Raw genomic sequence first — 113456 nt, 5'->3', positions numbered from 1 at the left:
AAGGCCTGCTGCGCGCCGGCAGCGAAGTGTCGCCGTTCCCGGATTCCGACAAGCCGGCGATGGCAGCGGACGATGTCTGGCGGTGGTGGTTCCACAAATCCATGATCGCCATCGAAATGCACCCGCGCGTGGTCTGCGATACCGGTGCGCGGCTGGATCGCGGGTTGTGGTACCAGGCATTGATGAAGCTGGCCGACGAGCGCGAAAAACTCCCGCTCAACGGCATCGTCGCCGCAGTGTCGGTGCAGACCCTGCTGGGCCCGGCGGATGCATTGAAGGACACCGCCACCCGCCTGCGCCGGCTGGTGGACGAGGCCATGGAACACCTGCAGGTGCAGATGCCGGTGTATTTCGTGGTGACCGGGCTGGAGCGGTTGCCGGGATACGCGCAGCTGCGTGCCACCCTGCCGGCGGAAGCCTTCACGCAGGCGCTGGGGCATCGTTTCGCCGAAAACGAGGTGGTCAGCGCGGCCGCCAGCGGGCGCATCGATGATGTCCTGCGCCCGATCGAGGACCGCCTGCATGCGCTGCGCATGACCGCTTTGCGCGCCCAGCACACGCCGCAGCAGCGGCGCGCGGTGTTCGATTTCGTTGAATCGCTGCGGCTGGCGCATCCGGGGTTGTCGCTGTTCGTCAACCTGATGCTGGAAGACAACCCGTTCCAGCGCACCCCGCGCTGGCGGGGCCTGTATTTCGCCGGAGGGGCCGACCCCGTCCAGCGCGGCGGCGCGTTCGTCGCCGACCTGTTCACCCGCTTCCTGCCCAGCGACCAACCGTTGGCGGGCACCAGTTTCCGCGGCAATGCCGGCCGGCTGGCGATTGCGGGGGCAGGGGTGCTGGCGATGCTGGGCCTGTCCGCGTCCTTCGCCTACGGGCTGAAGGCCGCGCATCGCGACGATGCGGCGCTGCTGGCGCAGACCCGCAGTGCCTGCGCGGAAGTGGCCAACCGCACGTCCACCGGGCGGATCGAATGGGTGGCCAGTTGCGGCCGCACCATCGAGGAGCTGGAGGCCGCGCAGGGCGACACCTGGCTGAGTTTCGGCATCCGGCGTGCCGACAGCGACATCGCGCGCCTCAAGCAGCGGGTGATCGATGATTTCGCCAACCTGATCCTGGCCCCCGAGGACCAGATGCTGGCCACCGACATCGACCAGCACCGCGCCGGCATCGAGCACGTGCTGGCCATCACCCAGCGGTTGCGTCTGCTGGAGAATTGCAGCAGCCAGCGCGACGCTTGCCGTGTCAACGAGCTTCCCAACAACGTCAGTTTCGACGCGCGCTCGCGGTTGTTCGCGCCGTTCGTCAGTGCCGACAACGATACCCGGCGTGACCGCAACAATGCCAATGCCCTGTTCGCCACCTACCTCGGCTACCTGCGGTGGCAAAAAAAAAACGTCCGTGACGCCGAACACGATCGCCTCGAAGGCCTGCTGAAGAAATTGCTGGCCAGCTACACACCGCGTGCCGCCGACCTGCGGCAATGGGCCGATGCGCGCGGCACCGGTATCGACCTGGGCACCTTCTGGCTGCCGCAGGGCGCGGTGGTGGGCACCGACGGCGGGCAGGTGGAAGGCATCTCCAATGCCTATACGCGGGATGCGTGGGAAGGGGTGGTGCAGCCGATGCTGGCGACCCTGCGCGAACAGGCCCCCGACCGCGCGACCCGTTTCGATGACCTGCGCGATGCCTACTTCCACGACTACTTCAGCCAATGGGCGAAGTTCCAGACGCGGTTCGCGGACGGCATGGCCCTGTGGCGGGGGCGCAACGGCGACTTGCTGGTGCGCGCGGCGGGCAAGGACAACCCGTACACCCTTTTTTTCGCATCCGCCCAGCGCAACCTGTACGAATTGCCGCTTGATTGGCCGTTCGCGTCGCGCTGGGCAGCCACATGGGCGGGGATGAAGGCGAAGTGGCTGTCGTCATGGCGGCCGTTCGGGCGGTTCGTCGCCGCATCGTTCCGCTTCGGGGGTGAAAAAATCGCGCCGCCGGTCTGGCTGCTGGCCATGCACGATACCCAGACGACGGTGTTGCCGGGGCAGGATGCGGCATACGCGCGTGCCTACCTGCGGCTGTCGGCTGAGGGCTCGGGCGAGGATGTCTACCAATTGGCGTCCGACCTGTTCGCCAGCAAGGGCAAGGCCGACAAGCCCCCGGCCAGCGACTACACGCAGTTGATCGAGGCGGTGGACAAACCGGCGGAAAAATACGCCACCGCGTTCCAGGGGAACGACATGGCCGCCTGGTCGATGGTGCAGGGGCCCGCCCGGTTGTTGCTGTCCCTCACCGTCCACCGTGCCGGCGAATACGTGCAGGAGCGCTGGCGCGACAGCGTGGTCAAGCCGCTGGCGCAGCTGCCGCCGGAACAGCAGGTGGAAGCCCTGTACGGGCCGCAGGGCAAGCTGGGTGCTTTCGTCAACGACTGGCTGAAGCCCTTCATCACCGAAAAGGAGCGCTTGCCGGTCAAGGTGGACGGCGTGGCCATGCCGCTCAGTGGCGCCTACCAGGGCATGGTGGCATCCGAGAGCAAGTTCTTGCCGGTGCTGGGCAACGTGGCCCCGTTCCTGGCCGGCAGCTTCACCCTGACCCAGCCCAGCCAGCTTGGGGCGTTGGATGAAGGCACCACCGGCACGGTGCTGGAAGTCGAGTGCCGTGAGCGCGTGTATCGCGCCAGTTCCGCCGGCGCATCGCTGGCCGAGGCCACCGCGCAGGTGTTCTGGTCGCCGTCCAGCTGCCTGCAAGCGCGCATCCGCATCAACATCGCCGCGCCCCCGGCCGCGCCGGGTGAGGCGGTGCAGGAATTCGATCCGGCCACCAGCCAGATGCAGGCGGCCACGCCCGCACCCAGCGACATCGAGCTGGTGCGCAGCTACGCCGGCGCCGATGGGTTCGCCGAATTGCTGGCGGACTTCGCCAACGGCACGCATGCCTATGCCCTGGATGATTTCCGCGCCAGCTACAGCCCCGCGCAATGGGGGCAGCTGCGCGCCCGCCTCGACGCCATCGGGTTCCGTGGTGCCCGGGTGTACCTGAAGGCGGACCTGTCGGACGAAATGAAACGCTACCTGGGTGCCAGCACCGCGCGCGCGGAAGTGCCCAGCATGATCCTGGAATGACCAACCGGAGGGCCCATGGCCATCGACATCACCGAACTTCTCGCCCCGATCCCCGGCAGTGACCCGGCCGGCAGCGACGCCAGTTTTTCCGACCAGTTCGACCGCATCCGCGAGGCGCGCCGGGCCGACGATCCGAACCTTGCCCAGGGCGAGTGGCAGACCGAATTGAAGGTGGCCGATTGGCGCGAGGCGCAAAGCCTGGCCGAAGACGTGTTGCTGCGCACCAGCAAGGATCTGCAAGCCGCCGTGTGGCTGGGCGAGGCGATCATTGCAAGGCAGGGGCTGGAAGGCGCGCGGGATGCTTTCGACCTGTTGACCGGACTGCTGGACACCTACTGGGACGGCCTGTATCCACGCATCGACGATGGCGACCTGGAGGAGCGCGCCAGCAAGCTGGCCTGGTTCGCCACCTACGGCGGCCGCGTGTTGCAGACCACCCTGCTCAATGACGACCCGCAGGCAGCGTTGACATTGGCAGGCTGGGTCGACTCGCGCGAGGTCGACAACCTCGGGCGACAGAACGCGGAGGCCTACCAGGCTGCGCTGGACGAAGGGCGCATCAACGGCGAGGCCTACGACAGCCGGATGCTGGCCACCCCGGATGCGCTGATTGCAGAGCGCATCGCGCAGGTTGCGGCGGCGCGCGAAGCGTTTGCCCGTCTCAGTGCCATGTCCGATGCCAAGCTTGGCCGCGAAGCCCCCAGCCTGAGTGCGCTGGAGGATGCGCTGAAGAAGATCCAGACCATTTATGCCCGCGTCGCGGCCAGCAAGGGGCTGGGCGGTGCGGTGGAAGCCGATGCCGGCGGCGAAGGCGATGCCGGCGTGGCGGTGGCCCCGGCTGCGGCAGGGGCGGGCGGTGCGGCACTCAATCTCGGCGGCGGCAGCCTGGCGTCGAAGGAATCGGCCCTACGGGCGCTGAACGACATCGCCGCGTTCTTCCGCCGCACCGAGCCGCACAGCCCGGTGGCGTATCTGCTGGACCGCGCGGTGACCTGGGCCAACATGCCGCTGGAGCAGTGGCTGGCGGAAGTGATTCGCGACGAAGGCACGCTGTCGTCCATCCGCGAGCGCGTCGGGTTGCCGCCCAGCTATTGATCCGCCGCAAGGCGGGGCGGCGGCCGCCACGCCGAACGGCATATGCCCAAGTCTGGCCGTCCGTGGGATGTCGTCTGCAAAGCACCCTTCCTAGACTCGCAAATACGCTCCGGGATGCGTCGCGCAGCGACCGCTGCCCCGGTTACATCGCCAGCTCCACCCATCGCGCACGGGGAATCCCATGGCCAAGAAAGAAAGCACCCAGCACAAGCTCGATCGCGTTCGCGCCCCGCGCGTACAGCTCACCTACGACGTGGAAGTGGGCGATGCGATCGAGAAGAAGGAACTCCCGTTCGTGGCCGGCGTGATCGGCAATTTCAGCGGCCAGCCGGCGGAGCCGTTGGCGAAGATGAAGGACCGCAAGTTCGTCAACGTCGACAAGGACAACTACGACGACGTGCTCAAGGGCATGAAGCCGCGGGTGCAGATGCAGGTGGACAACAAGCTCGCCGAGGATGGTTCCAAGCTGGGCGTGGAGCTGACGTTCCGCAGCCTGGAAGACTTCTCGCCGGAACGCGTCGCCAACCAGATCGAGCCGCTGCGCAAGCTGCTGGAGGCACGCCAGAAGCTGGCCGACCTGCGCAACAAGGCGGCAGGCAACGACAAGTTCGAAGACCTGCTCAACGAAGTGCTGCAGAACACCGACAAGATCGCGCAGTTGAGCAAGGAAGTCGGTTCCAAGTCCGACGCATGACCGGCAGTACGCCGAACCGACGCACACCAACTCCAGCGAGCGAATATCACCATGGCCAATACTGAAACCCAGGCGGCATCTGCCGCATCCGCCGAAGCCGTCGAGGGCGGCCTGCTCGACCAGATCCTGAGCCAAAGCAGGATTGCCCGTTCCGACAGCGAACGCACCCGCGCCCGCGACCTGATCGCCGAGCTGGTGGCGCAGGTCAGCGATGGCGCGATGACCGTTTCCCAGGACGCCATCGGCGCGCTGGATGCGCGCATCGCGGAAATCGACCGGGTGCTGTCCGACCAGTTGTCGGCGGTGATGCACGCGCCGGAGTTCCAGCAGTTGGAAGGCAGCTGGCGCGGCCTGAAGTATCTGGTCGACAACTCCGAAACCAGCACCACCCTGAAGATCAAGGTCTTCAACACGACCAAGAAGGAACTGGTCAAGGATTTCAAGAACGCTTCGGATTTCGACCAGAGCAACCTGTTCAAGAAGCTCTACGAAGAGGAATACGGCACCTTCGGCGGTGCGCCGTTCGCCACCCTCATCGGCGATTTCGAGTTCGGCCGCCATCCGGAAGACATGTACCTGATGGAGGAAATCTCGCACGTCTGTGCTGCCGCGCACGCGCCGTTCCTCAGCGCCGCCTCGCCGGAGCTGCTGGGCTTCGATGACTTCACCGAGCTGTCAGGCCCGCGCGACCTGGCCAAGATCTTCGACACCGTCGAATACGCCAAGTGGAAGAGCTTCCGCGCCTCCGAGGACTCCCGTTACGTGGGCCTGGCGATGCCGCACGTGCTGGGCCGCCTGCCGTACGGCCCCGACACCGCACCGGTGGAAGCGTTCAACTTCGTCGAGCGCACCGATGGCACCGACCACAACAAGTACCTGTGGATGAACGCCGCCTACGCGCTGGGCACCAAGGTGACCGATGCCTTCGCCAAGTACGGCTGGTGCGCGGCGATCCGCGGCGTCGAGGGTGGTGGCCTGGTCGAAGGCCTGCCCACCCATACCTTCGCCACCGACGATGGCGAAGTGGCGCTGAAGTGCCCCACCGAGATCGCCATCACCGACCGCCGCGAGAAGGAGCTGGCCGACCTCGGGCTGATCCCGCTGGTGCATTGCAAAGGCACCGACTACGCGGCGTTCTTCTCCACCCAGTCGGCGCAGAAGGCCAAGGAGTACAACACCGACGCCGCCAACGCCAACGCGCGCCTGTCCTCGCAGCTGCAGTACATCTTCGCGGTCAGCCGCATCGCCCACTACCTGAAGTCGATGATGCGCGACAAGATCGGCAGCTTCGCCTCCAAGTCCAGCGTCGAGCTGTTCCTCAACAACTGGATCTCGCAGTACGTGCTGCTGGACGACAACGCCTCGCAGGAAGCCAAGGCCCAATACCCGCTGCGCGAGGCCCGTATCGAAGTGGCCGAGATCCCGGGCAAGCCCGGTGCCTACAAGTCGGTGGCGTTCCTGCGCCCGCACTACCAGCTGGACGAATTGAGCGTGTCCCTGCGCCTGGTCGCGGAACTGCCCAAGTCGGCCCGCTGATCCCCATTCCGCATTCCGTCATACCCATCCAACCTCTGAGGAGATACCACCATGGCATCCGATTACCTGCTCGAGCTCGACGGCATCAAGGGCGAATCGCTGGACGAAAAGCACAAGGACAAGATCGAAATCGACTCCTTCAGCTGGGGCGTCAGCAATGAAGGCAACATGGGTCGCGGCGGCGGCGGCGGCACCGGCAAGGCCAATTTCCAGGACCTGCACTTCACCAAGCAGACCGACAAGGCCAGCCCGTTGCTGGTCAAGGCGGCCGCCACCGGCGACCACATCAAGAAGGCGGTGCTCACGGCGCGCAAGGCCGGCGGCAAGGGCGGCCAGGTGGAGTACTTCCGGGTCACGATTGAAGACGTGATGGTCAGCTCGTTCACCACCGGCGGCAATGCCGGGAGCTCCTCCATCCCGGTCGACAACTTCAGCCTGAACTACACCAAGATCAAGTACGAATACATGCCGCAGAAGGCCGACGGCAGCCTGGAAGGTGCCATCGTGGCCCAGTACGACCGCGCCCTGAACAAGGCCACCTGATCGTTGCGTGGCGCAAGGCGGCCCGTCGCAGATCGCGGCGGGCCGTTGCCGTTTGCAGGCGAGTCACTGACGAGGAGGTGGCATGCGTGGGCTGATGGACCGGTTGGTGGATGCGCCATTGCCGGAGGACGCCGGGCGTCGGGTGTCGGTCACCGACATGCGCAACAGCGTGTCCCGCGACCTTGAAACCTTGCTCAACACGCGTTCGGAAGGCGCGCGGGTCATCCCGGATGTCTTCAAGGAATGCCGGGCATCGTCGCTGACCTACGGCATCCTCGATTTCTCCTCCTACAGCCTGCTCAGCCCGCACGACCGCGACCGCATCCGGCGTTCGCTGGAACAGGCCATCGGCTTGCACGAGGGGCGCTTGAGCCGCGTGCGGGTCACGCTGGATCCGCAGCGCGAGCTGGACCGTGCCCTGCGTTTCCGGGTCGATGCGCTGATGGAATTGGGCGACGACAACGAGAAAGTGCAGTTCGATGCCGTTCTCCAGCTCAATACCCAGACCTACATGGTGCGTTGATCGATCACCATGTCGGCGGCGTCCGGGTAGTGTTGCCGCGCCCGTGCCGCCAGCACCGCTGCCAGCATGGCTTCGCGCAGGCGCTGCGGCGGCACCGGCTTGAACAACACCGGGATATGCAGGGTGGTGATTTCGCCGATGCGCTCGGGCCGGGTTTCCCCGGTGACCAGTAGCCGCGCGAACGGCGGGGAGGCCGGGTCTTCACGGTAGTACCGGGCCACCGCCGCCAATACGTCCGGGCCGAACAGGTTGTCCCCCAGGTGCAGGTCGCTGATGATCAGGTCCGGAGGGGTGAACCAGCCTTCCAGGCGTTCCAGCGCGCTTGCCTCGTCCGATGCAGTGCGGATGTCGCATCCCCATTCCTGCAGGAGCGTGCGCAGGCCCTCGAGGATGCTGGGCTCGTCGTCGATGGCCAGCACCCGCAGGCCGCTGATGTCGATGGGATTGTCGATGTCGTCGTCGTTGCTGGGCAGGTGGGCCTGGCAGGCCGCCAGCGTCACCGAGATGCAGGTGCCTTTCCCGGGGCGGGAGGCAAGCGTGATCGCGCAACCGGTCAGCTCGGCCAGCCGGCGCACCGTGGCCAGCCCCAGGCCCAGGCCACGGCCGCGCTCGCCACCGCGATGCGCTGGCTGCTTGACCTGGTAGAACTCCTCGAACACCCGCTGCTGGTGCTCGGGCGGGATGCCGCAGCCGGTGTCCCAGACATCGATGCGTACCTGCCCGGAATACTGGTGGCGCACGCCCACCAGCACGCCGCCCTCATCGGTATAACGCAAGGCATTGCTGACCAGATTGTTGAGGATGCGGGCCAGCATGGTGCGGTCGCAACGCACCCAGGCATCGGTCTTGCGCACCACCAGCCGCAGGCCGCGGGATTCCGACAACATGCGGAAGTTGCGGCTGACTTCGTCGAAGACGCCATCCAGGCGGACATTGGTGACTTCGGCCAGCATCGAGCCGGCTTCGAGCCGGGACAGATCCAGCAATTCGGAGAACAACTGGTCCAGCGACGCCACGCACTCTTCGATGTGCATCACCCTGGCAAGCCTGTCCGGGTCGGTTTCACCGGCACGCAGGGTGGAGGAAAACAAGGTCAGTGCGTACAGCGGCTGCCGCAGGTCGTGGCTGGCGGCCGCCAGCAACCGGGCGCGCGCCTGGCTGGCGGCTTCAAGCTTGGCATTCTTGTCCACCAGTTCGATGGTGGTGCGGCCCAATTCGCTTTGCATGCGGTTATGGGTACTCGCCAGCATGCGCGAAGCCTGGTTGACCCCGTGCTGCAAGCGACTGATGGCACCACCCTGGCGGGCAATCGAAAGACTGACCTGCTCGCCACGCCCCACACGCTCGATGGCACCGATCAGTTCGTCCAGCGGGCGCACCACCCGCAGGGCGATGTTCCAGCTGATGGCCACCACCAAGGCCAGCGCCGCCAACAGCAGCAAACCGCCCAGCCAGAGGATGCCGGTTTCACCCATCGACAGGAAGGATTGCGCGTGCGCCGCCCACAGCAGCAGCGCGAAGGCGGCGCAGACGGCCAGCAGCAATGGCAACACCACGCGCAACGCCCACTGCCGCAGCAGCGAGTCGGGAACGGCGGGCGAATGGTGTGGTGGCGTGGTGGGGTGCACGGGTGCGTCCGCGTGGCGGTTGACCTGATTAAACGCAAGTCCATGCCGCTTCGGGTCACAACGCCACCGCTGCAACCGTCGCACCCAGCCACGTCTGTTTGCAGGTCACCCGCGCCCCGCGCCGGCGAAGGCGCGGGGAACGCGCGGGGAACGCGCGGGGAACGCGAGTGTGTCAACGGCGAGGGGCAGGGCATGTGGAAGGATTGTTCCGGCATCTTCGGGTGATTTGGAAATTCGACTCTGACCCGGGTTTTCAAGAACCGGGGCCACTCCAACCCGACCCCGTTATTTCCGTTTTTTCGTTTTGGTGGCGGTGAGCCCGTAGCGTGCTAGCGGCCGTGGACTATTGGTGGCTTTGCCGCCTCAGCGTGTCGGTCTTCTCGCGTTTGGCGCGGCAGCAGTTACCCTGCAGTTACGAAAAAACCGCCTTTCGGCGGTTTCGTCGTAAAGCCTTGAATTTATTGGTCGGGGAGACAGGATTCGAACCTGCGACCTCTACGTCCCGAACGTAGCGCTCTACCAGACTGAGCTACACCCCGACAGCTGAGCCGCGCATTCTAGGGGCATTGGCCGTTTACGGCAAGTCCCCCGGCCTGGAATTTTTCGCGGAGCAGGGCCGGACACGGAAAGCGGGCCTCTGCCCGTTAAACTTGCGTCTTTTCCGCTTCATCGGAGCCCCCACCGTGATCAAGCCACGCACCCCCGCCGGGGTCATGGAGCTGCTGCCGCGCGACCAGATCGCGTTCCAGCGGATGCTGGACACCATCCGCCAGACCTTCGAGCGCTTCGGCTTCCTGCCGGTGGAAACGCCGGTGATGGAGCTGTCCGAGGTGCTGCTGACCAAGTCGGGCGGCGAAACCGAGCGGCAGGTGTACTTCGTGCAGTCCACCGGTGCGCTGGAGAAGTCGCTCGACAAGGGCGGGGCGGACGGCCTGCCGGAACTGGCGCTGCGCTTCGACCTGACCGTGCCGCTGGCGCGCTACGTGGCGGAACATGAGCACGACCTCGCGTTCCCGTTCCGGCGCTACCAGATGCAGCGGGTGTACCGCGGCGAGCGCGCCCAGCGCGGGCGCTTCCGCGAGTTCTACCAGTGCGACATCGACGTGATCGGCAAGGACAGCCTGTCGCCGCGCTTCGACGCCGAGATCCCGGCGGTGATCGCCGCGGTGTTCGAGCGGCTGGCGATCGGCGAGTTCACCATCCAGTTCAATCACCGCAAGCTGCTGCGCGGCTACTTCGAGGGCTTGGGCATCGAAGGCGAGGCGCAGCTGCTGGTGCTGCGCGAGCTGGACAAGCTGGACAAGCGCGGCGCGGACGCCGTGCGCGAAACGCTGGCGGGCGAGGGCTTCGGGCTCGGCGCGGAGGTCATCGACAAGTTGATGGCGTTCTCGCAGGTGCGCTCGCACGGCCACGCCGACGCGCTGGCCAAGCTGGACGCGCTCGGCGCGGGCACGCCGCTGTTCGACGAAGGCCGCGAGGAGCTGCGCACCATCCTCGACCAGCTCAAGGCGCTGGGCGTGGCGGAGTCGCGCTACGCGCTGAACCTGTCGATCGCGCGCGGGCTGGATTACTACACCGGCATCGTCTACGAGACCACCCTCGACGCCTATCCGCAGATCGGTTCGATCTGCTCCGGCGGCCGCTACGACAACCTCGCCGGCCATTACACCAAGTCGAAGTTGCCGGGCGTCGGCATCTCCATCGGCCTGACCCGGTTGTTCTACCAGTTGCAGGACGCCGGGCTGGTCGGCACCGCCGACAGCTCGGTGGACGTGCTGCTGGCGCTGCTGGACGATGCCGGGCTTGCGCATGCGCTGGCGCTCTCGCAGCGGCTGCGCGCGGCTGGCCTCAACGTGGAGACCCAGCTGGAGCCGCGCAAGCTGGCCAAGCAGTTCCAGTATGCCGACAAGGCCGGGATCCGCTTCGTGGTGATGCGCGGCGAGGACGAGGCCGCGCGCGGCGTGGTCACGGTCAAGGACCTGCGTCGCGGCGAACAGTTCGAGGTGGCCGAGGCCGAGCTGGCCGCGGCCCTGCTGGTGGAACGCGAGCAGCTGCGCAGCGCGGCGGGGAAGGCATGATGAAGGATGTCGTCAAACTGGACGGGGTGTCGCTGACCCGTGCCCAGCTGGTGCAGGTGGCGCGCGGCGCGCAAGTGGCGCTGGATGCGCAGGCGCTGGAGCGTGTGGCGCACGCCGCCGAGTTCCTGCTGGAGCAGGTGGCGAAGCAGGAGCCGATCTACGGCATTTCCACCGGCTTCGGCAGCAATGCCGACAAGCTGCTGGGCAGCCACCGCCTGCGCGATGAGCTGCCGGGTGCGTCCCGGTCCGGGCAGCCGCCGCATATCGAACTGCAGCGCAACCTGATCGTCACCCACGCGGTCTGCGTGGGCGAACCGTTTGCGCCGGAAGTGGTGCGGGCGATGCTGTGCATCCGCATCAATACCCTGCTGCGCGGCTATTCGGGCATCCGCGTGCAGACGCTGCAGGCGCTGGCGGCCATGCTCAATGCCGGCATCGTGCCGGTGGTGCCGCAGCTGGGTTCGGTGGGCGCATCGGGTGACCTGGCCCCGCTGTCGCATCTGGCCATCGTGCTGCTGGGCGGCGGCGAAGCCTTCGTCGACGGCCAGCGCATGCCGGGTGCCGACGCGCTGGCGCGCAAAGGCCTGCAGCCGGTCGAGCTGTCGTACAAGGAAGGTCTGGCACTGAATAACGGCACCGCACAGATGCTGGCCACCGGCGTGCTGGCGGTGCAGCTGGTGGAAGACCTGCTGGACACCGCCGACCTTGCCGCGGCGATGACGATCGATGCCTTCGCCGGCCGCCTTGGTGCGTTCGCGCCGGAAGTGCACGCGCTGCGCCCGCATCCGGGGCAGGTGCAGACCGCCGCCAACCTGCGGCGCCTGCTGGACGGTTCCACCCTGTCCGACATCGCCTACCACCTGGTGCCGAAGTTCCGCCAATGGCTGCCGGGAAGCTGGGACAGCCCGTCGCTGCAGGCGCTGGGCTTCGACATCGGCTGGGACTGGGTGGGCTTCGCCCAGCGCCATGGCCGCGAGAAGTTCTACCAGCGCTTCCTGCCGTTCCGCGGCGGCAAGAAGCACCAGCCGCAGGACAGCTATTCGCTGCGCTGCATTCCGCAGGTGCACGGCGCGGTGCGCGATGCGCTGGCGCAGGCGCAGCGGGTGCTGGACGTGGAATTGAACGCGGTGACCGACAATCCGCTGGTGTTCCCGGACAAGACCGGCGCGGCGCACGTGGAAGAGCAGGTGATCTCCGCCGGCCACTTCCACGGCATGCCGCTGGCGCTGGCGATGAGCTACCTGAAGGCGGCGATCCCGGTGCTGGCCTCGATCAGCGAGCGCCGCCTCAACAAGCTGGTCGATCCTGCCACCAACGATGGTTTGCCGCCGTTCCTGATCGGCAACGAGGACGGCACCGAATCCGGCCACATGATCGTGCAGTACACCGCGGCGGCCATCGTCAACGACCTTGCCAGCCGCGCGATGCCGGCCTCGGTGTATTCCATCCCGACCTCGGCGAATGCCGAAGACCATGTCTCGATGGGCGCCAACGAGGCGCGCCACGTGCTGGCGATGGCGCAGGACCTGGGCAAGGTGCTGGGGCTGGAGCTGTTCACCGCCGCGCAGGCGCTGGACCTGCGCCGCGACATGATCAATGCCGCCCGCGAGCTGGCCCGTCGCAGCGACGCCGCCGGCTTTGCCGCCAAGGTCGGCGGCGGCCCGCTGCCGGACGCCGCCGAGCGCGCCGGCTTCCTCGATGAAGTCGATGCCCTGCGCGAGCAGCTCGCCCGTTCCGGCGAATTCCAGCCGGGCAGGGCGGTCGCCACTGCCCACGCCGCCATCCGCGCCCGCATTCCCTATCTGGACCGCGACCGCGCGCTGGATGGCGAAGTGGCCGCCGCCGTGGCGATGGTGGCGGACGGGAGCATCCTCGCGGCGGTGCGCGCGGGCTGAGATTGCGCGCTCATATGTGCGTGACATGGGCACCTTCGGGTGCCCATTTTTTGTTGCGTGCCGGCTGGGCTGCTGTCCTGGACCGGTGCGCCCGTTGACATTGTCAGATTATCAAATTAATGTATTAGCACGCTAATACATTGATGTGCTACGTGCTGCGTATACAGCCCGAACGCACCCCCGAGGCCCCGATGAAACAACGCCCCGAACCCCTGCCGAAATACGACGCCGCCGTCGCGATCGACGCACTTGCCCATGTGTTGTCGAAGCTCGATGGCGCCGAAGAGGTGCGCGCCTTTCTCGATGACCTGTGCACGCCGGCGGAGCTGGAGGCGATGGGCGACCGCTGGCGGGTGGTGCCGCAGCTGCTGCAGGGCGTGCCTTACCGCGAAATCCACGAGCGCACCAAGGTCAGCGTGACCACCATCGGCCGGGTGGCGCGCTGCCTCGAGCGCGGTGCCGGCGGCTATCGGGTCGCCGCGAGCCGGCTGGGCCTGGCCAACACTTCTTCCTGAGTTCCCACGATGACCACTGCAACGACAACCGCCGGGCGTGATCGCCTGCGCATCGCCATCCAGAAAAACGGCCGCCTCAGCGAGCCGGCGCGCGCATTGCTCGCATCCGCGGGTTTGAGCTGGCGAGAAAGCCGCGACAAGCTGTTCTGCTACGGCGAGTCCCTGCCGGTGGACCTGTTGCTGGTGCGCGACGATGACATTCCCGGCCTGATCGCCGACGGCGTCTGCGACCTGGGCGTCGTCGGCCGCAACGTGCTGCTGGAGCAGGCCGGCGAGCGCGCCGAGGCCGGCAAACCGGCGGTGTTCCGCGAATGGCGCGCGCTGGGCTTCGGCGGCTGCCGCCTGTCGATCGCCGTGCCGGAAGGCTGGGACTGGCAGGGGCCGGCGCAACTTGCCGGCAAGCGCATCGCCACCACCTATCCCAACCAGCTGCGCGCGTGGCTGCGCACCCAGGGCGTGGAGGCCGAGACCGTGGTGCTCAACGGCTCGGTGGAAATCGCGCCGCGCCTGGGCCAGGCCGACCTGATCTGCGACCTGGTCTCCAGCGGCGCCACGCTGGCCGCCAACCAGCTCAAGCCGGTGCTCGACATCCTGCGCAGCGAGGCGGTGCTGGCTGGCCCGGTGGCGCCGTTCGGCGATGTCCGCGCCGAGCTGGCGGACCTGCTGCTGCGCCGCATGGACGGCGTGCTGCGCATCCGCGACAGCAAGCTGCTGCTGTTCCAGACCCCGCGCGAGGCGCTGCCGCAGGTGCTGCAGCTGCTGCCGGACGCCGAGCCGCCGACGATGTGCGCGGTGGATGGCAGCGAAACCCTGGCGTTGCAGGCGCTCTGCCACGGCGCGATGACCTGGCAACGGCTGGAAGACCTCAAGCGCGCCGGCGCACGCGGGCTGATGGTGCTGCCGGTGGAGCGGATGCTGGCATGAAGCGGATCGACTGGAATGCGCTGGACGCAGGCGAACGCGCCGCGGTACTGCAACGACCGACGCAGGCGGTGTCGGAAACGCTGCGCGAAGGCGTGCGCGCGATCTTCGAGGCGGTGGCCACCCGCGGCGACGATGCGTTGCGCGACTTCACCACGCAGTTCGACGGCGTCCGGCTGGAGGATTTCGAAGTCGGTGCCGCGGAGTGCGATGCCGCCGCCGCGCAGGTGACGCCTGAGGTGCAGGCGGCGATCCTGGAGGCGGCTGCGCGCATCGAAGCCTTCCACCGTGCCGGCATTGCGCAAGCTTACGAAGTGGAAACCGCGCCGGGCCTGCTGTGCCAGCGCGTGCAGCGCCCGATCCGCCGGGTCGGCCTGTACGTGCCGGCGGGCAGCGCGCCGCTGCCGTCGACCGCGCTGATGCTGTGCATCCCGGCGCGGCTGGCTGGCTGTAGCGAGGTCATCCTGTGCACGCCGCCACGCGCGGATGGCAGCGCCGATCCCGCCGTGCTGCTGGCGGCGCGGCAGGCGCCGGGCGTGCGCGTGTTCAAGCTCGGCGGCGCCCAGGCGATCGCCGCGATGGCGCTGGGCAGCGCCAGCGTGCCGCGCTGCGACAAGCTGTTCGGCCCGGGCAACGCGTGGGTGGACGAAGCCAAGCGGCAGGCCGCGCAGCGGCCGGGCTGCCTCGCCATCGACATGCCGGCCGGCCCGTCGGAAGTGCTGGTGATCGCCGATGCCGGCGCCAACGCCGCGTTCGTCGCCGCCGACCTGCTGTCGCAGGCCGAACACGGGCCCGATTCGCAGGTGCTGCTGCTGACCGACAGCCCTGCGCTGCTGGACGCGGTAGCGACGGAGGTCGATGCCCAGCTGGCCGCGCTGCCGCGGGCGGACATCGCCCGCCGCGCGCTGGAGGCGTCCAGGCTGGTGCTGGTGCGCGACATCGCGCAGGCCATCGCCATCAGCGATGCCTACGCGCCGGAACACCTGATCCTTGCGCTGCGCCAGCCGCGCGAATGGCTGCCGCACGTGCACAACGCCGGCAGCATCTTCCTCGGCGACTGGACGCCGGAAGCCCTGGGCGACTATTGCAGCGGCAGCAACCACGTGCTGCCCACCGGTGGCGCCGCGCGGGCGTGGAGCGGGCTGTCCGTCGCCAGTTTCCAGAAAGCCATCACCGTGCAGGAAGCCAGCCGCGCCGGGATCGCCAGTGCGGGACCCTGCGCCGCCACGCTGGCGCACGCGGAAGGCCTGCAGGCGCATGCGCGGGCGGTGGAGTTGCGACTGGAGCAGGCCGCATGAGCGCGACCGTGAATGCGCTGCTGCGCGAGGACCTGCGGGATTTCGCTGGCTACAAGTCGGCGCGCAGCGAAGCGCTGGCCGGCTCGGTCTGGCTGAACGCCAACGAGTCCGCGTGGGCCAACGGCAGCGATGCCGACGGCCGCCTGCGTCGTTATCCGCAACCACAGCCGGAAGCGCTGTGCGCGCGGCTGGCGGCACTGTACGACGTGGCGCCGGCGCAACTGCTGGTCGGGCGCGGCAGCGACGAGGGCATCGATCTGCTGCTGCGTGCCTTCTGCATGCCGGGCCGTGGCGCAATTGTCATTGCGCCGCCGGTGTTCGGGATGTATGCGGTGTGCGCGCGTCTGCACGGGGCGAAGATCGTCGAGGTGCCGCTGCGCGAGACCGGGGCCGGTCTGTGCGCGGACCTGCCGGCGATGGGCGATGCCGCGCTGGCCAGCGCCGCCTCGCTGCTGTTCCTGTGCTCGCCGGGCAATCCGTCCGGCGAACTGCTGGAACTGGACGCCATCGCGGCGCTTGCGCAGCGCCTGCGCGGACATTGCCTGGTGATCGTGGACGAGGCCTACATCGAGTATGCCGATGCACCCTCTGCGACCCGCCTGCTGGAGCAGCACGACAACATCGCCGTGCTGCGCACGCTGTCGAAGGCGCATGCGCTGGCCGCTGCGCGGGTGGGCTGCGTGCTCGGCAACCCGCAACTGATCGCGGCGCTGCGCCGCGTGCAGGCGCCGTATCCGCTGCCGCAGCCCGTCGTCGATGCGGCGCTGGCGGCGCTGGCACCGTCGGCACTGGCGCTGACCCGCAGCCGCATGGCGGCGGTGTGCGAGGCGCGCGCCCGGCTGGCCGATGGTCTGCGCATGCTGCCGCAGGTGCGGCGGGTCTATCCTTCGGCCGGCAATTTCCTGCTGGTGCGGTTCGCCGACGCGGACGCCGCGTTCGCCGCGCTGCTGTCGGCCGGCGTGGTGGTGCGCGACATGCGTGCGATGGCGCAGCTGGGCGATGCACTACGCATCACCGTCGGCAGCATGGAGGAATGCCGACGCGTGCTCGCCGCGCTGGAAGCGGCACGCATGGAGGTGGCGGCATGAGCCTGCAGCCGATCCTGTTCGTGGACCGCGACGGCACGCTCATCGAGGAGCCCGCCGACTTCCAGATCGATGCGTTCGAGAAGCTGCGCTTCGTTCAGGGCGTGATCCCCGCGCTGTTGAAGCTGCGCGATGCCGGCTACCAGTTCGTGATCGTCAGCAACCAGGACGGGCTGGGCAGCGAGGCGTATCCGCGCGCCGCATTCGACGGCCCGCACGCGCTGATGCTCCAGGTGTTCGAAAGCCAGGGGATCGTGTTCCGCGACGAACTGATCGACTGCAGCCTGCCCGCCGACAACAGCCCGAACCGAAAGCCCGGCCTGGGCATGATGACGGCCCTGCTGCAGGACCGGAGCATCGACTGGGCGCGCAGCGCGATGGTCGGCGACCGCCAGACGGACCTCCAGTTCGCCGACAACCTGAAGATCCGCGGCTTCCAGCTTGCCACCGCGCAGTTCGGTGGCGACTGGGACTGGGCCGGGATTGCGCATGCGCTTGCCGATGCGCCGCGCCAGGCGACGGTCGTGCGCAACACCAAGGAGACCAAGGTCCGCGTCGAAGTGGATCTGGACCGTGTGGCCGAGCCACAGGTCGCCACCGGGCTGGCGTTCTTCGACCACATGCTGGAACAGATCGGCAAGCACGGCGGCTTCGACCTGCGCATCCGTTGCGAAGGCGACCTGCATATCGACGAGCATCACACGGTCGAGGACACCGCGCTGACGCTGGGGCAGGCGCTGCGCGAAGCGCTGGGCGACAAGCGCGGGATCGGCCGCTACGGCTTCACCCTGCCGATGGACGAATGCCTGGCCAGCGCCGCGCTGGATTTTTCCGGGCGGCCATACTTCGTGTTCGAGGGTGCGCTGCGCCGCGAGCGCGTGGGCGACCTGCCCACTGAACTGGTGCCGCATTTCTTCCGCTCACTCTGCGATGCCGCAGGCTTGAACCTGCATCTGAGCGTGCAGGGCGAGAATGACCACCACCAGATCGAAGCCTGCTTCAAGGCGCTGGCGCGGGCACTGCGACAAGCCATCCGGCGTGAAGGCGCCGAGCTGCCTTCGACCAAGGGCCTGCTGTGATGGACACCGCGGTGATCGACGCCGGCGGGGCCAATTTCGGCTCGGTCTGCTACGCGCTGGAACGGCTCGGCGCGCGCCCGCGCGTCGTGCGCGATGCCGCTGGCCTGGCGGACGCGCCGCGGGTACTGCTGCCCGGCGTGGGTGCGGCCGGGCCGGCGATGGCGCTGCTGCGCGAGCGCGGTTTCGCCGAGGTGCTGCCGGCGTTGCAGGTGCCCCTGCTGGGCATCTGCCTGGGCATGCAGCTGCTGTTCGAATCCTCCGAGGAAGGCGGCGTGGACTGCCTTGGCCTGTTGCCCGGGCGGGTGCGGAAACTCGCCGGCGGGCCGGGCCTGCGGGTGCCGCACATGGGCTGGAACACACTCGAGCAGGTCGCCGCATCGCCGCTTCTCGCCGGCATCGGCAGCGAAGCGCGCGCCTATTTCGTCCACGGCTATGCCGCGCCCGTCACCGCGGATTGCATCGCCGCTTGCCGCCACGGCGAACGTTTCGCGGCGGTGGTTGCGCGTGGACGCGTGGCCGGCGCGCAGTTCCACCCCGAGCGCTCTTCCGCCACCGGCGCGCGGTTGCTGGCCAATTTCCTGCAATGGAACCCGACATGAGCTTCACCGTCTATCCCGCCATCGACGTGCGCGACGGCCGCGTGGTGCGGCTGCGCCAGGGCGATTACGCCGACGAAACGCGCTACGGCGACGACCCGCTGGCATTCGCCGTGCGCTACGCGCAAGCCGGTGCCAAGTGGCTGCACCTGGTCGATCTGGACGCGGCCAAGGCGGGCGGTTACACCCTGCTGCCGCTGCTGCGCGACATCGTTGCTCGCACCGGCTTGCGGGTGCAGACCGGAGGCGGCGTGCGCTCGCGTGAAGACGTGGCGATCCTGCTCGATGCCGGCGCCGCGCGGGTGGTGATCGGCTCGCTGGCGGTGCGCGCGCCCGGCACCGTGGCGGAATGGCTGGCGGATTTCGGTGGCGACCGCATCACCGTCGCGCTGGACGCCAGGCAGGACGAGGCGGGGGCGTGGCGCCTGCCGGTGCACGGCTGGACGCAGGTCGCGGAGGAGACGCTCGACGAGGTGCTGGCGCGTCATGCCGATGCCGGGTTGGTCCATCTGTTGTGCACCGACATCGCCCGTGACGGCATGCTGGCCGGGCCGAACATCGAGCTGTATCGGCGCCTGTGCGAACGCCACCCGGACCTGCGCGTGCAGGCCAGTGGTGGTATCCGCGACGTGGCCGATGTCGGCGCCGCGCGCGCGGCCGGTTGCGCCGGCGCGGTGCTGGGCAAGGCCCTGCTGGAAGGCCGAGTCGACCTGCGCGGGGCGCTGGCATGCTGAGCCGCCGCATCATCCCGTGCCTGGACGTGCGCGATGGCCGCGTGGTCAAGGGCGTGCGCTTCCGCGACCATGTCGACATGGGCGACATCGTCGATCTGGCGCTGCGCTACCGCGATGCCGGCGCCGACGAACTGGTGTTCTACGACATCGCCGCCAGCCCCGAAGGGCGCAGCGTGGCGCGCGACTGGGTGGAGCGGGTGGCCCGCCTCATCGATATCCCGTTCTGCGTGGCCGGCGGGATCCGCAGCGTCGAGGATGCGCGCGCGGTGCTGCGCGCAGGCGCCGACAAGATTTCCATCAACACGCCGGCGCTGGAGCGGCCTGCGCTGATCACCGAGCTGGCCGAGGCGTTCGGCGTGCAGTGCGTGGTGGTGGGCATCGATTCGGTGTGCGAGGACGACGGGCAATGGCGGGTGCGCAGCCACACCGGCAGCCCGGATGCGATGCGCGCCCCCGGCCGCCTGACGCTGGACTGGATCATCGAAGCGCAGCGGCTGGGCGCGGGCGAGGTCGTCCTGAACTGCATGGGCAGCGACGGCGTGCGCGCCGGTTATGACATCGAGCAACTGCGGGCAGCACGCGCCGTGTGCCAGGCGCCGCTGGTGGCATCGGGCGGCGCCGGCGCGATGTCGCACTTCGCCGAGGCCTTCGTCGAGGCGGATGTGGACGCCGCGCTGGCGGCCAGCGTGTTCCACTCCGGTGCGATTGCAATTCCGGAACTCAAGCAATTCCTGCATGGGCAGGGCATCGAGGTGCGGCCATGAGCACGACGACATTCGACATCGACGCACTGGCATGGGACAAGCAGGCTGGCCTGCTGCCGGCCATCGTGCAGGACGCCGCCACGCTGCGCGTGCTGATGCTGGGCTACATGGACCGGGAGGCGCTCGGCGTCACGCTGACGAGCGGCAAGGTCACGTTCTTCAGCCGCAGCAAGGGCCGGCTGTGGACCAAGGGTGAGGCGTCCGGCCATGTGCTGGAACTTGTATCCATCGAGGCCGACTGCGATGCCGACACCCTGCTGGTGCAGGCGCATCCGCACGGCCCGACCTGCCACCTGCAGCGCGCCAGCTGCTTTCCGGCCGCGCCTGCGGACGGATTGGCCGAACTCGATGCGCTGATCGGTCAGCGCGAGCGCGAGCGCCCGCAGGGCAGCTACACCACGAAGCTGTTCGAGTCCGGCGTCCGCCGCATCGCCCAGAAGGTGGGCGAGGAGGGCGTGGAAACCGCGCTGGCGGCGGTGGCGCAGGACGAAGCCGCGTTGCTGGGCGAAGCCGCCGACTTGCTGTACCACCTCACGGTGCTGCTGCGCGCGCGCGGGTTGTCGCTGGAGGATGCCAGGCGCGTGCTGGCGGCACGGCGCGGCTGACCCCGGCCCGAGGCGGCCACCGGCTCAGGCGGTGGTGAGCGAGTGCCGCACGCAGTTGCGGCCGTCGTCCTTGGCGCGGTAAAGCGCCTGGTCGGCAAGGCGGATGATCTCATCCGGTTGCAGCGAGCTGTCACGTTCGATGGCATGCACGCCGATGCTGGCGCTGAGATGCACGACGTGGCCGTGGCTGTACACGGTGGTCAGTTGAACGCGTTGCCGGAGTGCCTCGGCGGCCTGCAACCCGGCTTGCGAATCGGCACCCGGCAACACCACCACGAATTCCTCGCCACCGAACCGTGCCGCCAGCCCGTTGCGCGACTGCGCCACTTCCTCGATGCAGCGGGCAGCGGCGATCAGGCAGTCGTCGCCGGTCTGGTGGCCGTACTGGTCGTTGATGCGCTTGAAATGATCCAGGTCCAGCAGCAGCAGGGCCAATGGTTGGCCCTTGGCCATGCGGGCATCCAGTGCCTGCTGCAGGGCTTCGTGGAAATGCCGCCGGTTGTACACGCCGGTCAGCGGGTCGCGCCGGCTGTATTCCCGCAGTTGCACATTGGCTTCGCCCAGTTGCGCCATCGCCGTTCGCAACTCGCGGGTCCGGTCGATCATGTTGCGCTCCAGCCGCTCGTTGGTTTCCTGCACGATGCGGATGTTCTCCTCGCGCAGGCTGGCGTAACGCCGCCCCAGCGCCAGCGACAACAGCAGCAGCTCGAGCGCGGAGCCGATCTGCACGCCGTATTGGGTCCAGAAGCTTTGCGGCAGGATGCCGAATGCCAGCAGGGTGAAGGCCACGGTGCCGGTGAGGAACATCGACCATGCCAGCAGGAACAACAATGCCGGCCGGTAGCCGCGATGCAGCATCACCAGCGAGGCGGTGATGATCCAGACGATGCCCAGCAGCACGGCACGCGATGCGATCGGGGTGGCGACGCTGTAGGGCAGCCATGTCGAGGCCACCCCCAGCATCGCGAAAAACGCCACCAGGCACAGGCAGGCGATGTTGCCGGCCGGCCAGCGTTCGGGCAGGTTGAGGAAACTGCGCGAGAACATCTGCATGCCCATCAGCGCCAGGCAGATCGACAACGGCACCGAGGCATCGGCCATCCAGGCCGAGTTGGGCCACAGCAGTTCGAAACCGTAGCCATTGAGGGTGAACAACACCATCCCGAACGCGCAGGTGTGCAGCAGGTACCAGAAATAACTGGCGTCGCGCAGCATCAGCCACAGCACCAGGTTGTAGCAGAGCAGCGCCAGCACGATGCCGTAGTACAGGCCATTGGCGAATTGGGCATCGCGCAGCAGTTCGGTGAACGCTTTCGGCGAATACAGCACCAGCGGCACCTGCATCGAGCTTTCGCTTTGCACCCGCAGCAGCATCTCCACCCGTTCGCCGGCGGGCAGGTCGAGCCGGAAATTGGGATGGCGATAGCGGATATAGCGGTCTTCGAACGGCACGTGGTCGCCGCCATCCTGATGCTCCACATGGCCATCCGGATACCGCAGGTACAGGTCGAGGTTGTCGCTCAGCGCGTATTCCTGCACCAGCAGCCAGCGGCGCTCGTCGTGCTGCAGGTTCTCGATCGGCAGATAGAACCAGTACGCGCCGGATTGGAAGCCGAACGCGGGGTTGCCATCCGGCAATGGCGCGAATTGGCCGTCATGCGCATGCGCGAATGCTTGCTCGGGGTCGGCGGTGGCGGTCTTGTCGTGCCAGTAGCGCAACGTCGGCGACAGCGGGAAGCTGGAATCGCCCGCGTTCAATTGCAGCGCGTCCCCCGTCGCGGAGGCGGGCAGCGCAACAGCCAGGCATGCCAGCAACGCCAGCAGGCAGGCGGCCAGCGAATGCCGGAATGCAAAGAACAGACGGGTCCCCATTCCGGCATTCTAGTGCAGTGACGCCGGCCTGCGCATAATGGGAAGATGCGTATCTTCCTGAGCCTGTGGGCCCTGCTGGTCCTGTCGTTCCCGGCGTGGTCGGCCCCTCTTGCGTGTGTCCCGGTGGATGTCGAGGCCGGCCAACCCTTGCCCCGTGCCGATGGCTGGCGTGGCCCGGGGTGCATCGACTACCGGCGCGTGCCGGCGTCGGTGGCCGGTGCGTCCGCGCAGGTACTGGTATTCGGCGACCCGCAGGTGAAGTCGGCCGAGGATGTCGATTATTTCCGCCGCGACATCGTGCAACCCTTGCGGGGCAGGTATCCGGCGCGGCTGGGGTTGACCCTGGGCGACCTGGTGGATGATGTGCCGGCGCTGCTGCCGCAGGTCAGGCAGGTGACCGAAAGCCTGGGCGTGCCGTGGATGCATGCCCCCGGCAATCACGACATCGACCGCGGCGCGAGCAGCGACGCCGCCGCCCTCGGTGCCTTCCACCAGACCATCGGTCCGGATACCCGGGCACGGCAAACGCCACTGGCCAATGTCGTGGTGCTGGATGACGTGATCACCCTGCCGGGGCGCAAGCCTGCCTACATCGGTGGCTTCCGCGAAGACCAATATGCGTTCCTCCAGCGCTGGTTGCCCACCCTGGACAAGGACCAGCTGCTGGTGCTGGCCATCCACATCCCGCTGTTCGACGAGGTGGACAAGCAGAATTTCCGCGCCGCCGACCGTGCCCGCCTGTTCGCCCTGCTGGCCCCGTTCCCGCATGTGCTGGTGCTGAGCGCGCACAGCCACAACCAGCGCCACGTCTTCCATGCCGCCGCCGACGGCTGGCAGGGGGCCGTGCCGTTGCACGAGTTCAACCTGGGGGCGGCCTGCGGCTCGTACTGGTCGGGGGCGAAGGATGCCGAGGGCATTCCGGATGCGCGCATGGACGACGGTACGCCGAATGGGTACGCCGTTCTCACCATCAAGCCGGCAGGCGCTTATGCGCTGGAATGGCACGCGGCGCGCGACGCCGGCGATACCCAGATCGGCCTGCACGTCCCCAAGGTACTGCGGCGCGGCGCCTATCCGGCCTGGGGCGTGTTCGCCAATTACTACATGGGCGATGATGCATCGACGCTGGAGTTCCGCGTTGATGGCGGCGCGTGGATGCCGATGAAGAAAGTGCGGCTGCCCGATCCGGGCATGGTCGAAGAAAACATGCGCGACGACCTCACCGCCACCCTGCGCGGTTACGACCGGTCACCGGAGGCCGCGATTTCCCCGCACCTGTGGCGCGGCGCATTGCCCACCCAGCTCGCCGCCGGCCACCATCAGGTGGAAGTTCGCGCGTTCGACCGCTGGCGCGGCGAGTTGCGCGCCAGTACCGGTTACGAATTGCTGGAATACCAGCCCTGACTGCACTCAGGGCGTGATGTCGGCGAATGATTCCACCCGCAGATGCCCACCTGCGGCCTCGCCCAGGCGCGGCTGCGGGTAGTCTTCGCGGCGGTCCAGCAGCACCGTGCGCAGGCCAGCGTCACGAGCGGCGTCGAGTTCTGCCACCACGTCGGAGAGAAACAGGATCTCGGCCGCCGGTTGCGCCAGCTGCGCGGCGATGCGGCGATAGCTGCCGGCCTCGCGCTTGCCGCCCACCTCGGTATCGAAGAAACCGGAAAACAGCGGTACCAGATCGCCGGCGTCGGTATGCGCGAACAGCAGTTTCTGCGCCGGCACCGAGCCGGAGGAATACACCGCCAACCGATGCCCGACGGCGTGCCAGGCCCGCAGCGCGGGGGCCACGTCGGGGTAGAGCGGGGCGGTGAAGTCGCCGTCCCGGTAGCCGGCTTGCCACACCATGCCTTGCAGCGCCTTCAGTGCGGTGTGCTTGCGATCGGCGTCGATCCAGCCTTGCAGGGTTTCCACGATCACCGCGTCCTGGCAGGCCCCGGCGGATATCTCGATGGCCACCTGGTCCAGCCAGCGGCGCACCTCGGGCTGCTGGCCGTGTGCGTGCACGAAATCGGGCAGGGCCGCGCGCGCATACGGGTACAGCACGTCCTTGACGAAGGAAATGCTGGAAGTGGTGCCTTCGATGTCGGTGAGAAAGGTGGTCATGGCGTGGCGGGTGTCGAAGCCTCTTGTGTCAGGCGGGACGTTGTTTCATTCGTAGCGCGGGAAGCGCCGGGCGATGTCGCTGCCCGTGAAGTAGCCCACCCAGCCATCCGGCTCGGTGAAGAAGCGGATCGCCACGAAGCTGGGGGCCGGCCCCATGTCGAACCAGTGCGTGGCACCGTCGGGTACCGAAATCAGGTCGCCGGCCTCGCACAACACCTCGTAGACCTTGCTGCCGACGTGCAGGAAGAACATGCCGCTGCCGGCGACGAAGAAGCGTACTTCGTCCTCCTTGTGCGAATGCTCGTCGAGGAATTTGGCCCGCAACGCGTCCTTGTTCGGGTTGTCGGCGGCAATGCTCACCACATCCACGCTGCGGAAGCCGCGCGCCAGCATCAGCCGGTCAATGTCGGTCTGGTAGGCCGCCAGGATCGCCTCGGGCGGGTCGCCCGGTTGCACCGGGTGTGCCGGCTGCCAGCGCCGGAATTCCACGCCGATGTCCCTCAGTACATGGGTAATGTCGTCGGGCGTGCTGGCCTGTTGCAGCACGCTGATGGGGTCGTTGTCGTTGAAAACGCGCAAATGGCTCATTCGAGTGCCCTCAGCGCACGCCCAGGCGGCGCAGTTCCAGTTCGCAGCCCAGCATGAATTCGAACGCATCCAGATGCCGGCGTGCTTCGCTGATGTCGCGGCCCCAGGCATACAGGCCGTGGCCGGCGATCAAATAGCCCCAGCTGTTGGCGGCACCAAGTGCGGCATCGACGCTGGTGGTGAGCGCGTCCATGTCCTGCGAGTTGGGCACCACCGGCAGGTCCACTTCGATTTCGTGGGTGGCGTGCCCGCGCAAGGCCTTGAACAACTCGTAGTCGCGCAGGCGCACGCGGCCCTGCCCGGCGTACAGCAGGCCGGCGATGGTCTGGGTGGGGGAGTGCGTATGCAGCACCGCGCCCACGTCCGGGTAGCGGCGATACAGGTGGGTGTGCAGGGCCGCTTCCGCCGAAGGCCGGTGGTGGGTGGCCACCGGTTCGTTGGCCATGTTCACCACCATGATGTCGGCTTCGGTGAGGCGGCCCTTGTCCTTGCCGGAAATGGTGATGGCGGCGTGTTCCGGCCCCATGCGGATGGAGAAATTGCCGGCGGTGGCGGGGGTGAAGCCCCTGGCGGCCAGTTCGCGGGTGTGCGCGATGATTTGCGCGGCGCAGCCGGCATACAGATTGTGGTCGAAGGCAGGTGTGGTCATGCGCGCATGGTACTGGTTGCGGGCATGCCGTCTACATGACGATTTCGATGACGGGCATCGCGTTCATTCAGGCGGCCGTTGCTGGCCGTAGGTCTTGAACTTCTCCAGCACCACGGCCATTTCATCCGCCGGCAGGTTGCGGGTGGGGCCCAGCGAGCGCGCCAGCAGGTACTGCCGCGCCAGGTTTTCCACTTCCTCGGCCAGTGCATAGGCCTCCGACAGGCTGCGGCCGGTGGCCACCTGGCCATGGTTGCCCATCAGGCAGGCGCGCAGGCCGCCGCGCAGGGCGTGCATGATGCTGTCCGACAGCTCCGGCGTACCGAAGGTGGCATAGCCGGCGCAGGGGATGCGGTCGCCACCGGCCACCGCCACCATGTAGTGGAAGGCCGGGATTTCCTCGCCCAGGCAGGCCAGCGCGGTGGCATGGGTGGAATGCACGTGCACCACCGCGTGCATGTCGGGGAAGGCGGCCAGGATGTCGACGTGGAAACGCCACTCGCTGGACGGCAGCAATTGCCCGGGCGGGCAATGGCCGTCGGCATGCAGGTACACGATGTCTTCCGGCAGCAGGCGGTCGTAGCTGCGCCCGGTGGGGGTGATCAGCAGGCCGTCGCGCCAGCGCAGGCTGGCATTGCCGGACTTGTTCAGCGACAGCCCGCTGGCGTTCATCGCCCGGCAGTGGTCGATCAGGGACTGGCGGGCGGCACGTTCGTGGTCGTGCAGAAGATGGGAATTCACCATCGGCACAGGATACCGGCTTGCCCCAACGAAAAACCCGGCCGGAGCCGGGTTTTCGTTGCAAAGAGACGCAGGGATCAGGCCTGCGGGCCTTCGTGGAACTTCGGTTCCGGCTCCATCTTCGCCGCGTCCGGGTGATCCACGCCACGGGCCAGCTCGCTCTTGCGGTAGCCGTACAGCGCATACACGATCAAACCGATCACCGCCCAACCAAAGAACAGGCCGATGGTGTACATCGACAGGTTCAAGAACAGCAGCAGGCAACCGGCGATGGCCAGCGGGCACACCACCCACGCCATCGGGGTGCGGAACGGACGGCGGCGGTCGGGTTCGCGCTTGCGCAGGATCAACACGCCGGCGGCCACCGCCATGAACGCGAACAAGGTGCCGGAGTTGGAGATGTCGGCCAGGATGCCCACCGGGAACATCGCCGCGAACAGTGCCACGAACACGCCGGTGATGATGGTCACCACATGCGGGGTGTGGAACTGCGGGTGCACCTTGGAGAGGATGTCCGGCAGCAGGCCGTCACGCGACATGGTGAAGAAGATGCGGGTCTGGCCGTAGATCATCATCAACACCACCGATGGCAGCGCCAGCGCCGCAGCCAGGCCGATCAGGTTGCCGACCTTGGCGAAACCGATCACCTTCAGCACATGCGCCAGCGGTTCCTTGCTGCACACCAGCGCATCCGAGCCGGCACAGGCGGCCGCCATTTCGGGGGTGCCCGGGTGCAGCGCAATGCCGTTCACGATCATCGGCTGCGAACCAATCGCACCCACCGCGCCGTAACCCACCAGCATGTAGAAGATGGTACACACCAGCAGCGAACCGATCAGGCCGATCGGGATGTTGCGGTTTGGGTTCTTGGTTTCTTCGGCGGCGGTGGACACCGCATCGAAGCCGACATAGGCGAAGAAGATGGAAGCGGCCGCCCCCAGCACGCCCACGCCACCCAGCGGGCTGCCCCAGCCGGTGGGGAAGAACGGTTGGAAGTTCACGTCCTTGGCTGCCGGCACGGCGATGAAGATGAAGGCGGTGAGGGCAATCACCTTGATCAACACCAGGATGGCATTGACCTTGGCCGACTTCGACGTGCCGATCACCAGCAGGCCGGTGATCACCAGTGAAATGGTGAAGGCCAGCAGATTGAATGCGCCACCATCCATCGGGCCGGTTTTCAGTGCCATCGGCAGTTCAATTCCGGCACTGGCCAACAACCCGTTCATGTAGCCGGACCAACCCACCGCCACCGCACCGGCGGCGACCGCGTATTCCAGCACCAGTGCCCAGCCCACGATCCAGGCCAGGGCTTCGCCCATCACTGCATAGGTGTAGGTGTAGGCAGAGCCGGACACCGGCACCATCGAGGCCAATTCCGAATACGCCAGCGCAGCCAGTGCGCAAACGATCGCGGCAATCACGAACGCCACCATCATCGCCGGGCCGGCTTTCTGCCCGGCTTCCGCGGTCAGCACGAAGATGCCGGTACCGATGATGGCACCGATGCCCAGCATGGTCAGCTGGAACGCGCCCAGTTGGCGGGTGAGGGATTTTTTCTCGGCAGTTTCAAGGATCTTGTCGAGCGGTTTGACTCGCTGGAACAGCATCAGGTGACTCCCCGTGATTGATGCGTGGTCGACAGGCCCGGGCAGGCCGCAAGCCGCCGACCTTAAACGGTCATGGCCATCCAGCACAAGCATCCGAGGTCATGGCGGGGGATAATGCACCCCATTCATTTTGCAGGGATGCCCGCCGTGGATGCCCCATCGGAAACCGAACTGGCGCAAGCCCTGGCCGCGTACGCGCATCGTTGGCCGGGGGAAGTCGCCACCGTGGCCCTGTTCCGCGAATTGCTGGACGATGCCGAAAATCCGTTCGCGCGGCAGCGCCTGGCGGGTCACTTCACCGCCTCGTGCTGGTTGGTGGACCGCGCGCAGCAGCGCGTGCTGCTCACCCACCATCGCAAGCTGGGCATGTGGCTGCAACTGGGCGGGCATGCCGATGGCCAGCGCGAGTTGCACCTGGCCGCCTTGCGCGAGGCGGAGGAGGAGTCCGGTCTGAGTGGCCTGCGCGTGGTGGACGAGATCTTCGACCTCGACCGCCACTGGATTCCCGAACACAAGGGCGTGCCCGCGCATTGGCATTACGACGTGCGCTACGTGGTGCATGCCGGCGAGGATGAAACCTACGCGGTCAGCGAGGAATCACTGGATCTGGCCTGGCGCGCGATTGCCGAGCTGGCGGTGGACGCCGACGCCGACCCGTCGGTGCGGCGGATGGCGGGCAAGTGGCTGGCACGCTGAGTGCGCCCTCGAGCCTTCCCCTTGAAGGGGAAGGGGAAAAGCGTCAGTACAACACCCGCGTGCGCAGCGTGCCGTCGATCGCGGCCAATTCGTCCTTGATCGCGGCCGCCTGGGCTTCGTCGGCGGTGATGTCGATCACCACGTAACCCAGCTTGGGGTCGGTGCGCAGGAACTGGCCGTCGATATTCACCGCATGACGGCTGAAGATCTCGTTGATCTTCGACAACACGCCCGGCACGTTGCGATGGATGTGCAGCAGGCGCAGGCTGCCCTCGTGCTCGGGCAGCGTCACTTCGGGGAAATTGACCGCCGACAGGGTGCTGCCGTTGTCGCTGTAGCGCACCAGTTTCGCCGCCACCTCCACGCCGATGTTGTCCTGCGCCTCCAGCGTGCTGCCGCCGATGTGCGGGGTCAGGATCACGTTGTCGCGGCCGCGCAGCGGCGATTCGAAGATGTCGCCGTTGGCCTTGGGCTCGACCGGGAACACGTCCACCGCGGCGCCACCGAGACGACCGGATTCCAGCGCCGCGGCCAGTGCCTCGATCACCACCACGGTGCCGCGCGCGGCATTGATGAGATGCGCGCCGGGCTTCATTTTCGCAAGCTGCTCCGCGCCGATCATCCACTGCGTCGATGCCGTTTCCGGCACGTGCAGGGTGACGATGTCGGCGCGTGCCAGCAGGTCGTCCAGCCCTGCCGCCGGTTGTGCATTGCCCAGTGCCAGCTTGGTTTCGATGTCGTGGAACAGCACCCGCATGCCCAGCGCCTCGGCCAGCACGCCCACCTGGGTGCCGATGTGGCCGTAGCCGATGATGCCGATGGTCTTGCCGCGCACTTCGTGGCTGCCGGTGGCCGCCTTCGACCAGCCGCCGCGATGACACTCGGCATTCTTCTGCGGGATGCCGCGCGCCAGCAATACCGCCTGCGCCACCACCAGCTCTGCCACGCTGCGGGTGTTGGAATAGGGGGCGTTGAACACCGGGATGCCGGCCATTTCCGCCGTGCCCAGGTCCACCTGGTTGGTGCCGATGCAGAAGCAGCCGACCGCCATCAGCCGCTTGGCCTCGGCCAGCACCTCCGCGGTGAGCTGGGTGCGCGAGCGCAGGCCGACGATGTGCGCCTCGGCGATGCGCGCCTTCAGTTCCTCTTCCGGCAGCGCCTTGGTGTGGTATTCGATCTGGCTGTAGCCGGCGGCCTGGAAGATGTCCACCGCGGTCTGGCTGACGCCTTCCAGCAACAACACACGGATGTCCTGTTTCGGGAAAGAGGTCTTCTTGCTGGCCATGGGGCAGGTCTTCTGGTGGCGGGTCCGGGCCTTCGACTATGCCAGAAAGCCGGCGGTTTTGTTGCAGCGCGTCATGCTATTTTCCACCCCAGACATGCCGCATCGCGGCGCTGGCAAACGTCACTGGCGCCGCCCTCCATCCTGGACATCACATGCCTGCCACCCGCCTGACTTCCCTGCGCGATGCCATCCCCGGTTTGCGCTTGCTCACCGACCCGGCCGACCTGGAGCATTACGGTCGCGACTGGACGCGGCGCTGGGCCCCGGCACCGTTGGCGATTACCTTGCCCGACAGCGTGGAGGAGGTGCAGGCCGTGGTGCGCTGGGCCAATGCCGAAGGCGTGGCGCTGGTCCCTTCGGGCGGGCGCACGGGGCTGTCCGGTGGCGCGGTTGCCGCCCATGGCGAGCTGGTGGTCAGTCTTGAGCGCATGCACCGCGTGTTGGGCTTCGATGCGGTGGACCGTACCCTTGCCGTGCAGGCGGGCATGCCGCTGCAACGCGTGCAGGAACTGGCGCAGGAGCACGGCCTGCACTACCCGGTGGATTTCGCCTCGCGCGGCTCGGCCAGCATCGGCGGCAGCATCGCCACCAATGCCGGCGGGATCCGGGTGGTGCGCTACGGCAACACCCGCGAGTGGGTGGCGGGCGTGAAGTTCGTCAGTGGCAGTGGCGAGTTGATGGAGCTGGGGCGCGCGTTGGTGAAGAATTCCAGCGGTTACGACCTGCGCCACCTGGCGATTGCCTCGGAAGGCACGCTGGGCATCATCGTCGAGGCCACGCTGAGGCTCACCGACCCGCCGCCGGCCAGCAACGTGATGCTGCTGGCGCTGCCGTCCTTCGAGGCGTTGATGCAGGTGTTTGCCGTGTTCCGTGCGCGGTTGCAATTGCAGGCATTCGAATTCCTCACCGATGTGGCCCTGAAGCACGTGCTGGCCCACGGCGCGCAAGCCCCGTTCGCGGACGCACACCCGTATTACGTCGTCACCGAATTCGCCAGTGTCGATGCCAGCGAGGCGGAGGCGCTGGCGGCGTTCGAGCAGTGCATGGAACAGGGGCTGGTCAGCGATGGGGTGATTTCGGCAAGCGACGCGCAGGCGGCGCAACTGTGGCGCCTGCGCGAGGGCATCACCGAAAGCCTGGCCCGTTACGTGCCCTACAAGAACGACGTGGCGGTGCGTATTTCGGCGATGCCGGCCTTTCTCGCCGAAACCCAGGCACTGCTGGGGCGCGAATACCCGCAATTCGAGGTGGTGTGGTTCGGCCACATCGGCGACGGCAACCTGCACATCAACATCCTCAAACCCGATGCGATGGCGCAGGGCGAGTTTGTGGCCCATTGCGAGCGCGTCACCAAGCTGTTGGCGCAGGTGTTGCAGGCCCATGGCGGCAGCATCTCCGCCGAACACGGCATCGGACTGGTGAAGAAACCCTATCTGGGCTGCACCCGCAGCGGTGCCGAGATCGCCGCCATGCGCGGGATCAAGGCGGCGCTGGACCCGAACGGCATCATGAACCCGGGCAAGGTCTTCGACCCGGCCTAGGCTTCAGCCCACCAGTTTGCCGAGAATGCGGGCCCCGGCCATCCATTCGCCGGCAATCGTGCCGAGGTTGGTCAGCATGAACACCAGCACCACCCGGGTGACGCGGTTGCGGTACCAGCCACCCAGGGTCTGGGCATCGTCGCGCAAGGCCAGGAAATCCGGATAGGCCGGTTTGCGCAGGCGCACTTCGGCCAGCGCACTGAACATGCCGGAAGGCAGGCCGGGGCGGAACGGTTTGAATGGGGCGGCCAGCGTGCCGGCCAGCAGGCTCAGGGGGTTGGCACCGGCCAGCAGCGCGCCCACGGCGGTGAGCCCGCAAGTCCAGGCCACCCATTGCAACAGCAGGTCGCGGCCAAGATCGCGGCCGCCGTGGTAATAGCCCCACCCAATGCCGCCGAACACCAGCGCCAGCAGGGTCAGGGTGATCCACGGGATGCTGCGTTTCTTGCGCAGTGTCAGCAACCGTTCGGTGACGGTGGCGGTGGGTTCCCGGCTTTCGGCCAGGTAGCGCGCCATGCCTTTCAGGTGGCCGGCCCCGACCACCGCCAGCACGTGTCGGGCACCATCGCTGCGTTCGCGCAGCTTCGCCGCCATGTACTGGTCGCGCTCGTCGATCAGGGTGGCGAACAGGGTCGGCGTTTGCTGCGCGAATTCGCCGAAGCTCGCTTCCAGCATGTCGCCTTCCTTGAGCCGCTCGATGTCGTCGGCAGACACGTCGTCGTGGCTGAACAGGCTGGCGACGACCCCACTGGTGAGCTTCATCCGGTCCCACCAGCGCAGGCCTTGCAGGATGCGGCGGAAGGTGATGCCGACGTCGCGGTCGATCAGCTGCAGCGGCAACCCGCGCACAACGGCTTCGGTGGCGGCGGCCTTCAGCTCCGCGCCGGGTTCGATGCCCATCTGCTCGGCCAGCCGCCGCTGATAGGCCGCCAGCGCGAGGTTGGCGGCGAACGGTGCCACCTTCTTCTCGCGGATGACCTTGACCAGATCCAGTTGCGCCATCGCTTCCGGTTGGGTCAGGGCCTTGTGGCGCTGCTCGTCCAGTTCCACCGCCACCGCATCGAAGCGACCGCTGTCGATGGCGGCGAGTACCGCTTCGACGCTGGCTTTCGAGACATGCGCGGTGCCCAGCAGGGTGTAGTGGACGCCATCGCGTTCGAGTTCGATGACGGGCTGGCCGGCGTAGCTTTCAGGAATGGTCATGGAATGCTTCTGCTCGTCATTCCCGCGAAGGCGGGTATCCAGCGCTTGATGCTTCTGGATGGATGGGAAAGCTGGACTCCCGCCTTCGCGGGAATGGCCGGCATCAATCGTCGCGGTAGCGCTTCGTCAGGTCGCCGTAGGCGTCGATGCGGCGGTCGCGCAGGAACGGCCAGATGCGTCGCACGTGCTCGCTGCGCTGCATGTCCACCTCGGCCAGCAGCAGGGTCGGCGCGGTGCCGGCTTCGGCGATCAGCTCGCCCTGCGGTCCCAGCATCACCGAGTTGCCCCAGAAGTCGATGCCGGAGGCGCCCAGCGGCGAGGGCTCGTGGCCGATGCGGTTGCACGACAGCACCGGCAGGCCGTTGGCGACGGCGTGGCCGCGGTGCGACAGCACCCACGCGTCGCGCTGGCGGGTCTTCTCGTCCTGCGCATCGTCCGGGTCCCAGCCGATGGCGGTGGGATACAGCAGCAGCTCGGCGCCGGCCAGCGCCATCAGGCGCGCGGCTTCCGGATACCACTGGTCCCAGCACACCAGCACGCCCAGCCGGCCCACCGAGGTGTCGATGGGGGTGAAGCCGAGGTCGCCCGGCGTGAAGTAGAACTTCTCGTAGAAGCCCGGGTCGTCCGGGATGTGCATCTTGCGGTACTTGCCCGCGGTGCTGCCGTCGGCATCGAAGACCACCGCGGTGTTGTGGTACAGCCCGGTGGCACGCTTCTCGAACAGCGAACTCACCAGCACCACGCCGTGGCGCTTGGCCAGCGCCGCCAGGCGCTCGGTGCTGGGGCCCGGGATCGGCTCGGCGAGGTCGAACTCGTCCACCGACTCGTGCTGGCAGAAGTACGCGCCGTTGTGCAGCTCCTGCAGCAGGACGAGTTTCGCGCCTGACTGCGCGGCCTCGGCGACGCGCGCCTCGATCACCGCGAGGTTGGCGGCGGCATCGCCGTGGTTGCGCTCCTGCACCAGCGCGACGGGGAGCTTGCTGTACTTGGACATCAGACCAGTCCTTCGGGCAATTGCATGGTGATGCAGTGGAGGCTGCCGTTCTGCCAGATCAGCGGCCGGCACGGCACCGGCACGATCTCGCGCCCCGGGAAGGCCTTCGCCAGCACGGCGGCCGCGGCGGCGTCGGCGGGATCGCCGTAGGCCGGCATCAGCACCGCGCCGTTGACGATCAGGAAGTTGGCGTAGCTGGCCGCCAGCCGGCGGCCTTCGTCGATCACGGGCTGGGCCCAGGGCAGCGGGAACAACGCGTAGGGCCGGCCGTCGCGGGTGCGCAGCGCGGCGATCTCGTCGGCCATCGCCTTGAGGTCGGCGTAATGCGAGTCCGCCTCGTCATCGCAGGCCTGGAAGACGATCGCATCGCCGGGGGCGAAGCGGGCGAGGGTGTCGATGTGGGCGTCGGTGTCGTCGCCCTCCAGCGCGCCGTGGTCCAGCCACAGCACGCGGTCCAGGTGCAGCCACGCCGACAGCTGCGCGGTCAGCTGCTCGCGGGTTGCGTCCGGGTGGCGCTCGTGCAGGCAGTGCCAGGTGGTGAGCAGGGTGCCGGCGCCGTCGGTCTCGATGCCGCCGCCTTCCAGCGCGAAATCGATGCGCTGGCGGGCCGCGCCACCGAACAGGCCCTGCGCCGCCAGCGTTTCCACCAGCAGGTCGTCGCGGCCGGCCTCGAACTTGCCGCCCCAGGCGGTGAAGCGGAAGTCGAGCAGGCGGAAGCCCGCGCCATCGCGCAGCGTGATGGGGCCGGAATCGCGCAGCCAGGTGTCGTCGTAGGCGACGGTCACGAAGCGCACGCGCGCCATGTCCACGCGGTTCGAGCGCAGGCGCATCTCGGCGCAGGTTTCGATGTCGTCGTCGGCCACGCAGATCACCACCGGCTGGAAGCGGGTGATGGCCTGGACCAGGGCGATGTAGGTCTCTTCGACCTCGTCCAGGCGGTCGGCCCAGTCGGTGCCGGCGTGCGGCCACGCGATGAGGATCGCCGATTGGGGCTCCCATTCGGCGGGAAAGCGGAGGGGGGAAGCGGTCATTCAGGTCAGGGCTTGGCAGGCTTGGGGCCAATCTCGTCGGGGCCGGCCTGGTTGGCGACGGCATCGACCACGTGGCCGTGGGCGAAATACACGGTGAAAGCGGGGTAGACCCAGCGCTGGATCGACGGCCATGCTTTCTTCTGGCCGCCGCGAGGTTCCAGTTTCTGGCTGGGGGCGCCGAACTTGGCTTCCACCTGCGCCATGCTGGCACCGTGTGCGGGCATGTTGACCGGTTCGTGGCGCACGCGCTGGATCAACAAGGTGTCGGCGGTGGCAGTACCCGACAGGGCCAGGGTGGCCAGGGCGGCGGCAAGCGCGAGGTTGCGGGGCGTACGGTGCATGGCGGGGCTCCCGGGGGAATGAGGCGTCGATTCTAAGCCGATACGCAAAAGGCCGCCCGAAGGCGGCCTTTTGCTCTGCGCGTCACGGGCGAGCCCGTGCGCCCGCATGGCTCAGCGCTGGCGCGCCTTGAAACGCGGGTTGGACTTGCAGATCACGAAGACCTTGCCACGACGGCGAACCACCTTGCAGTCGCGGTGACGGGCCTTCGCCGACTTCAGGGAGGACAGGACCTTCATGACAGAAACCTCGGCAAATGGAATGGGATGAAACGTGAAGCCGCGCATTTTAGCGGGTATTGCGGTGGCGAATCAACAGGTTGCCGGGTTTTCTTGGTGAACGGCGCGGCGTGGCAGTGGAAGTCTGCCTGCCGGGCGGTGCTTCCGCCATACTGCGCGGATGAATGCGCCCACCGTCCCCGTACTCACCATCGACGGCCCTTCCGGTTCCGGCAAGGGCACCATCAGCCGCCTCGTCGCTGCCCGGCTGGGCTGGCACTACCTCGACTCCGGGGCCCTGTACCGGGCGGTGGGGATCGCCGCCGGCTGGTCGGACATCGATCTGTCCGACGCATCGGCGCTGGTGCGTTGCACCTTCGACACCACCATCGGTTTCCGTGACGATGCCGGTGGCGAGCCGCGCGTCATCGTCAACGGCGTGGATGCGACGGACGCCCTGCGCACCGAAACCGCCGGTGCGGCGGCCTCGGCCATTGCCGCCATCCCGGAAGTGCGGGCGGCGCTGAAGGATCGCCAGCGCGCCTTCCGGCAGGCACCGGGGCTGGTGGCCGACGGCCGCGACATGGGCACGGTGATCTTCCCCGATGCCGGCTGCAAGGTGTTTTTGACCGCCAGCGCCGAAGAGCGTGCCGAAAGACGCTATAAGCAGTTGAAGGACAAGGGGGTTTCGGTCACAATGGACGGTCTGTTACGGGAGATTCTCGCCCGCGACGCCCGCGATGCCAGTCGTGCGGTGGCGCCGCTGCGACCGGCCGATGAGGCGGTTTGCATCGACACCACCGGCTTGTCCATCGATGCGGTGGTTGCCCGGGTGCTGGACGCCCAGTCCCGCTCCGCGCAATAGCGGCGACGAGTTTTTCGAGGCAGACCCGTGCCGTGGGCGCATTGCGCCCGCGGTTTTCCTTCATCCACACATGGCTGGAGCGCCTCCTGCGCGAACGCCAACCAACCCAGGTGGGCCGCCCCGTTGCTGCGGGTTGCCCGTGTATCCACCCGAGATTTTTCATGAACTCCGTAGCTACCGAATCCTTCGCCGAGCTGTTTGAAGCCAGCCAGGCCAACCTTGCCAAGCTCAAGCCCGGCGCCATCGTCAAGGGCATCGTCATCGCGGTCACCAACGACGTGGTGGTGATCAATGCCGGCTTGAAGTCCGAAGGCATCGTGCCGATCGAACAGTTCCGCAACGACGCCGGCGAAATCGACGTGGGCGTGGGCGACGAGGTCAAGGTTGCCCTCGATTCGCTGGAAAACGGTTTCGGCGAAACCGTGCTGTCCCGCGAAAAGGCCAAGAAGGCCATGGTGTGGGACGAGCTCGAAGAGGCGCTGGAAGCCAATGCCACGATCGTTGGCCGCATCGACGGCAAGGTCAAGGGCGGCTTCACCGTCAACATCAAGGACGTGCGCGCGTTCCTGCCGGGTTCGCTGGTCGACGTGCGCCCGGTGCGCGACCCGGTCTACCTGGAAGGCAAGGAGCTGGAGTTCAAGCTCATCAAGCTCGACCGCAAGCGCAACAACGTGGTCGTCTCCCGCCGTGCGGTGGTCGAGACCGAGCATTCGGAAGAGCGCGAGCAGCTGCTCGAGAAGCTGGTCGAGGGTGCCGTGCTGAAGGGCGTGGTCAAGAATCTGACCGACTACGGCGCGTTCGTGGACCTCGGCGGCATCGATGGCCTGCTGCACATCACCGACATGGCGTGGAAGCGCGTGCGCCATCCGTCCGAAGTGGTCGAAGTGGGCCAGGAACTGGAAGTGCGCGTGCTCAAGTACGACCGCGAGCGCAACCGCGTGTCGCTGGGCCTGAAGCAGCTGGGCGAGGATCCGTGGGACAACATCGCCCGCCGTTATCCGTCGAACTGCCGCGTGTTCGGCAAGGTCTCCAACGTCACCGATTACGGCGCGTTCGTCGAGATCGAGCCGGGCGTGGAAGGCTTGGTACACGTCTCCGAAATGGATTGGACCAACAAGAACGTCAACCCGGCCAAGGTGGTGCAGGTCGGTGACGAGCTCGAGGTCATGGTGCTGGACGTGGACGAAGAACGTCGCCGCATCTCGCTGGGCATCAAGCAGGTCACCAGCAACCCGTGGGAAACCTTCGCCGCGATCCACAAGAAGAACGACAAGGTGTCGGGCCAGATCAAGTCGATCACCGACTTCGGCATCTTCATCGGCCTGGACGGCGGCATCGACGGCCTGATCCACCTGTCCGACATCAGCTGGAACTCCACCGGCGAAGACATCGCCCGCAACTACAAGAAGGGCGACACGCTGGAAGCCGTCGTGCTGGCGGTCGATCCGGAGCGCGAGCGCATCTCGCTGGGCGTCAAGCAGATGGAACAGGATCCGCTGGGTCAGTTCATGGCCGCGCATCCGAAGGGCGGCAAGGTCACCGGCACCGTCAAGGAAGTGGACGCCAAGGGTGCGGTCATCGATCTCGGCGACGGCGTGGAAGGTTACGTGTCCGTGCGCGACATCAGCCACGAGCGCACCGAAGACGCCAGCCAGGTGTTGAAGGTCGGCCAGCAGGTCGAAGCCAAGTTGGTGGGGACCGACCGCAAGGGTCGCAGCCTGCAACTGTCCATCAAGGACAAGGACGCGGCGGAAACCGCGGAAGCGCTGGCCGAGTACAACAAGGCCAATGCCGATGCCGCCAGCGGCACCACCAAGCTGGGCGCGCTGCTGCGCGAGCAGCTGAACAGCAAGTCCGAGTAATTCCCTCGGCTTCGCAATCATGGCGGCCCGGTTTCGGCCGGGCCGCCATTTTCATGGAAGACCAGACATTCAGGTTTCATGACCAAGTCCGAACTCATCGAGTTGCTCACGCGTCGCCAGCCGCACCTGAAGGCCGACGATGTCGACATGGCGGTGAAGGCGTTGCTGCAGATGATGGGTGGCGCGCTGGCCTCCGGCGAGCGCATCGAGATCCGCGGGTTCGGCAGTTTTTCCCTGCATTTCCGTCCGCCGCGCACCGGGCGCAACCCGAAAACCGGCGATGCCGTGGCATTGCCCGGCAAACACGTGCCGCACTTCAAGCCCGGCAAGGAATTGCGCGAGCGGGTCACCGGCGTGGTGCCGCTGCCTGCGCAGGATTGATCGCGCGCCCCAGCTGATTTCAGGAGCCTGACCGTGGATTTCCTCGACCAGTGGATGTGGTTCGTGATCTTCGTGCCGCTGGCCGGTCTGTTCGGCTGGGTGCTGGGACGCCGCGGCGGCGAGCAGCACAGCGGGAACCAGGTCAGCAAGCTTTCCACCACCTATTTCCGTGGCCTCAATTACCTGCTCAACGAGCAGCCGGACAAGGCCATCGAGCTGTTCCTGCACGTGGCCGAGCTGGACATGGACACGTTCGAAACCCAGGTGGCGCTGGGCCATCTGTTCCGCCGGCGCGGCGAAGTGGATCGTGCAATCCGCCTGCACCAGGCACTGGCGCAGCGCGCCGATCTCAGCGACACCCAGAAGGTGCAGGCGCTGGCCGCATTGGGCGAGGATTACATGCGCGCCGGCCTGCTGGACCGCGCCGAAACCGTGTTCAATGACCTTGCGCAGCTGGATCGACGCGCACCGCAGGCATTGCGCCACCTGATCGGGATCTACCAGTCCGAGCGCGATTGGGAAAAGGCGATTGCCAACGCCGCCCGTTACGAAGAAGTGACCGGCGAGCCGATGGGCAGGCTGGTGGCGCAGTTCGAATGCGAGCTGGCCGACCGCCATCGCGCCAATGGCGACCGCGATGCCGCGCGTGCCGCCATCGTCCGGGCCTATGCGGCCGACCCCACCGCCGTGCGCGCGGGGATTGCCGAAGGACGCCTGGAGGCCGAGGCCGGCCACCCCCAGGGGGCCATCCGCGCGCTGGAGCGCGCTGCGCGCCACGACCCGGAATTCCTGCCGGTGATCCTGCCGCTGCTGCTGGAAAATTACGCCAAGGCCGGTGAGCGCACGGGTGCGCGGGCGTTCCTGGCCGGGATGTGCGAGCACTATCGCGGCATCGCGCCAGTGCTGGCCTTGACCCGCATGGTGGAAGAGGAAGAAGGCGTGGGGCCGGCACGGCGCTATCTGGCCGAGCAGCTCAAGGACCGCCCGTCGGTGCGCGGGGAAGCGGCGCTGATCGACCTCAGCCTCGCCGACCAGGTCGACGCCACCGTCACCTTGCAGGATCTCAAGCTGGTCACCGACCAGTTGCTGGTGCGCAACCCCAGTTATCGTTGCAACCGCTGCGGCTTCGGTGCACGCAGCCACCACTGGCAGTGCCCCAGCTGCAAGGAGTGGGGTACGGTGAAGCCGTTGCTGAACTATGCGGTGGTCTGAACCCGCGACAAGCAGCGAAGACCTGCTGGGGCGGGCACCGCGCCCGGCCGATCATGCGGCCATCCGCCACTGGGTGCGCGGCCAATCGATCGTGGTGACCGGTGGCGGCGGCAGCATCGGTGCCGAACTTTGCCGCCAATGCGCCGTGCATGGCGCGCGCCGGGTGACGGTGGTCGACATCGACGAAGGGGCCCTGTTGCGCATCGATGCCGAATTGCGCGGCAGCCATCCGGGCGTGGAATGCATTCCGGTGCTGGGCGATTGCGGCGACCCGGCGGTGATGGCGCATGCCTTGCGGCTTGCCGCCGCCGATGCGGTCTTCCACGCCGCCGCCTACAAGCAGGTGCCGTTGCTGGAAGGCCAGTTGCGCGAAGCCGTGCGCAACAACGTGCTGGCCACCGAGGTGGTGCTGCATGCCAGCCAGGCGGCGCGGGTGGAGACCTTCGTGCTGATTTCCACCGACAAGGCGGTGGACCCGGTCAACGTGCTGGGGGCCAGCAAGCGTCTGGCCGAGATGCTGTGCCAGGTGCAGGAACCGGCGTCCGCCACGCGCATGCTGCTGGTGCGTTTCGGCAACGTGCTGGATTCGGCGGGCAGCGTGGTGCCGCTGTTTCGCGAGCAGATCCGCCGGGGCGGGCCGGTGACGGTGACCCATCCCGAGGTGACGCGTTACTTCATGACCATCCCCGAAGCCTCCTTGCTGATCCTGCAGGCGGCCACGCTGGGTGCGCCACAGGCGTTGTACACGCTGGACATGGGGAAGCCGGTCCCGATCCGCCTGCTGGCCGAACGGATGGTGCGCAGTGCCGGCAAGCAGCCAGGCATCGACGTGGCCATCGAATACATCGGCCTGCGCCCCGGCGAGCGCCTGCATGAAACCTTGTTCCATGCCGACGAGCGCTATCGGCCCACGCGCTATCCGGACATCCTGCAAGCGACGCCGCGCATGGTGCCGCCCGCCCGCGTGGCGCAGGCGATGCGGAGCCTGCGTGCGGGCGTGCAAGCCTACGATGTGGAGCTGCTTGCCCGCGTGCTGCGCGAAGCGGTGCCCGAGTTCCACCCGCTGCACGCCGCCGCACCCACCACATTGCAGGCGGCCTTGCCTTAGAATCGCCGGATGCACGACATCTCCGGCGCAAGGCGCATTCGCAAGGCGGTATTCCCGGTGGCGGGTCTGGGAACCCGCTTTCTTCCCGCTACCAAAACGGTTCCGAAGGAGATGCTGCCGATCGTTGACCGGCCGCTGATCCAGTACGCGGTGGACGAAGCCATCGCCGCCGGGTGCGACACCCTGGTGTTCGTCACCAACCGTTACAAGCACGCGGTGGCGGATTACTTCGACAAGGCCTACGAGCTGGAACAGAAGCTGGAGAAGTCCGGCAAGCACGAGCAGTTGGAACTGATCCGCAACGTGCTGCCGGAAGGCGTGCGCGCGGTGTTCGTGACCCAGGCCGAGGCGCTGGGGCTGGGGCATGCGGTGCTGTGCGCCCGCCCGGTGGTGGGCGACGAGCCCTTTGCGGTGCTGCTGCCGGACGACCTGATCTGGAGCCGTGGCGACGGCGCGCTCAAGCAGATGGCCGACCACGCGCAGGCCACCGGTGCCAGCGCGGTGGCGGTGCAGGACGTGCCGCGCGAGCAGACCGGCAGTTACGGCATCGTCGCCACCGATGCCTTCGATGGCCAGGCCGGGCGCATCCGCCAGATCGTGGAAAAGCCCCGGCCCGAGGTGGCACCCAGCCAGCTGGCGGTGGTGGGGCGCTACGTCCTGAACCCGGCCATCTTCGACTTGCTGGAGCGCACGCAAAAAGGGGCGGGTGGGGAGATCCAGCTCACCGACGCGATCGCCGCGCTGCTGGAAGCCGAGCGGGTGGACGCCTTCCGCTTCCGTGGCACCCGTTTCGATTGCGGCACGCACCTGGGCCTGATCGAAGCCACCATCCGTTACGCGCTGGACAACGAAAAGCTCAGTGACGCCGCGCGCAGCCTGATGCAGAACGCATTGGGCGAGATGGGCGTGGTCGAAAGCTGAGCCCCGCCGGGGCGCTGGCTACAGGAAACGGTCCAGCAACTTGCGGTCGGGCTTGCCCAGGCGGGTGGCATCCTTCACCAGGTAATGCACGCCGTGGCTGTCGGCGATCAGCAGGGCGTTGCCGCGCAGGCGGCGGATGTCTTCCTCGCTTTTCAGGGTGAAGGTGGTGGTGCCGCGATCGGTGGCCACCGTCCATTGGCTGGGCGTGGCGAACGTGGACACCGCCAGCAGGCGCTCGATCACCGGCACGAATTCGCGCTGCGCGAGTTCGGCCAGCAGCAGCGCGCGCAGGGCCTCGTCCAATGCATCCAGGTGCGGCACCCACGCCAGTTCGTGGCCATCCTGGCCCAGCAGCGAGATGGCTTCGTTGGGTGCGGCGATGGGGAAGGCGCGCACCGGCACCACCCCCGCATGCACGCTGCCGTCCGCCAGGGTCAGCAGCAACTGGCCCAGCGCATCGTGTGCCAGCCGGAAATCAGCGTTGGTCATGGCGGTCGCCTCCGGCGGCGCGTTCCGGCAATTCGTCCGGGTGGTCGACGTTGCGCAGTTGCGCCTGGTACAGCCGCCAGTACGCGCCCTGCCGTTCCATCAGGGCATCGTGCGGGCCCACCTCGACGATGCGGCCACGGTCCATCACCACCAGCCGGTCGGCCTTGCGCAGGGTGGACAGGCGGTGCGCGATGGCAATGGTGGTGCGGCCCTTGACCAGGTTGTCCAGCGCCTTCTGGATTTCCTTCTCGGTTTCCGTATCCACCGCCGAAGTGGCTTCGTCCATGATCAGGAATTTCGGGTCGATCAGCAGCGCGCGGGCGATCGAGATGCGTTGGCGTTCACCACCGGACAGGCCCTGCCCACGTTCGCCCACCAGCGAGTCATAGCCGTGCGGCAGGCGCAGGATGAACTCGTGTGCATGCGCCGCGCGGGCGGCGGCGACGATTTCGGCGCGGCTGGCGTCCGGATTGCCGTAGGCGATGTTCTCGGCGATGGTGCCGAAGAACAGGAAAGGCTCCTGCAGCACCAGCCCGATGTGTTTGCGGTAATCGGCGATCGCCAGTGCGCGGATGTCCACGCCGTCCACCTGGATCGCGCCTTCGGTGACGTCGTAGAACCGGCAGATCAGGTTCACCAGCGTGCTCTTGCCGGAACCGCTGTGGCCCACCAGCCCGATCATTTCGCCGGGCTGGATGTGCAGGTTGATGCCACGGATCACGCCGCGGCTGCCATAGCGGAAACCGACGTCGCGCAGGTGCAATGCGCCATTGACTGCCGGCAGCGCCGCCGGCCGCGCCGGCTCGGGGACGCTGGAGACATGGTCGAGGATGTCGAAGATGCGCTTGGTGCCGGCCGCGGCCTTTTGCGTGGCCGACACGATCCTGCTCATCGAATCCAGCCGCGTGTAGAAACGGCCGATGTAGGCGAGAAACGCGGTCAGCACGCCCACCGTGACCTGGTGGCGCGACACCTGCCAGATGCCGAACGCCCACACCACGATCAGGCCGAACTCGGTCAGCAGGGTGACGGTCGGGGAAAACAGCGACCACACCCGGTTGAGGCGGTCGTTGACATCCACGTACTGGCGGTTCGCTTCGCGGAAGCGCCGGGTCTCGCGGGCGTCCTGCACGAAGGCCTTGACCACCCGGATGCCGGGAATGGTGTCGGCCAGCACGCTGGTCATTTCCGACCACGAGCGATCGATCTTCTCGAACCCGGTGCGCAACTTGTCGCGCACGATGTGGATCATCCATGCAATCACCGGCAACGGCAGCAAGGTCACCAGCGCCAGCCAGGGGTTGATGGAAAACAGGATGCCGGCGGTCATCACCAGCATCAGCACGTCGGTGGCGAAATCCAGCAGGTTCAACGACAGGTACAGGCAGATGCGGTCGGATTCCGAGCCGATGCGCGCCATCAGGTCGCCGGTGCGCTTGCTGCCGAAATATTCCAGCGAAAGCTTGAGCAGGTGCTCGTAGGTGGTGGTGCGCAGGTCGGCGCCGATGCGTTCGGATACCAGCGCGAGGATGTAGGTGCGCGCCCAGCCCAGCCCCCATGCCACCAGCGCCGAGGCCAGGATGCCGGCCAGCAGCCAGCGCACGGTGGCGTGGTCGATGTCCTGGCCGTTCTGGAACGGAATCAGCACCTTGTCCATCAACGGCATGGTCAGGTACGGCGGCACCAGGGTGGCGCCGGTGGAGGCCAGGGTCAGCAGGAAGCCGGCCAGCAGCCGCCCCTTGTACGGCTTGGCGAAGCGCCACAGGCGCAGCAGCGTCCAGGTGGAAGGGGGCGTGTGCAGCTCACGCGCGCAGACCGGGCATTCGTCCTCGTCGGGGGGCAGCGGTGCCTTGCAGATCGGGCACAGCGCATCGTCGTCGTCCGTCGGTGGCTGGCCGCTGGCGAGGCTGGTGATCTGGCGTTCGAACAGCGTGACCAGCCGCAAGGCGGCAACGTTCTGATCCAGCGTGAAACGGCAGTGCAGCAGGCGCGCATCGGCATCGAACAGTTCCAGCTGGCCCACCCCGGCATGGTCGCCATGGCGCAGCCGCAACTGCGGCGTCAACGGCCATGCGTCCCACTGCGTGCTGCCGGGCAGGCGTACCAGCAGGCGGCAATTGCTGAGCACCACCACGCCGTCGCCGAAATGCAGGCGGGCATCGAGGTCCAGCGGTGCGGCCGCCAGTGCCTGTTCACCGGCCGCCAGCACGTGCAGCAGGGCTTCGCGCCAATGCCCGGCAAGGCCGTGGCAGGCCGCCAGCAGCGTGCTGTCGGCAGCGACGGGAACGGGGGAACCGGGAAGTTGCGAAGGCGACATGAAGGCGAATTCTAAAGATTCCGTAACATGACGCCTGCACGCGGCTACGGTAGTCTGGCGATGTCCTGGAATGGGCTGGAAGTATACCGAGGGGACGGGGATGCAACGCCGTTCGTGGCGTCCACCCGTTCTCCCGCAACGTTGCCGCGATGGCATGAGCATGAAGCACGACGACATCAAGTTCCTGCGGGTCACCTATCTGCGTGGCCCCAATCTGTGGACGTACCGCCCGGTGCTGGAAGCATGGGTGGACATCGGTGATCTCGAGGATTACCCGTCCAACCTGATCGAAGGTTTTGCGGAGCGCCTGGCCGCGTGGCTGCCGGGCCTGCAGGAGCATCGTTGCGGCATCGGGGAGCCCGGCGGGTTCCTGCTGCGCCTGCGCGAAGGCACCTGGCCCGCGCACATCCTCGAACACGTCACCCTGGAGTTGCAGAACCTGGCCGGCATGCAGACCGGCTTTGGCCGCGCCCGCGAAGCCGGCCCGCGCGGGGTGTACAAGGTGGCCATCCGGGTGCGCGAGGAAAGCGTGGGGCGGGCTTGTCTGGTAGCCGCCAGCCAGCTGTTGATGGCGGCGATCAACGACACCCCGTTCGACCTCGAGGCCTGCCTGCGCCCATTGCGCGAGCTGGCCGACCGCCGCCTGCTGGGGCCCAGCACCGCGGCCATCGTCGAAGCCGCCGGCGACCGCGGCATCCCGCATATCTGCCTGACCGAAGGCAACCTCGTGCAATTGGGCCACGGCAAGCACCAGCGCCGCATCTGGACCGCCGAAACCGACCATACCAGCGCCATCGCCGAAGGCATTTCGCGCGACAAGGACCTCACCAAGACCCTGCTCGCCAGTTGCGGGGTGCCGGTGCCGGAAGGGCGCATCGTCGACGACCCCGACGATGCCTGGGACGCCGCCGGGGACATCGGCCTGCCGGTGGTGGTGAAACCCACCGACGCCAACCACGGGCGCGGCGTGTTCACCAACCTGCTCACCCGCGAGGAGGTCGCCGCCGCGTTTGCCAGTGCTGCCGAAGAGGGCAGCGGGGTGATGGTGGAGCGCTACATCCGCGGTGCCGAACATCGCCTGCTGGTGGTGGGCGGCAAGCTGGTGGCCGCCAACAAGGGCGATGCCGCGGCGGTGGTGGGCGACGGCCGTTCCAGCATCCGCGAATTGATCGACGTGCAGATCAACAGCGACCCGCGGCGTGGCGAGGAGGAGCATTTCCCGCTGGAAACCCTGCTGCTGGAGCGTGAACCGATCGCCATGCACGAGTTGCAGCGGCAAGGCTTCACCCCCGAATCGGTGCCGCCGGAAGGCCGGGAAGTCCTGATCCTCCGCCACGGCAACATGGCCTTCGATGTCACCGACGACGTGCACCCGGAGGTAGCCGCTGCTGGCATCCTCGCCGCCAGGATCGTGGGCCTGGACATCGCCGGCATCGACCTTGTCACCGAAGACATCGGCAAGCCGTTCAGCGAAACCCGCGGCGCGATCGTCGAGGTCAACGCCGGCCCCAGCCTGCTGATGCACCTGAAGCCTGCCGTGGGCAGGCCGCGCCCCGCCGGGCAGGCCATCGTCGACCACCTGTTCCCCGCCGGCAGCCGCGCGCGCATCCCGGTGGTCGGGGTGGTGGGGCGGCGCGCGCCCACCCTCGTGTCGCGGCTGGTGGCGCGCCTGCTGCACTTGGCCGGGCGTCACGTGGGGCTGGCCTGCGGCGACGGGCTGTTCCTTGCCCAGCGCCAGCTGGAAACGCGCCCGGCGGTACGTTTCGAAGCCGGCGAACGCCTGCTGATGAACCGTGCCATCGATGCGGCGGTGATCGAAACCAGCGCCCGCGCGATCCTTGCCGAAGGCTTGCCCTACGATCGCTGCCAGCTGGCCATCGTCACCGATGCCGGCGGCCACGAGGAGCTGTCCGAGTTCCACATCGATTCGCCCGAGCGCATGTTCAACGTCTTGCGCACCCAGGTCGACGTGGTGTTGAAGCACGGTGCGGCGGTGCTCAATGCCGGTGATCCGCAGTTGCACGACATGGCCAGGCTGTGCGATGGCGAAGTGGTTTTCTACGGCCTCGATGCCGCCCTGCCGTCGCTGGAGGCGCATCTGGCCGATGGCGGGCGCGCGGTGTTCGTGCGCAATGGGCAGATCGTGCTGGCCAGCGGTACCAGCGAAGACCCGCTGGCGCGCATCGAGCGCTTCGGCCTGACGGCCCCCGGGATGCCGGAGGCACAGGTCGAGGCGGTACTGGCGGCGATCGCCGCAGGCTGGGCGCTGGAGGTGCCGGTGGACCTGATCCCCGTCGGCATCGAACATTTCGAACAGGAACAGGCGGCTGCCGCCCGTTCCCGCTGACCCCAGAAGGCCAGATGGACATCACCCGAATCCGGGCCCTGCGCGGGCCCAACCTGTGGAACCGGCGCACGGCGCTGGAGGCCATCGTCACCTTGGCCGAGCATGAGCGTTCGCTGCAGACCCTGCCGGGTTTCGAAGATCGCCTGCGCGTGCGTTTCCCCGCGCTGGGCCTGCTGCGGCCCACACGCCAGGCCGATGTGCTCAGCCTGGCCAATGCGCTGGAATTCACCGCGTTGAGCCTGCAAGTACAGGCCGGTTGCCCGGTCACGTTCAGCCGCACCGCGCAGACCGTCGAGCCCGGCACGTACCAGATCGTGGTCGAATACGGCGAAGAGGCGGTCGGCCGCCTGGCGCTGGGGTTGGCGGAGCAGTTGTGCCGTGCCGCACTCGACGACCAGCCCTTCGATCTCGCCGGCGCAGTGGCGCAACTGCATGCATTGGACGAGGACAGCCGGCTGGGCCCCAGTACCGGTGCCATCGTCGAGGCAGCAGTGGTGCGCGGCATCCCGTATCGGCGTCTGACCACGGGGAGCCTGGTGCAGCTGGGCTGGGGCAGCCGGCAGCGGCGCATCCAGGCGGCCGAGGTGGATCGCACCAGCGCGATTGCCGAGGGCATCGCGCAGGACAAGGCGTTGACCAAGAAGCTGCTGCGCGCCGCCGGGGTGCCGGTGCCCGAGGGACGTCCGGTGGTCGATGCCGATGATGCCTGGGCGGCGGCACTGGAAATCGGCCTGCCGGTGGTGGTCAAGCCACTGGACGGCAACCAGGGCAAAGGGGTGGCGGTCAACCTGCGGGAGGAAGCGGAGATCAAGCGCGCCTTCGAGGGGGCTCGTGAATTCCGCGATGAGGTGCTGGTGGAGCGCTACCTGCCCGGCGGCGACTACCGCATGCTGGTGGTCGGCGACAAGCTGGTGGCCGCCGCGCGGCGCGAACCCCCCAACGTCAGCGGGGACGGCGTGCTGACCGTGCGCGAATTGGTGGAACAGGTGAATGCCGACCCGCGTCGTGGCGAGGGCCATGCCACCTCCTTGACCCGGATCCGTTTCGACGAAATCGCCCTGCGCACGCTGGAGAAGCAAGGCCTCGACGCCGACTCGGTACCGGAAAAGGGCCGGCGCGTGGTGTTGCGCAACAATGCCAACCTGTCCACCGGCGGTACCGCCACCGATGTCACCGACGACGTGCATCGCGAACTTGCCGCGCGTGCGGTCGAAGCCGCGCAGATGGTGGGGCTGGACATCTGTGGCGTCGATATCGTCTGCGACACCGTGATGCGGCCGCTGGAAGAACAGGGCGGCGGCATCGTCGAAGTCAACGCCGCGCCGGGCCTGCGCATGCACGTCTCGCCGTCCTACGGCAAGCCGCGCGATGTCGGCAAGGCGGTCATCGAACACATGTTCCCGGCCGGAGACAACGGCCGCATACCGGTGGTGGCGGTCACCGGCACCAACGGCAAGACCACCACGGTGCGGCTGGTTGCGCACCTGCTGCGCACGCGCGGCTTGTGCGTCGGGATGACCAATACCGATGGCGTCTACATCGACGGCAGGCAGATCGATGCGGGCGATTGCTCCGGCCCGCGCAGCGCCCGCAACGTCCTGCTGAACCCGCTGGTCGACGCTGCCGTGTTCGAAACCGCGCGCGGCGGCATGTTGCGCGAAGGGTTGGCGTTCGACCATGCCGATGTCGCGGTGGTCACCAATATCGGCATCGGCGACCACCTGGGCCTGAACTTCATCACCACCGTCGACGATCTTGCGGTGCTCAAGCGGGTGATCGTGAAGAGCGTGGCCCCCGGGGGCTACGCCGTCCTCAATGCCGACGATCCGGTCGTGGTGCCGATGGGCGCCAATTGTGCGGGCAAGGTGATTTTCTTCGCCGCCGACGGCGGCAACCCGGTGATCGCCGCGCACAAGGCGCAGGGCGGGCGTGTGGTGTATGTGCAGCAAGGCGATCTGGTGGCGGTCGAAGGTGGCTTCGAGGCGCGCCTGCCACTGGCCGGGGTGCCGCTGACGCGCAACGGCAGCATCGGGTTCCAGGTGGCCAATGCGATGGCTGCGGTGGCGGCGGCGTGGGCATTGGGGCTGGATTGGAGCGTGATCCGGCACGGGCTGGCCAGTTTCGACAACGATGCCGGCAATGCGCCCGGCCGCTTCAATGTCATGGAATACCGCGGTGCCACCCTGGTCGCCGACTACGGTCATAACCCGGATGCCATGCAGGCGCTGGTGGCGGCAGTGGACAACCTGCCGTCCCGACGCCGGGTGGTGGCCATCAGCGGGGCCGGCGATCGCCGTGACGACGACATCCGCCAGCAGACCCGCATCCTGGGGGGCGCGTTCGACGAGGTGGTGCTTTACCAGGATGCCTGCCAGCGTGGCCGTGCCGATGGCGAGGTCATGTCGCTGCTGCGTGATGGCTTGCGCGGGGCCACCCGCACCACGGTGGTGGAGGAAGTCCACGGCGAATTCGCCGCCATCGACCGGTTGCTGGAAAAACTGCAGCCTGGCGATCTCGGGCTGGTGCTGGTGGACCAGGTGGAGGCAGCGCTGGCGCATTTGCAGAAACGGGTGGCCGAAGCCACCCGTCCGTAACCACCTGCCTGCAAAACCGCCGGAACACCCGGCACGCCAGCTCCGCAACGGCGTGCCGGCGGCACTGGGTTTACAGCGCCTCGAAAATCCCCGCCGCGCCCATGCCGGTGCCGATGCACATCGTCACCATGCCGTACTTCTGCTGGCGGCGGCGCAGGCCATGGACAATCGTGGCGGTGCGCACCGCGCCGGTCGCGCCCAGCGGGTGACCCAGCGCGATCGCGCCGCCCAGCGGGTTGACCTTGGCCGGGTCCAGCCCGCAGTCGTTGATCACCGCCAGCGACTGCGCGGCAAACGCTTCGTTGAGCTCGATCCAATCCAGTTGGTCCTGGGTCAACCCGGCTTGCTTCAGCGCCTTGGGGATGGCGGCAATCGGGCCGATGCCCATCACTTCCGGGCGCACACCGGCAACAGAAAAACTCACGAAGCGCGCCAGCGGGGTCAGGCCGTAGTCCTTGATCGCCTGTGCCGAGGCCAGCAATACCGCGCCAGCGCCGTCGCTCATTTGCGAAGAATTGCCGGCGGTCACGCTGCCGCCGAACTGGCCATTGCGGAACACCGGGCGCAGCTTGGCCAAGCCGTCCAGCGAGGTGTCCGGGCGCGGGCCTTCATCGTGCTCGGCCAGCTTGTTGCGGGTCAGGATGCGGCGGCCATCGGCCAGGTCCGGCTGGTGGCTGATGATCTCGTACGGGCTGATCTCGTTCCGGAACTCGCCGGCCGCCTGCGCCGCCAGCGCCTTCTGGTGCGAAGCCAGCGCGAAGGCGTCCTGCGCCTCGCGCGAGATCTTCCATTCCTCGGCCACCTTCTCGGCGGTGATGCCCATGCCGTAGGCGATGTTGACGTGCTCGTTGTCGAACACGCTCGGTGCCATCGCCACCTTGTGGCCCATCATCGGCACCATGCTCATGCTTTCGGTACCACCGGCCAGCATCAGGTCGGCATTGCCGAGGCGGATCTGGTCAGCCGCCAGCGCCACCGCCTGCAGGCCGGAGGAGCAGAAGCGGTTGATGGTCTGCGCGGCGATGGTGTTGGGCAGGCCGGCCAGCAGCACGCCGATGCGCGCCACGTTCATGCCTTGCTCGCCCTCCGGCATGGCGCAACCGATGATGGCGTCGTCGATGCGGTTGACGTCGATGCCCGGTGCCTGCGCCACCACGCTGCGCAGCACGTGCGCCAGCATGTCGTCGGGACGGGTGTTGCGGAACATGCCCTTGGGCGCCTTGCCGACCGGGGTGCGGGTGGCGGCGACGATGTAGGCGTCCTGGATTTGCTTGCTCATGATTGTTCTCGATGTATTTGGGTTGATGAATTCCTCGCTCGTCATCCCCGCGAAGGCGGGGATCCTTGGACGTTTGCGTTGAGGTCAACGTCCATGGGTTCCCGCCTTCGCGGGAACGACAGGCAAGGCATCAATTCCGCAGCGGTTTGCCGGTCTTCAGCATGTGCAGCACGCGGGCCTGGGTCTTTTCCTGCTGGGCCAGCTCGACGAAGTGCTGACGCTCGAGCTTGAGCAGCCACTCCTCGTCCACCAGCGCACCGCGATCGACCTTGCCGCCGCACAGGATGGTGGCGATGCGCTCGGCGATCTCGTTGTCGTAGTCGCTGATGAAGCGGCCTTCCAGCATGTTGACCAGCAGCATCTTGAAGGTGGCGATGCCGACGTCGCCGGCCACCTGGATGCGCCGCGCCGGCAGCGGCGGGCGGTAGCCGCCCTCGGCCAGCCCGCGCGCCTCGGCCTTGGCGATGTGCAGCAGTTCGAAGGCATTGAAGACGACCTTGTCGGTGGCGCGCAGCAGGCCCAGCTCCTTGGCGTTGACGGCGGAGTTCGACACCTTGGCCATCGCCACGGTCTCGAAGATCTTCTTCAGCTCGGCGAACACGTCGCCGCCGGAGCCGGCCGCCTGAGAAGCACGCACCGCGAACTCCTTCAGCCCGCCACCGGCCGGCAACAGGCCGACGCCGGCTTCGACAAGGCCGATGTAGCTTTCCAGATGCGCCACGGTCTTGGCGCTGTGCATCTGGAATTCGCAGCCGCCGCCCAGTGCGAGCCCGCGCACCGCGGCCACCACCGGCACCAGCGAATACTTGATGCGCTGGCTGGTGCGCTGGAAGTTCTCCACCATCGCCTCGAACGCATCCAGCTTGCCGGCTTGCAGCAGGCCAATCGCGCCCGACAGGTCGGCGCCGGCGGAGAACGGCTCCTTCGGCTGCCAGACCACCATGCCGGCGAAATCGCGCTCGGCGCGCGAGACCGCTTCCTGCAGGCCATCCAGCACCGCGTCGGAGACGGTGTGCATCTTGGTCTTGAAGCTGACCACCGCGATGTCGTCACCGTCGTGCCACATCCGCAGGCCGTCGTTCTCGAACACGGTGGTGCCCGGCGCGAACGTCTCGCCCAGCAGCGGATCGGGGAAGCGCTGGCGCTGGTAGACGGGCAGGGTGGAGCGCGGCTGCACGGCATTGTGCGCCGGGCTGTAGCTGCCTTCCGCCGCGTGCACGCCGCTGCGGCCGTCGAGCACCCACGCCGGCAGCGCGGCAGTGCTCATGCTCTTGCCGGCGGCGATGTCATCAACGATCCATGCCGCCACCTGCTGCCAGTCGGCCGACTGCCAGGTTTCGAACGGCCCCTGCGCCCAGCCGTAGCCCCAGCGGATGGCCAGGTCGACATCGCGGGCGGTGTTGGCGATATCGGCCAGATGGAAGGCGCTGTAATGGAACAGGTCGCGGAAGCAGGCCCACAGGAATTGCGCCTGCGGATGCGCGCTGGCGCGCAGTTTGGCGAACTTTTCCACCGGATTCTTCAACTTCAGGATCTCGACCACCTCCGGCGCGGCGCCGCGGTCGGCAATGCGGTAGTCCTGCTTTTCCAGGTCGAGGACGACGATGTCCTTGCCGACCTTGCGGAAAATGCCGGCGCCGGTCTTCTGGCCCAGCGCGCCCTTGCCGATCAGCGCCGCCAGCCATGCCGGCGACTGGAAGAAGCCGTGCCACGGGTCATCAGGCAGGGTGTCGGCCATGGTCTTGATGACGTGGGCCATGGTGTCCAGGCCGACCACGTCGGACGTGCGGTAGGTGGCCGACTTCGGCCGGCCCAGCAGGGGGCCGGTCAGCGCGTCCACTTCGTCGAAGCCGAGCTTGAACGCGGCGGTGTGGTGGATCACCGACAGGATCGAGAACACGCCGATGCGGTTGCCGATGAAATTCGGGGTGTCCTTGGCGTACACCACGCCCTTGCCGAGCTGGGTGACCAGGAAGGCTTCCAGGCCTTCCAGCACCGCGGCGTCGGTGGTGTTGGCCGGAATCAATTCAGCCAGGTGCATGTAGCGCGGCGGGTTGAAGAAGTGCACGCCGCAGAAGCGATGGCGCATTTCCTCCGGCAGCACCGAGGCCAGCGCATTGATGCCCAGCCCCGAGGTGTTGGAGGCCAGCACGGCGTGCGCCGGCACGAACGGCGCGATCTTCCTGTACAGGTCCTGCTTCCAGTCCATCCGTTCGGCGATCGCCTCGATGATCAGGTCGCAGTCCTTGAGCTGGTCCAGGCCGCCGTCGTAGTTGGCGGGCGTGATCGCTTCGGCCAATGCCTTGCTGGCCAGCGGGGCAGGGCTGAGCTTGCCGAGGTTGGCAATGGCCTTCAGCACCACGCCGTCGGGGTGGCCCTCCTTGGCGGCGAGGTCGAACAGCACGGTATCGACGCCGGCATTGGTCAGGTGGGCGGCGATCTGCGCCCCCATCACGCCGGCACCCAGCACGGCGGCGCGGCGAACGAGCATTTTCTGGGACATGAGCATCAACTCCTGGAACGGTCAAGTAGCGTCGGCATGGAAGCCGGCAACGGCAAAACGGATCAGCGCCTTGGCTGCACGCTGGCGATGGGTGGCGTCGGAGACGCCGGCGGGGCGCTTGATCAGGCCGAAATCGGCCATCGCATAGGTCAAGGCGCCGGACAGGAAATCCAGCCTGCGGTACAGCTCTTCCTTGTCCAGCGCCGGCACGCAGGCATGGATGGCCTTGGCGAACTCGCGCGGCACATGGCCGTACTGGTCGGACAGGAACTTGCGCAGCCCGGTGTTGCTCTCGGCATAGGCACGGGCGATCACCCGGATGAAGGCCCCGCCGCCGTGGCGGTCCTGCGCCATCGCCAGGGCCGGCTCGACGAAGGCGGCCAGGATGGGCTCCAGCTGCCCGGGTGCGGTGTCCAAGGTGTTGCGCAGCGCGTCCAGCCGCTGCGCGCTCATCACGTCCATGCGCCGGCGGAACACCTCGTTGACCAGGTTGTCCTTGCTGCCGAAGTGGTAGTTGACCGCCGCGATATTGACGTCGGCGCGGCTGGTGACCTGGCGCAGCGACGTCGCTGCGAACCCCTGCTGGGCGAACAGATCTTCCGCCGCGTGCAGGATCCGGTCCTTGGTCGAGAAGTGTTGCAGGCTCATGCGGGCTCCGCTTCAAATCAAACGCTTGTTCGAAACTACTCCGTACGCAACCGTACGTCAACTGTCGCCGGTGCTGCGATTGCGGCCCCAAGGCTGCGGAACGGGCCGGGAATAGGCTAGAATCCGCCCTAGCCATATCGGCCAAACCCGCGTCAGTACGCGGGTTTTTCTGTTATCCTCGGGCGCTCCGGCAAGGACGCCCACCCACTTTTCCGGAGAGTCCCATGGCGCTGGAGCGCACCCTTTCGATCGTCAAGCCCGATGCCGTTGCCAAGAACGTGATCGGCGAAATCTACTCCCGCTTCGAGAAGGCCGGCCTGAAGGTCGTGGCCGCGAAGATGAAGCACCTGTCCAAGGCCGAGGCCGAAGGCTTCTACGCCGTCCATCGCGAGCGTCCGTTCTTCAACGCGCTGGTCGAGTTCATGATCTCCGGCCCGGTGATGGTGCAGGTGCTGGAAGGCGAGGGCGCGGTGCTGAAGAACCGCGAACTGATGGGCGCCACCAACCCGAAGGAAGCCGCCGCCGGCACCATCCGCGCCGACTTCGCCGACAGCATCGACGCCAACGCGGTGCATGGCTCGGACTCGCTGGAGAATGCCGCGATCGAGATCGCGTATTTCTTCCCGGCCACCGACGTCTACGCGCGCTGAGCCAGCGCCATGACTGAAGCGCGCAATCCCGCCATCGAGATCGCCCTGCTGGGCGGCGACGGGGCTGCGCCTGCCTCCACGCCGGCGAACGCCGGCGTGGACGGCCGCACCATTGCGGCAGCGGCTTCGGCCGATGCCGGAAAAACCAATATCTTCGACTTCGATCGCGCCCGCCTGGAGCGTTTCTTCGAGGAAGATCTGGGCGAGAAGAAGTTCCGCGCCCATCAGGTGATGAAGTGGATCCATCACCGTTACGCCACCGATTTCGCGGACATGACCGACCTCGGCAAGGCATTGCGCGAGAAGCTGGCCGCGCGTGCGGTGGTGCATGCGCCGCAGGTCATTTTCGAAAAGACCTCCACCGACGACACCCAGAAATGGTTGCTCGGCATGGACGCGAAGAACGCCATCGAAACCGTCTACATCCCCGACAAGGGACGCGGCACGCTGTGCGTCTCCTCGCAGGTGGGCTGTGCGCTCAACTGCGGGTTCTGTTCCACCGCCACCCAGGGCTTCAACCGCAATCTGTCCACCGCCGAGATCATCGGCCAGGTGTGGGTGGCGGCGCGCGCACTGGGCAACGTGCCGCACCAGCAGCGCCGGCTCACCAACGTGGTGATGATGGGCATGGGCGAGCCGCTGGCCAATTTCGACAACGTCGTGCGCGCGATGAGCATCATGCGCGACGACCTCGGCTACGGCCTGGCCAACAAACGCGTCACGTTGTCGACTGCCGGCCTGGTACCGCAGATCGATCGGCTGGCGCAGGAATCCGACGTGTCGCTGGCGGTCTCGCTGCATGCACCGTTCGACGAGTTGCGTACCCAGTTGATGCCGATCAACAAGAAGTACCCGCTGGCCGAACTGCTGGACGCCTGCGTGCGCTACGCGTTGCGCAAGAAGGGCGAGTCCGTGACCTTCGAATACACCCTGATGAAGGGCGTCAACGACCAGCCCGAGCACGCGCGTGCGCTGATCGGCCTGCTGCGCGATTTCGACCGTCGGGTGCAGATGAAGGGTGCGGCCAAGATCAACCTGATCCCGTTCAACCCGTTCCCGGGCACCGGTTTCGAGCGCCCCGGCGACGAGGCGATCCGCGCGTTCCAGAAAATGCTCAACAACGCCGGCATGATCGCGCCGGTGCGGCGCACCCGTGGCGACGACATCGACGCCGCCTGCGGCCAGCTCAAGGGCCAGGTGATGGATCGCACCCGCCGTTCGGCCGAACACCGCAAGCGGCTGCAGGCCGCGGGAGCGCACTGATGCGCATGTCGATCATCGTCCCGGCCCTGCTCGCCACGTGCCTGCTGGCCGGGTGCCGCCAGCTGGAACGATTGAGTATCGTGCGCCCCAGCGCCGAGCAACGCGGCTACACCCAGGTGGCCCCCACCTATGACGTCAGCGGCAAGAAGGGACACGCCAGCGCCGACCCCATCCTGTTGCTGACGGCGGCCACCGGCCTGCTCCAGCAGGGGCGTTACGACGAGGCGGAGCATCAGGCGCGGCAGGCGCTGAAATTGCAGCCCGGCTCCGGGGATGCCAATACCCTGCTGGGGGCCATCGCCGGTGCCCGCGGCAAGGCGGCGGAAGCCGGCGCGTATTATCGCGCGGCGGCGATGGCGGCACCGACCAACGGGGTGTACGCCAACAACTACGGTGGCTGGCTGTGCAGCAATGGGCAGCCGGCGGCATCGCTGGAGTGGTTCGACCGCGCGCTGGCCGATCCGGCCTATCCCACCCCGCTGGGGGCGTTGGTGAATGCCGGAACCTGCGCCGCCAAGGCCGCGCAGCCGGTGCGTGCGGAGGCGAGCTGGCGGCAGGTGCTGGCGCTGGACCCCGGCAACCTGCCGGCACTGGCGGGGATGGCGGCGCTGGAAGCCGGGCGCGGCAACTATCTCGAGGCACGCGCATTCGCGGAGCGCTGGCTGGCCATCGCGCCCGCCGACGCCGCCGGTTTGCAACTGGCTGCCGATATCGAGCAGAAACTGGGCGACAATGCGGCCGCTTCGCGCTATCTTTCCCGTTTGCAGGCGATTCCTCCCGGCTCCAGTACGGTTCCGCGCACGCAATGACCTCTCCAGCACCCATCGACCCCACCCATCAGGCCCTTGCCGGTTGCGGCGAGCGCTTGCGTGCCGCGCGTGAGGCCGCCGGCCTGGACATCGACGAGGTCGCATCCCGCTTGCGGATGCCGGCGCGGGTGGTGCGCTCGCTGGAAGCCGAGGACTGGTCGCGACTGGGAGCCCCGGTGTTCGTGCGGGGCCAGGTGCGCAGTTATTCGCGCCTGCTGGGCTTGACCACGGCGCCGATGATGGAGGCGCTGGACGTGGGGCAGGTGGAGCCCACCACCCTGGTCAGCCGTACCCACACCCCGCGCGCGCAATGGTGGGCCGAGCAGATCGGTCGCCGCCTGGTCTACATCGTTCTCACCCTGTCGTTGGCCATTCCGGCATGGGTGGCCACGCGCCAGCACCTGGCTGCCGGCAATGCGCCGGTGGCCGCGCTGGATGCGCCGGTGGATCCGGCCATCGCCACTGCCGCGCCGAAGACCCCGCGTACCGTGGTGGCCTCGATGGCACCATTGCCCGCCAGCGCCACCACCGAGGCCGCCTCGCCCGCAACCGACATCGTGCTGCGCACCACCGGCAAGACGTGGCTGGAAGTGATGGGTACCGACGGTGACACGGTGGAGCAGACCTTGCTGCCGGCAGGCGCCGAACGCCGTTACGCCACCGCTCAGGTGCAACGCCTGACCATCGGCAACGCCGGTGCGGTGGAGTTGCAGCAAGGCGGGCATCCGGTTGACGTGGCCGCGCATGCGCGCGCGAACGTGGCCCGCTTTGCGGTATCCTCCGACGGCTCGCTAGTCGCGGCAGACTGACCCGCGCCCCGCGCGGGGCATCCCCGACTCCGCACCATTCACAGCAACGTCCCGTCGTGGAAGACGGGCGAGAGGCAGCATGGCGATCGACGAACTGCTCAACGAACACGAACAGAGCGAACAAGTACGCAATTGGCTCCGCCACAATGCCCTGGGCATCGTGGGCGGCGTGGGTCTGGGTCTGGCGGTCATTGCCGGTTGGCAGTGGTGGCAGAGCCAGCGCCTGCAATCGGGCATGGGCGTGAGCGCAAGCTATTCACAGGCCGTGGATGCCTTCGAAAACGGCAAGCTGCCCGCCGACAACGGCAAGGCCGTGCTGGCCAGCCTCGACAAGGGCAATCCCACGCTGGGCACGCTGGCGGCGCTGCAACTGGCCAAGGCGCAGGTCGAAGCCGGCAAGCGCGATGCCGCCATCGCCACCCTGCGTGGTTTGCAGGTGGTGGAGGCCGACCTCAAGCCGGTGGTGAGCCAGCGGCTGGCCCGTTTGCTGATCGACGCCGGCAAGCCCAAGGATGCCTTGGCGTTGCTGGGCGACGATCACGACGCCGACATGCTTGCCGCGCGCGGCGATGCCAAATTCGCGCTGGGCGACATGGCCGGTGCGCAGGAAGCCTACCGCAAGGCACTGACACTGGTGGATGTGGGCCTGCCGCAGCACCGCCTGCTCGCACTGAAACTGATCGAGGCCGGCGGTACCCCGCCGCACACCGAGGACAAGACCTGATGACCCTGGGCATGCAACGCACCCTCCGCCTGTTCGCCACGGCCACCGTGGCGGTGGCCTTGCTGGCCGGCTGCGGCACCGTGAAGAACCTGTTCGGCGGGCGTGGCAAGGACAAATCGGGAGAACCGGCCAAACTGGTCGATTTCACGCCCAGCGTCACCGTCAACAAGCTGTGGTCGGTGTCGGTCGGCAAGGGCGAAAAGCTCCTCGGCATCGGCCAGCATCCGGCGATCCTGGACGGTCGCGTGTATGCGGCGGCGCTGGAAGGGGGCGTGACCGCCATCGACCTGAAGACCGGCCAGACGCTCTGGCAATACCCGTCGAAGCTGCGCCTTGGCGGCGGCCCCGGCGTGGGTGACGGGCTGGTGGTGGTGGGTGGCCTGAAGGGCGACGTGGTGGCGCTGGACGCCGCCGACGGCCACGAGAAGTGGACCGCCAAGGTGGGCAACGAAGTGTTGTCCGCGCCGGCGATCGGCGGCGGCATGGTGTTCGTGCATTCCAACGATGGCCGCGTCACCGCGTTCGACGCCGCCACCGGCGAGCGCCGCTGGTTCTACAGTGAAGACCTGCCGGCGCTGACCGTGCGCGGCACCAGTGGTCTCACGTTGGGCCCGAACCTGGTGTTCGTGGGCGGCGACAACGGCAAGCTCACCGCCCTGCATGCCAACGACGGCAGCGTGGTCTGGGCGACCGCGGTGGCCGAGCCCGATGGCCGCAGCGAGCTGGAGCGCATGGCCGACGTCGATGGCGAGCCACTGCTGGAAGGCACCACCCTGTTTGCCACCAGCTACAAGAACCACACCGTGGCCATCGACGGCCCCAGCGGCCAGGTCATGTGGGATACCGAGCATGGTGGTGCCCGTGGCCTGGGACTGAGCAATTCCGCCGTGGTGGTGACCGACAAGAACGGCAACGTGCACGGGCTGGACCGCAACAGCGGCGGCAGCTTGTGGCAGCAGCCCGGCTTGGCCAATCGCAACGTGACCGCGCCGGCGGTGCAGGGCGACTACGCCGTGGTGGGGGATTTCGAAGGCGTGGTGCACTGGTTGCGTCTGAGCGATGGTGCCTTTGCCGCGCGCAGCAAGGTGGGCGGCACCCTCAACGGCAAGCCGGTGGTGGCCGACGGCATCGTGGTGGTGCAGGGTACCGACGGCAAGCTCACTGCTTTCGCGTTGCAGCCATAACGCCGGTTTTCCATCCGACGCTGGCACCCATTCGCGGCCCCGGCTACCCTGCCGGGGCCGCGGCCGTATCCACTTTCCGGATGTTTCCGGTCGTTGAAGTCCCTGAAGGTTTGATCCCATGCTTCCCCTCGTAGCCCTGGTCGGACGCCCCAATGTCGGCAAGTCCACGCTGTTCAATGCGTTGACCCGCACCCGCGATGCGCTGGTGCATGACGAGCCCGGCGTCACCCGCGATCGCAATTACGGCGTCTGCCGGTTGCTGGAAGGACGGCCGTTCGTGCTGGTGGACACCGGCGGCATTGCCGGCGTGGACGAAGGCCTGGCCGGCGCCACCGCGAAGCAGTCGCGCGCCGCCGCCGAAGAGGCCGACCTGATCCTGTTCGTGGTGGATGGCCGTGAAGGTGCCTCGGCGCTGGACGACGACATCCTGCGCTGGCTGCGCAAGCAGGCCAAACCCACCTTGCTGGTGGTCAACAAGGCCGACGGCATCGACGTGCAGGCGGCATTGGCGGAGTTCGCGCGCTACGGCTTCGGCGATGCCTTGCCGGTCTCGTCGGCGCATCGCACCGGCATCGACGCGGTGCTGGCCAAGGTGGTGGCGCTGCTGCCCGAGGAGGGCACCACCGAGACCCTGGACGACGACCCCACCCGCATCCGCATCGCGTTCGTCGGACGCCCCAATGTCGGCAAGTCCACGCTGGTGAACCGCATCCTCGGCGAGGAACGGATGATCGCCTCCGACGTGCCCGGCACCACCCGCGACTCCATCGCGGTGGATCTGGAACGCGATGGCCGCAAATACCGCCTCATCGACACCGCCGGCCTGCGCCGCCGTGGCAGGGTGGAAGAGGCGGTGGAAAAGTTTTCCGCGTTCAAGACCCTGCAATCCATCGAGCAATGCCAGGTGGCGGTACTGATGCTGGATGCCAGCGAAGGCGTCACCGACCAGGACGCCACCGTGCTGGGCGCGATCCTGGATGCCGGGCGCGCACTGGTCATCGTGCTCAACAAATGGGACGGTCGCACCGATTACGAACGCCAGCAGGCCGAAGCGCTGGCCGCGCGCAAGCTGAGCTTCGTCGACTGGGCCGAGCGCGTGCGGATTTCCGCGCTGCACGGCTCAGGCCTGCGCGAACTGTTCAAGGCCATCCACCGCGCGCACGCGTCGGCCACGCATGTCTTCAGCACGGCCGACGTCACCCGTGCGATCGAAGCGGCCTACACCGCCAACCCGCCGCCGGTGGTGCGTGGCCACGTTGCCAAGCTGCGCTTCGCGCATCCCGGTGGCGACACTCCGCCGACGTTCGTGGTGCATGGCACCCGCCTGAAGACGCTCAGTGCGACCTACCAGCGCTATCTGGAAAACTTCTTCCGCAAGCGCTTCAAGCTGGTGGGAACACCCGTTCGCTTCGTGTTCCGGGAAAACAGCAATCCCTACGAAGGCAAGAAGAACGTGCTGACCGACCGCCAGGTCGAAAAGAAGCGCCGGCTGATGCGGCATGTGAAGCGCGGCGGCTGATGCTGGATCGGTCCGCGGTCACGCTGGGGATTCTGGCAGGGGGGCAGGCCACCCGTCTCGGCGGTCTCGACAAGGCGTGGCTGCTGCGCGAAGGCGTGCCGCAAGTGCTGCGGTTGGCCGCTGCATGCGTGCCCGTCTGCGCCACGGTGCTGGTCAGCGCCAACCGGGATCTGCCCCGCCATGCGGCGCACGGGTTGGTGGCGCTGCCGGACCGGCAGCCAGGGTGTGGCCCGCTGGGGGGGCTGGATGCACTGGCCGCCGCCTGCGCCACCCCTTGGTTGTTCACGCTGCCGGTGGACATGCTGGAGGCCGGTGCGCCACTGCTGCATGGCTTGGCGGCCGCCGGTAGGCAGGGTGCGGTGGCGCGCGATGACGAGGGCGTGCAGCCGTTGGTGGCGCTGTACCGTGTCGACGCATTGCGTACAGCCACGCGGGCGGCACTGGCGGCCGGCGCGTATTCGGTCAAGGCCCTGCAGGCGGCGCTGGGGTTGCCGGTGGTCACCTTCGCCGGGCAGCGCTTCGGCAACCTCAATACACCTGCCGACCTGCTGGCCGCCGGCTGCCGCGCGGATGGCGGGCATTGAGGGGATAATCCGCACATGGAGTCGCGTTGCATTTCCCCGTTGGATGCCCACGCCCGCCAACAGGCAGGAGCCTTGCTGATCGACGTGCGTGCCGCCCACGAACGTGCGCTGGGCATCGCCGACGGCGCACGGGGCATCGTTCGCGAAGACCTGCTCGAAGACCCCGCCGCGCATCTGCCGGACCGCGATGCCGAGATCCTGCTGCTGTGCCAGGCCGGCATGCGTTCGGCGCAATGCCTGCCCGCACTGGCCGCGCTGGGCTACCGCAACCTGTGGTCGGTGGCCGGCGGCACCCGCGCGTGGGAAGCGGCGGGCCTGCCGATGCACAAGCCGGACATCGATGCCGATTTCAGCGAACGTTATTCGCGTCACCTGCGGTTGCCGGAGGTGGGGCTTGCAGGTCAGCGCAAGCTGGAAGCGGCGCGGGTGTTGCTGGTGGGCGCCGGTGGGCTGGGCTCGCCGGCGGCGTACTACCTTGCCGCCGCCGGCGTCGGCAGCCTGCGCCTCGTCGACGACGACGTGGTGGACCGCAGCAACCTGCAACGGCAGATCCTGCACACGGATGCGCGCATCGGCGTGGCGAAGGTGGAATCGGCGGCGCAGGCGCTGGCCGCGCTGAATCCGCGCACCCGCATCGAGGCCGTGCGCGAGCGCGTCACCGCGGCCAATGTCGAGCGCCTGCTCGAGGGCGTCGACGTGGTGGTGGACGGCGGCGACAACTTCCCGGTGCGCTACCTGCTCAACGACGCCTGCGTGCACCTGCGCAAGCCGCTGGTGCACGCCGCAGTGCACCGCTTCGAAGGCCAGCTCAGCGTGTTCGATGCCGGCCGCCAGCGCGGTTGCGCGCCGTGCTATCGCTGCCTGTTTCCGGAACCGCCACCGGCCGAGGCGGCACCCAATTGCGCCGAGGCCGGCGTGCTGGGCGTGTTGCCGGGGGTGCTGGGGCTGTTGCAGGCCACCGAAGTGCTGAAGCTGGTGCTGGGCATCGGCGAACCGCTGGCGGGCCGGCTGCTGCAATTCGATGCGCTGGGCATGCACTTCCGCGAGTTCCGCATCGACGCCGACCCGCAGTGTCCGGTGTGCGCCCCGGATTGCGCTTTCCATGGATATTCCGATATCACTGCACATTGCGCCGGAGGCCCACCTTGATGTCTGCATGCGCATGGATGCGTGGATGGCTGCTTGCCTTGTTGTTGGCCCCCGGCCTGCTGCTGGCGGGGCAGGCGCGTGCCGGCGATGCCTGCCCCGCGCTGGCCCAGCGGCAAGCGGACCCGGTGGTGGCGGTGCGCGTCGCGGCGGTGGCCTGCGCCGAACACCTGCGCTGGAATCGCCCCTTCATCGACGAACACGGCCGCTTGGCCAGCCTGGTGGCCTACGAGGCCGAGAGCAACGGGCTGCAGGACGGCAGCGCCCCTTGGCGACGGGTGGCGTTTTATTGGCAATCCAGCGGGTTGCTGGCGGCGATGGCGTTCAGGGCAGGGGCCAGCGATTGCGGCTATGCGGCGCTCAGCCTGTCGTATCCCGGCTTGGGGTGCCGCGCCTTCGTGGTCGACAACCCCTGGTCGGCGGCCTTCATCAGTTGGGTGATGCAGCGTGCCGGCGTGCCGGCATTCCGGAGCTCGGCCAGCCACTTCGATTACGTGCGTGCGGCACGGCTTGACCCCGCGGGCAGCCCGTACCGCTTCGTTGCACCGGAATCGGCACCCATCGAACAGGGGGACCTGCTGTGCTACGTGCGTGCCGGCCTCGTGCATGGGACGGAAGGGCTGGCCAGGCTCCTGGATGGCCGTGGCGGTGGCTTGCCGATGCATTGCGACGTCATCGTCGCCACCGAGGCGGGGCGTGCCTATGCGGTGGGTGGCAACGTGCAGCAGGCAGTGACCATGCGGCTGCTGGATCTGAACGCGCAAGGCCGCCTGTGGGGCTTGCCGCGACGGCTGGCCGGGGACACGGCGTGTTCGCCGGACGCCGCCGACGCCTGCAACTTCAATCGGCAGGACTGGGCGGTGCTGCTCAAGCTCAAGCCACAGGAGGAACTGGCCCGCCTGGGGCCGGTGGAACCGCCGGCCGCGCTGCCCAATCCGCCGGTGGCACCGGAAACGCCGACATGCTGCGTCCAGTGCGTGCTGGGTGCGGATGTGCCGCGCTGCCCGGTGTCGGGGCCGCCGCCGGCCACGCCGCCGGAAACCGTGCCCCTGCAAGGCGCGGGATAGCCGTCAGCCGGTCGGTTCCGGCTTGCGGCGCGGGCGCGGCTTCGCGCGTGGTTCCATCTGCACGCCCAGTACGGCCCGGCAATGAATGCAGCTGTAGCTGAGGCAGCGGGCCTTGCTCTCTCCGGCCACCATGCCCAGCACCTGTTCGACATGCACGTGCAGCACCCGCTTGCCGCACTTCGGACATTCACCCTGGATCGTCATCGCGCCTCCGTCGGGCGCGATTGCGATGGGCGCGCCACAGTTCACGACAACGGCATTGCCCCTGGCCAGCGGCCAGCGGCGGCGTGGCTGGGCGATAATACGCACCCGCCTGTTCTCCGGACCGCTGCATGACCGCCCGCACCCTCGATGGAAAACGCATCGCCGACACCCTGCTGGACAGCCTGAAAGCACAGGTGGATGCACGCCTGGCCGCCGGCAAGTCACGACCGGGCCTTGCGGTGGTGCTGGTGGGCAGCGACCCGGCTTCGGCGGTCTACGTGCGCAACAAGAAGCGGGCGGCGGAAAAGGTGGGCATCCAGGCCTTCGATTACGACCTGCCCGCAGGCACCAGCGAAGCGGAATTGCTGGCCCTGATCGACCGGCTCAACGCCGACCCGCAGGTACACGGCATCCTGATCCAGTTGCCGCTGCCCGGCATCCGCGACGCCAGCGCGCTGATCGAGCGCATCCACCCCAGCAAGGACGTCGACGGCTTCCACCCGGAAAACGTCGGCCACCTGGCGTTGCGCCAATTCGGCCTGCGCCCGTGCACGCCGCGCGGCATCACCACCCTGCTGGCGTGGACCGACCGCCCGGTGCGCGGGCAGAGCGCCACGATTGTCGGAGTGTCCAACCACGTCGGCCGGCCGATGGCGCTGGAATTGCTGATCGCCGGCTGCACCGTGACCAGCTGCCACAAGTTCACCCCGGCGGACGTATTGCGCCGCCACGTCGGCGAGGCGGACATCCTGGTGGTGGCCGCCGGCAAGCCGGGGCTGATCCCGGGTGAATGGGTGAAGGACGGTGCGGTGGTGATCGACGTCGGCATCAACCGGCTGGACGACGGCCGGCTGGTGGGCGATGTCGGCTTCGATGAGGCCGCCAAACGTGCCAGTTGGATCACCCCGGTGCCCGGCGGCGTCGGCCCGATGACCGTGGCCACGTTGATGCAGAACACCCTGGAAGCGGCGGAACTGGCGGATCGGGCACAAGCGACCTCCGATTGACGCCTGCGCAAGCGGGAAGCGTTGCCCGCCGGGCCCCGCGTACGGCTCAGGCGTCGAGGCGCTGCGCCGGGTAGTCCTCTTCCGCCAGCGCGGCGATGGCGGCGTCGGCGCTGAAGGCGCCGCTGGCTTCCACTTCGCCCTTGGCCAGGTCCACGCGCACCTGCGCGGCGGGGTCCAGCGCCTGCAGGGCGCGGGTGACGGCGTTGACGCAGTGCTGGCAGCGCATGTTTTCGACCTTGAACAGCATGGGGGTCTCCCGGTGTGGTGGATGCAGGCAGTGTCGGCCTTGCCACGGTGGCAACGTCAAGCCTAGGCTGCGCGCTTGACCTTCCCATGTTGGGAAGGTGGAAGCTGGCCGCGAACCATCATCGTAACGAGGCCGTCATGAGCACCGATTCCACACTCCAGCTGGGCATCACCGGGATGACCTGCGCCAGCTGCGCGGGCCGGGTGGAGAAGGCCCTGCGCAAGCTGGACGGGGTGGAAGATGCGTCGGTGAACCTGGCCACCGAGGTGGCCTCGGTGCGCGCACCGGGCCTGCCGCTGGCGCAACTGGTGCAGGCGGTGGAGCGCGCCGGCTACGGCGTCGCCGCCGATGAGACCCACCTGGCCATCGAGGGCATGACCTGTGCGTCCTGCGTGGGGCGGGTGGAAAAGGCGCTGGGCAAGGTGCCGGGCGTGCTGTCCGCCAGCGTGAACCTGGCCACCGAGACCGCGCTGGTGCGGCACCTGGCCAGCACGCCGGTGTCGGCGTTGCAGGCGGCGGTGGTGAAGGCCGGCTACCGGGTGCGCGAGGAGGCGACACGGGCCGCGCCGGCTGCCGGCATGCCGAAGGAATTGCGGCATGTGCTGCTGGCCGCGGCGCTGTCGCTGCCGCTGGTGTTGCCGATGCTGCTGATGCCGTTGGGCGTGCACTGGCAGCTGCCGGGCTGGGCGCAGTGGCTGCTGGCCACGCCGGTGCAGTTCTGGCTGGGTGCGCGCTTCTACCGCGCCGGCTTCGCCGCGCTGCGGGCGCGCAGCGGCAACATGGATCAGCTGGTGGCGCTGGGTACCAGCGCGGCCTACGGCCTGAGCGTGTTCCACCTGCTGGCGCCCGCGTCCGGCCACCACGCGCCGCCGCTGTATTTCGAATCCTCGGCCGTGGTCATCACCCTGATCCTGCTGGGCAAGTGGCTGGAGGCGCGCGCCAAGCGCCAGGCCAGCGACGCCATCCGCGCCCTGCAGGCGCTGCGCCCGGCCACCGCGCGGGTGCTGCGCGACGGCGCGGAGGTGGAGCTGGCGCTGGCCGAGGTGGCGGTGGACGACGTGGTGGTGATCCGCCCCGGCGAGCGCGTGCCGGTGGATGGCGTGGTGATGGAAGGCTGCAGCCACGGCGACGAATCCCTGCTCACCGGCGAGTCGCTGCCGGTGCCGAAGGCGCCCGGCGATGCCGTGACCGGCGGCGCGGTGAACGGCGAGGGCCGGCTGCTGGTGCGCACCACCGCGGTGGGTACCGAATCGGTGCTGGCGCGGATCGTGCGCCTGGTGGAGGACGCGCAGGCGAAGAAGGCGCCGATCCAGCGCATCGTGGACCGGGTCAGCGCGGTATTCGTGCCGGTGGTCATCGCCATCGCGCTGCTCACCCTGCTGGGCTGGGGCATTGCCCGGGGCGACTGGGCGCAGGCGCTGCTCAACGCGGTGGCGGTGCTGGTGATTGCCTGCCCGTGCGCGCTGGGGTTGGCCACGCCGGCAGCGGTGATGGCCGGCACCGGCGTGGCCGCACGCGCCGGCATCCTGGTGAAGGATGTGGAAGCGTTGGAAACCACCCGCCAACTGCGCAGCGTGGCCTTCGACAAGACCGGCACGCTGACCCTGGGCAAGCCCGCGCTGACGCAGCTGCACGCGCTGGACGGTGACGAGGCGGCGCTGCTGGCGCTGGCCGCCGGCCTGCAGCAAGGCAGCGAACATCCGCTGGCAAAGGCGGTGCTCGCCGCCGCCAGCGAGCGCGGCATCGTGACGGCCGCAGTCACCGCCATCGCCGCCGTCACCGGTCGCGGCGTGCAGGGCAGGGCGGGGCAGTCCCGCGTGGTGCTGGGGCATGCGCGCTGGATGGGCGAATTGGGCATCGACCTGTCGCCCGCACAGGCGCAGGCGGATGCGGCCTCGAACGCCGGGCAGACGCAGTCGTGGCTGGCGCGGGAAACCGATGCGGGCTGGCAGCTGCTGGGCCTGCTGGCGTTCGGTGACGCAGTGCGCCCGCAGTCGGCGGAGGCCATTGCCGCGCTGCATGCGATGGGCATCCGCCCGCTGATGCTGTCCGGCGACAACCGCGCCGCTGCCCGCGCGGTGGGCGCGCAGCTGGGGCTGGCCGACGACGAAGTGCGCACGGAGTTGCTGCCGGCCGACAAGGTGGAAGCGATCCGCGCACTCGCGGCGCAGGGCCCGGTGGGCATGGTGGGCGACGGGCTCAACGATGCGCCGGCGCTGGCCGCGGCCACCGTGGGGTTCGCGATGGGCAGCGGCACCGACGTGGCGATGCACGCCGCCGGCATCACCCTGATGCGGCCGGACCCGCGGCTGGTGGCCGACGCCATCGACATTTCCCGCCGCAGCGTGCGAAAGATCCACCAGAACCTGTTCTGGGCCTTCATCTACAACGTCATCGGCATCCCGCTGGCGGCGCTGGGCCTGCTGGACCCGATGATCGCCGGCGCGGCGATGGCGCTGTCCAGCGTCAGCGTGGTGGGCAACGCGCTGCTGCTGCGGCGCTGGTCGCCACGGGCGCGCGACTGATCGGCAAGGAGAACGACATGGCATCCAACACCATCCGCCCGGAACTGGCCGACGCACTGGAGGCGGGCCTGCACAACATCGGCCAGGCCGCGGCGCTGACCGGCGTGTCGGCGAAGATGATTCGCCACTACGAAAGCATCGGCCTGATCGCGCCGGCTGCGCGCACTTTCGCCAACTACCGCCTGTACAACGAGGCCGACTTGCACCGGCTGCGCTTCATCAAGCGCGCGCGCTCGCTGGGGTTTGCGGTCAAGCAGATCGAGGCGCTGCTGGCGCTGTGGGACGACCCGCAGCGCGCCAGTGCCGAGGTCAAGCAGCTGGCGCGCGCGCACGCCGCCGAACTGGGCGAGAAGATCCGCGAACTGCAGGCGATGCAGCGCACGCTGGAAACACTGGCGCGGCGCTGCCACGGCGATGGCCGACCGACCTGTCCGATCCTGGACGATCTGGCGTCCTGACCGACCGCGGTGTCGCGGCATGCCAACCGCAAGCGGGAAGTCCGTCGACGGGATGCGGCATTCCCCGACCCGGGTGCGGCGCTTCCAGCGACTGCCGTGCGCCCGTGGTCACGCGATGCTGCGGGCACGCCCCGACGTGGAATGCCCGATGCACCTGTTCACCCGCCTGCTGCTGTTGGTCGCAAGCGTCCTCGCGTTGCCGGCGCAGGCGGACAGCCTGTACCGCTGCATCGCGCGCGACGGCGCGGTGAGCTACCAGTCGCAACCCTGCGCGGCGCGGCAGCGGCTGGACCGGGTGGTGGAGTACCGGACAGAACCGTTGGCGGCGCGTTCCGGGGGAGTCCCCGAGGTATCGCGACGGCAGCCGCGTCGCTACGCGAACGGCAGCGGCGGCAATCGCATCGTGCGCGTGGGCAGCGCAACCACCGCCAGCCAGCGCTGCCGGGCAGGCAAGGCCAAGCGTGAGGCCGCGCTGCAGCGCCTCGGCCTGAAGCGCAGCTATGACCAGCTGAGCGCACTGGATACGCAGGTGCGGGCGGTCTGCGGGGGCTACTGAGCCGGCGCGACACGCCCGCCGTTGTCAGCGGTTGTCCGCGAAGGTGGTGGCGGAATGGGGCACCGTGCGCCACTTCGACAGGTCGTAGCCCAGCCCGCGCAGGCGCTGGCGCGCGCGTTCCAGCTCCGCGTCCGCCACGTCGGGCGAGCGGGCGAACACCCACGCATAGTCGCGGGCATCGCGGGCCACCACCATCAGGCTGTAGTCGTCGCGCAGCCAGGCCACCACGTACTGCGCCTTCATCGGCCCGAACACGCGCACGTCCCAGACCGCGTTGCCGGTGCCGGGGCGCACCCGTGCCGGCGCCTCGATGTGCTTGCGCGGGCCGTCGGCGCGGCCATGGTTGAAGGTCAGGGTGGTGCGGATGCTGCCGTCGCGGCGCAGGGTGTAGGTTTCCACCGCGTTCCACGCATCGCGTTCATAGCGGGTGGGGATGCCGCCCACCAGGTACCACGTGCCCATGAAGCGGGCCAGGTCCACATGCGGGACCGGGCGGATGGCGGGCAGGTTGGCGGCCACGCCGCCGATGAACAGCAGCGCGGCCAACCACCACCACCGTCGTGCAGGCAGGCGCATGGCGGTGCTCCGGTCAGTGACGCTCGAACAGGTAGTGCGACACCATCCACTCCTGGCCCTCGGCATAGCCGAACAGCTCGGCGCAGGCCATCCAGAACATGCGCCAGCGCTGGAACCACAGGCCGGCGGCATCGCCATAGGCTTCGCGCAGGATGGTCATCACCTTGTCGCGATGCGCGTCCTGCTGCTGCAGCCAGTGGTTGGCGGTCTTCTCGTAGTGGCTGCCCTCCACCAGCCACTGCTGGCGGATCGCCAGCGATCCCTGGAAGTGCAGCAGCGTGTCTGCCGCCGGCATCAGGCCGCCGGTGAAGAAATGCCTGCCCATCCAGTTGTCCTCGCCCTGCGTCTCGAACGGGTACAGCAGGGTGCGGTGCACGAAGATGTGCACGAACAGCCGCCCGCCCGGGCGCAGCCAGCTGCCGATGCGGCCCAGCAGGCTGTCGTAGTTGCGCATGTGCTCGAACATCTCCACCGACACGCAGCGGTCGAAGCTGGCGGCAGGCAGGGCGAGGGTGTTCACGTCGCGGGTCAGCACCTGCACGTTGGCCAGGCCGCGCTCGCGGCAGCGCGCTTCGATGAAACCGCGCTGGCCGTTGGAGTTGGACACCGCGGTGATGCGCGCGTTCGGGTAGTGCTCTGCCATCCACAGCGTCAGCGAGCCCCAGCCGCAGCCCAGCTCCAGGATGTCCTGGCCGTCGGCGAGGCCGGCGCGCTCGCAGTACAGCGCCAGCATCGCTTCCTCCGCCTCGGCCAGGGTCTCGTTGCCGCGCGGGTAGTAGCAGCTGGAGTACTTCAAGCGTGGGCCCAGGCAATGGAAGAAGAACGCCGGCGGCAGCTCGTAGTGCTGGGCGTTGGCGGCGTCCGTCTCGATGGCGACGGGGCTCTGCCGCAGCAGCTCCAGCAGCTCCTGCTGGCGCAGCGACTGGAGCTCGACGCCGCCGGCGCGCTCGTCCTCGAGGCGCTGCGCGCACAGCCGGCGGATGCCGGCGCGGATGGCGGCGTCGGGCAGCAGGCCGCGCTCCGCCAGCCCCAGCAGGCCGGGCGCGGCGCGGTCGCGGGAGAGTTCGTTGGCGTCCAGGGTGGCGGTGGTCATGCGCGCGCTCCTTGTCGAAGGGTCAGGATTTCGGGAACCACGGGAACAGCATCGGGGTGGTGCGCTGGTACTCGCGGTAGTCGTCGCCGCGGCTGCGCAGGGCCTGCTGCTCGGTGAAGGGGATGCCGCTGACGTAGCGCAGGAACAGGTACATCACCACCGGCCCCAGCCAGCCCAGCCACGCCAACGGCGCGCCGATGGCGGCGACCGCGTACGCGCACCAGTGCAGCCACTCGAAGAAGTAGTTGGGATGGCGCGAATACCGCCACAGGCCGCTGCGGCAGGTCCTGCCGCGGTTGCCGGGATCGGCGCGGAAGCGCGCCAGCTGCGCGTCCGCCAGCGATTCGCCGGCCACCGAGACCAGCCAGATGGCGATGGCCAGGCCCAGTTGCCACGCTGCCGGATCCGGATGCGCTGCCACCGCCAGCAACGGCAGCGAGAACAGCAGCACCAACAGCGCTTGGAACTGGAAGAAACCGAAGAACTTCAGCTGGCTGCCCTGCCAGTGTTCACGCAGGGCGCGATAGCGGCCGTCTTCCGGCTCGCTGCGCACGCGCGCCCACAGATGCAGCGCCAGCCGCAACGCCCACGTGGTGGCGAGGATGCCCACCAGCAGGCGCGCGGCGGGCGCGCCGGTGCCGGTGAGCGCCAGCAGCAGCGCCGCGCCGGCAAGCCCGGTAGCCCACAGCACATCGACGATGCCGGCATTGCGGCGGCTGCGCTGCCACAGCCAACCCAGCACCATCAGCGCCGCGGCCAGCAGCCAGATCCACGACAGTTGCTGCGTGGGAGTCATGCCGCGCCTCCTTGGATATCCTGCTGCAGGCCGCGCCGGGCCAGCCACGCCAGCAACGGCATCGCCAGCGCCCAGCCGGCGGCCAGCGCCAGCAGGCTGTGCCACTGCGAGCTGGCGAACTGGACCACGTCCCAGCCGCGCGCGGCGCCCAGATAGGCCAGCGGGCCACCGATGGCACCGAACAGCGCGGCCAGCAGCAGGCGCCGGTGCAGGTAGCCCAGCAGCGGCACGATGGCCAGCGCGAATGCCCACCACAGCGCCAGGATCCACGCCGGCGAACCCGTCCACGGCCAGGCCGCGGCGTAGTCGAGCAAGCCGCTGCGCACCCACAGGTTCTCCAGCACCAGGCCGACGGCCAGCGCCACCAACACCAGCCGCGCTTCAAGCGCCCGGTGCGGCGACACCGACAGCCGCCACAGCGCGAACAGACCGGCGGCGGCCACGCCCGGCCACCACAGCCCTTGGCCAGCGCCGATCACCGCTGCGAACCAGGTGGCCTGATAGCCCAGCAGGGTCAGCCAGAACGTCATGTCGCCTCCGAACCCGACGGACGCCAGCCCGGCTTGGCCATCAGCAGGTGCGAGACGCCGATCGAACGCTCGCGGAAGCCGCCTTCGCAATAGGCGAGGTAGAACTCCCACATGCGGATGAAGCGCTCGTCGAAGCCCTGCGCCCGTACAGCGGCCAGCTGCGCGAGGAAGCGTTCGCGCCAGGCATGCAGGGTGCGCGCATAGGACAGCCCGAAATCCTCCAGCGCGACCAGCGCCAAGTCACTGCTGCGGGTCTTGGACGCCAGCATCGCGCTGACCGAGGGAATGAAGCAGCCGGGGAACACGTGGCGCTTGATGAAGTCCACCGACTTCAGCGCCTGCTCGTAGCGATGGTCCTCGATGGTGATGGCCTGCACCAGCGCCAGCCCCTCCGGCTTCAGCAGGCGGCCGATCTGCGCGAAGTAGCTGTCCTGGAAGTCCGCGCCCACCGCTTCGATCATCTCGATCGACACCAGCTTGTCGTACTGGCCACTGAGGTCGCGGTAGTCGGACTGCAGCAGGGTCACGCGTTCGCCCAGCCCGGCCTGCTGGATGCGCGCCGCGGCGAGGTCGTGCTGCTCGCGCGAGATAGTGGTCGTGGTGACGCGGCAACCGTAGTGCTTCGCAGCGTGGACGGCGAATCCGCCCCAACCGGTACCGATCTCCACCACATGGTCGCCCGGGCCCAGCGCCAGCTTGCGGCAGATCAGGTCCAGCTTGCGCGAGGAGGCCGCCTCCAGCGTGTCCTCCGCGCCGGTCCAGTAGGCCGACGAATACATCAGGTCCTCGGACAGGAACAGCTGGAAGAACTCGTTGCCGAGGTCGTAGTGGGCGGCGATGTTGCGCCGGCTGCCGCTGCGCGTATTGCGACGCAGCGCGTGCAGTGCCTTCATCGCCAGCCCGCCCAGCCGCGCGGTGCCGGTTTCCATGCCGTCCAGCAGGTCGCGGTTGCGCACCAGCAGCTGCACCAGTGCGACCAGGTCGCTGCAGCGCCACAAACCATCCATGTAGGCCTCACCGGCACCGACGCTGCCATTGCCGGCCAGTGCCCGGTAGAAGCCCGGGTCCAGCACATCGAGGACGACGGTGGAGCCGTCGCCGGCGCGACCGAACTCGGCGCTGCCCAGCGCGTCGTTGACCAGCAGGTGGCCGTGGCCCAGCGCGGACAGGCGCTGCAGCACGCGCTGGCGCAGGAACTTGTCGAAGGCGCCGAATGCGCTGGCGGGTGCGGTCTGGACGATGGCGTTCAAGAACGGCCTCCTGAAAGTCGGGGGTGGTCGTGGAAGGGGGTGCGCTTGAGCCACAGCCGCAGGGCATGCCAGTAGATGGCACCGACCACCTGCGCGGTCATCAGCGGATAGCGCCACAGCACCCGCGCCAGCGCGCCGCCGGTCAGCGGCCGGCGCTGCAGCTGCAGGTGCGCGTCGAATTCGCGGCCGTTTGCGCCCAGCACCGCCATGTTCACGTGCAGGGCGTCGGCGGGCACGGTGAAGCGCCAGTCGTAGCGGCGCGCCATGCCCACGAACGGCGACACGTGGAAGGTCTTGTCGAAATCCCAGCGCAGCATCCGCCCGTTGCCGCTGGCGGCGTCCACCGGCAGCACGTAGGCGTGGCGCTCCAGCCACGGTGTGTTGGTGATCTCGGCGACGATGCTGTGCAGGGTTTCGCCATCGGCGTCGAAGCAGTAATAGAAGCTGATCGGGTTGAACACCATGCCGGCGTAGCGCAGGTGCGCGAGCAGGCGCACCGGGCCGGCCGGGCGTTCGCCGATGGCGGCCTCCACCCGGTCCTTCACCGCTTCCTTGAGCGGTCGCTCCGGCGGGCCGAGAAAATCGGCGCGGCGGAATTCGGCCAGGTTGCGGCGCGCCACCGACCACAGCCAGCGGCCGCGGAACACCGCATCCACTTCGTCCAGATCGAGGTAGAGCTGCGCCATCCTGTAGGTGAACGCATGCGGCTGCGGCGCATGCCGGCGATGCCGCACGCTGCCTTCGTAAATCGCGCTGCGCAGCGGTCCGGTCATGGCCAGCGCACGCCCAGGCCTGTGGCCACGTCCACCGCGCTGCGCATGCCGTCCTCGTGGAAGCCCCAGCCCCAGTAAGCGCCGGCAAACCAGGTGTGGTTGCGGCCCTGGATGCGGTCCTTGCGGCGCTGCGCCGCGACCGACAGGGCGCTGTACACCGGGTGCTGGTACTGCATCCGCCGCAGCACCTTGGCGGGGTCGATGGCCTCGCTGCGGTTCAGCGTCACCACGAAGGGCTCGGGCGACTGCAGGCCCTGCAGCAGGTTCATGCAGTAGCTCACCGTGCAGGGTGCGTCGGCGGCGTCGGGGATGAAGACGTTCCAGGCCGCCCACGCCTTGCGGCTGCGCGGCAGCAGGCGGGCGTCGGTGTGCAGCACCACGTCGTTGGGCTGGTAGCCGATCGCGCCCAGCACGTCGCGCTCGTCGGCGCTGGCGTCGGCCAGCAGCGCCAGCGCCTGGTCGCTGTGGCAGGCCAGCACGATCTGGTCGAAGCGTTCGCTGCCCGCTGCACTCTCCACCACCACGCCGTGGCCGTCGCGGGTCACCGACCGCACCGGGCAGCGCAGCCGTTCCTGCACCTGCCAACGGGCCCGCAAGGCCGAGACATAGGTGGACGACCCGCCGCGCACCACCCGCCACTCGGGGCGGCCGCTGACCTGCAGCATCTGGTGGTTGGCCATGAACTGCACCAGGTAGCGCGCAGGGAACCGCAGGATCTGCTCCGGCGGCGACGACCACAGCGCCGAGGCCATCGGCACCAGGTGGTCGTCGCGGAAGGCCGCGCCGTAGCCGTTGGCCTCCAGCCAGTCGCCGATGCCCGGGCCCGGGCCGTCACCCACCAGCAGGGACGGCGCCTGCCGGTAGAAGCGGAACAGGTCGCGCACCATGCCGAGGAAGCGCGGCGACAGCAGGTTGCGGCGCTGGCAGAACAGCGCGTCCAGCGAGGTGGCGTTGTACTCCAGCCCGGTGCGTTCGCTGTGCACCGAAAAACTCATGGTGGTGGGCTGCGTCGCCACGCCCAGGGTGTCGAACAGGCGGGTCAGCAGCGGGTAATGCACCGGGTTGTGGACGATGAAGCCGGTATCCACCCGATACGAACGCCCGGCCTGCTCGACGTCGTGGGTGTGGGTGTGCCCGCCGAGGTAGTCGTTGGCCTCGAACAGCACCACCTCGTGCGCCCGCGACAGCAGCCAGGCGCTGGCCAGGCCGGCGATGCCGGAACCGACGATCGCGATGCGCATCTCAGCGCTCCGCCTTCGCCAGCACCCACGCGGGCACCGGCTTGAGGTCGCGCACCAGCCCCAGCAGCGCCATCAGCCGCAGGCCGTACCAGGTCAGGTCGATCTCCCACCAGCAGAAGCCCTGCCGCGCGCTGCTGGCATAGAAGTGGTGGTTGTTGTGCCAGCCCTCGCCGAAGGTCAGCAGCGCCAGCCACAGGTTGTTGCGGCTGTCGTCGGTGGTGGCGAAGCGGCGGCGGCCGAAGCGGTGCGACAACGAGTTGATGGTCACCGTTGCGTGGAACAGCACCACGGTGGACACGAAGAAGCCCCACACCAGCAGCTGCGGCCCGCTGGTGCCCAGCGTCGGCGCGAAGCGCTCCAGCAATGCGCCCAGCGCATACAGGCCCACCGCCATCGCAGCAGGGACCGCCACATCGAAGCGATCCAGCCAGCGCAGCTCCGGGTAGCGCGCCAGGTCCGGCACCCGGCTGAGGTCGGTGGCGAACGCACGGCGGGTCAGGAACCAGCCCATGTGGCTGCGCCAGAACCCGTGACGGGGCGAGTGCAGGTCTTCCGCGGCATCGGAATGGCGGTGGTGGTGGCGATGGTGCGCGGCCCACCACAGCGGACCGCGCTGCACGCTGGCAGCGCCGATCAGTGCGAACACGAACTGCAGCGGACGCGAGGTACGGAACGCGCGGTGCGAGAAATAGCGGTGGTAGAAGCCGGTGATGGCGAACATCCGCACCACGTAGAGCAGGGCGGCGACCAGCACCGCCACCGGCGAAACGCCGACCCACGGCACTCCGATGCAGCCCAGGTGCAGCAACACGAACGGCAGCACCCGCAGCCAGTCCACCCGGTCCGCGTCGGCGCCCCCGGCAGCCGGCACGGCGGCGCTGTCGAACCATTGCAGCAGGCTGCGCCGGGCCGCGCGCGCGGGGGCGTTGTCGGCTGGAGAGGGGAGGGGTGCCGGGTCCTGGGGCATCGCGGGCTTCCGTTTCGGATACCGGCCCTTACGCGACGGCACGCGGATTGGATGCAGCCGCGGCTGCCGGTTTCGCTGCATCCAATCCGCAGCGGCGGCCGTAGAGGGTGGTGTCCGTCCCAACTGGCCGCGTTTGCCCTACCATGCGTTCCGACCCCAACCGCAGGAACCTGTCGCCCTTCGAGGCGGCCAGAGCCATGTCCATCGCCGAAGCAAGCCCCGGGGACCCGGGCTACTGGTCCGGGCAGATGCAGGCGGTCGCCCGCCGCCGCGACCAGACCTGCTTCATGCGGATCTACGACCACTTCGCCCCGCGGGTGCGGCTGTACCTGCGCGGCTTGGGCGCGCGCGAAGCAGTCGCCGAGGAACTGGCGCAGGAAGCGCTGCTGCGGCTGTGGCAGCGCGCCGACAGCTACGACGCGGCCCGCAGCTCGCTGGCCACCTGGCTGTTCCGGATCGCCCGCAACCTGCACATCGACCGGCTGCGGCGCGAGAACCACTGGATCGCCGTGGACATGGAGCCGCTGGAGTTCGAAGCGGAAACCGACAATCCCGCGTTCTCCTCCGCGGAGAGCTTTGCCGCCCACGCCGACCTCAACGAACGCATCGAGCGCCTGTCCGCGACCCAAGCCCGCCTGATCCGCATGTCCTATTTCGAAGCCAAGTCCCACCAGCAGATCGCCGATGAACTCGGGATGCCGCTGGGCACGGTCAAATCCTCCATCCGCCGTGCCTTCCTGCGTCTGCAGTCGGGCGTGCAGGAGGCGGTATGACGCCGCGCCACCATCTCGACCCTGCCACCCTGGTCAGCCATGCCGCCGGCGCGCTGTCGCCGGAAATGGCGGCGGTTGCCGACACCCACCTGGAAGGCTGCGCCTACTGCCGCCAGCAGCTGGCAGCGGCCGAGCGGGTCGGCGGCGTGCTGCTCTCGCAGCAGCAACCCGCGGCACCGGAGCCGCAGCAGGCCGCACGCCTGCGCGAGGACATGCTGGCGCGCCTGAGTCAGCCGCTGCCCGCGGCGGCGAATGGCCTGTCCGAAACCGCCGATGCCCCGCGTTCGCTGGATGCGCTGCCGCGCCCGCTGCAGCCGTATTTCGGCAAGAGCTGGAAGGCGCTGCGCTGGCGCTGGATGGCACCGGGCGTGCACATGATCCGGGCGCCGCGCAGCAGCGGCGACACCCTGATCCTGCTCAGGATCGCGCCGGGCAAGAGCATGCCGGTGCACAGCCATGGCGGCAGCGAGCTGACCCAGATCCTCAAGGGTGCCTACGACGACGAGCTGGGCCATTTCGGCCCCGGCGACATGGCCGACCTGGACAGCGACATCGAGCACCAGCCGGTGACCTCGCCGGGCGTGCCCTGCATCTGCGTGGCGGCGCTGGACGGCCCGCTGCAGTTCCGCGGCTGGCTGGCGCGCAAGCTGCAGCCGATGGTGGGCCTGTAACCCGGGCCCACCGCCGAACGCCTCTCCTGTCCCAAAAGGAAACGGCCCGCATCTCACAATGCGGGCCGTTCGTGTTGGTGAAGTTGGCCCCGGTCAGCCGCGGTGGCGCAGCGACAGGAACTCCTTGCGCAGCGACGGGTCGGCCAGGAAGCGGCCGCGCATCACGCTGTTGATCATCTTCGACTCGTCGTCCTTCACCCCGCGCCAATGCATGCAGTAGTGGTCGGCTTCCATGACCACGGCGATGCCGTCCGGCTTCAGCCGCTGCTCCAGCAGGTCGGCGATCTGGCTCACCGCCTCTTCCTGGATCTGCGGGCGGCTCATGATCCAGTCGATCAGGCGGGCGTACTTGGACAGGCCGATCAGGTTGGAGTCGGCGTCGGGCAGCACGCCCACCCAGACCCGACCCATGATCGGGCACAGGTGGTGCGAGCAGGCGCTGCGCACGCGCAGCGGGCCGACGATCATCAGTTCGTTCAGGCGCTCGGCGTTGGGGAACTCGGTGACCGCGGGCGCGTGCTGGTAGCGGCCGGCGAACAGCTCGCGCACGAACATCTTGGCCAGCCGGCGGCCGGTGTCGCGGGTGTTGTGGTCGTTGTCGACGTCGATGACCAGCGCCCGCAGCATCTCCTGCGCCTTGGCGGCCACCTCGCCTTCGATCGCCTCCAGCTCGCCGTCCTCGAGGTAGTCGGCGATGTTGTCGTTGGCGTGGAAGCGGGTGCCGGCGCTGCGCAGGCGTTCGCGGACGCGCTGCGACGCGGTGAGCAGCGCCAGTCGCTGGATGGGTGTGGGGTCCCGCAGGGGCTGTGACATGGGAGAGCCTCGAAAGCTGGAAGGGGAAAGGGCGGATCGCATGCCGACGGCAAGGTCGCGACTGCAAGCGGCTTTACGCGCGCCGGCGGGGATTGGATGCGCGGTGCGTCAGCCCGTGCGCTGCGGGCGGGGCCCGCGTCTGCCGAACCACAGGGTGGCCAGTGTCGCCAACACCACCAGCACGGCCAATGCCAAGGCCACGTTGGCCGCGACCCCGGCACCCGGCAATGTGGCGGCGTGTTGCTTCGCATGTACCCCCAGCAAGCCCCAGACCGCCGCCGCTGCATACCAGGGGTTGCCGCGCAGCTTCACGATCGCCGTCACCAGCAGCGTCCCGGCCAGCGCGAACAGCACCAGCGTCCACGGCAGCATGCGGTCCACCGACAGCAGCTCGAACGCCACCACCACCTGCGCGACGTTGAGGAACACCGCCAGCGACACCCAACCCGCGTGCAGCGACAGCGGCAGCCATTGCCACCACGGGCCGCGGCGGTGATGCCGGGTCTGCGAGGCCAGCCAGGCGGCACCCAGCAGGCAGCCCAGACTGCCCCAGATGATCGCCAGCGCCAGCCAGAACCATTGCAGGGTGAACACCACCATCCACAGCGAGGTCAGCGCGAAGCCCGCCGCGGTGAGCACGCGGATGCGCTGCAGGCGGGTGCCCGGCTCGCGCACGCGGGCCTGGGCGATGCCGAACACCACGTCCAGCAGGAAGATCGGCCCCCAGATGGCGAAGGCGTAGCCGGCCGCGACGATCAACGTGGGATAGCGGGCGGAGATCTCGCCATTGGTCGGGCCCAGCAAGCCGGTATTGGACAGCCAGCCGACCAGCGGCATCGCCAGTGCGAGTGCCAGTACCAGGAATCTCATCGGCATTCTCCGTGGAAGCTGTCGCGTCCGGCATTGCCTTCCGGCCAGCGCTGCGGCACGCGCTCGATGCGGCGCACGTCGTAGCCCAGAGCGCCGGCCCGCGCCAGCATCGCCTGGTAATCGCCTTCCGGCACGGTGGGCGTGCGCGCCATGTACCACAAGTAGTCGCGGGCATCGCGCACGATCAGCACCTGGCTGTAGTCCGGCGCCAGCCAGCCCACCTTGTACTGTGCCTTGAACAGGCCGAAGAAGCGCACCTTCCATTCGGCATTGCCGGTGCCGGGTACCACCAGCCCGGTGGATTTCAGCAACTTCACCGGGGCGTCGAAGCGGTTGGGCCGATAGCGGTACCAGGTGCAGACGTTGCCGTCGCGGTCCAGGCGGTAGGTTTCCACCGGGTTGTGGTTGCCGCGTTCCAACCGGGTGGGGATGATGCCGATGACGTACCAGCGGCCCATGAAGCGTGGCAGGTCCACCTGGTCCACCGGCTTGATCGGCGTGCTGGCTTCGGCGCACCCCATCAGCAGGGTGGCGAGCAGGAGAGGCAGGGTGGAGGCGACGAGGCTGCGCATGGCGGCGGCACCGGGATGAAGATGCTGGAAGTTACGCACCCCCATCGGAATCGGATGCAGCCACGGCGGAGGTGATCGCCTGGCCGGCATGTCTCAGTGCTTCGCCAGCGTGCCCCACGCCACCAGCGCGGCATCGCGTGACGCGCCCAGCTCCACCATCGGTGCCGGGTAGCCGCGGGCCGCCAGCAGGGCGGAATGCTTGCCTGCTTCGTGCAGCACCTTGGCGGGCAGCGGCGCGAGTTCCGGCAGCCAGCGCTTGATGTAGGCGGCGTCGGGGTCGAACTTCGCCGCCTGCAGGTACGGGTTGAACACCCGGAAGTAGGGCGCCGCATCGGCCCCGCAGCCGGCCACCCACTGCCAGCCGAGGGTGTTGTTGGCCAGGTCGGCATCCACCAGCGTGTCCCAGAACCAGTGCGCGCCGTGCCGCCAGTGCTGGCGCAGGTTCTTGGTCAGGAAGCTGGCCACCACCATGCGCACGCGGTTGTGCATCCAGCCGGTGTGCCAGAGCTCGCGCATGCCGGCGTCCACCAGTGGAATGCCGGTGCGGCCCTGCTGCCAGCGCGCCAGCAGCGCGTCGTCGGCGGGTGCCCACGGAAACCCGTCGAAGCGCGGGTTGAAGTTGGCTTCGGGCGTCTGCGGGAAGTGGAAGAGCAGGTGGTGCGCGAATTCACGCCAGCCCAGTTCGCGCAGATAGGGTTCGAGGTCGGGGCGTTTTCGGGCGTCAATGCGCGCGGCGCGATCGTGCAGGATTCGCTGGATCTGGGCCGGGGTGATTTCGCCGAAATGCAGATGCGGCGACAACCGGGATGTCCCGTGGCGCGCCGGCAGGTCTCGGCCTTTCGCATAATCCAGCACGGCATCGTCGGCGAAAATCTCCAGCAACTCCTGCGCGCCGGCTTCGCCGGGGGTCCAACTGGCCTCCAGCCCGATGTCCCAGCGGAGCGTCGGCAACAAACCCAGCGCGGCAGTCGGCAGGCTGCCCGGCAGGCACAGCCATTCGCGTGCCCGCGCTGCCGGTAGTGGCACCGGGTTCGGCAACCTTGTGCGCAGCTTGCGCCAGAACGGGGTGAACACCCGGTACGGTTGGCCGGTATCGGTGGCCAGCGTCCACGGCTCGCTCCAGAGCCCGCCGGCGTGGCTGTGGACGACGATGCCGTCCTCGCGCAGCGCCGCTTTCAACGCGGTGTCGCAGGCAATCGCAGCGGGCTCGTAGCGGCGATTCCAGTGGATTTCGGAGGCACCGCTGGTGCGGATGAGGGTGCGCAGGGTGTCCAGCGTGTGGCCTGCAGTGACGTGCAGATCGCCCCCTTGCGTCGCCAACTGGCCGCGCAGGGCTTGCAGCGAATGGTGCAGCCACCAGCGACTGGCGGCACCCGGCTGCCACGGCGCATGTTCCGACGGCGCGTGGATGTAAACCGGCAGCACGCGCGCATGGGCCCGGCAAGCGGCGGTCAGCGCGGCGTTATCGGCCAGACGGAAGTCTTGCCGGAACAGCACCAGGGCCGTGGACATCGGATACCAGACCTGCGATCAACGAATGGAGTCGGTGTATACGCGAAACATGAGCAAGTCGATGCAATGTAGCACTTGACATAATATGCATTATGCGAAGTTACGGCAGACAAGTCGGTAGGCATTTCCTGACAAGCATTCAACTACTTCTCCTGTCTGCAGAGGCCTTCCTTGCTACGCATCCGCACTGTTGATGCCACGCCAGTTCAGAAAAGCATGCTGCAACCCTGCGCACGTCAGAAAATCATGCATCAGCGCCGACGCAGGTGGACTGATGCTCAAAGTAAAGTACGCAACGATCGGTGTACGGATCATGCGGAACGTTGTGATCTTTTGGGCGTACGCTTCAACTTTGTGCTTGACGTCGCCTGCTTGAGTGCTTTTTCCACGGCGGACGGCAGGCGCTGAAGGCGTGCCAACTGAGCATCAAGAACTTCCGCTCGTGCACGCTGAGCCGCGGCATCACGACAAGCGTCCGCTGCTTCAGTCCGGGCGGCCTCGATGTCCTTGAGCTGAGATTTACGCGCCGCGTCGTGCTCTCGGGTGACTGACGCCAATCGTTGTTTCAGTTCCAGTACCTCCTGCCGACCACGATCCACCTCAGCATGGGCCCGATCTTCGACAGCGCGGACATGTCGGATGAGGTCGTCTCGCTCTGAAGCTGCTTGATCCTGCTGTGTCTGCAGGCGTGCCTCTGCAACCTGACGCTGGCTTTCGGCTTCCGTCACGCGAGCATGAGCAGCCTCGCACTGACGAGCAAGTTCCCTATTCTGCCCCTGCAGTTGATGAACAAGGCGCTCCAGCTCCACTGCACGAGCCTGGGCGAGTTCCCGCAGTTGGGTAGCATCCGCGGCCTGTTGGCGCAGGAGGGCTGCTTCGTCACGAAACTCCTCTTTAGCGGTTTTCAACGCGGCTTGTTCGGCCTGCAGCGCCTCACTTCTTTGAGAAATCGCGATCTCTGCATTGGCGCGGGCATGTTCCATCGCAAGGGACCACCACTCTCCTGCCAGAGAAGCCACCGCATCTGGGGCTTTCGGCAACGCACGATGCGATTGTTGCTTCTGCAACCGCTCACCCAACTGCTTCCACCAAGTATCCAGCCACCGTGTGACGGTGTTGGGCGAACCGGTCCCCAAGTGCGCGCGGATGCGCTCGACGGTCGGGCGTTCTCCGGCGGCGACGATCTCGTCTGCGGCCGTGTGGACGTCGGTTTCGGTGATGCCCTTGGCCAAGGCTTGTGCCTCCTATGTGGCCGCCCTACTCTGCTGTTTCCGTACTCACGATAAGTGATGATTATCGTGGCTACAGACTCAATATCGTAGTAAAACATACATACTATGAAAGATAATCACGCGATTCCGACCCTCGCGCAACCGGCTTCCAGCCTGGTCTTGCCGGACCAGTTGGCCCAGCAGGCCGCCGACGCGGTGCGCGAGCTGCTCGCCGAAGCGGCTGCCGCGAACACCACCCGCAGCTACGCCAGCGCCCTGCGCTACTGGGCCGGCTGGTACGCCGCCCGCTATGGGATCGAGCTGCCCTTGCCGGTACCCGAAGCCGCCGTGCTGCAGTTCGTGGTCGACCATGTGGTCCGCCGCAACGCCGACGGTGAGCTGGCCTGGGAACTGCCGCCGGCGGTCGACCAGGCGCTGGTGGCCGCTGGCCTGAAGGCCAAGCCCGGCCCCTGGACCCTAGCCACTGTCCGGCACCGGGTCGCGGTGCTGTCCACGGCACACCGGCTCAAGCAGCAGCCCAATCCCTGCGAGCAGCCGGCGATCCGCACCGTGCTCAGCCGTGCCGCCCGGGCGGCCGTCAAGCGCGGCGAGCGGCCGCGCAAGAAGACCGCTATCACCTTGGCCGAACTGGAGGCCATGCTGGCCACCTGCGACGACAGTCTGGAAGGGATCCGGGACCGCGCCCTCCTCTGCTTTGGGTTCGCCAGCGGCGGGCGCCGGCGCAGCGAGATTGCCGCCGCCGACTTGCGCGACCTACGGCGGATCGGCGAGGCGGGTTATATCTACCGTCTGGAGCACAGCAAGACCCAGCAGGCCGGCGTCACCGCCGCCTCGACCCCGGACAAGCCGGTGCTCGATCGGGCCGCGTTGGCGCTGGAGGACTGGCTCGAAGCGTCCGGGATCACCGAAGGGGCGATCTTCCGGCGGCTATGGAAACAGCGCGTTGGTCCTGCCCTGTCCCCCGCCGCGGTAGGCGAGATCGTGCAGCGGCGGGCGCGCCTGGCGGGGCTGGAGGGGGATTTTGGCGGGCACAGTCTCAGGTCGGGATTTGTGACCGAGGCCAGCCGCCAAGGGGTGGCGCTGCCGGCGATCATGCAACTGACGGAGCACCGGGCGGTCTCGAGTGTAATCGGATACTTCCAGACCGGCGGAGCTTCAGCGAATCCAGCTGCTCGACTGCTGGAGGATTAGAAACAACAGGAATTTTGATGCTGAGTGGCCCGGTCCCTGACTGGGCCGAGAAGGCTTATGGCAGGCCGATCGAGATCTCTTCGGGCTTGATCCAGCCCGTGGTTAGGAGCTGATCCCCAATCCGTGCCGGATTGGCGGCGTAAGCGACCAATGCAAGTGAGCGTTCCGCGCGACTGCAGGTAACGTAGAGCAACCGACGGGTCGATGCGGTTTGACCGTCGTCAGCGCCGCCGCCGAAAAGCTTTTCGTACTTGAACAGAAAGCCGCGCGCCTCGTGATCATCCATGACGACCATGACGCGGGGGAACTCGAGTCCTTTCACGCCCTGATGCGTATCAAAACGCGCCTTGCCACTCACGTATTTGGCATAGGCCCGTACCTGCAAAAAGGGAATCGCTAAAAACTCGGCGATAGCTTTGTCTCGATCGCTGCGCTCCTGCTCGTCCTCAGCATCGCCCGCTTCAGCGGCAGCGGCAGCGGCAGCCAAGGCCACATTGAGCGTGTCGGGAATTGCGAAAAGACCGGTCTTGGCCACGTTATGAAGGATCTCACCAAACGTCACGGACGGATTGCCATCGAGCAGTGCAATCAGCGCATCCACGGCCGCCTGCGCACGGGCCAGCTGCTCAAACTGATCAGGAGCATGCTTCAGCGCAGATGGGCTCAACAGGGGTGAAGCTGCCCGCATGATCCGTGCGGTGCCAAACTTGTCGTCCTTGGCGCCCCATAGGGGAAGGATCAGGTTCGAGAAGAAGTTGACTGCAGGCAGTGACCCATCCAGCAACGACGTCCGAAACTGTGCTACCGGATAGAGCGCTGCCAGCAAATCATCAAACCCCATCCGAAGGGCCGCCATACGATGCTCCAGGATGAGCACTTTGACCGCATCCTCATCCAGCCACTCCTGATCGGCAGTAAGACCGGCCATGTGCGCGCAGATGGCCTTCTCCGCGGCGACCTTATCGATCCCTTCGGAGGGAAGCACGAACATCCGCACATGCCCCTCGATCGCGGCGCTACGGGGGATCTGGGTCTGCTGATCGGTGGACTCGCGGATCTTGTTAATGAGCTCGATGACTCGCCGCGGGCACCGAAAGTTCAGCCGCTTGGTCGGTGTGGCCCAGTCATCGGGCAGGTTCTCGCCCAAGCCCGGCTGACCATCGCCGTAGATGCGCTGCATCATGTCGCCGAAGAGGCCGACCACAACTTCGTCCTTGTGCGCGGCCTGGAAGGTGAACAAGGCTTCCACGATATGACGGTTTGTATCTTGGCTTTCGTCAACCAGTATGTAGGGATAGCCATCGCGCAGGATGTGCCGGAGCACGGGCTTGGACTTCAAGAAATCCCCCGCCAGATGTAGCACTTCGGCGTGATTGAGCGAGTCCCTGCCCCGGTTGTCACCGTCAGGGCTGTAGACGAAGGTCTTGGTCGTGTCGAGTCGGGCTAGTCGTCGTGTCTTGGACGCGATGTCGGCGATCCGCTCCGCGGAAGCTTTCGTGCCTGCGCGCCCCTTGGCTTCCTTGGCTTGCAGATCCTCAATGTCGGCCTTGAGTGAAACCCGGAGCCACTCCCGGATGTCGTGGTTGAATCCTTCAATCAAGGTCCAGGCAAAACTGTGGATCGTGGACACGGCGATGATGGGATCAAACTGCGTGCGCCGGATAATTTCATCACGCGCTGCCTTGGTGTAGGTGACGACCGCGACCTTCTGCCCACGGACTCTCAGGCGTGCGCCGGCCGTGTCGCGGAGGTAGTCCAGGGCCCCCACCAGCGAGCGAGTCTTACCCGAGCCAGCTCCGGCGAACAGGAAGAAGCTTCTGGGAGCCTGGGGATCGAGGCAGTGTTTGATCTCCTCGTCCACATGACGATCGAGTTCATCGTTGGGGACTGCGGCGGCCTCACTGGTCATGCTGCACCGGCCTTGGGAGCAAGATCCGCCTCCTTGCGCTTCAACTGCTCGGCCAGCCACAGCAATCCATGCTCGATATAGGCCGGCACATGGAGTTGCTCAATGTCGTCGCTGAACAAGAGCTCGAGGGCGAACTCAGCCTTATCCCCTTCCTTGATCGCCTTGGCGACATCGGCTGTCAGCTGATTGCCGTCTTGGGCGGCATCGGCGATGGCCTGGAACTTGCCCGCCAGGCCAGTGGCCTTGCGGGCCTTGAAAAAATCAAAATTCCTGTAGAGCAAAGCGTCTTCGAACGTGTTGGCGTGGATCTCCACATCGACTGCCCCGAGCTTCAGTTTCTCTCCCGTCTGATACGCGGAGCGCACGGCATAGCCATTGGGATGAACGATGGCTTTCTCCTTCTCCTCCAGCTTCATGAGGATATCGACATCGGTCTGCTTGGGTGCCCAAGAGCGCAGCGTTTCATTGCGCGCTTCAAGTCCCTTGCCTAGCGCCGGCGTCCTGGCTTCGTTAGAAGCCGGATCCTTCGCGTCGAGGTCGGTGATGATCAATGTCGTCAGGCCCAGGGTGTCCACCAGACCCTTGAACCGGTGCGCATGGCTGCCGCCCACCTCCAACCAGGTGATATAGCGCGTCCGCAGATACTCGAATACATCGGCCTGTTCGACGAAATGGGGAACAAGGATGCGCTCGGCGCTGCCTTCGATGAAAATAGCGGCGTCGGCGAAGAACAGGTCGCAATGCGTCGCCTTGAGGTAGCGCGCCACAAACTTTTCCGTCTGGTCCGGTTTGCCGAAGACTGATGAGAGATTGACCACGCAGGCGGTGGGGGTCTTGCGCCCCTCGGAAGGGGGAAGCCGCCGGAAGTAGCGAAGCGCCGCAAAATCGCAGGCATGGGCGATGTGGCTGGAATGGGTGCTCACGACAAGTTGCGTGCTGAAATCAAGCGACTTTCCAAGGGCAGGATCATTGCGTAGCACGTCATAGGCGTGCCTGATGAACACCTGTTGTACCTGGGCATGGAGATACGCCTCGGGCTCTTCGACCAACATCAGGTGCAGCGGCGGGGTGGGCTTTACATCGTGTCCTGTTCCGGCTTTGCCCACCCGCATCCATGCATCGCGATAGCTCATCAGGTTGAAGACCATTGAGACCAAGTTCTGGTAACCCAGTCCGTTGGAGTCTTCCGGCAGGCGGTGCATGTGCTCACCCGCCGCCGCGGGGATTTCGTACTGAATGGCGGACTCATGGCTCAAGCCGTCCTGCAGCTTGAGCTTGGTAGCAATCTTCAGCTTAGGGTCGGATATGCCCGGATAGCCAAGCTTCTGCAGTTCGATCAGCGCTTTGTCGAAAGCTTCCGATAGCCTTTCATCGAAGGCCTTACGTGCCTTCTCCAGTGCCTCCATGGCCTTGATATCGGTCAGTTCCGGGGTATCACGCCAGTCCAGGTGCCTGTCATAGTAAGAGCGAAGCTGGGTGGAGAGCCGACCTGCAGTGCGTGCATCTGCGCCTGCATCCTCGCGCTGCGTACGGTTACTGGTGGCCCCGAAACCTCGCTGCGCGCTGATTTCATCGATCTGGATGAGGCCGTCGAGTGGATTGCCCTCAATGGGCTCGGCGTCATCGGACAGGGCCTGCATGCGGGCAACGCCATCAGTGGGTTCCTCGACTTTCGCCGGGTCCAACAAATATGCCTTCACTTTAAAGAAGGTCCGCAGGCGACGCTCCAGAAAATCGATCAGATTGAGCGGCCAGAGCTCCAATTGGGGCGGATCTTCCTTCCCTTCGACAGCTTGGGCCGCAGCGACCGTGATGTCGGCCGCCTTCCTTCTCGCCGCGATGTACTCCTGCTGAAACTTGACGGCGTCTTCGGGCTCAAAGCGAAACCGAACGCCAAGAGGGGCGGTCTTCCAATCCAGCGTCGGAAGCAGCTTCTGCACGTAATGCATCTCGCCCTTCTTGACTTGGAGCCACACATCCAGCTGCGGCAGGAACTCCAGAATGCCGGGCGCAGGCAACTCTGTGTCCGCGGCTATCGCCGCCTCCCAAGTCTCCCCTTGCGCATTCAGGGCTTGCCAATGCGCAAGCGACAGATCGTTGATGGAAAACCCACGCGTATCGACAAGGAAACGACGCAGCGCGGTCATGGCGGAGGTCTTGCCACTATTGTTGGCGCCCACCAGCACCGTCTTATCGGGGGCGAAAGCAATGCGCGCGGCCAACAGCTTCCGGTAGTTCCCAATCTCGACCATCGTTATCAGCACGTCCCTACTCCTTCAGGATTCTCACTTGTCTCAGCGCCCCCCCCATTTGACGTGCAACGCAGGTGGCGGCAGCGGCCGGGGTTTGGATGTCCAGCTAAGCTAGGCGTCGTGCGACTACGCCCAAGTCTCGCCAGGCCTCGGCGTGGCAGCTGAAGATCAGGATCTGATGACGGCTCGCCGCATCATAGAGAACCCGCTTCATATGCCCGAGGCGCTCCTGGTCGGTGTGTACCAGGGCATCGTCAAGGATGACGAGCGTGGGTTTGCCCGCCTCCTTGAGCAAGTCGGCATAGGCCAGTCGCGCCACCACGCCCAGTTGTTCCCGTGCCCCGAAACTTAGCTCCAGGAATTCGCCAGTTTCGGCACCATTTGCGCCCATGCGGGTGACGGTCCCTGGAGACAAGTCTTCGCCGACCTCGACGTGAGCGCCAGGAAACAGTATCTGGAGATAGTGATTGAGATACTTCTGCAACGGAGCACGCAGTCGTCGCGCCAGTGCAGATCGCTTCTCACTGAGCAGTTTGAGCAGGTGATCGAGCGCCTTGGCGCGGCGCCCGAGCTCCTCACACCGCCGGCGTAGCTGTTCTAGCTCGCGCTTCTTCTCTGCAGCGGCTTCCTCTTGGCCTAACGCACCCTTTGCTTCCAACTCAGCTTCGAGGCGGGTGATATCCGTATTGCGTTGGGTGTGCGCAGCCACTGTTTGCGTGGCGCTACGATCCAGGCGCTCGACATCCTGCTGCAGCACTAGTAGGTTGATCGTCTGCAGTTGCTGGGCCAGCTCGCTAGCCTGGCTCTGGGCGGCGCTCTGTTGTGCCCGCGCATCGGTCAGCGCTTGACTGGCTTCGATCTTCTTGGCCGTCCTGAGGGGATCATCCAATGTTGTTTGTAGAGCGGCGAGTTCCTCTGCCGCTGCCTTAGCCTGCGCACTTGCCTCGCCGACGGCGAACTTGGCCTCGTTGAGCTCCGTTGAAGCATCCTCCAAGGCGTCGCGGGCGGCGAGGTCTTCGGACTCGGCTTGGGATACCGTGAGCGCCGATGAGGTAGTGTCTTCGCCCAACGTATCCAGGGCGGACCGGGCATCGGCGAGTTTGGCGGCTTGCGCCGCCAACTCCGCAGCCAATGCAGCGAGTCCCTCGGGCGCATGGGCCGCCAGCACCGCCGCGGAGGCTTCGGCCTCGGCCACACGCTGGACATGGCGTCGCGCACGCTCTTCAGCCGCCGCCAGGCTGCCAACCCCGATCGATTGGAGCAGCGTGGTCAGCTCATCCTGTTGGCGATTACGTCCTGCAATGAGAACCTCCAGGTCTTCACCGCCCGGCACGACCGTGATCCGGCCGACACCGTCGATGTCTATATCGGTGCGGGTCTCGATGGCCAAGCGCTTGGTATCGCTTAGTGGCGCCTGTCCAACCTGTACCTTCGCGGTGGCGTCCAGCTCGAACTCAAGGGTGGTCGAGATCGCGTCCAGCCTGGCCTGCGCGGTACGAAGGTCTTCCGAGCACGCTCTCAGTCGATCGAGCTGATCCGACGGCACGGCTAGCGCGAGCGCATCGGCCTGCAGGTCGGTCAGTTTGTTCTGCTGGATCTGTGCTTCGTGGTGATTGTGTTGCAGGGTGGCGAGAAGCGCGGTCAGATCCGTGACAGTTCTCTGCTGCCCCTGGCGCTCGGCGGCCAAGCGGGCCAGCCGCAGGTGTTCGCGTGCCCGTTGGCTGGCTTCCACGGCCGCAGCGTGACGTGGCTCCCAGGCGTGTAGGTGACCTCGGGCTTGATGCAGCAAGTCTTCGGTAGCCTTCAGGTTCGCTTGGCGTACGCTGAGGGCGTCCTGTTCGCGCTCCATCGCCTGAAGCTGGTCACGCAGGGCGGTGACGTGCGCTGTTGCCTGGGTGAGGACGAGGTCCTGTGCTGCTTTTCGTTGGGCCAGACCTTGGGCATCGGCCAACTGCGCCTGGGCTTGGGCAAGTTGGGTTTGCAGGACAAGCCAAGGGCGCTCAGCCGCTTCTCGGTCATGTGCGAGCCGAAGGCTTGCCAGTCGATCAACCCCGCCCCGATAGGCTTGGATGTCTGCTTGCAAGATGGCCAGTTCCCCCTCGATTGCCGACGAGCGCTTGAGCGCTTCCTGGTACGTTCCGCGTGGGGCACCTGTCGACGGCGTCAACAGCTCGTTGCGTTCCTCCTCGACAATGCGAATGATCTCGTCGCCCTGGCTGGCGGCCAGTTCTCCCAGCGCATCGCCTAACGCATTGCGAAGGTAATCCCTGGCAAATCCCACCGGTTTAGCAATGTCATGCGTGGAACCCTGCTTGATCCAAAGCAGGCCCGGGATGCCCATGTGCTCGGGTGTGCTGGCCCCTTTGCCGGCAAAGCTGAAGCCGAGCAGGCCGCCCAGATGGTCTTCTGCCGCAAGTCCGTCGAGCTGCCGACCGTCGATGACCAGGTTGCAGCGCTTCCTGCCAAGAAATGCTTTGGTCAGGCGGGCAGGCTTGCCGGCGATATCAAAGTCGATCTCCACCGTGGGCGTTGCCGAGGGGTCATTCCAAGGTCGCAGTCCGACGACCGAACTGGACTTGTGTCGCTCGAAGAACGCCGCGCGGATTGCTTCAGCAACGGTGGATTTTCCGGATTCATTCGGCGCAATGAATAAGTTGAGGCCCTCTACAAGATCGCCCAACTCCAGGGGATCACGGAAGCGCTTGAAGCTCTCGATGCGAAGACGATGGAGTTTCATGCGCCGGCTCCTGTGCGAGGGCGGCGGCCGTCCAGGATCCTGGCCAGGGCGAGGATGGCATCACGTGCCAGTTCGCTGGTCTGACCAGTCTGCTCTGCGCGAAGTTCTTGCAGCACCTCACCCACGAAACCATCGGCGTGAAGCGCCTGCATGTCTTCCTCAGTGGGTTCGAGCCGCAATCCTGAGGTGTCCCAAACAACTGCACGGGCCCTTGCGCTCGCGGCAGCGAGTGCATCGGCCAGCCTGCGATGCCCCGTCAAGCTGCAGGTGCCAGCGACACGGACCTGGAGGACGTCTTCGCTTGCGATCCGTTCAAGCTTTTCGACCAGTACATCGATTTCCGCGTCTACCGCCGCGTGCCAGTCCATCTGGCGCCAGGTATACCTACCGATCGGCACCGGTGTGACCGTGGCAGGGGCCCCTTGGCCTGCAAGGGACACCAGCAGCACCTGACCTGAGTCGTTGTCTTTGAAGCGATCGGCTTCCGGCGTGCCGGCGTACCAGGTCCTGTCATCAATACGCTTGGCCCCATGCCAGTCGCCTAGTGCCAGGTAAGCCAAGTCGGCCTCCTCGGCTCTGCCAGCGGCGATCGGATTCGCCGAGTCGATGTCCTCAGAGAGGATGCCCTGCACGGAGCCGTGCGCGAGACCGATCCGCGGCAACTCGTCCTGCCTCGGGGTGGTGCTAAACCAGTCGGTCAGATCGTTGTAGGTATTGCGTTGTGTCAATGGCGCCGGCAACACGGTGAATTTCTCCGCCACCACCACCGGCTCGGGTTCCAGGCACAGCAGGACATTGGAGGGCACGGCGTGCAGGCGCTGGGCCTGGGTCCATACCGATTCTGTCAGCGCCGCATCGTGGTTGCCCGGGATCAGTACCCAAGGTCCGGTAAAGCCCGCCATCGCATTGAACAAGCGACGGATCGTCTTCTCCGTAACCGTCTGTGCTTCGAATACGTCGCCAGCGACGAGGATGGCATCGACCTGATGTTGGGTCGCCATGCTCGCCAGTCGTTCCACCGCCAGGAAGCGCGCTTCGAACAAGGCGGCCGCATCATCGGGCTCAAACTGCGAAAACACCCGTCCGATCTGCCAGTCGGCCGTGTGGAGGATAGAAATCATGGCGCCTCCCCTTCGATGTTCCGTTCGTCAGGAAACTGGCCGGCGCTACCCCGATCACGCGCCGCTGTCCTCCCTAATGTATCCAACCGGGCGCACGGTGCAGCAAACACCATGTCGGCCTGCTGCTGCTCGGCAAGGGTGTCCTGTGGGCCTCTGCCCGCCAAGGTACGCGCTGCCGACGGGCGGCAGCAACATAGACCCGCTTGCACCCTGCCCTGTTGTGCCAGGGTCGGGCTTGCCGTAGCGAGGCCCAGCGCGCTGCAGGACGCCTCAGAACAGGAGCGAAGCTATTTTCGAGCGCTTCCATCGCGCTGTCGACACGCCCGTGCGGGGCAGTGGCATCGAACTATCGTTGATGGCCGATATCGCCCAGTCCCACTACGCCCTCATTACGACAGGCCAAGGCCTAGATGGACGCGGATTACGGGTGCGGGTGCTGTTTCCTACCCTCACCGGCTAGCGTATTGCCCTATGAGCTCTCTCGCTGCGTCGGTACCAACACCGCGGTGCAAGCAAAGCCGCACCGACCTATCGCGACAATGTCAGCATGAATTCGTCGGCCATCAGGATGTCGGTCGGATCCACACCGTTGTCCCGCTTTTCCAGCATGTCGATAACGGCCTGATCATCGAGCACCAGCATGAGCTTTCCATGCTCGCGCATCGCCCCTTTTGCCATTTTTCGCGCGCCCTCATCCGCCCCATGGCGAGTCAGGATGAAGACCACCTTTCGCAGAGCCGGGGCGAGCAGGTACTTCTCTGTGGTCAACACCTGCCCTTGGCTGATCGGGTCCTGATAGTTCTTGAACTCGAAAACAACATAGCGACTTCCAAGATCCTCGATGACAAATCGCCAGAACTCGTGCGTCGGCTTGGCGCGACAGACGCAATCGAGTCGGTTCAATCGATCATCGGTCGTATTCTGGGCCTACCAGCCCACCAAGTCCCGTCCAAATAGAAACTTGAGGATTTCTATTGAAAGCTGCTCGTAACGCGTCGCGTCATCCCGGCCAGCAGCAAGCGCCTTGAGTCGCCCGGCGAGCACATTCCCCTCGTTGCTGGTAGAGCCAGTCGGGGCGGCTCTTGCTCTTCCGAGAGCCTGTCTGCTGAGCCCGTTTCATGTCGCGGCTGATCCGTCAGATCAGAACGGGCTTCTAGTACGGCATTGAGCTCGTCGGTTAACTCTGGCCACGCTGTCGCCCTGATCGCCAAGTCGGCTCGATCGATGAACGCAGCAGAATACTTCTGCCCGAGCGTCTGCCGCTGTTCGGGGGTAATGAACGAGGACACGACCAGCGCAGCGCGGTCGGCGTGGGCTGCCAAGCCATTGTTAATCACGCGTGCTACTGCTGCCTCGATCAATGCCATCTGGGCACGGGCGCTTCGATAGAACTTGACCTCGATCGCCCACTTCAGATTTCCAAATGTGGCATCGAAGTCGAAGCCTGCATCGCCTTGAGGGGAGTGCGCTTGAATAGCGTACTGATGGTGCTCGAGGATTTTAACGACCACATTCTCGAACGGCTTCCATGTCGGCAGTTCCCCATCCTGGACTTTCATCGTGGCATCCTGACTTGCAGCAGAGAGGGACGGCAGGCGCGGTCCGTCGACGAAGCCTGAAACCTGTTCTGGTGGCCGCCTGTGGGCATCGAGTTCCGACAGGCGGCGGCTGATCTTAGATCGGTCCAGCACCGCAATCAACCTAGTTCTGCTGATCAATCGGACGCGAGGAATCAGGATGCCTGTTTCTAGAAGTCGGGAAACTCTTCATCCACGACAGCCACTTTGTCAGCGCGCTCAATGAGTAGCTTGTCCACCTCGAAAGCGAACGCGTCGATGGCGACGAATAGCGCATCAAGCTCCTCACGCAAAATCTGCACGGAATTTCCCGCCTTGTCGTGTCCGCCCCGGTGAACGATGTCGTGGCGCTTCTGAAGCGGTGCATCGAATGCCTTCAGGCTTGGTAGCTTGATCTCCAGTCCAAGCTTAAAGAACGGCACCACTTTGTCCCAACGATGCCAGACCATGTTCTGCAGGTGGCCTTTGACATGGGTCACTAACCCTTTTTGACGCTCAAACATCTCGCCCAAAGTGATTTTTTCGTCTCGAAAGACCGGAAGCTTCCTGACGATGCTCTCCAGAGCCGCTTTATCGTTGTCGACCCAGTAGTAGACCGTCTCGTAAAGGAACGCTTCCAAAACACCGATAGAATTACTGAAGACCAGTTTCATAGCTAGGTCTTTGGCTTCTGCATCGCCCTGCAAGCCAAGTATCTTCTTAGCTTGTGCGAGCCGCTCTCTGAGCTTCGCAAGTGGTGCGGAGCGGGCACTTACGTCGAAATCGAAACGCTCGTCCCATTCGTCATCTGGAGTGTGATTAATGGGGGCCCAGGCGTCGCCGTGCTCGCCCACCAACTCATCAACTACCCCTTGAATCAGGTCTTCGTCCACGATTCCGGAGAAACGGTCAGGTATCTCGTCCCCTGGGTCATAGGGGCCACCATGGATGAACAAGTAGCCCCCTTCCCGGCCGTTGTAGGGGGTCTCATGGGCAGGGTCGCAATAGCGAGCCAGAAACCACTCCCGCATCGCAGTGAGTTGGTCATCGCGCTCTGCGGCTCTGAGCCAGTTATCGTCAGGATCGAATGGGCCGTCTGTATCGAAGACATTGCCATAGGCCTCCGGCGGGAGATTCGCAAGTTCACTGTCTTCAAAAGGGTCGTATCCCATAGTTCCTACTCCGAGTGCAGCTACCATTCTAGCTACATTCGTAGTTCAGCCGGCGACCTGTGGAAGCCGGGAAACTGCTACTCACTGTGTTGCCGTAGGGGGGGGGCGGCATTGGCCGCATCAAAGCAAGCGACCTCGTACAAACATGTCGGGTGGGGTAGGAATTAGCCGAAAAGCCGATCCTCAGTGAAGCGTGGTCTCGACTGGACCTGTCAGCGTTGGATTGATAGCGGACCTGCCCTACCCTCGATAAATCTCCCTTATCTCGAATGCGTTGCCACCGGCGTTGGAACCCCACGATTGACCAGACCAAGCGCTACAGAAACCGGTGGAGCGCATAGTCAACGGTGGAATTCCTTCGCGAGCGCGATCGAGATTAATGCCTGCCCCATGTCGCCGAATAGCCAGAGGTAACGCTCTGGATCGAGCACAAAATCGGCCGGTGCTTGCGTGAGCGTGTTAGAAAGCTGGGTGACTACGTCCTCAAGTACGAGCCGGGCCGCGGCGTTCAGGCCGTCGGTGCTGACGGGGTCGGGCTGCGTCGCCTTAATGGCGCCCTCCCGCACCCATGCCCCCATCTGCGTGCCCGCGTTGCCATGCTCGGCAAACATGCTGATGTGGTTCACCAAGCGCTGCCGGCGCAGCGCGACGAAGTCTCGGATGGCCGCTTCCCTCGCCGGCGACGACAGTCCTCGGACCGCCTCGAATTCCTGTTGTGCCTGCTCGGCTTCGAGTCGGTCGCGCCGGTCAATCACGCGCCGCATGACGGCGGCAACCTGCTGCTGCATGCGGCCGCTTTGGAGCACCGCTTGCCCCAGGTAGTCCGGGCCGACCTGGTCGCCGATCAGCGCATGGTCGAATTCGTGGATCGTCCAGTCGTCGCCGTAGCGCGTCTTCAGCGGGTCGACGTGGACCACCACGGTGCGATCGGCCGTGTCAGGCGCGGCCTGTCCCAACCGGATGGTCCAGCACTGCAGGTCGAGCAGCGACAAGTAGGCCAGGACTTGCCCGGCACGAAGGCAGAGGACGATGGTGTGACCGAGCCCGGTTGAGGGTCGGCAGGGATTCATGCAAAAAACAGCCGTTCGGCGCCTAACCTTCTGATGTGAAGGGATTTTGGCTGCCAGGCGCAGTGGATTCATAGCGAAAGCTTGCGCTCCATCATGCCGGCCACAGGCTAGGTCTTTCGAGTCTGCCGGGATGGGACTGTCGATCGTTCCGGCGTTTCGGGCTTGTCTTCCTGTAAGCGCAATTGCGCGAGCAACTGCTCCAACGTCTCCAACCGGACGCCGGCGCGCAGCGCCTCCGCTTCAGCATGCTCGCGGCGCTCCCGTTCCTTCGCGGCGTCCGTGCGGGCGCCGGTCAGTTCGGTGTGTGCGGCTTCCAAGGCCTGGAGATCTTGCGCCCACCGTGCCTGCAGGGCCTGGTGCTCCACCGCTGTCTGTCGCAATGCGTCCAATTCCTGTTGCTGGGCTTGCGCCGCTTGGCGGGTTTGCGTCAATTCCCGTTCCAGGCGGCCGTGCCGTTCGAGCCACTGACTGTTGTCGCGGTTCAGTTGCAGCAGCTCGTGGTTCTTGGCGGTCAGGGCCTCATTGGCCTGACGCAGGGCGACCTGCAGTTCCTGGACCTGGTGTTCGTGCCGGCGCTGTTCCTGGTCACGCTGCTCCTTGACCGAGGTTCGGTAATGTTCCAGCGCCTCGCGGGCATGCTGGTGCCATGCGCCGCACTGGCCGTTGCCGTTGTGTTGGCTAGTCGCGCGTTATGAAATTGCGCCCGAACGGGCCTTACGTCGTGCCCGTCGTGCGTCGCGAGAATTCCCGCACCTCCCTGGATGACATCAGGGCGCCGATGACGATCTCGGCGCAATTCACATCACACCTCGCGCTAGACAACATCGATGTGGGCGATTTTCCGGAACCGTACGAAAACGAACTGATCTTGGCTGCGTAGCGTGGTTAACCCGTGCTGTCACAGCAGGAACTGTTTTGCTGGATGGGCGGACACGGCACGGTGCCGTACGAGCAAAAAACACAACAGTCGCCCGGCTTGGGTTTCAGTAGCTCGCCGCAGCCCACGCACTCGTACAAGAACTGGCACGCCGTCGTCGGCATGGTTTCGACAGCCTGATGTCCACACTGCGGGCACGTCAGCGTGCTCTGCAACTGCAACTCAGCCACCCTTTGCCCTCACGCTGGCAGGAAAGCCGGCGTCCGTAATGGCACGCGTTACGACAGGCAAGCTTGTTCGCTCCGCGTCGAACGTCACGACCACTGTTCCCGCCTGGGTATTCACCTGCCTGCCCGTCACGCCCGGCACTTGGTCCAAGGCCTTCTCGATGGTGATGCTGCAAGCGGGACAGGTCATGTTCTTGACGTTGAGTACGACCTGCTTGGGTGTCGCCGCGATCGCCACGCCGACCCACGCCATCATCACCAAGCCCAATATGGATTTGCGCATCGATCAACTCCTACAGAAACCAGCCTACGTAATAGGGGAACAGCAGCAACAAGCCGATCAGCACCGTGGCGATCCACAGCCAACGCCTGCGGCGATACAGAACCCGAGGATCCACGCATTCTCCGTCGGTACGGCAGCGTGACGCCGGCCCATAGAGGGCCCAGAAAGCCAGACCCAAGCACCCCAGCGTGGCGGCACTGAACCAAGGTCGCCAGGCATCCAGCGCGGTGAGGTTGGCAATCCATGCGCCGCTGATGCCCAGCAGCACCAAAACCAGAGGCACCACGCAGCACACGGATGCCGCGAAGGCGGCAAGACTCGCCGCAATGATGGCTGGAAGGGAGGATCTGGCAGGGAGTCTGGCCATGGGCGCATACTACGGTCCGTACCTTGGTACGGAGTCAAGTCATGGCCGCGAGCCCCCTCACTATCAGCAAACTGGCGGCTTCCGCCGGGGTGCACGTCGAAACCGTGCGCTACTACCAGCGCCGCCGACTGTTGCCGGAACCCCAGCGACCCCAAGGCGGTTTTCGCCACTATGGCTCGGCTGATGTCGCCCGCCTGCAGTTCATCCGGCGCGCCCAGGCGATGGGTTTTACCCTGGATGAAATTGCCGGGCTGTTGGAGATCAAAGGCAAGCGCGCTTGCGAACAAACGCGTCAACTGACCGCGCTCAAGCTGGTCGATGTTCGCCAACGACTCGATGCATTACACCGGTTGGAAGTCGATCTGATGAGCCTCATCGCCGAATGCAGTCAGGCGCCGGGCGGCGGTTCATGTCCGACACTCGAACTTCTCGATCGATCGTGATTTGGCGAATTCCCCCCGCACTGGGACCGCGGCTCCAAGCAACGAAACAGCGCCGCGCAGTCGATCCCGGATAGTCAACGTGCGCTGTGGATCGCCCACTTGCCCACATCCATTGCAGCTTCCTTTAGTGCTTCCGGCAAGGTCGGGTGGGCATGACATGTACGCGCGAGGTCATCGGCAGCGCCGTGAAACTCCATGGCAACGACCGCCTCGTGGATCAGCGATCCGGCTTCGGGTCCCAAGATATGCACGCCCAAAATGCGGTCCGTCTCGGCATCGGCCAGTACCTTTGCCAATCCTTCGGTCTGGGCCTTGGCCCGGGCGCGACTGTTGGCGTTGAACGGAAAACGCCCCACTTTGTAATTCACGCCAGCATCCTTCAGCGCTTCCTCGCTCAACCCGACCGATGCCGCCTCGGGCGCCGTGTAGACAATGGCGGGAATCGCGCCGTAGTTGACATGGCCAGGCAAACCGGCGAGTTGTTCGGCCAGGGCGATGCCTTCCTCGGTGGCCTTGTGCGCCAGCATCGGGCCGCCGATCACGTCCCCGATCGCGTAGATGCCTTCCACATTCGTGCGCCACTGCGCATCTACCGTGATGAACCCTTTGCGGTCGCGTGCGACGCCGATGGCATCCAGGCCCAGCCCGTCGGTGTATGGGCGCCGGCCGACGGATACCAGCACGCGATCGGCGCGTAGCTCCTCGCCAGCGCCTCCGTTTGAAGGTTCGACGGACAGAACCACGGCATCTCCGTCGATGCGTGCGGACGCCACCTTCTGGGAAAGCCGGAATTCAAAGCCCTGCTGTTGCAGCACCTTGTGCAACGCCCGCGCGAGTTCGGCATCCATGCCGGGTGTGATCCGGTCCAGATACTCAATCACGGTCACCTTGGAACCCAGCCGTTGCCAGACCGAGCCCAATTCCAGGCCGACATAGCCGGCGCCGATCACGACCAGGTGCTCGGGTACCTGCGCGAACGACAATGCGCCGGTGGAGGAGACGATCCGGTCTTCGTCGATCGGGACATTCGGCAAGGTGGCGCCCGCCGACCCCGTCGCAATCACGATCGCCTTGGCCTGGAGCGTCTGACTGGCGCCATCGGCGGCAGTCACGCTGACCTGGCCGGGGCCAGGAATCGATCCGGTTCCAAGCAGTCGCGTGATTTTGTGCTTGCGGAACAGGTAGTCGATGCCGTCGCCCAAGCCGGAGACCACCTTGTCCTTGTGATCCAGCAAATTCGCGAGATTCAATCGCAGGCCATCGAACTCGACGCCATGCGTGGCGAATTCGGTTTTGGCCGCCATGAAGCGTTCGGACGATTCCAGCAAGGCCTTCGAGGGAATGCAGCCGATGTTGAGGCAGGTACCACCCATGCGGGTGCGGGTTTCGACGCAGGCCACCTTCATCCCCAACTGCGCGGCACGTATGGCGGCCGGGTAGCCGCCCGGCCCGCCACCGATGATGACCAGATCGAACATCACATTTGCGTCCACTATTCGTTCTCCGTGAATGAGCCACGCGGCAAGCCGTTCTAGCCGCGCCGAAAGATGCCTTGCAACACCAGAATTGCGGCACCGGTGACGATGGCGACATCGGCCAGATTGAATGCGGGCCAGTACCAGTCGCGCCAATGCCACTGGATGAAATCCACCACATGCCCGCGCATGATGCGATCCACCGCATTGCCCAAGGCGCCTCCGATAAGCAAGGCGTAGGCAAGCGCCGGGGGCCATGCATGACGTGGCAGCTTGGTGAGCCAACGCGTCAACAGCGCGGCGATCGCCAGCGCAAGGAACGTCAGGACATGGCGTTGCCAGCCGCCGGCCGAGCTGAGGAAGCTGAAGGCAGCACCGGTGTTATAGGAGCGGTACCAGTTCCACCAGGAGTCGAACACGGGCACCGCCGTGTGCTCCGGCAATGCGGTCAGCACCCAGTATTTGGTGAGCTGATCGACGGCCAATACGGCGGCGGACACACCGAGCCACGGCAGCGCGCTTGGCATTCGCGGCACGCCACCCTGCGCGGTGCGTCTCTCACGCATGATTGCGCTCACGGGTCTGCCACGCCGCTCGCAGCAGCGCGGGAAGGCGCCGGGCGTCACGCGCCAGGAGCATGCCCGCCAGTGCCAGATAGAGCCAGGCGATGGCCGTCAGCACGAAGATTTCCTGCTCGGGGTTGGATTGATAGAAGAACGCCAGCATCAGCTGCCCGACGAACAGCACCGCCAACGCCACGGCGCCAACCAGGCTCAGCCGCATGCGCAGCAGCAATGCCAGTGCGAACATCGATTGCGCGGCGGTCAGGAAGAATTCCTCGTGCTGGCGTGCGTCCAATGGCAGCGAGGTCAACTCACCGGCACCAATGCTCATGGCAATCGGCAGCATGCCCACCAGCAGGGTCCATTGATTGATCTTGTCGCTGATCATCGTGGTCAGACCGGCGCGGGCGCGGCCATCCAGCACGAACAGGATCGCGATGGTGACCGCCGGCGCTTCGCTGGCCAGCGGTGCCAGCCACTGGATCAACAGGAACTCGTCCATCCCCAGGCGTCGACCCGAAGCCACCAGCGATTCGGCGAAGGGTTCGGCCGCCAGCAGGATCACGCCTGCGGCCGCCACACTCATCACTGCCATCACCGTCCAGCGCTTGCCGGGCGACAACTGCGCGATCACCGCGCCCGGGCCCGGCTCTTCGTCTTCTTCCTCTTCTTCGTTCTCGGCCTTTGATGTGCGCCACAGGTACAGGCAGAACAAGGCACCCAGCACGACGAAATCGAACAGGCCGATGCGGTTCTTGAGGATGATGACGAAGGCATACGCGCTCGCCAACGCAAGGAAGACGATTTCGACCGAATTTTCGACCTGCAACGCAATCCCGCGTTGCCGCGAGCGCCACCAGTGCAACCCCACCAGCAGCGGCCAGGCAAGCCCGATCAACAGGCGATTGGCACCGGTCATGTTGGCGGCGGCGTAGGCCACATACCCGGACGCCGGATCTTGGCCGGCGCGGTAGGCGTAGTAGAAGTCCACCGCGTATTCGGGCAGCACCGTGATAAGTGCGACCACCGCCAGCACGAAGCCGGTGGCGATGTACTTCTCGGCAGCCTCCGCGCCCCACGACAGCAGGAAGCCGGCGGCCAGAATCGCCATGCCGAACAGCACCATGTCGCCCAGGGCGCCGACGCTGCTCCCGGTCACACGCAGGTACAGCGCGGGCACGACGGCCAGCGCTGCCAACCCCACTGGAACCACGAATTCTCGGACTGCGCTGTGTGTTCGCATGACGTGCCAGCTCCCTTGGGTCCTACGCGGTGCCGTCGATGGGGAATGCTTGCTCCACCGGGCTGACATAGACCCAGCCCGCGTCCGGTCGCCCCGTCCGCCCGACACGGCGGAAGATTTCCACAGCCCGGGCCACGTCTTCATCCTCGCAGAACAGCTCCATCTGCACCTCGTTGATCACCTGGTCGCCGAACTCGACCGAATACTCCTGCTCGCGTGCACTGAGTGCACGCAGCAGGCCCTTCACGTCGAACAGGCTCAGGCGCTGGAAGCCGGCGGCTTCCAGCGCGTGGATCAGGTCGGAGACCCGGTTGCGGTGCACGAACGCCTTGATCTGTTTCATCACACGGTCTCCTGCGGGTTGGATCCGGCCCCCTTGCGTTCGGCGCGGGTTTCAAGCCATTCGTACAGCACGGGCAACAGCACGAGCGTCAACAGCGTCGAACTGATCAGGCCACCCACCACCACCGTCGCCAACGGACGTTGCGTTTCCGCGCCGACACCGCTGGACAGCAGCATCGGCACCAGACCGAGGATCGCCACGCTCGCGGTCATCAGCACCGGTCGCAGACGCAGAGCCGTGCCCTGCACCACCGCTTCGCGCACCGACAGGCCTTTCTCACGCAGCTCGTTGAGGAAGCTCACCAGCACGATGCCGTTGAGCATCGCCACGCCGAATACCGCGATGAAGCCGATCGCTGAGGGCACCGACAGGTACTGGCCGGTGACAAACAAGGCCAACAATCCGCCAATGGTGGCGAACGGCACGTTGGCCAGAATCAGCGCCGCGTACTTGACCGAGTTGAAGGCGGTATAGAGCAACACGAAGATGAAAAAGATCGTGACTGGCACGATCAGCGCCAACTTGGCCAGCGCACGCTGCTGGTTCTCGAACGCCCCACCCCACTCGATCCAGTAGCCCGGCGGCAGCTTCACCTGCTGCTTAATCGCCGTCTCAGCGTCCTGGACGAAGCTATCGACGTCGCGGCCTCGGACGTCCATCTGGATCACCGCATAGCGTTGCAGTTGCTCGCGACGGACGAACGAGTAACCTTCGGCCACGTTGATGTCGGCTACCTCCGACAGCGGCACCAAGGCGCCGGTTGCCGTGCGGAGCGGGATGCGACGCAATGACTCGACCGAATCGCGTGTCGCGTCATCCAGCCGCACTGCGATATCGAAGCGTTTCACGCCATCGAGCAGTACGCTCACCGGTTCGCCGCCCAGGCCATTGCGGACGATGGTGAGCACCTCCTCAGCGTTCATGCCATGGCGGGCCAGTTCGTCGCGCTTGACCGCGATGCGAATCTGCGGCTTGCCGATGTTGGCTTCCAAAGCAAGGTCGGCCACGCCCGGCACCTTGTCCAGCACGCGCTTGATGCGGCCGCTCAGCTTGTCGAGTTCGCCCAGGTCTTCACCGTAAAGCTTCAGCGCCAAGGTGGCGCGCACGCCGGAGATCAGTTCCTCCACGCGCATCTGGATCGGTTGGGTGTAGCCGGGCACCACGTTCGGCACGACCTTCTCCAGCGTCTCCTGCATCGCCGCTTCGAGCTGCTTGATGTCGCGGCCCGACTTCCACTCTTCCTCGGGTTTGAGCGCGGTGTAGATCTCCATGTAATTGACGTCGGCGGTCTCGCCCTTCTCGGCACGGCCGATCATCGCCAGCGTGGTCTCGACCTCCGGGAATTGCTTGAAGGCCGCGGCGATGGTGTTGCTGGTCTTGATCGATTCGTTGAGCGAGGTCGACGGGATGCCCGTCACGCGCCACATGATCGAGCCTTCCTGCAGTTGCGGCATGAACTCCTTACCCAGGAAAGGGAACAGCGCCAGGCTCGCGACCAAGGCGACAAGCGCGCTGATCACGACCACTTTCTTGCGGCCCAGCGCCTTCGCCAACAGCGGCTGATAACCACGCTTGATCCTGGCCACCAACCACGTATCGCGCTCGGGCTTGGGCTTGAGAATCATCGACGCCAAGACCGGGATCAGCGTCAGGCTCAGGATCAGCGAACCGGCCATCGCGAAGGCGATGTTGAATGCCATCGGCTTGAACATCTTGCCTTCGAGGCCTTCCAGCGCGAACAGCGGCAGGAAAACCACGATGATGATGCCGATCGCGAACGTGATTGGATTGGCCACTTCCTTAGCCGCGGCCAACACCGCAGAAGTCTTGTCGACCTTCTCTCCGTGTTCCAACCGCTCCGCCATGATCCGGAAGGCGTTCTCCACCATTACCACCGCGCCGTCGACCATCATGCCGATGCCGATCGCCAGGCCCGCGAGCGACATCAGATTGGCGGACAAGCCGACCTGCCCCATGCCGATGAAGGCAATCAGCATGGCCAGCGGCAGTGTGACGATCACGACCAGCGCTGAGCGGACCTCGCCCAGGAACAGGAACAGGATTACCGCGACCAGCAGCGAGCCTTCCACCAGCGCCCGCACCGCGGTTTCGACCGCCTTGTTGACGAGGTCAGTGCGCTCGTACATCGGCTTGAGCACCATGGTCTTCGGCAGTGCATCGCGCACCACGTCAAGCTTGCCCTTGACCGCCTCGACCACGTCCTTGGCGTTCTCGCCGATGCGGGCCAGCGCCTGGCCCATCACGACTTCCTGGCCGTCGCGGGTCACCGCACCGAAGCGCGGCGCGGGGGCTTCGACCACGGTTGCCACGTCACGCAGATACACCGGCACACCGTCCTCCGACTTGAGCACGATCGCGCCGATGTCCTCGGTCGACTTCAGCAAACCCAGACCGCGCACCAGGAACTGCTCGCGGCCCACGTCCATCACGTTACCGCCGACCTGGCCGTTGTTGGCGGGGAGCGCGTTGATGACATCGCCGAAGCCCAGCCCGCGGGCGTAGAGGCGTTGCGGATCGATCTGCACCTGGTACTGGCGTTCGCCACCGCCCCAGGAACTAACGTCGTCCACGCCCGGTGCCGTGCGCAGGATCAGCCGCACGGTCCATTCCTGCCAGGTGCGCAGGTCCATGTCGGTGACCTGATCCTTGCTGACGCCGGGCGCTCGTTCGACGGTGTACCAGTAGACCTGCCCCAGGCCCGACGTGTTCGGGCCCATGCTGGGTTTGCCGTAACCCTCTGGCAGGCGGTCGCCGATTTCCTGCAGGCGCTCGTTGACCAGTTGACGGGCGAAGTAGATGTTCATGTCGTCCTTGAAATAGACCGACACGTACGACAACCCGAACAGGCTGACCGAGCGGATTTCCTGCACCTTCGGCAAGCCGGCCAAGGCCGACTCGACTGGGGTGGTGAGCAGTTGCTCGACATCCTCGGCGGCCAAGCCGGGGGATTCGGTGTAGACATTGACCTGGACTGGAGTGACGTCCGGAAACGCATCGATCGGCACGTTGCGCACCGCGCTGATGCCGAGGAAGGCCACCACCGCGAACACGATCAGGACCAGGAACTTGTAACGCAGGGAGAGTTCGACCAGGCGATTCAGCATGGCGCACCTCCCGCGCGGGCGGGATTGGCGTCAGAGGTCATCACTCTTCTCCCAACTGCGACTTGAGCATCTGCGCCTTGACGGCAAAGGCGCCTTCGACCACGACGGCATCGCCGGGCTTGAGGCCTTCGCGGATGACGGTGCGATCACCGATGGCTTCACCGGTGCGAACCGGCGCCGGTTCCAGCGCACCTGCCGCATTGCGGCGGAACGCCACCGTGTCGCCTTCCAACTGCACCAACGCGTCGGTCGGCACCGACACCGTGGTCGCGGCGGCGTTGCCGTCCTTGGCGACATCGCTGGCCTCGAAGAACACATCGACGTAATCGCCGCTGTGCAGGCGGTCGTCCCGGTTCGGAACCTCGATCCGCACCACCGCATTGCGGGTCGTGTCCGACGTGCGATGCGCGGGATGCTGAACGGTACCCTTCAGGCGCCCGCCGTTGAACACCACCGTCGCTTCCGTGCCGGGTGTGATGCGCGGAACGATCCCCGATGGCAGCTTGGCGTCGACCCAAACCACCGATTCATCGACCAGGCGGAACAGCGTCTTGCCCGGTTCAATTTTCTCGCCGACGACCACGGCATCCTCGGTGATTCGCCCGGCATGCGGCGCGGTCAAGGTGAACTGGCCGTTGCTGCGCCCGGCCGCCGTGCCCGGCAAGCCATACGCCTGTGCCGTTGCGCGAGCGCGATCGAGCGCGACCTGTGCCTCGTTGATGCGGCGCCCGGACACGGCCTCACGACCGAGTGCAGAGACGCGGCGCCATTCCTGTTCGGCGATGCGCAACTCTGCCTGGGCATTGGCGACTTCGACGCTGGACAGCGTCACCAGCGGTGCGCCGGCGCGCACTTCGTCGCCGAGCTTGGCATGGCGACGCACGACCAGGGCTTCGACACTGGGCGTGATCAGCGCCGTGCCGTAGGCATTGTCGAGCACTTCACCGGGCGCACGCAGCTGTTCGCTCATCGAAGCGGGCTGCAACGCCTGCACGACGATGCCGGCAGCTTTCATCGCTGCGGCATCGAGCTTGACGGGCGCGATGCCGGCTTCGCTTTCGGTGGGCGCTTCAGCGCCTTCGGCTTCGGTCGGGGCCGACTCGGTCGAGGGGGACCTCGAACATGCGGCCATGGCAAGCAGTAACGCCGCGGCCAGCAACGGCGACATCAGACGGAACGGGGTCATCGAAAGTTCTCTCATGGGGTGCCCTCCAGGCCGGCCCAGCGTTCAAGCTGTCCGGTGGCGGCGAGGTAATCGGCGTAGCTGCGCCACAGGCGCGCTTCGAGTTCGGCGCCGGCGAGTTGCGTGTCGAGGGTCTGCTTGAGTTGCAGCAGGTAGTCAGCGGTGGACAGCTCGCCCTCGCGCCACAAGCGCTCAAGGAGAGTGGCGCGACGCTCCACATCCGTGCCGCGGCTCGCCTGCCAGCGCGACCAGGCCGATTGCGCTGCGGCGTAGCTGTCGATCGCACGGCGACGATCGGCATCGAGTTCGACGCGCACGCGCTCGGCCTCGGCGATCGCGACATCGGCATCGGCCTGAGCTGCCACTACCTCGGCGCGATAGGAATTGCGCACGAACAGCGGAATGCTGAGCGACACGCCGACCACGTTGTCCTGCACATTGCCGTAGTCGATGCGTCCGCCGCGCACGCCCACGGTGGGATCGGCCACCCGATTGCGGCGGGCAACGGTCACTTCGCGTTCGGCAGCCAGCGCAGCGGCTTGTGCGGCTTGCCAGTCGGGCAACTGTTCGATGCCGGTATGGGAGGGCATCGGCGGCGGCAATGCGTCGCTGGGCAGCGTCAGGCTCGCCAGGAGTTCCGGCGAGCCGCCGACCGCGCGGAAACGCGCTTCGGCCTCCGCCTGTTCGGCGACGAGTTGCGACTGCTGGGCTTGCGCTTCATCGCGGGCCAGCAGTGCCAAATCGCGCTCCAACCCGGAAATGTCGGCTGCAGCAAACTGCTTTTGTGCCAACTCGCCAAAGCGCGTGACCAACGCCAATCGACGTTCACCGGTGCGCACACGTTGCTGCGCCGTCTGTAGCTCAGCCCAACTGGCGAACCACTGCTTGGCGAAATCGCGGCGACGCAGCTTGGCTTCAGCGGTGGCTAGATCGACCCGCGCGGAGGCCGCGTCGCGACGCGCGCGACGCTTGCCGCTCAGATCGAGCGTGAGGTTGAGGCCAGCGGTTGTGGTGCGATCCGGGCCTTCATCGTCGCCGGCCAACTCGACTTCGGGGTTGTAGAGCGGTCGTCCGGCCGCATCGTACCGGGCACGGGCTGCGGCCAGTTGCGCTTCGGTGGCGCGATAACTCGGATGGTGTTGCCAGGCGGCCTGCAGCGCCTCGCGAAGTGCGACTGGGGCCTGTGTATCGGGGGTTTGGGCGGCCATGGCCAAGCCCGACAGCAAACTCGCTGCCAGAACCAGGACGGCCAGCCGCGCGACGCGACGTCGTCGCGGCGAACGAACAAGGTGCATTGGAAGATCCTCTGAGTCGGCGGTGTCCTCTGGCGCTCCGCGCCAAAGGGGCAAAACACCTGACTCAGGCGATCGGCGGCCTCAGTTCCAAGGGTTGCGACGCGCTGGGCGGCAACCCGGACGTACGCATAGGCAGCGCCTGCGGCACGAGCACAACCACGATCTGCGTATCCGGCACCATGGCGGCAGCATGATGGCAACCGCAGTGACTGCAAGCGGCATGCCCGAGCTTGAGCTTCGTGGAATCGTCATTACCGCTATCCAGCGGCGATGCCTTCACCGCCACGGCATGGCTGCCATCCGTGCCGAAGCCCATGTCCGCGAAATCGTGCTTCGCGCAGGCGACCGCCGCGCCGATCTTCAGAGCGAAGATCAGCAGCACCAGTACCGCCAGCCGCGTGGAAGCGCGCAGGCGGGCCAGCAGCAGGCAGGAGGAGGCGACCGGGTTCATCCTGCCATCCTAGCCGGTGCCACGGACGTTATAAAATCTCATCAGGCCGGTTCCCGGGAGCGGGTCATGCCGTTCCTCGCTCGTGGACACATGCGCGACGGTATCCACGTCACTTCCTCAGCAGGCGCATGCCGTTGCCCACCACCAACAGGCTGGCGCCCATGTCGGCGAACACCGCCGCCCACATCGTGGCTTGGCCTGCAAAGGTCAGCACTAGAAAAACCGCCTTGATCCCCAGGGCCAAGGTGATGTTCTGCATCAGCACGTGAGCGGTGGCGCGCGAGAGCCGGATGAAGGCCGGAATCTTGCGCAGATCGTCGTCCATCAAGGCCACATCGGCGGTTTCGATGGCGGTGTCGGACCCGGCCGCGCCCATCGCAAAGCCGATATCAGCCCGCGCCAACGCCGGGGCATCGTTGATGCCGTCGCCGACCATGCCGCTGGTGCCCTGTGCGGCGAGGGCTTCCATTTCCCGCAGCTTGTCTTCGGGTAGCAGGTTGCCTTGGGCGCGGTCGATACCGACCTCACCGGCGATGGCCTGCGCCGTGTGCGGGTTGTCCCCGGTCAGCATCAGGGTCTTGACCCCGAGCGCGTGCAAGTCGGCAATGGCCTGTCGGCTGCTGTCCTTGACCGTGTCGGCCACGGCGAAGATCGCCTGCACGCCATCGCTTGCCAGCAGCGCCACGACGCTCTTGCCTTGTGCTTCCAAGCTGCTGAAATGCGCTTCCAACGCTGCCGAGCTGGCACCCAGGTCCTGCACGAGCCGATGGTTTCCCAAGTGGTAATGCGCACCTGCCACCTGGCCGCGTACACCGCGGCCCGGCAAGGCGGCGAAGTCCTCGACTTCACGCACGGTCACCGCATCGTCCTGTCCCGCCACGGCAATGGCCTTGGAGACGGGATGGTCGGAGCGAGCGGCCAAGCTGACCGCGATCGCGCGAGCCAGGCCTGGGTCCGCCTCGCCCCATGCGGCGAAATCGGTCTGCTTGGGTTTGCCGTGGGTGATCGTCCCGGTCTTGTCGAGCGCCAGCCATCGCAGCTTGCGACCATTCTCCAGGTACACGCCGCCCTTGATCAGGATGCCGTGCCGTGCCGCCGCGGCCAGTCCGCTGACGATGCTCACCGGGGTGGAGATCACCAGTGCGCAAGGACAGGCGATTACCAGCAGCACCAATGCCCGGTAGGTCCATTCCAGCCACGCCGTCCCCATCAGCAGGGGTGGCACCACCGCGACGCCGATGGCGACGGCGAACACCAGCGGGGTGTACCAGCGCGCAAACTGGTCGACGAAGCGCTGGGTGGGCGCACGATTGCCCTGCGCCGCCTCCACCGCGTGGATGATGCGCGCGAGGGTGGAATCATTGGCCGTGGCCGTGACCCGATATTCGAGCGAACCGGCTTCGTTGATGGTGCCGGCGAACACCGGATCGCCCTCGGCCTTTTCGACAGGAAGGCTCTCGCCGGTGATCGGCGCCTGGTTAATCGTGGAGCGGCCCAGGACCACCACGCCGTCCAGCGCGATGCGCTCGCCCGGCTTGACCCGCACCCGGCTATCGAGCGCGACCGTCTTGGCATCCGCCTCGACCCATCGGTTGCCATCCTGCAGCACCGTGGCCCGCTCGGGCGCCAGGTCCATCAAGCCCCGGATCGCATTGCGCGCACGGTCCAGCGATTTGGCCTCGATCACCTCGGCCAGCGCGAACAGCACCATCACCATGGCCGCTTCCGGCCAATGGCCGATCAGCATCGCGCCGGTGACCGCGATCGACATCAGGGCGTTCATGTTGAGATTGCGGTTCTTCAGCGCAATCCAGCCCTTCTTGTAGGTGGACAGGCCGCCGGTACCGATCGCCACCAGCGCCAGTGCAATGACCAGCCACGCAGGGGCCCCGAGCCACGACACGACCTCGGCGAGCAGTGCCGCCGCACCGGAAACGATCAACGGCCACCAGGCTGTCCGGGTCCGCACCGGTGCAGTCAACTCTGCGCCGCCGGCCGTGGCGACCGCTTCGGCCTCGAAGCCCAGCGACTTCAAGGCGGCCAGCACATCCGGCAAGACGCCGGTCGCGTGGCGGACGGTCAGGGTGCGTTGCACGAGATTGAAGGCCAGCGCGTCCACCCCCGGCATGCCACTCAACTTGCCGCGGATCAGGCCTTCCTTGGTGCGGCAATCCATCTTCGCGATATGCAGCGCCGTTTCGACGGCAGACACAGCCGTATCCAAAGGCACCGCCTGCATGCCGATCGCCGCCAGCGCGTCTTCCACAGGGGCCAGCGCAGGCAACTGGTGAAGCACTGTCAGCGTGCGCTGCACCAGGTTGAACTGCAGGTCCGTCACGCCCGGCACTTGGCCGAGCTTGTTCCGGATCAGCGCCTCCTCGGTGGGGCAGTCCATGTTCTCGATGCGATAACGCATAGCCTGGGGTGAAGGCGCAGGAAGTTGCGCCGTGGTCACCGAGCCATCACAGCTGTTGCAAGACGTGCTCATTGCGCGCGGTCTCCCTTGACGGCTTGCGCGGGCACACGCGAGTTGCGCGCATTGAAATAAAAACCACCGATCGCAATCACCGCCACGGCCAACTGCGCCAGCAGGGATTGCCAGGAGGGGTACACGCCCAGCCAATCGATGCGCGGCGCGGCGACCAGCGCCTGACCGACCCAGCCGGCTTCCTGCAGCGCCGCGATGCCCTTGCCGACCAGCACGACGGCGAGCACGGCAATCAGGATCGAACTGATCGAGAAGAACTGGCCAATCGGCAGGCGCTTGCTCATGCGCAGCATCCAGTACGCCACCCCGGCCAACACGACGCTGCCGGCGACCAGCCCACCCAGAATCGCGGTGCTGTTTTCCTGGTTCCACATCGCGATGAAGAACAGGATCGTCTCGAACACTTCGCGGTAGACCGCGACAAAGGCCACCAGGAACAGGAAGACCGCCGAGCGCCGGGTCAGCGCGGCCGAGACCTTGGCATGCAGGTACTGCTGCCAGCGCCCGGCCAGGCTCTTCTGGTGCATCCAGATGCCCACGCTGAGCAGCACCACCGCGGCGAACAACGCCGACACGCCTTCGGTGACCTCACGGTTGGCGCCGCTCACATCGACCAGATGGGTCGCGATCGCCCAGGTCGCCACACCCGCCAGCAACGCCCCGACCCAACCGGCGTGTACCGCCGGCAGGACCTCGCGGCGTTCGGCCTTGCGCAGGAAGGCGATCATGCCGATCACGATCAACAACGCCTCGATCCCTTCGCGGAGCAGGATGGTGAAGCTGCCCAGGAACGCCGTGGTGCGATCGGTGTGCGCATCCTGCAAGACCGCCTCGGCGCGATCGAACAGCGCGCTCACCTGCGTCGCCTGCGCTGTCGCATCGGAGGCAGGAACGCGGCGGCCGATGGCATCGCGATAGCGCGCCATGGTGGTTTCGAGCTCACGCATCAGCGCGTTGTCCCGCGCGGCGAGTGTGGGCTCGACCGGTTCGACGCCATCCAGGTACGCCGACAAAGCCGCCGTCTTCGCCTGCCCGGCATCGCCCGCCTGATAGGCGCGGAGGCTCTCGGCCATCCGTTGCCGAGCCAGTGCGAGCGATTGGACTGCTGCCACGCCCGAGGCTGCGGTCTGGACGGCCTGCGGCTGCCCGCGCAGGTAAGCGATGATGGCCCGCGCCTGTGTGTCCTGGCTGCCGGCGCCGATCAGATCCGCCTCGCTGGTGCGGGTCAGCGCTTCCAGCGTGGGAATGCGCTGGTGCCAGGCCGGCGCGTCGCGCCACAGCGCTTCGCCCTCGGCCCGCATCTGCGGCGAATGCGACAAGCTGCCGACGTAGAACGCCAGCGCCCAGCGATCGGCTTCCGGCAGGGACGAGAAGCCGGTCATGGCCGTTCCCTGGATCCCTTGGGAAATCGCTTCGTACAAGGCGAAGGGACTGCGCTGGGCGGCGCGGGTGGCATCGGTGAAGGCAATGGGCGGCGGATCCAGGCTCGCCGCAGCCGGCCCATCGCCGTGGCCGGCCGGACCATGGCAGGCAGTGCATTGCGCGGCGTAGAGCTGTGCCCCCCGGGCCGGATCGGGCGGCGTCGCCGGCACGGCACCGACCGGATAGTTGGCCAGCAGGCCGTCGGCCAGCCGATGCGCCAGATCGGCGACGTGCCTGGCGTCGGCCTTGGACTCGACAGCGGTCACCAGCTGATCGGCTTGGGCGATCAGGCCGGCCTGGCCGGGCGTCGACGGCAGCGCGGCCAATTGGGTTCGCACCGCCCCCGCAAATTCGCGCATCTCCGCGTACTCGGCCTCGGACGCGACACTGCCGGATTTCACGGCCGCGCCATAGTCGACGGCCACGTAGTCCAGCAGTTGCCAGGTCTGGCGCGGGTTGACCGCGGACGGCGCGGCGGCGAAGGCCGGGAAGGACAGCCAAGCCAAAAACGCGATCAGCAGGCAACGACAGAGGGAGTTGGTCACGGGGAGCGCCTAGGTGAAGGGCAATAAACGGGAATGGGAACCAGTTGCAACAGCGAGCGTACACCCCGTACCTGCTACGGAGTCAAGGGCAGGACTCCACGACATGACAGCCCCTCCCTCTGTGTGCCATAGCCCCCGTAGGCCTCACAGGGTAAAGTCCGTAGCAGCTATAGGGTCAAGAGGCGTCGATGAAGATCAGCGAAGCGGCCGAATCCAGCGGCTGTCATCTGGAAACCATTCGCTACTACGAGCGCGTGGGGCTGATGCCCAAACCGCGCCGAACCGCCAGCGGTTACCGCGAGTACCGCGATGACGAAGTGGATCGGCTGCGTTTCATCACCCGCAGCCGCGACCTCGGCTTCAGCCTGGATGAGATCCGCAGCCTGCTACGGCTGGAAAGCGACCGCACGCTCTCCTGCGGCGAGATCGATGCGATTGCCCGCGAGCATCTGACAGATATCCGCAGCAAGCTCCGCGAGCTCAATCGCATTGCCCGGGAATTGGACCGCACGATCAATGCGTGCTCCGGAGGCGCACGGGGCCAGTGCTCGATTCTGGCCACCTTGCGGGAACCGATGCCTGCCTCGCGGGTCAAGACGACAGACGTGCGTCGGAAGCGGTCGGCATGAAGCGTCTGGCGATGCGATGCCTTGATGGGAACTGCCCGTGAGCCTGCGTATCGCGTTGGTCCAGGCGGACTTTCCCGTCGGGGACATCGACGGCAACGCAGGGCGCATTGCCGAGCGGATCGCCGAGGCGCGCGATCGCTATCACGCCGACCTGGTGCTGTTTCCGGAACTCAGCCGTACCGGACCAGTCACATCAATCGCTTTGGGGACTACACACTCGACTTGAGCCGGGAGATCGCGCCGCTCGATTATTCGAGCCGGATCCTGGCGAACTAGGTCGGAAGTGGGGACCTGCCGGCTTATGATTTTGGCGACTTTTTGGAGGCTAATAGGCCACTTCGTGGCCTCAGCAAAGCACTAGGCTCAGAAGCAAAAGCACCGCAACATCAAGAGCTTAAAAGGCGAACGGCTGCTTTTTACATGAATCCCTGCCGGCCCTCAACGTCGTGGGAATGTCATTGGCATATCTCCGTGAATGCCGCACGCAGCGGCATGCGGACGAAAAGCGTCCGGAATGGCACAAAACGGAGTGTTAAGCGATCGGTGGTCGCAGGAGCGTATCGAGCGATCGCGAGAGATACGTCGGAGTGTTTCCGGTCGCGTGGGTGGCATGCGGCGGAACCGATGCCACGACATCCGGCAGCGCATGCAGATAGGCGGTGCCAAAGCAGGCGGTCAGATCGCAAGAGGCAGGCTTGCAGCAATCGCAAGGCATCTCGTGCGTGTCGAGCGACGGGGCCATCTCATCACCACATGGCATGTCCGCCATGGCCGCGGCCATTTGCGCTGCCGCGATCTGCTGGAGCGCCTCGTTTGCCGCCTGCGCTGGCTCGACCAGTGTCGAGGCGATCAGGGTGATGATCACCAACCAGTGCACCAAGCGGGACACGCGTCGCGGCATGGAAAGGATTCTAGTCCCGGGTGGCAGGTTGCGGCTGACCGCGCGTCGGATCCAGCAGGGATTTCATCT

Annotated in this window: 100 protein-coding genes, 1 tRNA gene and 4 pseudogenes (1 of these 105 running past the window's edge); 48 read left to right on the top strand and 57 right to left on the bottom strand. The window is 66.7% G+C overall.

Going from position 1 to position 113456, the window contains the following annotated elements:
* From ACE3OK_RS07360 to tssE, 6 genes are all read left to right on the top strand, one after another.
* Window positions 1-3116: the 3' portion of a type VI secretion protein IcmF/TssM N-terminal domain-containing protein gene (locus ACE3OK_RS07360; protein WP_374248888.1), read on the top strand. The gene continues 481 nt to the left of window position 1, outside the view; only the last 3116 of its 3597 coding nucleotides appear in the window; its start codon lies beyond the left edge, outside the window; its stop codon occupies window positions 3114-3116.
* A gap of 15 nt (window positions 3117-3131) precedes the next feature.
* Window positions 3132-4211, top strand: coding sequence for a type VI secretion system protein TssA (gene tssA, locus ACE3OK_RS07355; protein ID WP_374248887.1), 1080 nt, complete (start codon window positions 3132-3134; stop codon window positions 4209-4211).
* Window positions 4212-4392: 181 nt separating this feature from the next.
* Window positions 4393-4905, top strand: a complete 513-nt coding sequence (tssB, locus tag ACE3OK_RS07350) for a type VI secretion system contractile sheath small subunit (RefSeq protein WP_374248886.1) — start codon at window positions 4393-4395, stop codon at window positions 4903-4905.
* A 51-nt stretch (window positions 4906-4956) separates the two neighbouring features.
* Entirely contained in the window at window positions 4957-6441 is a 1485-nt protein-coding gene (gene tssC, locus ACE3OK_RS07345) for a type VI secretion system contractile sheath large subunit (protein ID WP_374248885.1), read from the top strand.
* 51 nt (window positions 6442-6492) lie between these two features.
* A complete protein-coding gene (locus ACE3OK_RS07340; RefSeq protein WP_374248884.1) occupies window positions 6493-6984 on the top strand; it encodes an Hcp family type VI secretion system effector in 492 nt (163 codons plus the stop codon).
* 82 nt (window positions 6985-7066) lie between these two features.
* Window positions 7067-7507 (top strand): type VI secretion system baseplate subunit TssE, encoded by a 441-nt coding sequence (tssE, locus tag ACE3OK_RS07335; RefSeq protein WP_374248883.1) that lies wholly within the window; start codon window positions 7067-7069, stop codon window positions 7505-7507.
* On the opposite strand, the gene ACE3OK_RS07330 is transcribed toward tssE, so the two are convergent.
* Together ACE3OK_RS07330 and ACE3OK_RS07325 are read right to left on the bottom strand one after the other, a co-directional pair.
* Window positions 7492-9135, bottom strand: a complete 1644-nt coding sequence (locus tag ACE3OK_RS07330) for a hybrid sensor histidine kinase/response regulator (RefSeq protein ID WP_374248882.1) — start codon at window positions 9133-9135, stop codon at window positions 7492-7494. The genes tssE and ACE3OK_RS07330 overlap by 16 nt on opposite strands.
* 462 nt (window positions 9136-9597) lie before the next feature.
* Window positions 9598-9674: transfer RNA gene (locus ACE3OK_RS07325), tRNA-Pro, on the bottom strand.
* A gap of 144 nt (window positions 9675-9818) precedes the next feature.
* On the opposite strand from ACE3OK_RS07325, the gene hisS reads away from it, so the two are divergent.
* The 11 genes from hisS (at window position 9819) to hisIE (ending at window position 20705) form a co-directional block, all read left to right on the top strand.
* Window positions 9819-11213 (top strand): histidine--tRNA ligase, encoded by a 1395-nt coding sequence (hisS, locus tag ACE3OK_RS07320; protein ID WP_374248881.1) that lies wholly within the window; start codon window positions 9819-9821, stop codon window positions 11211-11213.
* Window positions 11213-13108, top strand: coding sequence for a histidine ammonia-lyase (hutH, locus tag ACE3OK_RS07315; protein WP_374248880.1), 1896 nt, complete (start codon window positions 11213-11215; stop codon window positions 13106-13108). Before hisS ends, hutH begins: the two co-directional genes overlap by 1 nt.
* Window positions 13109-13299: 191 nt before the next feature.
* The gene (locus tag ACE3OK_RS07310; RefSeq protein WP_374248879.1) at window positions 13300-13623 is read left to right on the top strand and encodes a YerC/YecD family TrpR-related protein; all 324 of its coding nucleotides are present in this window, start codon (window positions 13300-13302) and stop codon (window positions 13621-13623) included.
* A gap of 9 nt (window positions 13624-13632) precedes the next feature.
* Window positions 13633-14547, top strand: coding sequence for an ATP phosphoribosyltransferase (hisG, locus tag ACE3OK_RS07305; RefSeq protein ID WP_374248878.1), 915 nt, complete (start codon window positions 13633-13635; stop codon window positions 14545-14547).
* The gene (hisD, locus tag ACE3OK_RS07300; protein WP_374248877.1) at window positions 14544-15842 is read left to right on the top strand and encodes a histidinol dehydrogenase; all 1299 of its coding nucleotides are present in this window, start codon (window positions 14544-14546) and stop codon (window positions 15840-15842) included. Before hisG ends, hisD begins: the two co-directional genes overlap by 4 nt.
* A complete protein-coding gene (hisC, locus tag ACE3OK_RS07295) occupies window positions 15839-16930 on the top strand; it encodes a histidinol-phosphate transaminase (RefSeq protein ID WP_374248876.1) in 1092 nt (363 codons plus the stop codon). Before hisD ends, hisC begins: the two co-directional genes overlap by 4 nt.
* Before the next feature lie 2 nt (window positions 16931-16932).
* The gene (hisB, locus tag ACE3OK_RS07290; protein WP_374249015.1) at window positions 16933-18006 is read left to right on the top strand and encodes a bifunctional histidinol-phosphatase/imidazoleglycerol-phosphate dehydratase HisB; all 1074 of its coding nucleotides are present in this window, start codon (window positions 16933-16935) and stop codon (window positions 18004-18006) included.
* Entirely contained in the window at window positions 18003-18605 is a 603-nt protein-coding gene (gene hisH, locus ACE3OK_RS07285; protein WP_374248875.1) for an imidazole glycerol phosphate synthase subunit HisH, read from the top strand. Before hisB ends, hisH begins: the two co-directional genes overlap by 4 nt.
* Window positions 18602-19336, top strand: coding sequence for a 1-(5-phosphoribosyl)-5-[(5-phosphoribosylamino)methylideneamino]imidazole-4-carboxamide isomerase (gene hisA, locus ACE3OK_RS07280; RefSeq protein ID WP_374248874.1), 735 nt, complete (start codon window positions 18602-18604; stop codon window positions 19334-19336). Before hisH ends, hisA begins: the two co-directional genes overlap by 4 nt.
* On the top strand, window positions 19330-20100 hold the full coding sequence (hisF, locus tag ACE3OK_RS07275; RefSeq protein ID WP_374248873.1) for an imidazole glycerol phosphate synthase subunit HisF: 771 nt from the start codon (window positions 19330-19332) through the stop codon (window positions 20098-20100). The genes hisA and hisF overlap by 7 nt, the downstream gene beginning before the upstream one ends.
* Window positions 20097-20705 (top strand): bifunctional phosphoribosyl-AMP cyclohydrolase/phosphoribosyl-ATP diphosphatase HisIE, encoded by a 609-nt coding sequence (gene hisIE, locus ACE3OK_RS07270; protein ID WP_374248872.1) that lies wholly within the window; start codon window positions 20097-20099, stop codon window positions 20703-20705. Before hisF ends, hisIE begins: the two co-directional genes overlap by 4 nt.
* A 24-nt stretch (window positions 20706-20729) precedes the next feature.
* Here hisIE and ACE3OK_RS07265 read toward each other — a convergent pair whose 3' ends face one another.
* Entirely contained in the window at window positions 20730-22577 is a 1848-nt protein-coding gene (locus ACE3OK_RS07265) for a diguanylate cyclase (protein ID WP_374248871.1), read from the bottom strand.
* Between the two features lie 45 nt (window positions 22578-22622).
* Here ACE3OK_RS07265 and ACE3OK_RS07260 point away from each other — a divergent pair, with 45 nt between their 5' ends.
* On the top strand, window positions 22623-23981 hold the full coding sequence (locus ACE3OK_RS07260; protein ID WP_374248870.1) for a calcineurin-like phosphoesterase C-terminal domain-containing protein: 1359 nt from the start codon (window positions 22623-22625) through the stop codon (window positions 23979-23981).
* Window positions 23982-23987: 6 nt separating this feature from the next.
* Here the strand turns inward: ACE3OK_RS07260 and mtnC are convergent, their stop codons facing one another.
* From mtnC to ACE3OK_RS07235, 5 genes are all read right to left on the bottom strand, one after another.
* A complete protein-coding gene (mtnC, locus tag ACE3OK_RS07255; RefSeq protein WP_374248869.1) occupies window positions 23988-24680 on the bottom strand; it encodes an acireductone synthase in 693 nt (230 codons plus the stop codon).
* Between the two features lie 45 nt (window positions 24681-24725).
* Window positions 24726-25268 (bottom strand): acireductone dioxygenase, encoded by a 543-nt coding sequence (locus tag ACE3OK_RS07250; protein WP_374248868.1) that lies wholly within the window; start codon window positions 25266-25268, stop codon window positions 24726-24728.
* 10 nt (window positions 25269-25278) lie between these two features.
* A complete protein-coding gene (locus ACE3OK_RS07245; RefSeq protein ID WP_374248867.1) occupies window positions 25279-25917 on the bottom strand; it encodes a methylthioribulose 1-phosphate dehydratase in 639 nt (212 codons plus the stop codon).
* 63 nt (window positions 25918-25980) lie between these two features.
* Window positions 25981-26658: a class II aldolase/adducin family protein gene (locus ACE3OK_RS07240; protein ID WP_374248866.1), complete on the bottom strand. Its 678-nt coding sequence runs from the start codon at window positions 26656-26658 to the stop codon at window positions 25981-25983.
* A 74-nt stretch (window positions 26659-26732) separates the two neighbouring features.
* On the bottom strand, window positions 26733-28265 hold the full coding sequence (locus tag ACE3OK_RS07235) for an amino acid permease (protein WP_374248865.1): 1533 nt from the start codon (window positions 28263-28265) through the stop codon (window positions 26733-26735).
* Window positions 28266-28403: 138 nt separating this feature from the next.
* Between ACE3OK_RS07235 and ACE3OK_RS07230 the strand changes: the two genes are divergently transcribed.
* A complete protein-coding gene (locus ACE3OK_RS07230) occupies window positions 28404-28961 on the top strand; it encodes an NUDIX hydrolase (RefSeq protein ID WP_374248864.1) in 558 nt (185 codons plus the stop codon).
* A gap of 43 nt (window positions 28962-29004) precedes the next feature.
* Here ACE3OK_RS07230 and serA read toward each other — a convergent pair whose 3' ends face one another.
* Window positions 29005-30246, bottom strand: a complete 1242-nt coding sequence (serA, locus tag ACE3OK_RS07225; protein WP_374248863.1) for a phosphoglycerate dehydrogenase — start codon at window positions 30244-30246, stop codon at window positions 29005-29007.
* Window positions 30247-30398: 152 nt separating this feature from the next.
* Between serA and ACE3OK_RS07220 the strand changes: the two genes are divergently transcribed.
* Window positions 30399-31787 (top strand): FAD-binding oxidoreductase, encoded by a 1389-nt coding sequence (locus tag ACE3OK_RS07220; RefSeq protein WP_374248862.1) that lies wholly within the window; start codon window positions 30399-30401, stop codon window positions 31785-31787.
* A gap of 3 nt (window positions 31788-31790) precedes the next feature.
* Here the strand turns inward: ACE3OK_RS07220 and ACE3OK_RS07215 are convergent, their stop codons facing one another.
* The 5 genes from ACE3OK_RS07215 to ykgO form a co-directional block, all read right to left on the bottom strand.
* The gene (locus ACE3OK_RS07215; protein ID WP_374248861.1) at window positions 31791-32990 is read right to left on the bottom strand and encodes a TraB/GumN family protein; all 1200 of its coding nucleotides are present in this window, start codon (window positions 32988-32990) and stop codon (window positions 31791-31793) included.
* 103 nt (window positions 32991-33093) lie between these two features.
* Window positions 33094-33984 (bottom strand): carbon-nitrogen hydrolase, encoded by an 891-nt coding sequence (locus ACE3OK_RS07210; protein ID WP_374248860.1) that lies wholly within the window; start codon window positions 33982-33984, stop codon window positions 33094-33096.
* On the bottom strand, window positions 33984-35015 hold the full coding sequence (locus ACE3OK_RS07205; protein WP_374248859.1) for an agmatine/peptidylarginine deiminase: 1032 nt from the start codon (window positions 35013-35015) through the stop codon (window positions 33984-33986). Before ACE3OK_RS07205 ends, ACE3OK_RS07210 begins: the two co-directional genes overlap by 1 nt.
* Window positions 35016-35020: 5 nt before the next feature.
* A complete protein-coding gene (locus tag ACE3OK_RS07200; protein ID WP_374248858.1) occupies window positions 35021-35356 on the bottom strand; it encodes a hypothetical protein in 336 nt (111 codons plus the stop codon).
* A gap of 111 nt (window positions 35357-35467) precedes the next feature.
* Window positions 35468-35593: a type B 50S ribosomal protein L36 gene (ykgO, locus tag ACE3OK_RS07195; protein ID WP_010342887.1), complete on the bottom strand. Its 126-nt coding sequence runs from the start codon at window positions 35591-35593 to the stop codon at window positions 35468-35470.
* 160 nt (window positions 35594-35753) lie between these two features.
* Here ykgO and cmk point away from each other — a divergent pair, with 160 nt between their 5' ends.
* From cmk to galU, 6 genes and pseudogenes are all read left to right on the top strand, one after another.
* Complete coding sequence (gene cmk / locus ACE3OK_RS07190) at window positions 35754-36437, top strand: (d)CMP kinase (protein ID WP_374248857.1); 684 nt, start codon at window positions 35754-35756, stop codon at window positions 36435-36437.
* Between the two features lie 161 nt (window positions 36438-36598).
* A complete protein-coding gene (rpsA, locus tag ACE3OK_RS07185) occupies window positions 36599-38299 on the top strand; it encodes a 30S ribosomal protein S1 (protein WP_374248856.1) in 1701 nt (566 codons plus the stop codon).
* Between the two features lie 72 nt (window positions 38300-38371).
* Window positions 38372-38680: pseudogene (locus tag ACE3OK_RS07180) on the top strand (integration host factor subunit beta); the annotation flags it as partial.
* A 33-nt stretch (window positions 38681-38713) separates the two neighbouring features.
* A complete protein-coding gene (lapB, locus tag ACE3OK_RS07175) occupies window positions 38714-39892 on the top strand; it encodes a lipopolysaccharide assembly protein LapB (RefSeq protein ID WP_374248855.1) in 1179 nt (392 codons plus the stop codon).
* 16 nt (window positions 39893-39908) lie between these two features.
* Window positions 39909-41000, top strand: a pseudogene (locus ACE3OK_RS07170) (polysaccharide biosynthesis protein); the annotation flags it as partial.
* Between the two features lie 9 nt (window positions 41001-41009).
* A complete protein-coding gene (gene galU, locus ACE3OK_RS07165; RefSeq protein WP_374248854.1) occupies window positions 41010-41921 on the top strand; it encodes a UTP--glucose-1-phosphate uridylyltransferase GalU in 912 nt (303 codons plus the stop codon).
* An 18-nt stretch (window positions 41922-41939) separates the two neighbouring features.
* On the opposite strand, the gene ACE3OK_RS07160 is transcribed toward galU, so the two are convergent.
* Together ACE3OK_RS07160 and ACE3OK_RS07155 are read right to left on the bottom strand one after the other, a co-directional pair.
* The gene (locus tag ACE3OK_RS07160; RefSeq protein ID WP_374248853.1) at window positions 41940-42410 is read right to left on the bottom strand and encodes a DUF1854 domain-containing protein; all 471 of its coding nucleotides are present in this window, start codon (window positions 42408-42410) and stop codon (window positions 41940-41942) included.
* Window positions 42397-44727, bottom strand: a complete 2331-nt coding sequence (locus tag ACE3OK_RS07155; protein ID WP_374248852.1) for an ABC transporter ATP-binding protein — start codon at window positions 44725-44727, stop codon at window positions 42397-42399. Before ACE3OK_RS07155 ends, ACE3OK_RS07160 begins: the two co-directional genes overlap by 14 nt.
* A 154-nt stretch (window positions 44728-44881) precedes the next feature.
* Between ACE3OK_RS07155 and cphA (ACE3OK_RS07150) the strand changes: the two genes are divergently transcribed.
* Both cphA (ACE3OK_RS07150) and cphA (ACE3OK_RS07145) read left to right on the top strand, forming a co-directional pair.
* Window positions 44882-47074 carry a cyanophycin synthetase gene (gene cphA, locus ACE3OK_RS07150; protein WP_374248851.1) on the top strand — a complete coding sequence of 731 codons (2193 nt, stop codon included), beginning with the start codon at window positions 44882-44884 and terminating at the stop codon, window positions 47072-47074.
* Window positions 47075-47088: 14 nt separating this feature from the next.
* The gene (cphA, locus tag ACE3OK_RS07145) at window positions 47089-49668 is read left to right on the top strand and encodes a cyanophycin synthetase (protein ID WP_374248850.1); all 2580 of its coding nucleotides are present in this window, start codon (window positions 47089-47091) and stop codon (window positions 49666-49668) included.
* Window positions 49669-49738: 70 nt separating this feature from the next.
* Here the strand turns inward: cphA (ACE3OK_RS07145) and ACE3OK_RS07140 are convergent, their stop codons facing one another.
* From ACE3OK_RS07140 to ACE3OK_RS07130, 3 genes are all read right to left on the bottom strand, one after another.
* Window positions 49739-50947: an acetyl-CoA C-acyltransferase gene (locus ACE3OK_RS07140; RefSeq protein WP_374248849.1), complete on the bottom strand. Its 1209-nt coding sequence runs from the start codon at window positions 50945-50947 to the stop codon at window positions 49739-49741.
* Window positions 50948-51077: 130 nt separating this feature from the next.
* Window positions 51078-53450, bottom strand: coding sequence for a 3-hydroxyacyl-CoA dehydrogenase/enoyl-CoA hydratase family protein (locus ACE3OK_RS07135; RefSeq protein ID WP_374248848.1), 2373 nt, complete (start codon window positions 53448-53450; stop codon window positions 51078-51080).
* Window positions 53451-53471: 21 nt separating this feature from the next.
* Window positions 53472-54098 carry a TetR/AcrR family transcriptional regulator gene (locus ACE3OK_RS07130; protein WP_374248847.1) on the bottom strand — a complete coding sequence of 209 codons (627 nt, stop codon included), beginning with the start codon at window positions 54096-54098 and terminating at the stop codon, window positions 53472-53474.
* A 224-nt stretch (window positions 54099-54322) separates the two neighbouring features.
* Between ACE3OK_RS07130 and ndk the strand changes: the two genes are divergently transcribed.
* From ndk to ACE3OK_RS07080, 10 genes are all read left to right on the top strand, one after another.
* Window positions 54323-54748, top strand: a complete 426-nt coding sequence (gene ndk / locus ACE3OK_RS07125) for a nucleoside-diphosphate kinase (protein WP_374248846.1) — start codon at window positions 54323-54325, stop codon at window positions 54746-54748.
* A 9-nt stretch (window positions 54749-54757) separates the two neighbouring features.
* Entirely contained in the window at window positions 54758-56011 is a 1254-nt protein-coding gene (gene rlmN, locus ACE3OK_RS07120; RefSeq protein WP_374248845.1) for a 23S rRNA (adenine(2503)-C(2))-methyltransferase RlmN, read from the top strand.
* A gap of 5 nt (window positions 56012-56016) precedes the next feature.
* A complete protein-coding gene (locus ACE3OK_RS07115; RefSeq protein WP_374248844.1) occupies window positions 56017-56820 on the top strand; it encodes a tetratricopeptide repeat protein in 804 nt (267 codons plus the stop codon).
* On the top strand, window positions 56817-57629 hold the full coding sequence (locus tag ACE3OK_RS07110) for a RodZ domain-containing protein (protein WP_374248843.1): 813 nt from the start codon (window positions 56817-56819) through the stop codon (window positions 57627-57629). The genes ACE3OK_RS07115 and ACE3OK_RS07110 overlap by 4 nt, the downstream gene beginning before the upstream one ends.
* A gap of 79 nt (window positions 57630-57708) precedes the next feature.
* Entirely contained in the window at window positions 57709-58353 is a 645-nt protein-coding gene (locus tag ACE3OK_RS07105; protein ID WP_374248842.1) for a YfgM family protein, read from the top strand.
* Window positions 58350-59537, top strand: coding sequence for an outer membrane protein assembly factor BamB (gene bamB, locus ACE3OK_RS07100; RefSeq protein ID WP_374249014.1), 1188 nt, complete (start codon window positions 58350-58352; stop codon window positions 59535-59537). The genes ACE3OK_RS07105 and bamB overlap by 4 nt, the downstream gene beginning before the upstream one ends.
* Window positions 59538-59655: 118 nt before the next feature.
* On the top strand, window positions 59656-61056 hold the full coding sequence (der, locus tag ACE3OK_RS07095) for a ribosome biogenesis GTPase Der (RefSeq protein WP_374248841.1): 1401 nt from the start codon (window positions 59656-59658) through the stop codon (window positions 61054-61056).
* On the top strand, window positions 61056-61640 hold the full coding sequence (locus tag ACE3OK_RS07090; protein ID WP_374248840.1) for a molybdenum cofactor guanylyltransferase: 585 nt from the start codon (window positions 61056-61058) through the stop codon (window positions 61638-61640). Before der ends, ACE3OK_RS07090 begins: the two co-directional genes overlap by 1 nt.
* Before the next feature lie 15 nt (window positions 61641-61655).
* Complete coding sequence (gene moeB / locus ACE3OK_RS07085; protein ID WP_374248839.1) at window positions 61656-62789, top strand: molybdopterin-synthase adenylyltransferase MoeB; 1134 nt, start codon at window positions 61656-61658, stop codon at window positions 62787-62789.
* Window positions 62790-62806: 17 nt separating this feature from the next.
* Window positions 62807-63853 carry a DUF2272 domain-containing protein gene (locus ACE3OK_RS07080; RefSeq protein WP_374248838.1) on the top strand — a complete coding sequence of 349 codons (1047 nt, stop codon included), beginning with the start codon at window positions 62807-62809 and terminating at the stop codon, window positions 63851-63853.
* Between the two features lie 3 nt (window positions 63854-63856).
* On the opposite strand, the gene ACE3OK_RS07075 is transcribed toward ACE3OK_RS07080, so the two are convergent.
* Complete coding sequence (locus ACE3OK_RS07075) at window positions 63857-64057, bottom strand: hypothetical protein (RefSeq protein ID WP_374248837.1); 201 nt, start codon at window positions 64055-64057, stop codon at window positions 63857-63859.
* A gap of 128 nt (window positions 64058-64185) precedes the next feature.
* Here ACE3OK_RS07075 and folD point away from each other — a divergent pair, with 128 nt between their 5' ends.
* The gene (gene folD / locus ACE3OK_RS07070) at window positions 64186-65064 is read left to right on the top strand and encodes a bifunctional methylenetetrahydrofolate dehydrogenase/methenyltetrahydrofolate cyclohydrolase FolD (RefSeq protein WP_374248836.1); all 879 of its coding nucleotides are present in this window, start codon (window positions 64186-64188) and stop codon (window positions 65062-65064) included.
* A gap of 46 nt (window positions 65065-65110) precedes the next feature.
* On the opposite strand, the gene ACE3OK_RS07065 is transcribed toward folD, so the two are convergent.
* Window positions 65111-65311, bottom strand: coding sequence for a heavy-metal-associated domain-containing protein (locus ACE3OK_RS07065; RefSeq protein ID WP_374248835.1), 201 nt, complete (start codon window positions 65309-65311; stop codon window positions 65111-65113).
* A 137-nt stretch (window positions 65312-65448) separates the two neighbouring features.
* On the opposite strand from ACE3OK_RS07065, the gene ACE3OK_RS07060 reads away from it, so the two are divergent.
* The 3 genes from ACE3OK_RS07060 to ACE3OK_RS07050 all read left to right on the top strand — a co-directional run bounded on the left by ACE3OK_RS07060 (window position 65449) and on the right by ACE3OK_RS07050 (window position 68850).
* Window positions 65449-67836: a heavy metal translocating P-type ATPase gene (locus tag ACE3OK_RS07060; protein WP_374248834.1), complete on the top strand. Its 2388-nt coding sequence runs from the start codon at window positions 65449-65451 to the stop codon at window positions 67834-67836.
* 17 nt (window positions 67837-67853) lie between these two features.
* The gene (gene cueR / locus ACE3OK_RS07055; protein ID WP_374248833.1) at window positions 67854-68294 is read left to right on the top strand and encodes a Cu(I)-responsive transcriptional regulator; all 441 of its coding nucleotides are present in this window, start codon (window positions 67854-67856) and stop codon (window positions 68292-68294) included.
* A gap of 148 nt (window positions 68295-68442) precedes the next feature.
* The gene (locus tag ACE3OK_RS07050) at window positions 68443-68850 is read left to right on the top strand and encodes a DUF4124 domain-containing protein (protein WP_374248832.1); all 408 of its coding nucleotides are present in this window, start codon (window positions 68443-68445) and stop codon (window positions 68848-68850) included.
* A gap of 24 nt (window positions 68851-68874) precedes the next feature.
* Here ACE3OK_RS07050 and ACE3OK_RS07045 read toward each other — a convergent pair whose 3' ends face one another.
* From ACE3OK_RS07045 to ACE3OK_RS07010, 8 genes are read right to left on the bottom strand one after another with little or no spacing between them, the layout of a single operon-like run.
* Window positions 68875-69426: a lipocalin family protein gene (locus ACE3OK_RS07045; protein ID WP_374248831.1), complete on the bottom strand. Its 552-nt coding sequence runs from the start codon at window positions 69424-69426 to the stop codon at window positions 68875-68877.
* A gap of 13 nt (window positions 69427-69439) precedes the next feature.
* Window positions 69440-70519, bottom strand: a complete 1080-nt coding sequence (locus ACE3OK_RS07040) for a cyclopropane-fatty-acyl-phospholipid synthase family protein (RefSeq protein ID WP_374248830.1) — start codon at window positions 70517-70519, stop codon at window positions 69440-69442.
* A 22-nt stretch (window positions 70520-70541) separates the two neighbouring features.
* Window positions 70542-71315: a DUF1295 domain-containing protein gene (locus ACE3OK_RS07035; RefSeq protein WP_374248829.1), complete on the bottom strand. Its 774-nt coding sequence runs from the start codon at window positions 71313-71315 to the stop codon at window positions 70542-70544.
* Window positions 71312-71845 (bottom strand): DUF2878 domain-containing protein, encoded by a 534-nt coding sequence (locus tag ACE3OK_RS07030; RefSeq protein ID WP_374248828.1) that lies wholly within the window; start codon window positions 71843-71845, stop codon window positions 71312-71314. Before ACE3OK_RS07030 ends, ACE3OK_RS07035 begins: the two co-directional genes overlap by 4 nt.
* Window positions 71842-73095, bottom strand: coding sequence for a class I SAM-dependent methyltransferase (locus tag ACE3OK_RS07025; RefSeq protein WP_374248827.1), 1254 nt, complete (start codon window positions 73093-73095; stop codon window positions 71842-71844). Before ACE3OK_RS07025 ends, ACE3OK_RS07030 begins: the two co-directional genes overlap by 4 nt.
* Complete coding sequence (locus ACE3OK_RS07020) at window positions 73092-73868, bottom strand: DUF1365 domain-containing protein (RefSeq protein ID WP_374248826.1); 777 nt, start codon at window positions 73866-73868, stop codon at window positions 73092-73094. Before ACE3OK_RS07020 ends, ACE3OK_RS07025 begins: the two co-directional genes overlap by 4 nt.
* Entirely contained in the window at window positions 73865-75109 is a 1245-nt protein-coding gene (locus tag ACE3OK_RS07015) for an NAD(P)/FAD-dependent oxidoreductase (RefSeq protein WP_374248825.1), read from the bottom strand. Before ACE3OK_RS07015 ends, ACE3OK_RS07020 begins: the two co-directional genes overlap by 4 nt.
* A 1-nt stretch (window position 75110) precedes the next feature.
* Window positions 75111-76076, bottom strand: a complete 966-nt coding sequence (locus ACE3OK_RS07010) for an acyl-CoA desaturase (protein ID WP_374248824.1) — start codon at window positions 76074-76076, stop codon at window positions 75111-75113.
* A 197-nt stretch (window positions 76077-76273) separates the two neighbouring features.
* Between ACE3OK_RS07010 and ACE3OK_RS07005 the strand changes: the two genes are divergently transcribed.
* Both ACE3OK_RS07005 and ACE3OK_RS07000 read left to right on the top strand, forming a co-directional pair.
* Window positions 76274-76849 carry a sigma-70 family RNA polymerase sigma factor gene (locus ACE3OK_RS07005; protein ID WP_374248823.1) on the top strand — a complete coding sequence of 192 codons (576 nt, stop codon included), beginning with the start codon at window positions 76274-76276 and terminating at the stop codon, window positions 76847-76849.
* Window positions 76846-77520 (top strand): ChrR family anti-sigma-E factor, encoded by a 675-nt coding sequence (locus ACE3OK_RS07000; protein WP_374248822.1) that lies wholly within the window; start codon window positions 76846-76848, stop codon window positions 77518-77520. Before ACE3OK_RS07005 ends, ACE3OK_RS07000 begins: the two co-directional genes overlap by 4 nt.
* 93 nt (window positions 77521-77613) lie before the next feature.
* Here ACE3OK_RS07000 and folE read toward each other — a convergent pair whose 3' ends face one another.
* The 5 genes from folE to ACE3OK_RS06975 all read right to left on the bottom strand — a co-directional run bounded on the left by folE (window position 77614) and on the right by ACE3OK_RS06975 (window position 82519).
* The gene (gene folE, locus ACE3OK_RS06995) at window positions 77614-78333 is read right to left on the bottom strand and encodes a GTP cyclohydrolase I (protein WP_374248821.1); all 720 of its coding nucleotides are present in this window, start codon (window positions 78331-78333) and stop codon (window positions 77614-77616) included.
* Between the two features lie 108 nt (window positions 78334-78441).
* Complete coding sequence (locus ACE3OK_RS06990; RefSeq protein ID WP_374248820.1) at window positions 78442-79203, bottom strand: hypothetical protein; 762 nt, start codon at window positions 79201-79203, stop codon at window positions 78442-78444.
* A complete protein-coding gene (locus tag ACE3OK_RS06985) occupies window positions 79200-79775 on the bottom strand; it encodes a lipocalin family protein (protein WP_374248819.1) in 576 nt (191 codons plus the stop codon). The genes ACE3OK_RS06990 and ACE3OK_RS06985 overlap by 4 nt, the downstream gene beginning before the upstream one ends.
* Before the next feature lie 93 nt (window positions 79776-79868).
* A complete protein-coding gene (locus ACE3OK_RS06980) occupies window positions 79869-81287 on the bottom strand; it encodes a deoxyribodipyrimidine photo-lyase (RefSeq protein ID WP_374248818.1) in 1419 nt (472 codons plus the stop codon).
* A 311-nt stretch (window positions 81288-81598) separates the two neighbouring features.
* Window positions 81599-82519 carry a DNA-binding protein gene (locus tag ACE3OK_RS06975; protein ID WP_374248817.1) on the bottom strand — a complete coding sequence of 307 codons (921 nt, stop codon included), beginning with the start codon at window positions 82517-82519 and terminating at the stop codon, window positions 81599-81601.
* 105 nt (window positions 82520-82624) lie between these two features.
* Here ACE3OK_RS06975 and ACE3OK_RS06970 point away from each other — a divergent pair, with 105 nt between their 5' ends.
* The gene (locus ACE3OK_RS06970; protein ID WP_374248816.1) at window positions 82625-83710 is read left to right on the top strand and encodes a site-specific integrase; all 1086 of its coding nucleotides are present in this window, start codon (window positions 82625-82627) and stop codon (window positions 83708-83710) included.
* Window positions 83711-83765: 55 nt separating this feature from the next.
* On the opposite strand, the gene ACE3OK_RS06965 is transcribed toward ACE3OK_RS06970, so the two are convergent.
* From ACE3OK_RS06965 to ACE3OK_RS06910, 12 genes and pseudogenes are all read right to left on the bottom strand, one after another.
* Window positions 83766-85619, bottom strand: a complete 1854-nt coding sequence (locus ACE3OK_RS06965; RefSeq protein WP_374248815.1) for a UvrD-helicase domain-containing protein — start codon at window positions 85617-85619, stop codon at window positions 83766-83768.
* On the bottom strand, window positions 85616-87883 hold the full coding sequence (locus ACE3OK_RS06960; protein ID WP_374248814.1) for an AAA family ATPase: 2268 nt from the start codon (window positions 87881-87883) through the stop codon (window positions 85616-85618). Before ACE3OK_RS06960 ends, ACE3OK_RS06965 begins: the two co-directional genes overlap by 4 nt.
* Before the next feature lie 94 nt (window positions 87884-87977).
* The gene (locus ACE3OK_RS06955; protein ID WP_374248813.1) at window positions 87978-90608 is read right to left on the bottom strand and encodes an AAA family ATPase; all 2631 of its coding nucleotides are present in this window, start codon (window positions 90606-90608) and stop codon (window positions 87978-87980) included.
* The gene (locus ACE3OK_RS06950) at window positions 90605-91729 is read right to left on the bottom strand and encodes an exonuclease SbcCD subunit D (RefSeq protein WP_374248812.1); all 1125 of its coding nucleotides are present in this window, start codon (window positions 91727-91729) and stop codon (window positions 90605-90607) included. The genes ACE3OK_RS06955 and ACE3OK_RS06950 overlap by 4 nt, the downstream gene beginning before the upstream one ends.
* A 528-nt stretch (window positions 91730-92257) precedes the next feature.
* Window positions 92258-92632: a hypothetical protein gene (locus ACE3OK_RS06945; protein WP_374248811.1), complete on the bottom strand. Its 375-nt coding sequence runs from the start codon at window positions 92630-92632 to the stop codon at window positions 92258-92260.
* Between the two features lie 68 nt (window positions 92633-92700).
* Window positions 92701-93420 carry a restriction endonuclease gene (locus ACE3OK_RS06940; RefSeq protein WP_374249013.1) on the bottom strand — a complete coding sequence of 240 codons (720 nt, stop codon included), beginning with the start codon at window positions 93418-93420 and terminating at the stop codon, window positions 92701-92703.
* Window positions 93421-93476: 56 nt separating this feature from the next.
* Window positions 93477-94457 (bottom strand): hypothetical protein, encoded by a 981-nt coding sequence (locus tag ACE3OK_RS06935; protein WP_374248810.1) that lies wholly within the window; start codon window positions 94455-94457, stop codon window positions 93477-93479.
* Between the two features lie 341 nt (window positions 94458-94798).
* Entirely contained in the window at window positions 94799-95449 is a 651-nt protein-coding gene (locus ACE3OK_RS06930) for a hypothetical protein (protein WP_132982817.1), read from the bottom strand.
* 185 nt (window positions 95450-95634) lie between these two features.
* A pseudogene (locus ACE3OK_RS06925) lies at window positions 95635-96171 on the bottom strand (transposase); the annotation flags it as partial.
* Window positions 96172-96412: 241 nt separating this feature from the next.
* A complete protein-coding gene (locus tag ACE3OK_RS06920; protein WP_114958865.1) occupies window positions 96413-96634 on the bottom strand; it encodes a GDCCVxC domain-containing (seleno)protein in 222 nt (73 codons plus the stop codon).
* Complete coding sequence (locus tag ACE3OK_RS06915) at window positions 96627-96914, bottom strand: heavy-metal-associated domain-containing protein (protein ID WP_114958864.1); 288 nt, start codon at window positions 96912-96914, stop codon at window positions 96627-96629. Before ACE3OK_RS06915 ends, ACE3OK_RS06920 begins: the two co-directional genes overlap by 8 nt.
* 10 nt (window positions 96915-96924) lie before the next feature.
* Complete coding sequence (locus ACE3OK_RS06910; RefSeq protein WP_114958863.1) at window positions 96925-97281, bottom strand: mercuric transporter MerT family protein; 357 nt, start codon at window positions 97279-97281, stop codon at window positions 96925-96927.
* A 41-nt stretch (window positions 97282-97322) separates the two neighbouring features.
* Here ACE3OK_RS06910 and ACE3OK_RS06905 point away from each other — a divergent pair, with 41 nt between their 5' ends.
* Window positions 97323-97724: a MerR family transcriptional regulator gene (locus tag ACE3OK_RS06905; protein WP_114958862.1), complete on the top strand. Its 402-nt coding sequence runs from the start codon at window positions 97323-97325 to the stop codon at window positions 97722-97724.
* 74 nt (window positions 97725-97798) lie between these two features.
* On the opposite strand, the gene lpdA is transcribed toward ACE3OK_RS06905, so the two are convergent.
* From lpdA to ACE3OK_RS06855, 10 genes are all read right to left on the bottom strand, one after another.
* Window positions 97799-99202, bottom strand: coding sequence for a dihydrolipoyl dehydrogenase (lpdA, locus tag ACE3OK_RS06900; RefSeq protein WP_205388017.1), 1404 nt, complete (start codon window positions 99200-99202; stop codon window positions 97799-97801).
* Between the two features lie 53 nt (window positions 99203-99255).
* The gene (gene lspA, locus ACE3OK_RS06895; RefSeq protein ID WP_114958860.1) at window positions 99256-99726 is read right to left on the bottom strand and encodes a signal peptidase II; all 471 of its coding nucleotides are present in this window, start codon (window positions 99724-99726) and stop codon (window positions 99256-99258) included.
* Window positions 99727-99757: 31 nt separating this feature from the next.
* Window positions 99758-101005 (bottom strand): sodium:proton exchanger, encoded by a 1248-nt coding sequence (locus tag ACE3OK_RS06890; RefSeq protein ID WP_240311023.1) that lies wholly within the window; start codon window positions 101003-101005, stop codon window positions 99758-99760.
* Between the two features lie 22 nt (window positions 101006-101027).
* Window positions 101028-101348, bottom strand: coding sequence for a P-II family nitrogen regulator (locus ACE3OK_RS06885; RefSeq protein ID WP_114958858.1), 321 nt, complete (start codon window positions 101346-101348; stop codon window positions 101028-101030).
* Complete coding sequence (locus ACE3OK_RS06880; protein ID WP_114958857.1) at window positions 101348-104473, bottom strand: efflux RND transporter permease subunit; 3126 nt, start codon at window positions 104471-104473, stop codon at window positions 101348-101350. Before ACE3OK_RS06880 ends, ACE3OK_RS06885 begins: the two co-directional genes overlap by 1 nt.
* A gap of 40 nt (window positions 104474-104513) precedes the next feature.
* A complete protein-coding gene (locus ACE3OK_RS06875; RefSeq protein ID WP_114958856.1) occupies window positions 104514-105674 on the bottom strand; it encodes an efflux RND transporter periplasmic adaptor subunit in 1161 nt (386 codons plus the stop codon).
* Window positions 105671-106951: a TolC family protein gene (locus ACE3OK_RS06870; RefSeq protein ID WP_130522598.1), complete on the bottom strand. Its 1281-nt coding sequence runs from the start codon at window positions 106949-106951 to the stop codon at window positions 105671-105673. Before ACE3OK_RS06870 ends, ACE3OK_RS06875 begins: the two co-directional genes overlap by 4 nt.
* Window positions 106952-107015: 64 nt before the next feature.
* A complete protein-coding gene (locus ACE3OK_RS06865) occupies window positions 107016-107402 on the bottom strand; it encodes a hypothetical protein (RefSeq protein ID WP_114958854.1) in 387 nt (128 codons plus the stop codon).
* Between the two features lie 109 nt (window positions 107403-107511).
* Window positions 107512-109890 carry a heavy metal translocating P-type ATPase gene (locus ACE3OK_RS06860; protein WP_249038061.1) on the bottom strand — a complete coding sequence of 793 codons (2379 nt, stop codon included), beginning with the start codon at window positions 109888-109890 and terminating at the stop codon, window positions 107512-107514.
* Complete coding sequence (locus ACE3OK_RS06855) at window positions 109887-111857, bottom strand: cytochrome c/FTR1 family iron permease (protein ID WP_165921003.1); 1971 nt, start codon at window positions 111855-111857, stop codon at window positions 109887-109889. Before ACE3OK_RS06855 ends, ACE3OK_RS06860 begins: the two co-directional genes overlap by 4 nt.
* A 188-nt stretch (window positions 111858-112045) precedes the next feature.
* Here ACE3OK_RS06855 and ACE3OK_RS06850 point away from each other — a divergent pair, with 188 nt between their 5' ends.
* Both ACE3OK_RS06850 and ACE3OK_RS06845 read left to right on the top strand, forming a co-directional pair.
* Entirely contained in the window at window positions 112046-112486 is a 441-nt protein-coding gene (locus ACE3OK_RS06850) for a helix-turn-helix domain-containing protein (RefSeq protein ID WP_114958852.1), read from the top strand.
* A gap of 37 nt (window positions 112487-112523) precedes the next feature.
* Window positions 112524-112610 (top strand): annotated as a pseudogene (locus tag ACE3OK_RS06845) (hypothetical protein); the annotation flags it as partial.
* 408 nt (window positions 112611-113018) lie between these two features.
* Here ACE3OK_RS06845 and ACE3OK_RS06840 read toward each other — a convergent pair.
* Complete coding sequence (locus ACE3OK_RS06840; RefSeq protein ID WP_374248809.1) at window positions 113019-113351, bottom strand: hypothetical protein; 333 nt, start codon at window positions 113349-113351, stop codon at window positions 113019-113021.
* Window positions 113352-113456 lie beyond the last annotated feature (105 nt).

This window comes from Thermomonas sp. (assembly GCF_041905325.1).
In the GTDB taxonomy this organism is placed as follows: domain Bacteria; phylum Pseudomonadota; class Gammaproteobacteria; order Xanthomonadales; family Xanthomonadaceae; genus Thermomonas.
Note: the sequence above shows the minus strand (reverse complement) of the source record. Positions and strands in the feature narration are given on the sequence as shown.

Bases quoted from the DNA above. Each gene is read 5' to 3' on its own strand.
- tssA (WP_374248887.1), top strand. From the start codon at position 3,132: ATGGCCATCGACATCACCGAACTTCTCGCCCCGATCCCCGGCAGTGAC.
- tssB (WP_374248886.1), top strand. From the start codon at position 4,393: ATGGCCAAGAAAGAAAGCACCCAGCACAAGCTCGATCGCGTTCGCGCC.
- tssC (WP_374248885.1), top strand. From the start codon at position 4,957: ATGGCCAATACTGAAACCCAGGCGGCATCTGCCGCATCCGCCGAAGCC.
- ACE3OK_RS07340 (WP_374248884.1), top strand. From the start codon at position 6,493: ATGGCATCCGATTACCTGCTCGAGCTCGACGGCATCAAGGGCGAATCG.
- tssE (WP_374248883.1), top strand. From the start codon at position 7,067: ATGCGTGGGCTGATGGACCGGTTGGTGGATGCGCCATTGCCGGAGGAC.
- hutH (WP_374248880.1), top strand. From the start codon at position 11,213: ATGAAGGATGTCGTCAAACTGGACGGGGTGTCGCTGACCCGTGCCCAG.
- ACE3OK_RS07310 (WP_374248879.1), top strand. From the start codon at position 13,300: ATGAAACAACGCCCCGAACCCCTGCCGAAATACGACGCCGCCGTCGCG.
- hisG (WP_374248878.1), top strand. From the start codon at position 13,633: ATGACCACTGCAACGACAACCGCCGGGCGTGATCGCCTGCGCATCGCC.
- hisD (WP_374248877.1), top strand. From the start codon at position 14,544: ATGAAGCGGATCGACTGGAATGCGCTGGACGCAGGCGAACGCGCCGCG.
- hisC (WP_374248876.1), top strand. From the start codon at position 15,839: ATGAGCGCGACCGTGAATGCGCTGCTGCGCGAGGACCTGCGGGATTTC.
- hisA (WP_374248874.1), top strand. From the start codon at position 18,602: ATGAGCTTCACCGTCTATCCCGCCATCGACGTGCGCGACGGCCGCGTG.
- hisF (WP_374248873.1), top strand. From the start codon at position 19,330: ATGCTGAGCCGCCGCATCATCCCGTGCCTGGACGTGCGCGATGGCCGC.
- hisIE (WP_374248872.1), top strand. From the start codon at position 20,097: ATGAGCACGACGACATTCGACATCGACGCACTGGCATGGGACAAGCAG.
- ACE3OK_RS07265 (WP_374248871.1), bottom strand. From the start codon at position 22,577: ATGGGGACCCGTCTGTTCTTTGCATTCCGGCATTCGCTGGCCGCCTGC.
- ACE3OK_RS07260 (WP_374248870.1), top strand. From the start codon at position 22,623: ATGCGTATCTTCCTGAGCCTGTGGGCCCTGCTGGTCCTGTCGTTCCCG.
- mtnC (WP_374248869.1), bottom strand. From the start codon at position 24,680: ATGACCACCTTTCTCACCGACATCGAAGGCACCACTTCCAGCATTTCC.
- ACE3OK_RS07250 (WP_374248868.1), bottom strand. From the start codon at position 25,268: ATGAGCCATTTGCGCGTTTTCAACGACAACGACCCCATCAGCGTGCTG.
- ACE3OK_RS07245 (WP_374248867.1), bottom strand. From the start codon at position 25,917: ATGACCACACCTGCCTTCGACCACAATCTGTATGCCGGCTGCGCCGCG.
- ACE3OK_RS07240 (WP_374248866.1), bottom strand. From the start codon at position 26,658: ATGGTGAATTCCCATCTTCTGCACGACCACGAACGTGCCGCCCGCCAG.
- ACE3OK_RS07235 (WP_374248865.1), bottom strand. From the start codon at position 28,265: ATGCTGTTCCAGCGAGTCAAACCGCTCGACAAGATCCTTGAAACTGCC.
- ACE3OK_RS07230 (WP_374248864.1), top strand. From the start codon at position 28,404: ATGCCCGCCGTGGATGCCCCATCGGAAACCGAACTGGCGCAAGCCCTG.
- serA (WP_374248863.1), bottom strand. From the start codon at position 30,246: ATGGCCAGCAAGAAGACCTCTTTCCCGAAACAGGACATCCGTGTGTTG.
- ACE3OK_RS07220 (WP_374248862.1), top strand. From the start codon at position 30,399: ATGCCTGCCACCCGCCTGACTTCCCTGCGCGATGCCATCCCCGGTTTG.
- ACE3OK_RS07215 (WP_374248861.1), bottom strand. From the start codon at position 32,990: ATGACCATTCCTGAAAGCTACGCCGGCCAGCCCGTCATCGAACTCGAA.
- ACE3OK_RS07210 (WP_374248860.1), bottom strand. From the start codon at position 33,984: ATGTCCAAGTACAGCAAGCTCCCCGTCGCGCTGGTGCAGGAGCGCAAC.
- ACE3OK_RS07205 (WP_374248859.1), bottom strand. From the start codon at position 35,015: ATGACCGCTTCCCCCCTCCGCTTTCCCGCCGAATGGGAGCCCCAATCG.
- ACE3OK_RS07200 (WP_374248858.1), bottom strand. From the start codon at position 35,356: ATGCACCGTACGCCCCGCAACCTCGCGCTTGCCGCCGCCCTGGCCACC.
- ykgO (WP_010342887.1), bottom strand. From the start codon at position 35,593: ATGAAGGTCCTGTCCTCCCTGAAGTCGGCGAAGGCCCGTCACCGCGAC.
- cmk (WP_374248857.1), top strand. From the start codon at position 35,754: ATGAATGCGCCCACCGTCCCCGTACTCACCATCGACGGCCCTTCCGGT.
- rpsA (WP_374248856.1), top strand. From the start codon at position 36,599: ATGAACTCCGTAGCTACCGAATCCTTCGCCGAGCTGTTTGAAGCCAGC.
- galU (WP_374248854.1), top strand. From the start codon at position 41,010: ATGCACGACATCTCCGGCGCAAGGCGCATTCGCAAGGCGGTATTCCCG.
- ACE3OK_RS07160 (WP_374248853.1), bottom strand. From the start codon at position 42,410: ATGACCAACGCTGATTTCCGGCTGGCACACGATGCGCTGGGCCAGTTG.
- ACE3OK_RS07155 (WP_374248852.1), bottom strand. From the start codon at position 44,727: ATGTCGCCTTCGCAACTTCCCGGTTCCCCCGTTCCCGTCGCTGCCGAC.
- cphA (WP_374248851.1), top strand. From the start codon at position 44,882: ATGAGCATGAAGCACGACGACATCAAGTTCCTGCGGGTCACCTATCTG.
- cphA (WP_374248850.1), top strand. From the start codon at position 47,089: ATGGACATCACCCGAATCCGGGCCCTGCGCGGGCCCAACCTGTGGAAC.
- ACE3OK_RS07140 (WP_374248849.1), bottom strand. From the start codon at position 50,947: ATGAGCAAGCAAATCCAGGACGCCTACATCGTCGCCGCCACCCGCACC.
- ACE3OK_RS07135 (WP_374248848.1), bottom strand. From the start codon at position 53,450: ATGTCCCAGAAAATGCTCGTTCGCCGCGCCGCCGTGCTGGGTGCCGGC.
- ACE3OK_RS07130 (WP_374248847.1), bottom strand. From the start codon at position 54,098: ATGAGCCTGCAACACTTCTCGACCAAGGACCGGATCCTGCACGCGGCG.
- ndk (WP_374248846.1), top strand. From the start codon at position 54,323: ATGGCGCTGGAGCGCACCCTTTCGATCGTCAAGCCCGATGCCGTTGCC.
- rlmN (WP_374248845.1), top strand. From the start codon at position 54,758: ATGACTGAAGCGCGCAATCCCGCCATCGAGATCGCCCTGCTGGGCGGC.
- ACE3OK_RS07115 (WP_374248844.1), top strand. From the start codon at position 56,017: ATGTCGATCATCGTCCCGGCCCTGCTCGCCACGTGCCTGCTGGCCGGG.
- ACE3OK_RS07110 (WP_374248843.1), top strand. From the start codon at position 56,817: ATGACCTCTCCAGCACCCATCGACCCCACCCATCAGGCCCTTGCCGGT.
- ACE3OK_RS07105 (WP_374248842.1), top strand. From the start codon at position 57,709: ATGGCGATCGACGAACTGCTCAACGAACACGAACAGAGCGAACAAGTA.
- der (WP_374248841.1), top strand. From the start codon at position 59,656: ATGCTTCCCCTCGTAGCCCTGGTCGGACGCCCCAATGTCGGCAAGTCC.
- ACE3OK_RS07090 (WP_374248840.1), top strand. From the start codon at position 61,056: ATGCTGGATCGGTCCGCGGTCACGCTGGGGATTCTGGCAGGGGGGCAG.
- moeB (WP_374248839.1), top strand. From the start codon at position 61,656: ATGGAGTCGCGTTGCATTTCCCCGTTGGATGCCCACGCCCGCCAACAG.
- ACE3OK_RS07080 (WP_374248838.1), top strand. From the start codon at position 62,807: ATGCGTGGATGGCTGCTTGCCTTGTTGTTGGCCCCCGGCCTGCTGCTG.
- ACE3OK_RS07075 (WP_374248837.1), bottom strand. From the start codon at position 64,057: ATGACGATCCAGGGTGAATGTCCGAAGTGCGGCAAGCGGGTGCTGCAC.
- folD (WP_374248836.1), top strand. From the start codon at position 64,186: ATGACCGCCCGCACCCTCGATGGAAAACGCATCGCCGACACCCTGCTG.
- ACE3OK_RS07065 (WP_374248835.1), bottom strand. From the start codon at position 65,311: ATGCTGTTCAAGGTCGAAAACATGCGCTGCCAGCACTGCGTCAACGCC.
- ACE3OK_RS07060 (WP_374248834.1), top strand. From the start codon at position 65,449: ATGAGCACCGATTCCACACTCCAGCTGGGCATCACCGGGATGACCTGC.
- cueR (WP_374248833.1), top strand. From the start codon at position 67,854: ATGGCATCCAACACCATCCGCCCGGAACTGGCCGACGCACTGGAGGCG.
- ACE3OK_RS07050 (WP_374248832.1), top strand. From the start codon at position 68,443: ATGCACCTGTTCACCCGCCTGCTGCTGTTGGTCGCAAGCGTCCTCGCG.
- ACE3OK_RS07045 (WP_374248831.1), bottom strand. From the start codon at position 69,426: ATGCGCCTGCCTGCACGACGGTGGTGGTGGTTGGCCGCGCTGCTGTTC.
- ACE3OK_RS07040 (WP_374248830.1), bottom strand. From the start codon at position 70,519: ATGACCACCGCCACCCTGGACGCCAACGAACTCTCCCGCGACCGCGCC.
- ACE3OK_RS07035 (WP_374248829.1), bottom strand. From the start codon at position 71,315: ATGACTCCCACGCAGCAACTGTCGTGGATCTGGCTGCTGGCCGCGGCG.
- ACE3OK_RS07030 (WP_374248828.1), bottom strand. From the start codon at position 71,845: ATGACGTTCTGGCTGACCCTGCTGGGCTATCAGGCCACCTGGTTCGCA.
- ACE3OK_RS07020 (WP_374248826.1), bottom strand. From the start codon at position 73,868: ATGACCGGACCGCTGCGCAGCGCGATTTACGAAGGCAGCGTGCGGCAT.
- ACE3OK_RS07015 (WP_374248825.1), bottom strand. From the start codon at position 75,109: ATGCGCATCGCGATCGTCGGTTCCGGCATCGCCGGCCTGGCCAGCGCC.
- ACE3OK_RS07010 (WP_374248824.1), bottom strand. From the start codon at position 76,076: ATGCCCCAGGACCCGGCACCCCTCCCCTCTCCAGCCGACAACGCCCCC.
- ACE3OK_RS07005 (WP_374248823.1), top strand. From the start codon at position 76,274: ATGTCCATCGCCGAAGCAAGCCCCGGGGACCCGGGCTACTGGTCCGGG.
- ACE3OK_RS07000 (WP_374248822.1), top strand. From the start codon at position 76,846: ATGACGCCGCGCCACCATCTCGACCCTGCCACCCTGGTCAGCCATGCC.
- folE (WP_374248821.1), bottom strand. From the start codon at position 78,333: ATGTCACAGCCCCTGCGGGACCCCACACCCATCCAGCGACTGGCGCTG.
- ACE3OK_RS06990 (WP_374248820.1), bottom strand. From the start codon at position 79,203: ATGAGATTCCTGGTACTGGCACTCGCACTGGCGATGCCGCTGGTCGGC.
- ACE3OK_RS06985 (WP_374248819.1), bottom strand. From the start codon at position 79,775: ATGCGCAGCCTCGTCGCCTCCACCCTGCCTCTCCTGCTCGCCACCCTG.
- ACE3OK_RS06980 (WP_374248818.1), bottom strand. From the start codon at position 81,287: ATGTCCACGGCCCTGGTGCTGTTCCGGCAAGACTTCCGTCTGGCCGAT.
- ACE3OK_RS06970 (WP_374248816.1), top strand. From the start codon at position 82,625: ATGAAAGATAATCACGCGATTCCGACCCTCGCGCAACCGGCTTCCAGC.
- ACE3OK_RS06965 (WP_374248815.1), bottom strand. From the start codon at position 85,619: ATGACCAGTGAGGCCGCCGCAGTCCCCAACGATGAACTCGATCGTCAT.
- ACE3OK_RS06955 (WP_374248813.1), bottom strand. From the start codon at position 90,608: ATGAAACTCCATCGTCTTCGCATCGAGAGCTTCAAGCGCTTCCGTGAT.
- ACE3OK_RS06950 (WP_374248812.1), bottom strand. From the start codon at position 91,729: ATGATTTCTATCCTCCACACGGCCGACTGGCAGATCGGACGGGTGTTT.
- ACE3OK_RS06935 (WP_374248810.1), bottom strand. From the start codon at position 94,457: ATGGGATACGACCCTTTTGAAGACAGTGAACTTGCGAATCTCCCGCCG.
- ACE3OK_RS06915 (WP_114958864.1), bottom strand. From the start codon at position 96,914: ATGCGCAAATCCATATTGGGCTTGGTGATGATGGCGTGGGTCGGCGTG.
- ACE3OK_RS06910 (WP_114958863.1), bottom strand. From the start codon at position 97,281: ATGGCCAGACTCCCTGCCAGATCCTCCCTTCCAGCCATCATTGCGGCG.
- ACE3OK_RS06905 (WP_114958862.1), top strand. From the start codon at position 97,323: ATGGCCGCGAGCCCCCTCACTATCAGCAAACTGGCGGCTTCCGCCGGG.
- lpdA (WP_205388017.1), bottom strand. From the start codon at position 99,202: ATGTTCGATCTGGTCATCATCGGTGGCGGGCCGGGCGGCTACCCGGCC.
- lspA (WP_114958860.1), bottom strand. From the start codon at position 99,726: ATGCCAAGCGCGCTGCCGTGGCTCGGTGTGTCCGCCGCCGTATTGGCC.
- ACE3OK_RS06890 (WP_240311023.1), bottom strand. From the start codon at position 101,005: ATGCGAACACACAGCGCAGTCCGAGAATTCGTGGTTCCAGTGGGGTTG.
- ACE3OK_RS06885 (WP_114958858.1), bottom strand. From the start codon at position 101,348: ATGAAACAGATCAAGGCGTTCGTGCACCGCAACCGGGTCTCCGACCTG.
- ACE3OK_RS06880 (WP_114958857.1), bottom strand. From the start codon at position 104,473: ATGCTGAATCGCCTGGTCGAACTCTCCCTGCGTTACAAGTTCCTGGTC.
- ACE3OK_RS06875 (WP_114958856.1), bottom strand. From the start codon at position 105,674: ATGAGAGAACTTTCGATGACCCCGTTCCGTCTGATGTCGCCGTTGCTG.
- ACE3OK_RS06870 (WP_130522598.1), bottom strand. From the start codon at position 106,951: ATGCACCTTGTTCGTTCGCCGCGACGACGTCGCGTCGCGCGGCTGGCC.
- ACE3OK_RS06865 (WP_114958854.1), bottom strand. From the start codon at position 107,402: ATGAACCCGGTCGCCTCCTCCTGCCTGCTGCTGGCCCGCCTGCGCGCT.
- ACE3OK_RS06860 (WP_249038061.1), bottom strand. From the start codon at position 109,890: ATGAGCACGTCTTGCAACAGCTGTGATGGCTCGGTGACCACGGCGCAA.
- ACE3OK_RS06850 (WP_114958852.1), top strand. From the start codon at position 112,046: ATGAAGATCAGCGAAGCGGCCGAATCCAGCGGCTGTCATCTGGAAACC.